Origin of the sequence: Streptomyces sp. WAC07094, assembly GCF_036320405.1 — a bacterium.
In the GTDB taxonomy this organism is placed as follows: domain Bacteria; phylum Actinomycetota; class Actinomycetes; order Streptomycetales; family Streptomycetaceae; genus Streptomyces; species Streptomyces lannensis.
In genome coordinates this window covers 5,899,238-6,013,455 of record NZ_JAVMJZ010000001.1, presented here as the reverse complement: position 1 = coordinate 6,013,455, position 114,218 = coordinate 5,899,238, and the positions used below count along the sequence as shown (strand labels likewise).

Genomic DNA, 114,218 nt, shown 5'->3' with positions numbered 1-114,218 from the left:
CCTCTGAAGCCGTACACCCGGCCTCCGGCCAGCGCGCACGACGTACGTCCCCGACGACCCCCGGCCACACCCGCGGTCGTCGGCCTCTCCCGACGAACTTCTCGCGCGAAAGAGCTGACCTCTCATGGCGACCACTCGTCCTCGCTCGACCGCCGCCCTCGACACCCCCGCCGCCTCCGCGGACGGCTCCGCACGCCATCGGCTGCGAGCCGTCGACCGCGACGAGGTCGTCGACATGGCGGACTTCCTGCCGCCCGGCGCCACCTGGCTGCCGGCACCCCAGCACTCCCTGCCCGGTCTGCCGGGCAGGCCCCCGATGATCGGTTACCTGGTGCTCGTCCCGGCCGACCGGCAACCGCCGGTGCTGCCGGTCGCGGTGCCCGGCGAGCAGGACCCCGCCCCGGCCGTCGACGGCGCGGGTCTCCTCGGCGTCGACACCGCTCGGCGTACCGCCACGGTGGCCGGACGGCCCCTGGACCTCACCTATCTGGAGTTCGAGCTGCTCGCGCACCTGGTCGCGCACCCCCACCGGGTGCACACCAGGGACCAGCTGGTGACCACGGTGTGGGGATACGACCATGTGGGCGACGGACGCACCGTCGACGTCCACATCGCCCGGCTGCGGCGCAAGCTGGGCACCGAGCACCGCGGGGCGATCCAGACGGTGCGACGCGTGGGCTACAAGTACGTGCCGCGGGGCGGTCGCTGACGCCTGCGGCGAATCTCCTGTCAGCAGATCGGGGTTCCGCCCCGCGGGCCCGCCCGGCACAGTCGTCGGCATGAGACTTCTGGTGCTGGGTGGAACGGAGTTCGTGGGGCGGGCCGTCGTGGACGCCGCCCTCGATCGAGACTGGGACGTCACCGTCCTCAACCGGGGGCGGCACCGGCCCGCGCCCGGGGTACGCGCGCTGCGGGGCGACCGCACCGAGACCGGCGGACTCGCGGCGCTGGCCGACGGCGAGTGGGACGCCGTCGTCGACACCTGGTCGGGGGCGCCCCGCGCGGTGCACGAGACCGCGGGGCTGCTCGCCGGACGCGCCGGCCGGTATGTGTATGTGTCCAGCTGCTCGGTGTACGCCTGGGCGCCCGACCCCGGGTACGACGAGAGCGCTCCCCTGGTCGAGGGGGCCGCGGCGGACGCGGAGCGCACCGAGTACGCGCAGGACAAGGTGGGCGGGGAACTCGCCGCGACCGGGGCCTTCGGCGCGAACGCGTCGGTGCTCGTGCGGGCCGGGCTGATCCTGGGTCCGCACGAGAACGTCGGCCGGCTGCCCTGGTGGCTCGGCCGGATGGCCCGCGGTGGTCCGGTGCTCGCGCCCGGTCCGCGCGACCTGCCGTTGCAGTACATCGACGCCCGCGACCTCGCCGGGTGGATCCTCGGTGCGGTGGAGCAGGGGCTCAGCGGGCCGTACAACCTCATGAGCCCGCAGGGCCACGCGACCATGGGCGCACTGCTGGACGCCTGCGCACAGGTGACCGGGGGCGCCGCGCAACTGCGCTGGACGGCGCCCGAGGCGATCCTGGCCGCCGGGATCGAACCGTGGACCCAGCTGCCCGTGTGGGTGCCGCCGGACACCGACTACCACGCCGCCCTGCACGCCGCGGACGTCTCACGGGCGGTGCGCGACGGGCTGCGGTGCCGGACGGTAGAGGAGACGGTACGGGACACCTGGGAGTGGTTGCGCGGCCTCGACGGGGAAGCACCGCGGCGGGCGGGCCTGCCGCCGGTGGGACTCGACCCCGCGGTGGAGGCGAAGGTGCTCGGGCTCTGATCCGGATCCGGTGCCGTCCGATTCGTCGTACCGGAACGGGCGATCGCGAAACATATCTCCCACATTTTCGCCAAACCGGGTCATGGCGTTTTCCCACGACGACAATGGCCGGTTCACGGCCGCAGTCGCCCATATGGATCGCGACCGGAAAGGACGGCACCGGACTCAAAACTGAATGTAATTCAAAGCCGGAGGGCTACCCCGCTCAACTGCCGTTGAAACAGGGGCTTCTGTGCCCCTTGCGCCTGAAATGACCACCCGGGCCGCCAAGTTTTTCTGAGAATTCTGAACGCCCCACGAACCCCCTGCGTATGGGATGGCGCCGCTTCACCCCTGTCGGGCGCCTCCGCCCCGAAAGGAAGTCAGAGGAGTTCCATGGGACGCAACACGAGAAAACGCCGTACGCCGCTGGCCACCAAGGCCATAGCCGCCTCGGCTGCCCTAGCGCTCGGTGGGGGCGGGCTGATCTGGGCGAACTACTACGCCTCGGCACACGAGACGAACGGGCAGAACACCACCAAGGCCGCCACGGCGCAGGTGGCCACCATCACCTGCCCGGACGTGGGCCAGCAACTCACCAATGTGCCGAACCAGGCCCGTACCGAGGTCGACGGCGAACTGGCCAACCTCGACCGCCAGATCACGGACGCCTACCAGCGTCTGGCGACCACGCGCGACGCACAGTCGAGGGACGCGAGCTTCGTCCAGAACTCGATCCTCCAGCCGCTCAAGGAGCGGCGACAGGTGATCATCGACCGCATCCAGCTGGAGATCAACCGGGTCGGCGGCAGCGCGCCCGACAGCCTGGACGGTCTGGCCGGGTGCACCGGAGCCACCGCCAACCAGGCCAACACCAACGCCGGCCAGGACAACACGGGCCAGCAGCAGAACGGTGGTCAGCAGCAGAACACCGGTGGCCAGCAGCAGAACGGCGGCCAGCAGCAGAACGGTGGCCAGCAGCAGAACAACAACGGCGGCCAGCAGCAGGGCAACGGCGGCCAGGCCGGCAACGGTCCCGTCGCGGCCGACTTCGTCGACATCACGAAGGTGGGACGGAACGTCCAGGCGAAGCCGAAGAGGAGCCGCAACGCCTCGACGGGCACGTTCACCACTCGGTGCGGCGTGAACGCCAACAAGAACCACAACACCGACAACGTGATCGTGGCGCCCGGCGTGGCCAACGGCGCGCACCACCTGCACGACTACGTCGGCAACCAGAAGGTCAACGCGTTCGCCAGCAACGACACGTTCCTGCAGGGCGGGACCAGCTGCCAGAACAAGAACGACCTGTCGTCCTACTACTGGCCGGTCGTCCGTGTTCAGGACGGCTCGCAGGACTTCGACCAGGACGCGGACGGCGGCGGCAAGGAAGGCAACGTCGGCCGGATCCTGACGCCGGTGCAGGCGCAGATCAAGTACGTCGGCAGCCCGACCGGCAAGGTCGTCGCGATGCCGCAGTTCCTGCGCATCATCACCGGTGACGCCAAGACCACGACCAACGGGCTGGCGAACGCCAACGCGCACTGGAGCTGCACCGGCTTCGAGAACAAGGTCCAGCTGACGACGCAGTACCCGATCTGCCCGCGGGGCAGCAACGTGGTCCGCACGTTCGCGTTCCAGAGCTGCTGGGACGGCCAGAACATCGACAGCGCCAACCACCGCACGCATGTGGCCTTCGCCGACGCGCGCGGCAACTGCCAGAACGGCTTCAAGGCGATCCCGCAGCTGACGATGCGTCTGGTGTACAAGATCACGCCGCCGACCCTGCAGAACGGCGTGGTGAAGAACGCCTATGCGGTGGACGGCTTCCCCGAGCAGCTCCACAAGCCGGCCACCGATCACGACGACTTCATCAGTGTCACGACCGGCGGCCTGGCGAACAAGATCACCAACTGCGTCAACCGTGGTCAGCAGTGTCAGTGACCCGGTGATCGACTGAAGAAGGCCGGTGGCGGGAGATCCCGCCACCGGCCTTCGGCATGTCCGCCCATGCGCGGCTCAGCCGCTGTGCCCCGCGTGGGCGTGGTGGTCCGTGCCGATCTCCACATCGCCGCCCAGCGTGCCGCGCAACGCCTCGACCACGCCGTCGTCGCCCACCGCGACCCACTTGCGGCCCACCAGATAGAAGCCGCCGTAGTCCTTGGCGTCGTTGATCCAGTCACGCTGCCCCCGGTCGGTGGCGAAGGTGGCGAGCACGAACTTGCCGTCGGAGTTGTTGCAGATGGCCTGCCGGATCTCGTCCGCGTCCGTCTGGATGTTCGGCTTGCACTTCACGTCCGCCGCCAGGTCCTCCAGGCTGCCGGTCGCGGTCGCCGGGATCTTCTCCTGGGCGTCGTCCGACCCTCCCGACCCCGCGCACCCGGTCAGCGTCAGCAGGGCGACGGCCGCACCGGCCGTCAGCATCTCGCGCGTCCATCTCATGTGTTTCCTCCGGTCCTCGGGGCCCATGCCGCCGGGAGCCCCCGCAAGGGCCCTGCCCTTCCCTACGGCTGTGGCGCGCCCCGTGCTCAATGGCACCGGCGGTCCCTTCCGGATCACACACGAACCGGCCGTGCGGGGACGACTCCGGTCCGACGTCCGGACGGAGCCCGGGCCCCGTCCGGAAGATCTCCGAAAAGCAATCCGCCGGCGATGTCGAGAACACGTGACCGGCTCCGTCCCCGCAGTGAACGTGACCACAATGGGTCGCACCAGCACCGAGGAGAATCACGATGGCCAAGTACTTGCTGCTGAAGCACTACCGCGGAGCACCGGCGGCGGTCAACGACGTACCCATGGACCTATGGACGCCGGAGGAGATCTCGGCGCACATCCAGTACATGCAGGACTTCGCGGCCCGGCTGGAGAAGACCGGCGAGTTCGTCGACGGTCAGGCGCTCGCTCCCGAGGGGAAGTGGGTCCGCTACGACGGAGAGGGCCGCCCGCCGGTCACCGACGGCCCGTTCGCCGAGACCAAGGACCTCATCGCCGGCTGGATGGTGATCGACGTCGACAGCTACGAGCGCGCCGTCGACCTGGCCGGGGAGCTGTCGGCCGCCCCCGGGGCGGGCGGGAAGCCGATCCACGAGTGGCTCGAGGTGCGCCCGTTCCTGACCGCCCCGCCCACCATCACGGAGTGACCTCCCCCATGGACGAGGCCCTGCTCCGGAGCCTCACACCGGGCGTGCTCTCCGTCCTCGTCCGCCGCGGAGCCGACTTCGCGGCGGCCGAGGACGCCGTGCAGGACGCACTGGTGGAGGCGGTCCGCGTGTGGCCGGAGCGGCCACCGCGGGACCCGAAGGGCTGGCTGGTGACCGTGGCCTGGCGCCGGTTCCTGGACGCGACCCGGGCTGACGCGGCGCGCCGCCGGCGCGAGGAGGCCGTCGACCAGGAGCCGGCGCCCGGTCCGGCCCCGACGGCGGACGACACGCTACGGCTCTACTTCCTGTGCGCCCACCCGTCGCTCACGCCGTCGTCCGCGGTCGCGCTCACGCTGCGCGCCGTGGGCGGGCTGAGCACCCGCCAGATCGCCGAGGCCTATCTGGTGCCGGAGGCGACCATGGCCCAGCGCATCAGCCGGGCCAAGCGCACCGTCTCCGGCGTGCGGTTCGACCGGCCCGGGGACGTCGCCACCGTGCTGCGCGTCCTCTACCTGGTCTTCAACGAGGGCTACTCCGGCGACGTCGACCTGGCCGCCGAGGCCATCCGGCTCACCCGGCAGCTCGCGGCCGTGATCGACCACCCCGAGGTGGCCGGGCTGCTGGCCCTCATGCTCCTGCACCACGCTCGGCGCGCGGCCCGGACCGCACCCGACGGCAGCCTGGTGCCGCTCGCCGAGCAGGACCGCACCCGGTGGGACACCGAGGCGATCGCCGAGGGTGTCGTGATCCTGCAGGGGGCCCTCGCCCGCGACCGGCTCGGCGAGTTCCAGGCCCAGGCGGCCATTGCCGCACTCCACGCCGACGCGCCCACCGCCGGGGAGACCGACTGGGTGCAGATCGTCGAGTGGTACGACGAGCTCGCGCGGCTGACCGACAGCCCGGTCGTCCGGCTCAACCGCGCGGTGGCCGTGGGCGAGGCCGACGGACCGCGCGCCGGACTCGCGGCGCTCGCCGGGCTGGACGACTCGCTCCCCCGCCACTGCGCGGTGGCGGCGTACCTCCACGAACGCGACGGCGACCTCGGTACGGCGGCGCGTCTGTACGCCGAGGCGGCCCGCAAGGCGGCGAACCTCGCCGAGCGCGACCATCTGACGCGCCAGGCGGCCCGGCTCAACGCTCGGCTCCGTCATTGACGGCCCACCGCCCGGACGGCGACCCGCCCGGCGGCGGTACGGCCGCCCGGAGAGCCGCCGAACCCGGCCCGTTCGTGACGAGCCCGGAATCCGGTGCCCCAACCGGCACAGTTGTGCGAGGGTGGGCGGCCTGAGCACCGGAGCAAGGGGGATCATGAGCACGCAGGACTGGGAGCAGCGCGTGGCCGCCGCCTGGGCGGGCTTCGAGGAGCACACCAGGACGGCACCCGGCGGCGGATCGCCCGAGAGCGCCGAGGACTTCCGCGCCGTGATCGACGCCCTCGTCGCCGAACTGCCCGAGGACAGCCCGCTCGGGTTCTTCGAAAGGGCCTGCGCCTGGGACTCGACGGGTCACTCGGACAAGGCGGTGCCGTTGTACCGGGAGGCGCTGGCCCGCGGCCTCGACGGTTACCGCGGGCGCCGCACGAAGATCCAGTTGGCCAGTTCGCTGCGGAACACCGGACAGGCCGAGGAGGGTGTCACCCTGCTCACCCCCGAACTCGACGCCCCCTCCGACGAACTGGACGACGCCGTGCGCGGCTGCCTGGCCCTGTGCCTGTCCAGCCTGGGCCGCGACCGCGAGGGCCTGTCCCTGGTGCTCGGCGCGCTCGCACCCCATCTGCCGCGCTACCAGCGCTCGATGGCGAACTACGCCCGCATGCTGGTCGAACCGGGGGCCTGAGCGTCCGTCCGGCCCGCTCGGACGGCCCGGTACGGAACGTCCGCTGCGCCCTGTGCCCAGGAGCGCCCGGGAACCGGGCCGGGCCACCGTCCAGGTGACCAACCACCGTCTCGCTCGTTTGCCGGACGTGCAGTCACAGGAAGTCGCCCCGCGCACAACTCCCGGCTCCGGACCGGTCGTCGACGTCGAGCAGGCCGAGGCCGCACTCGTCGAGCACTACCCCCGGCTCGTCCGCCTCGCCTATCTGGTGCTGCCACCCGGTCTCGGCCGTACGCGGCGGGTGCTGACCGCACACGCCCTCGTCCAGCGTGCGCTGCCCCGCAGACGCGCCTCCGCCTCCGTGATCCCGGCCCAGGCCGCGGGAGGGACCGACGGCGGAGGGGAGGACCCCGGCTACTCCTTGCTGCGTCTCCAGGTGCTGCGTACGGCTCTGGAGGCGGGCCGCCCGCCGAAGCGCACGGCCTGGCCCAGGCGCTCGCAACTGCCGCCCCTGTTTCCCCAGGTGTGGGGCCTGAAGCTGTTTCCGCGCTCGGGCGGCGCCGAGGAACTCGCCCTGGACCAGCAGCTGTCCGCCCTGCCCGGGCCGGCCCGCGCCGCCTATGTGCTGCGCGGCCTGGAGCGGCTGCCCGAGGACCACGTGCGCAAGGTGCTGTCAGCCGCCGGTGTCACCCGCCCGACGGCCGCCCTGCGCGAGGCCTCGCGCGTGCCCAGGCAGGACGCGCTGCTGGAGTCCCCCGAGTTCGACCCGTGCTCACTGCAGGCGCGGCCGACCGATCTGATGCGGCGCCGGCAGCACACCAAGGCCGCGCTCGCCGCCGCGGGCGCCGCCGTGGTGTGCGGCGTGCTGCTCGCCCTGCCCAGCGGCGGCTGGGGCCCGGACGGTGCGGCCGCCCCGGGGTATGCACAGAACCCCGCGGCCCGGGCCGCACTGGACCCGGCCAAGGTCACCAAGGTGCCGCCCACCGCCTGGCGGACCTCGGCGCGCACCGACTTCTCCGTGTGGCCGGCGCGCGGTGGCCTCACCGGGGACACCGCGCTGCTCCGGCGCGCACTCGCCGTCTGGTCGCGACCCGGTGGGTCGGTACAGGTCTCCGCCACCCCCGGCACCCCTTCGGGTGCTCCGGCCGGGCCACCGCAACTGCTCTACGCCGGGCGCGTCGACGCCGCACGCGTGGTGATCTTCTACGACGGTCTGCGCATCGCCCGCTATGCCGAGCCGGCCCGCGGCACGGACGGAGCCGCACTCGACTTCGCACGCGTCGACGCGGCCACCGGCGCCGAGGCGGAGGCGGTCGTCCTGGGCCGCGCCGACGGCAACGTCCGCTATCTGACCGCGCCCTGGGTGACCAAGGCCGCTGAGCGGGACCTTCTCGAACCGTCCGCCGAGGCCGTGGACCTGGGCCTCCAGGACGGCGTCACCGCGCCGCTGGCCGGTCCGGCCGAGGCGACCGGCTCGTGCTCGTCGTGGAACGTGCTCCAGCTCACGGAAGGCTCGGGCATCCGGCTGCTGACCGACCTCGGGGAGCTGACCCCGGCGCATCTGACGGTGGGACGGCCCGGCGCACCCGGCGAGGCCTCCGAGCCGGAGGCCCTGCGGACCTGGTCCCCGTTCGCCTGCTCGCTGGCGGCCGTGCGGTCGCAGGGCGTCCGGTCCGTCAACGCCTGGGAGTTCGCGCGGCAGACGCTGCCGGACGGGTCCGGGTCGGCCGCCTGGGTGTGCACACGGGCCGACACCTGGCGGGGGGACGGGCCGCGGGTGCTGGCTCAGTTCCAGACGCCGGGCGGGCGGTACGGGGCGGTCGCGGCCAAGGCCGAGGGCGTCACCGCGTGCGGCACGAAGGATCCCCATGTGCTGGCGGGGGTGTTGTGGAAATCCGCGGAAGGTCGCTGGTACCTCCTCGCCGCGGGGAGCTCGGACACCGGGTCGATCCGGGCGACCGGCGGGGTGACCGGTTCGGCGGACGGAAACCTGCTGGCGGTGCGGGCAGCGCAGGGCGCGCAGGCCGGGTTGAAGGGGACTCTCGAGGACGGCAGGACGATCAGCGGGCTGCGCTGAGCGCGGACTGCCGGCCGCTCGAGGGTGTCTCGGGGTCCGACCGCGGCGCGGCGCGGGCCGTTGACACCCGAATCATGGGCATTCGGTGAGTGAACCGTGCTGAATATGTGAACCTCCATGGTCACCGGGACGCGTTCGGGTCCGAATCCGATCGGTAAGGTGTTCGCATGACAACCGGGGCACGCCGCAGAATGGGAGTCGATGAACGGCGGCAGCAGTTGATCGGCATCGCGCTCGAACTGTTCAGCCGGCGCTCCCCCGACGAGGTCTCGATCGACGAGATAGCGTCGGCCGCAGGCATCTCGAGACCGCTGGTCTATCACTACTTCCCCGGCAAACTGAGCCTCTACGAAGCCGCGTTGACGCGCGCCTCGGAGGATCTGGCGGGCCGCTTCGTGGAGCCGCGGGAGGGGCCGCTGGGCGCCCGGCTGCTGCGCGTGATGCACCGGTTCTTCGACTTCGTCGACGAACACGGCCCCGGTTTCTCGGCGTTGATGCGCGGCGGGCCTGCGGTCGGCTCGTCGCGGACGAACGCGCTCGTCGACTCGGTGCGTCAGGCCGCGTATGTCCAGATCCTCGCGCACCTGGGGATCACGGAGCCGCCGGCGCGCCTGGAGTTGGTGATCCGCTCATGGATCTCGCTCGTCGAGTCGACGGCACTGATCTGGCTGGACGGGCGCCGGATCCCCCGCCGCGAGCTGGAGGTCCAGCTCGTGCACGACTTCGCCGCGCTGTCGGCGGTGAGCGCCGTCCACGACGACGAGATGGCGACGCTGCTGCGGCGGGTGCTGCGGGACGAGCCGGGCGACGGACCCTTCGGTGATCTGGCCGCCCGGCTGATCTCCCTGGCGTCCTGACGGACGCGCCGACGATCCGTCAGCTCTCGGACTTGCGGTACGACGGGTCGAGATCCCGCACCTCGGCGGAGAGGTGCAGGGCGACTCCCTCGGCCGGCTTCACATGCTGCCGCAGCAGCTCCAGTGTCGCCTCGGTGAGCCGCGCCCTGGTGTCGTCGCTGCGTCCGGCCAGCAGCCCCAGGGTGACGTGCACAACCGCGTGGCCCTCGAGGTCGGCGCCGACCGTGGTGTCCTCGGTGCGGCGGAACTGGGTCTTGCACGCCTCGATCCGCGCGGCCGCGATCTCGACCACCTCGGCGTGCAGCGCGGGCGCGAATCCGCGCCGGTCGAAGGAGTCCTCCAGCGATGCGGAGTAGTCGACGGTGATCTGCGGCATGACGCTCCTGTTCTACGGCGGGCACCCTCACCCTAGCTCCGTGCCGCCCAGCCGCAGCGCGAGGAGTGCGATGTCGTCCTCGCGGTCCCGGTGTCCGGCAGGCCCACGTCGACGAGGGCGACGTCGGGCAGGGTGCCCCGGCGCAGCCGTAGATCGAGTTCGGTCAGTGCCTCGCCGCCGCTGGCGACGGGCACCACGCTGTGTCCCGCCCGGCGGAGCACCGCACCCAGCGCGTAGCGGCCGGCGTGCACGTCGTCGACCACCATCACGGTGGACTCGGTCTGTTTGCCGTTGCCGTCCATGTGAGCCGCCCCTCGGCGCACGGAGAAGGGTGGGGCGGACCGGGAGTCCCCGGCCCGCCCCACCACGCTAGTGTCCTAGCGTCCGACCCTGGAGAAGATCCCCACCGTGCGACCCGGAACGGCGAACGTGCCGGAATCCTCCGCGTACGAGGACGTCTTGACGACAGGGTCCGCGCCCGCGGCCTGCACCGGGTGCAGCGCGTAGGCCTTGCCCGCCAGGTCCGCGACCGTCTGCTCCTGCCGCTGCGGCGTCGCGTTGAGGACGACGACCAGATCGCCCAGCTCCATCGTGATCACACCGGGCGTCTCGTCCTTGCCGGAAAGCGGGAAGGACAGCTTCGACTGCACCTCGTCGGCGGTCGCGAGCGAGAAGACGGGCTCGGTCGTACGGATCGTCAGCAGGTCCCGGTACGCGGCGGAGGTGCCGTCGATCTGTGCGCACCCCACCTCGATCGAGGTCAGCAGGGGCCCCGCGTACGGCCACTTGGACCGGTTGTCGGCCGCGGGCGGCAGCCCGCGGCCGAACCCGTTGCCGTCCCGGCAGTTCCAGTGGATGGCGTTGAACCAGTCGCCGCTGTCGAACGAGTTGCGGTCGAGGGACTTGGAGCGCAGCAGGTCCGAGCCCGCCTGGGACAGCGAGGGGCCCTGCGAGAGGGCGGCCGTCGCCATGGCGAGGACCTGCATACGGGCCCGGTCGGACGCGGAGGTGTCCTTGGGCAGCTTGTACGCGAGCGCGTCGAAGAGCGACTCGTTGTCGTGCGCGTCGGCGTAGGCGAGGGCGTCACCCGGTGCGTCCGCGTAGCCGGCCGGTGCACCGTTGTAGTCGACCTCGGCTCCGGTGACCTTCCTGCCGTCCGTGTCGGTGAAGCGGTAGCCGGCGAGGTCGCCGCTCAGACCGACCTTGATGAGGTCCTGGTAGTGCAGCAGGCGGGCCTTCTGCTCGGCGGACGTCCCGTTGCCCGTCGAGGAGTTGGGGTCGGTGTACAGACCGGAGGCGAAGCCCTGGACGCCGGGATCCTCGTCGAAGGGGCCGCCGCCGCGCACCGCGTCACGCGCCCGGTCGGAGAAGGTGGCGATGCCGGTGCCGGCCATGTTCGCCTGCGTGGCCTGGACGAAGCGGGCGTCGTTCGCGACCTCGCCGAAGTTCCAGCCCTCTCCGTACAGGATGATCTTCTTGCCGTCGACACCGTCCTTCTCGACGGTCAGCGCGTCGAGGGCCCGCCGCACGGCGAGGATGTTGGCCTTCGGGTGGTGGCCCATGAGGTCGAACCGGAACCCGTCGACCTTGTACTCCTTGGCCCAGGTGACGAGGGAGTCCACGACGAGCTTGCCCATCATGGCGTTCTCGGTCGCGGTGTTGGCGCAGCAGGTGCTGTTCGCCACCGAGCCGTCGGCGAGGAGCCGCTGGTAGTAGCCCGGCACGATCCGGTCCAGGACGCTGGTCTCCGCCTGACCGCTCGCCGACGTGTGGTTGTAGACGACGTCCATGACGACCCTGAGGCCGTCCTGGTTCAGCGACTTGACCATCTCGCGGAACTGGAGCGTACGGGCGGTGCCGTCCGGGTCGGTGGCGTAGGAGCCCTCGGGGACCGTGTAGTGGTACGGGTCGTAACCCCAGTTGTAGGCGTCCTTGGCGGCGGGCTTCGTGACGCACTCCTGCTGCTTGTCCGAGTCGGGTGCGTAGGAGGTGAGGTCGCAGTCGGGGCTCGTCCGGTCGGCCTGCCTCTCGGGGACGGTGGCGAAGTCGAAGGCGGGCAGCAGATGGACGTACGACGTCCCGGCCTCGGCCAGCGCGCGCAGGTGCGCGGAACCGTCGCTGTCCTTGTCGGCGAAGGCGAGATAGGTGCCCCGGTCCTTCGCCGGGACCGTGCCGTCGGCGGCCGAGAAGTCCCGGATGTGCAGCTCCTGGATCTCGGCGTCCCTGAGCGGCACGGCCTTCGGTTTCGCGAGCGTCGACCAGCCGCGCGGGGCGAGGGATCTGTCGTTCAGGTCGACGACCAGGCTGCGCTCCGAGTTCGCGGTCAGGGCGACCGAGTAGGGATCGGTGACCTCGTTGGTGACGACCTTGCGGACGCTGGGCGCCCAGACCTTCACGACGTACCGGTAGGGCCTGTTCTTCCAGGACGCCGGGCCGCCGACGGACCAGACGCCGGTGGCGGCGTCACGGCGCATCGGGACGGCGGTGCCGTCGAGGTCGAGGTGCACGCTCTGGGCCGTCGGCGCCCACACGGACAGGGTCGGCCGGCCGTCGTGGAAGACCGGGCCGAGGGCGGCCTTGGTCGCACCCGGGTACAGATCGTCCAGGACACCGGCGATCTGCACTCCCGTCGCGGCCGTCACGGCGCCGTTCACCGCGCGCTGGGAGGCCACGAGCTGACCGCTCAGCGCCTCGCGCACCCGGTCCCGGTCGCGCGGGTCGACGGACCAGGCCGTGTAGTCCTTCAGCTGCGGGAACTTCGCCTTCTGCGCGTCGGTGAGCGTGGTCCTCGTCAGCCGCAGCCAGCGCTCGTCGTCGCCGGTGAGTGTGCCGTCCTCGACGGCGATCGAACCGTCGTGGGAGTAGAGCAACTGGGTCGAGGCGGCGTTGTCGGCACCGTTCCAGGCCAGGGTGTCGCGGTCGATCCAGACGGCTTTGGACGTGGTCGTGTCGAGGGCGGCCGCGCTGCCCTCGGGCTGGGGCAGCAGGTACTTCTCCTGGCCGTTCAGCAGCCACACCTCGTGGCCGTTCGCCGTGAGGTCCAGCGACTGGTCGGAGGGCAGGTCCTTCTCGTCGCCCTTGTGGACGATGTAGGCGAGGCCGGTGGCGCCCTCGGTGAGCGGCACCTCGAAGACCGCGCCGTACGCGTCGGTGCGCACCGGCTTCAGCGGGTCGGACCAGTCGGTGGGGTTCGCCGCGCCCGTCCAGATGTGCAGCCCCCAGCCGTCGTAGTCACCGTCCGCGCGGTGGTAGTGGAGGATCGCCTTCGTCCTGTCCTGGGCGGGGTAGTCGGCCGCCGGTTTCTCGGTGAGGACGGTCTCCTTGCCCTGCTCGATCCAGACCTCGCCGGTCCTGGTGACGTCGATGGCACGGTCGGCGGACACGTCCTTGGTGCCGTTCCTGTCGACGACCAGGAAGCCCACGTTCGAGGCGCCCGGCTTGAGCTTGACCCAGGCGAAGGCGCCGTAGGCGTCGCGCCCGGAGAAGGGGTGGCCGGCCGGCCACTCGGTCGCCTCGCCGTCGGCGAGGTCGCCCCAGGCGTACAGGTTCCAGTTCGCGTAGTCGCCGTCGGCTCGCTTGTAGTGGACGACGGCATAGTCGCGGGAGGAGGCCGTGGGGACCTCGGGCGTGGGCGGCGTGCCGGTGGTGCTCGTGGCTGTGGCGCTCGCGGTGCGGCCTGCCGTGTCGACCACGACCGCCTTGTAGCGCAGGACGGTGCCGGGGGCCGCTTCCTTGTCGATGGTCTGGGTGACCCGGTACGGGGCGTGGTCGGCCGAACCGAGTACATGCCAGGGCCCGTTGCCGGTCTGGGCGGCGAACACGACCCGGTCGAGCAGACCGCCGTCGACGTCGGCCGTGAGGTCGACGGTGCCGGTGGCGCCGGCGTCCGGGGCCTTCAGGACGAGGGTCGGCTTTGCGGCGGGGGTGCCGAGACGGGCGGCGGCCTTGAGGACGACGGCGGACCCGGCCGGGACGGTGACGGTGACCTTCTTGTCCGCGCCACTCCTGACCTGCGTGTCGGTCCCGTATATGCCGCGGAACGCCATCGCCGCCGACCCCGTCGCGAACGTGGCCGTCTTCTGTTCGCCGGCGTTGTTGAAGGCGACGACGTACTCGGTCCCGTCGCTCCCCGTGCGGGAGAAGGCGTAGATGCCGGGGCCGTCGGCCGCGTACCGCTCGGTCTGGACGCCGTCGGCGAGCGCGGGGTTGTCCCTGCGCAGCGCGGAGAGCGTGCTGATCTGCCGGTAGAGCGGCGCACTCGTGTCGTAGGCATCGCTCGCGTGCGTGCGGTCGGTGCCGATCTCGTCGTCGTCCAGGTAGTCCCCGACCTCGGACGCGAACATCGTCTGGCGGGCGTCCTTGTCGCCGCCGGAGCCGGTGAAGCCCTGCTCGTCGCCGTAGTAGACGACCGGATTGCCGCGGCTGAGGAACATCAGCTCATTGGCGAGGCGGTCCTTGCCGAGCAGTTCCGCGTCCGACGCCTCGGGGTTGTCCTGCTCCAGGAAGGAGCCGATCCGCCCCATGTCGTGGTTGCCGAGGAAGGTGACCTGCTCGTAGGCGTTGGCCTTGTCGGTCGTGTAGCGGTAGTCGTTCGCGAAGACGCCCGCGAGCTTCTGCGCGCTGCCGCCCTGGGAGGCGTACTGGCGGGCCGCCTCCTGGAAGGGGAAGTCGAGGGTGGCGTCGAGGCGCCCCTGGGTGACGTACGGGGCCGTGACCGACGGGTCGGAGGAATAGACCTCGCCGAACATGAAGAAGTTCTTGCGTCCGTGCGCGGCGGCATACCGGTCGAGTGCCGTCGCCCACTGCGTCCAGAACTCCATGTTCACGTGCTTCACGGTGTCGATGCGGAAGCCGTCGACACCGAAGTCCCGCACCCACCGCTCGTAGATCTTCTCCATGCCCTCGACCACCTCGGGACGCTCGGTCCACAGGTCGTCGAGCCCGGAGAAGTCGCCGTATGTCGTGGACTCGCCGGCGTACGTGGAGTCACCGCGGTTGTGGTACATCGTCGGGTCGTTGAGCCAGGAGGGGACCTTGACGTCCTTCTTCGCGGCGGGGACCACCGGGGTGCGCGGGAAGGAGTCGGCGTCCGTGGCCGGGAAGCCGTTCGTGCCGTCGGCGTGGCCGGCGTCGTCGAAGGGACGCCCGCCCTTGGTCAGATAGGGGAACGCCCCCTTGGAGAGGTAGCCGTAGGACTTCTCCTTGTAGTCGACGACATCGGCGGTGTGGTTGGTGATGACGTCGAAGTAGACCTTCATGCCCTTGGCGTGCGCCTTGGAGATGAGGATCCGCAGGTCGTCGTTGCTGCCGAAGTGCGGGTCGACGCGGGTGAAGTCGGTGATCCAGTAACCGTGGTAGCCGGCCGAGGCGTCGGAACCGGTGCCCTGCACCGGCTGGTTCTTGAAGATCGGCGCCATCCAGATGGCGGTGGTGCCGAGGCCCTTGATGTAGTCGAGCCTCTTGGTCAGGCCCTTGAGGTCACCGCCCTGGTAGAACCCCTTGTCGGTGGGGTCGTACCCGGTGGACAGACGCGAACCGGTCAGCCCTCCGCGGTTGTTGGAGGCGTCGCCGTCGGCGAAGCGGTCCGGCATGACGAAGTAGAACTGCTCCCGGGTCGCGTCGTGCCGTGCGGGCTCGGCCGCGAGCCGCGCGTCGGACGGCGGCGGTGGCACGGTGGCGGCCTGCGCGGCCAGAGGCGGCATGAGTGCCGCGGCGAGTGCGGTGACGGTGAGGGCCGCGACCCTGGTCCGGCTCTGGGCGGGGCGCCTGCGGGGCGCCGGCCATCTCGGTATCACAGGCGTGAACTCCTTGCGATTACGGCTCGATCGGGTCCGACCCCTGCGCCGCGGCACGGCTCCGTCGCCGGGCGCCCGCGCGACCGTACCGTCCATGCAAGCCTTACAGCAAGAGCCTTGAAACCATCGGAAAACAATTGCACCGGCGGACGTACGACGGCCGAGGGCCCGCTGCCCCGGGAAGGGCGGGCAGCGGGCCTCGGCGGGTGTCCGGACTCAGCAGCTCGACTTCCCGGCATAGAGGGCGAGCGCCGTGTTCGGGGCGACCGACGCCTGGAACCAGCCGCTGCCGTCGACCGTCACCGTCCTGTTGCCCTGTACGTCGCAGTAGGTGCCCGCGGGCAGCGACGTCTCGTACCACCGGTCGGCCGCCGTGCTCTCGTGGTTGATCACCACATAGCCCTTGCTGCCGCGGCCGAACGCGATGAGGTTGCCGCCGTTGTCCCACCACTTGGTGACCGCCTGGCCGCGTGTGGCGTTGCGGAAGGCGACCATCGACTTGATCTCCGGCCAGGCGTGCTGGCACTTCCAGCCGTCCTGCCAGCAGGCGTTGACCTGGCCGCCGTTCGGCGGGCCCGCGTCGGCGTCGGACCACTCGTAGCCGGAGTTGACGTCCGGCGCCCCGTAGGGCCAGGCCAGCATGAAGACGTTCGCCAGCGTGTAGTTCGCGCCGCTCTTGTAGTTCAGGGTCGAGCCGTTGCGCTCGGTGTCGTGGTTGTCCACGAAGACTCCGGCGACCGAGCTGTTCAAGTAGCCCCAGCCCTCGCCGTAGTTGCCGAGGTAGGCCAGCTTCTCGCTGGTGAACACCCGCTTGAGGTCGTAGGCGTAGCGGAATTCCTGGACGTCGCCGTTGCCCGTGTACTCGGTGGGCTGCACGGCCTCGCCCGCTCCGTAGATGACCTCCTGCTTCCAGTACGCGGAGGGATTGGTCAGCCGGGACTTGATGTCGGCCAGGTCGGCCGCCGGGATGTGCTTGGCCGCGTCGACACGGAAGCCGTCGACGCCGAGGGTGAGAAGGTCGTTCATATAGCCGGCGATCGTCTTGCGGACGTACTCCTCACCGGTGTCCAGGTCGGCGAGGCCCACCAGTTCGCAGTGCTGCACGTTCCAGCGGTCCTGGTAGTCGGTGACCTGGGCGGTGCAGTCGTCGAAGTCGGCGGACGAGTACAGGCCCGGGTAGTCGTACTTCGTGTACGACGAGCCTCCCGTGCCCGTTCCGCTGCCGGCCGACATGTGGTTGACGACGGTGTCCACGACGACCTTCACGCCTGCCGCGTGGCAGGTGTCGACCATGTTCCGGAAGGCCGTACGGTCGCCGAGGCGCCCCGCGATCCGGTAGCTCACCGGCTGGTAGGACGTCCACCACTGCGAGCCCTGTATGTGCTCGGCGGGCGGGGAGACCTGCACGTAGCCGTAGCCGGCCGGGCCGAGGGTCGTGGTGCACTCCCTGGCGACCGAGGCGAATTTCCACTCGAAGAGGACCGCCGTGACGTCCTTGGTACCGGGCGGGGAGGCCTGGGCGGTCCCGGCGGGGACGGCGAGTGCGACCGACGCGGCCGCCGCGAGGGCGAGGGCGCCGGAGAGCGTTCTGCTGGCCATGTGGGGGTTCCTTCTCCGTTGAAGGATCTGCTGAGGGCGCCTGTCGGGGACCCTGGGACTGGCTGCGGGGAATTGCTGCAAGTTTTCAACCACTTGCAGTGGAGCAGACCGTACGAGCCCCGTCCACGACGGTCAACCCCTCGGGCATGTTCCTGTCATGGCTGCCAACCAGGCCGGGATCACCGGGTGTTGGAGCCGCGGCAGCGGACGAAGAGGCCCGCCGTCCATCCCGGACGACGGGCCCCCGAAACCTTGCGAAGCGTCAGACGGCCGTCCACCAGACGGTCGCGTCGGCCGGCACCTTCACCTCACCGTCCGCCTCGGTCACCTCGTCGCTCGCGAGCAGCACACGGCCATGCGCCGGGACGGCGACCGACTCACCGGTGGTGTTGGCGACACAGACGAAGTCCCCGCGCCGGAAGGCCAGTACACCCTCGGGGGCACGCAGCCACTCCACCGCGTCGCCCGCGCCGAGACCCGGCTGCTCGCGCCGCGCGGCGAGCGCGGAACGGTACAGCTCCAAGGTGGAGCCGGCCACGCCCTGCTGTGCCTCGACGCTCAGGTCGCCCCAGCCCTCCGGCTGCGGCAGCCAGCTGCCGCCGGTGCCGAAGCCGTAGGACGACCCGGTGCGGGTCCACGGGATCGGGACACGACAACCGTCGCGGAAGCCGTCCTGCCCCGCGCCGCGGAAGTACGCCGGGTCCTGGCGCACCTCGTCGGGCAGGTCGACCACGTCGGGCAGACCGAGTTCCTCGCCCTGGTAGATGTACGCCGACCCGGGCAGCGCCAGCATGAGCAGGGTGGCCGCCCTCGCCCGCCGGATCCCCAGCTCGCGGTCGCCTGCCGTGCGGATCTGGGTGCCGAGACCGGGCGGATTGGCGAAGCGGGTGGCGTGACGGGTCACGTCGTGGTTCGAGAGCACCCAGGTCGCGGGGGCGCCGACGGGGCGCATGGCCTCCAGGGTGCGGTCGATGACGACGCGCAGCCCGGCCGCGTCCCAGTCGGCGCTCAGGTACTGGAAGTTGAAGGCCTGGTGCAGTTCGTCGGGGCGGACGTAGTTGGCGGTGCGTTCGACGGTGGGGGTCCAGGCCTCGGCGACGAACACGCGCTCCCCGGCGTACTCGTCCAGAACGGTGCGCCACTGCCGGTAGATGGCGTGGACGCCGTCCTGGTCGAAGAACGGCATGACATCGTTGCCCAGCAGCTTGAGCTGGTCGTGGCTGCCGAGGTCGGGCAGTCCCTCGGCCTTCACCAGGCCGTGGGCGACGTCGATGCGGAACCCGTCGACGCCCATGTCGAGCCAGAAGCGCAGGATGGAGCGGAACTCGTCGCCGACCGCGGGGTGGTCCCAGTCGAAGTCGGGCTGCTCGGGCGCGAAGAGGTGCAGATACCACTCGCCGGGGGTGCCGTCGGGTTCGACGGTACGGGTCCAGGCCGGGCCGCCGAAGATGGACTCCCAGTCGTTGGGCGGCAGTTCGCCGTTCTCCCCCTTGCCCGGGCGGAAGTGGTAGCGCTCGCGCAGCGGCGAGCCGGGGCCTTCGGCGAGCGCCCGCTTGAACCACTCGTGCTGGTCGGAGGAGTGGTTCGGAACCAGGTCGACGATGATGCGCAGCCCCAGACCGTGGGCGTCGCGGATCAGCGCGTCGGCGTCCAGGAGGTTGCCGAACATGGGGTCGACGGCGCGGTAGTCGGCGACGTCGTAGCCGGCGTCGGCCTGCGGCGAGGCGTAGAAGGGACTGAGCCACACGGCGTCCACGCCGAGGTCGCGCAGATACGGGAGTCGGGAACGTACACCCTCCAGGTCTCCCATGCCGTCGCCGTTGCTGTCGGCGAAGCTGCGCGGATAGACCTGGTAGATCACCGCGTCGCGCCACCAGTCGCGGCGGGTGGCGACGGTGGCGAGGGCGGTGTCCGGGGCCGGGTCGGCGGAGTGCTGGCTCATGGCGTCCTTGATGCGATGCGGGTCCCCGCCCGGGCGGGCCGGTTGCGGGGAGGGAGTGGGGGTCGTCGAGGCGGGTCGGGCGGAGGGTGACGAGGCGGCCGCGGTGACCGCGGGGTCGGATGGGGTACCGCGGCCGCCACCCGCGCGGGTCAGGCGCGCGGGAACCCGGTGAGGGCGCTCAGCCCTTGGTGCCGCCCGCGGTGAGGCCGGTCACCAGGTTCTTCTGCACCAGATAGAAGAACGCGGAGACGGGTATCGCCACCAGCACCGCGGTGGCGGCCATCAGGTTCCGCTGTGCGTCGTGCTCGCTGACGAAGCTCTGCAGACCGACGGCGAAGGTGTACTTGGAGTCGTCCAGCATGAACGTCGAGGCGAAGGCCACCTCGCCGAAGGCGGTGATGAAGTTGTAGAACGCGGCGACCGCCAGACCGGGCCTGGCCAGCGGCAGGATCAGCCGTGCGAACGTGCCGAAGGGGCTCAGCCCGTCGACCCGCCCGGCCTCGTCGATCTCGAACGGGATGGTGTCGAAGTAGCCCTTGAGCAGCCAGGCGCTGTAGGGCACCGCGGTCGAGCAGTAGACGAGGATCAGACCGAGGTAGCTGTCGATGAGCCCCAGGTCCGACAGGATCTGGTACATCGGCACGATGAGCACCGCGATCGGGAACATCTGGGTGACCAGGAGCACCCACATCAGCTTGCGGTAGCCGGGGAACCGCATCCGGGACACCGCGTAGCCGGTGGTGGCGGCCACGAGGACGCCGATGACCGTGGTGCCGAGCGAGACGATCAGCGAACTCTTCAGCCAGTCGAAGAAGTTCGTGTGCTGCAGCACGAACGAGTAGTTGTCGAACGTCATCGTGTGCCAGATGCGCCCGGGGTGGAGGTAGTCGTCCTTGTCCGGACCGAGGGAGAGGAAGATCAGCCAGGCGATCGGGAAGAGGGCGACAAGGCTCGCGACGATCAGTACGCCGTGGGAGGCCAGTGACGCGACGGGGCCGTGCTCGCCCCGCCTGCGCACCTTGGACGGGCGGGCCTGAGCGGCGCCGGGCCCGGTCACCTCGGCGGAGGTCTCGACGGTGGTCGTACTCATGGGAACTCCTTCCTCAGATCGCGAGCTGCTGCTCGTTGCGGTTCAGCCAGCGTCGGTAGAACGAGGTGAAGACGATCAGGATGGCCAGCAGCAGGATGCCGTAGGCGGCGGACTGCGCGAAGTCGCGCGGCTGCTGTCCGAAGCCCAGGTAGTACGCCCAGGTGACAAGGATCTGGGCGTCCGGCGCGGTATTGCCGAACAGCAGGAAGATGACGGCGAACTGGTTGAAGGTCCAGATGATGCCGAGGAGGACGACGGTCGAGCTGACGGACCTCAGACCCGGAAGAGTGACGTACCGGAAGCGCTGCCAGGGGCTCGCCCCGTCCATCTCGGCGGCCTCGTACAAGGAGGTGTCGATGGACTGCAGGCCGCCCAGCAGCGAGACCATCATGAACGGCACACCGCACCAGGTGTTCACCATGATCGCGGCGAAGCGCTGCCAGAAGGTGTCCTCCAGCCACGACGGCGCCGGCAGGTGCAGGGCGTGCAGTGCCGAGTTGATGATGCCGCCGTCGGCGAGCATGAAGCGCCAGCCGAACACGGTGACGAAGGTGGGCACGGCCCACGGCAGGATGAGCACGAGTCGGTAGAAGGTCCGTCCCCGGAGCTTCTGGTTGAGCAGCAGTGCCAGGCCCAGCCCGATGGTGTAGTGCAGCGCCACACACAGCGCGGTCCACACGATCGTCCAGATGAAGTGCGACCAGAAACGGTCGTACGCGGTCGGCCCGAACAGGATGTCCTTGTAGTTGTCGAGGCCGATGAACTTGTACGTGGCGTCGATGTGGTTGACGCCGATCGTGCGGGCGGTGTTCAGGCTGTTGGCATCGGTGAGCGTGAGGTACAAGCCGTACACCAGCGGATAGAGCACGAGGACGCCGAGGACGACGGCCACGGGCGCGATCATCGCGTACGCGTACCAGTGCTTCTGGTATCCGCTCCTCAGGCGCCGGCCCAGGCCGGGCCGGGGCGCGCGGTCACCGCGGCGCTTGCCGGTGGCGCGGTCGATGGCGACTGTCATGGTTCGACAACCTTCTCAACGGTCTGCAGATCAAGGGGTGGGCCTGGGCACGGGCCGATGGCCGCCGGATCCTTCCCCCCTTCCCTCAGGAGGATCCGGCGGCCAGGGCCACGCGCTCTTACTTGCTGAAGTCCGGAACCAGCTTGGCGATGGCGAGCTCCGCGTTGCTCAGGCCCTTGTCCAGGGGCTCCTTGCCGCCCGCGATCTTGGGCAGCTCGGTGTCGAGCGGGCCCCACAGCGAGCTGTACTCGGGCAGCGCCGGGCGCGGCTGGGCGGCGGCGAGCACACCCTGGTAGCCGGCGATGCCGGGGTCGGCCTTGACCTGCGTGCTGAAGGCGTCGTCGCGCGTCGGCAGCGTGGAGTTCTTCAGGGCGATGGTCTCCTGCGACTTCGCCGAGGTCATGAAGTTGACGAACTTCAGCGCCGCGTCCTGGTGGGCCTTGTCCGAACCGGCGTAGACGGACAGGTTGTGCCCGCCGGTCGGGGCGCCGGCCTTGCCGGCCGAGCCGGCCGGGACGGTGGCGATGCCGAGGTTGGACTTGTCCGTGAAGGCCGAGCCCTTGTAGAAGTTCGTGATCTCCCAGGGGCCCTGGATGATCGCGGCGACCTTGCCGTTGACGAACGCGTCCTGGATGTGGGCGTAGGCGTCGGCGGTGGTGTCGGCCTTGTGCAGTCCCTTGCCGGAGAACAGGCTCAGCCAGGTGCCGTATGCCTTCTTCGCGGCGTCCGAGGTGATGGTGATCTTCTTGGCGGAGGCGTCGACGGTGTCGGTGCCCTCGCCGTAGAGGAACGTCTGGGCGTAGTAGGCCTGGGTGGAGCCCCAGTAGCCGTCGACGTCGGCCTTGTCCTTGATCTTGGCGGCGTCGGCCTTCAGCTCGTCCCAGGTCTTGGGCGCGTCGGTGATGCCGGCCTTCTCGAAGAGGGCCTTGTTGTAGACCAGCGCCAGCGTGTCGGTGACGATCGGCACACCGTACGTCTTGCCCTCGAACTGGGCCTGCTGGATCAGGCTGGACTGGAACTTGTCCTTGTCGGCGAGGGCCTGGGTGCCGTCCAGCGGCAGGAAGTAGCCCTTCTTCGCGAAGGCGGGGGTCCAGCCGACCTCGGAGCGCAGCACGTCGGGGGCACCCTTGGAGCCGGCCGCCGTGTCGAACTTGTTCTGCGCCTGGTCGAAGGGGACGTTGACGTACTTGACCTTGATCTTCGGGTTGGCCTTCTCGAAGTCCGCGACCAGGGATTTGTACGTCGGCGCCTCATTGGTGGCGTTGGAGGTGTCCCACCAGGTGATGGTGACCGGGCCGTCGGACTTGCCGCTGCCGTCGTCGCTTCCGCCGCAGGCCGTCGCCGCGAGGGCGAGGGACGCCACCAGCGCGGTGGCCGCTATGCCACGCCGCATGAGTTCTCCTTGAGGGTGAAAGCCCGTTGCTACAGGTGGCGGTCCCGTCCGCCGCCCCTGCCGACTGCCGACTGCGCCGTTGCCGCCGCCGGGCGACGTGAACGTAACAGCGATGAAAGCCCGGCGAAAGGTCTTGCAGCAAAAAAATGAAAGACCCGACAATGGTTACCCGGCCGTGACCTCCTCGTGAGGCCCTGACGTCTTGTGTTCACGCCTGATCGGCGGGATCACGGACACTTGTGCAAGACTCTGCAAGCTCTTGCCACACATTGCCGACACGGGGATCATCCCGTTGCGGACCGGACGCCGATCAGAAGATGAGGGAGCGCGATGACGCAGCAACCCGCAGCGGGCCGTTCAACCGCCCGGGCCCGGCGTCCCATTGGTGGGCAAGCGGACATACGGCCGGTACAGTCCCATCCCGTGACCACACGGCTTGCAGACATCGCAGCCCAGGCGGGGGTCAGCGAGGCGACTGTGAGCCGCGTCCTGAACGGGAAGCCGGGCGTCGCGGCGACCACGCGCCAGTCCGTCCTCGCCGCGCTCGACGTGCTCGGCTACGAGCGCCCGGTCCGGCTGCGCCAGCGCAGCGAGGGCCTGGTGGGCCTGATCACCCCGGAGCTGGAGAACCCGATATTCCCGGCCCTGGCCCAGGTCATCGGGCAGGCGCTGACCCGGCAGGGCTACACCCCCGTGCTCGCGACCCAGACACCGGGCGGCTCGACCGAGGACGAGCTGACCGAGATGCTCGTGGACCGCGGGGTCGCCGGCATCATCTACGTCTCGGGGCTGCACGCCGACACCACCGCCGATATGCAGCGCTACGAGCGGCTGCGTGCCCAGGGTGTGCCGTTCGTGCTGGTGGACGGCTTCTCGCCCAAGGTGGAGGCCCCGTTCATCTCCCCCGACGACCGCGCCGCGATGTCCCTGGCGGTCACCCACCTGGTGTCGCTGGGACACACCCGGATCGGTCTGGCCCTCGGGCCCAAACGTTTCGTCCCGGTGCAGCGGAAGATCGAGGGGTTCGTGCGCACGGTGCAGGATCAGCTCGGGCTGTCCGCCGACGAGATCGAGTCGCGGCTGGTCCAGCACTCCCTGTACACGCTGGAAGGCGGCCAGGCCGCGGCGTCCGCGCTGATCGACCGGGAGTGCACCGCGGTGGTGTGCGCGAGCGACATGATGGCGCTCGGGGCGATACGCGCGGCCCGGCAGCACGGACTGGAAGTCCCCACGGACGTCTCGGTGGTGGGCTTCGACGACTCACCGCTCATCGCCTTCACGGACCCGCCGCTGACGACGATCCGCAAGCCGGTCCCGGCGATGGGGCAGGCGGCCGTGCGCACGTTGCTGGAGGAGATCGGCGGGACGCCCGCGCCCCACAGTGAATTCGTGTTCATGCCTGAGCTGGTGGTGCGGGGGTCGACCGCTTCGGCGCCTGGGGACCGGAGTCGTACCTAGGCAGTAGTCGTCCGGCCCCCAGGGGTCCATCGGATGGAGAAATCGGGGCCGGAACCCTTCCAGGGGATGATCGGTGGGCGGCCGCTCTTCTGGCAGACTCTGTGCCTATGGGTGACGAGACCGTGACAGCGGTGGACGGCCGGAGGCAGGCCGCCGACGCCGTCGCGGAGGAGAGCGGGAACCGTGCGGGGCAGGGCCTGCTGCGACGGATCCGCACTCCCCGGCGTCCCCGCTTCTGGTTCGAAATCCTGCTCATCGCGGTGAGTTACTGGACGTACTCGCTGATCCGCAACGCCGTTCCCGAGCAGAAGGCCAAGGCGCTGACCAACGCCGACTGGCTGTGGCGCCTGGAGCAGCATCTGGACATCGCCGTCGAGGACTCGGTCAACCACGCCGTGAACTCGGTGACATGGCTGATCGTGGGGATGAACTACTACTACGCCACACTGCACTTCGTGGTGACGCTGAGTGTCCTCGTGTGGCTGTACCGCAGCCATCCGGGCCGGTACGCGGCGACCCGGCTGGCCCTGTTCGCCACCACGGCGGTGGCGCTGCTCGGCTACTACTTCTTCCCGCTCGCGCCGCCCCGCCTGATGACCGGCGGGGACTTCGTCGACACCGTGGTGGTGCACCAGACCTGGGGCTCGATGGCGTCGGGCGATCTGAAGCACATGTCGAACCAGTACGCGGCGATGCCGTCCATGCACATCGGCTGGTCGCTGTGGTGCGGGCTGACGATCTTCGCGCTGGCGACGGTGCCGTGGGTGCGCGTCCTCGGACTGCTGTATCCCACGACCACCCTGGTGGTGATCGTCTCCACGGCGAACCACTTCTGGCTGGACGCCGTCGGCGGGGCGCTCTGCCTGGCCTTCGGCTTCGCGGTGGCCTCGCTGTGGTACGGCGCCGTGCCGTACACGCTGCCGCGCACCTGGCACCGGAACCTGGCTCCCGTCGGCGTCGGCGGCAGCGCCTACGTTCCGTAGAACAGCTCCTCCATGACGGTCCTGGCCCTGCGGGTCGTGCGCCGGTAGTCGTCCAGCATGTCGCCCACGTGCCCCGGCCCGTAGCCCAGGTATCGACCCACCGCGGCCAGTTCCCGGCTCTCGGAGGGGAAGGTGTCCCCCGCCCGCCCCCGGACCAGCATCACCGCGTTGCGCACGCGCGAGGCGAGCACCCAGGCCTCGTCGAGGATCTCCGCCTCCTCGTCCGGCAGCAGTCCGGCCTCGCGCGCGGCGCAGAGCGCGGCGCGGGTGCGCGTGGTGCGCAGACCCGCTTCGGTACGGCCGTGCCGCATCTGGAGCAGCTGCACCGTCCACTCCACGTCCGACAGACCGCCGCGGCCCAGCTTGGTGTGGAGCGTCTTGTCGGCTCCCCTGGGCAGCCGCTCCGACTCCATACGGGCCTTCAGGCGCCGGATCTCGCGCACCGCCTCGTCGTCGAGCCCGTTGCGCGGATAGCGCAGCGGGTCGATCAGCTCGATGAAGCGCCGGCCCAGGTCCTCGTCACCGGCGACGCGCTCGGCCCGCAGCAGCGCCTGCGACTCCCAGACCAGCGACCAGCGGCGGTAGTACGCCTCGTACGACTTGAGAGTGCGCACCAGCGGTCCCGACTTGCCCTCGGGACGCAGATCGGCGTCGATCAGCAGCGGCGGGTCGCTGCTCGGCAGCTGGAGCAGCCGGCGCATCTCCGCGACCACCCGGTTCGCCGCCTCGCCCGCCTCGCGTTCGTCCACGCCCTCGCGCGGCTCGTGCACGAACAGCACGTCCGCGTCGGAGCCGTAGCCCAGTTCGTGGCCGCCGAAGCGCCCCATGCCGATGACCGCGAACCGGGTGGGCAGGGTGTCTCCCCAGCCGGCGCGCACCACCGCGCGGAGCGTGCCCGCAAGCGTCGCCGCCGTCAGGTCCGAGACCGCCCCGCCGACCATGTCGATCAGAGCGCCCTGATCCGGCCGGGTGGGTGTGTCCTCCCTGCCGTAGGAGCCGACGATGTCAGCGGCGGCCGTACGGAACAGCTCGCGCCGCCGCACCCCGCGCGCCGCCGTGACCCCCTGCTCGGCGTTCTCGGCACGGCCCACCGCGGCGAGGATCTCCTGTTCGAGGTGGGCCCGGGAGCGGGGCTCCAGTCCGCCGCCGTCCCCGTCGCCGAGGAGGGCCACCGCCTCCGGAGCGCGCATCAGCAGGTCGGGGGCGAGCCGGCCCGCGGACAGGACCCGGGCCAGGTTCTCGGCGGCCGCGCCCTCGTCCCGCAGCAGCCGCAGGTACCACGGGGTCTTGCCGAGCGCGTCCGAGACCTTGCGGAAGCCCAGCAGGCCCGCGTCCGGGTCCGCGGAGTCGGCGAACCAGCCGAGCAGCACGGGCAGCAGCGTGCGCTGGATGGCGGCCTTGCGGCTGACGCCGGACGCCAGCGCCTCCAGATGACGCAGCGCGGCGGCGGGGTCGGCGTAGCCGAGCGCGACGAGCCTCTCCCGGGCCGCGTCCGCGCTCAACCGGGCTTCTCCCGGGCCGAGTTGCGCGACGGCGTCCAGCAGCGGCCGATAGAAGAGCTTCTCGTGCAGCCGGCGTACGACACCGGTGTGCCGCTTCCACTCCCGGTTCAGCTCGCGGACGGGGTCCGTGCGCAGGCCGAGGGAGCGACCGAGACGGCGCTGGTCGGCCTCGTCCTCGGGGACGAGGTGGCTGCGGCGCAGCTGGTAGAGCTGGATGCGGTGCTCCATGGAGCGCAGGAAGCGATAGGCGTCGTCGAGCTGCACGGCGTCCACACGGCCGACGTAGCCGCCCGCCGCGAGCGCCTTGAGCGCATCGAGCGTGGTACCGCTGCGCAGCGAGGTGTCGGACCGCCCGTGCACCAACTGCAGCATCTGGACGGCGAATTCGACATCCCTGAGTCCTCCGGGACCGAGCTTGAGTTCACGCTCGACCTCGCCGACCGGGATGTTGGCGACGACCCGCCGGCGCATCTTCTGCACGTCGGCGACGAAGTTCTCGCGCTCGGCGGCCTGCCAGACCAGCGGCGCGATGGTGGCGACGTAGCTCCCGCCCAGCTCCATGTCGCCGGCCACCGGCCGCGCCTTGAGCAGCGCCTGGAACTCCCAGGTCTTCGCCCAGCGCTGGTAGTAGGCGAGATGGCTGCTGAGCGTGCGCACCAGCGGGCCGTTCCTGCCCTCGGGCCGCAGATTGGCGTCGACGGGCCAGATGCTGCCCTCGACGGTGGTCTCGGAGCAGATCCGCATCATGTGCGAGGCGAGCCTGGTCGCGGCCGGCAGCGCCTTGCCCTCGTCGGCGCCGGACGCGGCCTCGCCGACGAAGATGACGTCCACGTCCGAGACGTAGTTCAGCTCGTGGCCGCCGCACTTGCCCATCGCGATCACCGCGAGCCGGCAGCTCCCGGCGTCCTCGGGGGCCGCGGCGCAGGCGATGGCGAGGGCGCCGCGCAGGGTGGCGGTGGCGAGGTCGGCCAGCTCGGCCGCGGTCTGGGCGACGTCGATGGTGCCGCACACATCGCGTGCGGCGATCGACAGCAGACAGCGGCGGTAGGCGACACGCAGGGAGACGGGATCGGTGGCCTCGACGAGATGCCGCTCGAACTCCGCCACACCGGGGTGGAGGTCGTGCGGCTCATAGTTGACGAGGGCCAGCCAGTCACCGGGATGGCGGGCGAGATGGTCGGCGAGCGCGGCGGAGGCGCCGAGGACACCGAGCAGCCGGTCCCGCAGCGGCTTGGCGGCGATCAGCGTGTCGAGCAGTTCGCGACGGGCGGTGGGGGCCGGCTGTGCCTCCAGGAGGCGGACGAGGCCCTGCAGAGCCAGATCGGGGTCGGCGGTCGCGCCCAGCGCCTCCAGCAGGACCGGATCGGACCTTATCGGCTCCAGCTCGGGGCTCTCCAGGAGCCGCTCGGCGGCCGACGGGTCGGTGAAGCCGTGCCGCAGCAGACGCGTGAAGGTACTGCTCCTGCGCCCTTGGGGCACGGTCATCCCTCGGCCTCCCGTTCAACCCGCTCTCGTCCGAGCCACCGGATCAAGGTCGTACGAGCTCGAGCGTAACCCCGGTGGTCGGCACGGGGCCCGGTGCGGGGGGTCACGACTTCCGCCGTCACGCGGGGGGTGGGCCCCCGCGGGCGTCCGGCCGTCCGGGCACGGGCATACCGGGCGGCGGACCGCGAAGACGCCGGGAACCGGTGCCGCGGGGAACGCCGGGCCGTCGTGGCACCACGGGCGGAGGGTCGTGGCCCACGACCGTCGCGTCCCGTCCCGAAGGCCGCCCGACTCCGCCGCCGGGGTCGGCGGGCCTGCCGCCGCAACCCAACGGGCCTTGCTGTGGAAGTAGTTCACCGGCTCTTCATCCGGCGGGCCGGGCGGCGTGAGGCGGTGGAACCTTGGCGTGTGCATGCTCTGTGCGCACCGCCACCCCGTCTCCTCCCCCCGACCGGAGGTTGAAGTGTCCGGCAGTTCCCTGTACCGCCGCACCCGTGCCGTAGTGGCATCAGCGGCGGCCTTTTCCGCCGCGGCGATCGGGCTGTGGACCGGGCTCGGCGGCGAGTCCCCCGCGCACGCGGCGGGCGCCGTCCCGACCCCGGACCACGTCGTCGTCGTGGTCTTCGAGAACCACGCCTACAGCCAGGTGATCGGCTCCTCCAGCGCCCCGTACATCAACTCGCTGAAGTCCGGCGGCGCCAACCTGACCCAGTCCTACGCCGAGACCCACCCCAGCCAGCCCAACTACTTCGCGATGTTCTCGGGTTCCACCCAGGGCATCACGGACGACGGCTGCTACACGCCCGGGTTCTCCTCCGCCCGCAACCTCGCCTCCGAGCTGATCGCGGCCGGCCGCACCTGGGCGAGCTACAACGAGACGCTGCCCAGCCAGGGCTCGACCACGTGCAACAGCGGCAAGTACGCCCGCAAGCACAACCCCTGGTTCGGCTTCAGCAACGTGCCGACGTCGACCGCGAAGACCTTCACCCAGTTCCCGACCGACTACTCCACGCTGCCGCACGTCTCCTTCGTGGTCCCCAACCTGTGCAGCGACATGCACGACTGCTCGGTGTCCTCCGGTGACACCTGGCTGAAGAACAACCTCGGCGCCTACGCCACCTGGGCCAAGACCCACAACAGCCTGCTCGTCGTCACCTTCGACGAGGACAACCGGCTCAGCGGCAACCGCATCGCGACGGTCCTGTACGGGCAGCCGGTGACAGCGGGGGCCAGCAGCGCCACCACGTACAACCACTACGACCTGCTGCGCACCCTGGAGGACTCGCAGGGCCTCTCGACCCACGCGGGCAACGCGGCCTCCGCCAAGGACATCACCGGCATCTGGGCGTCCTGACATGTACGTAGCGGACAGCCGCGCGAGCACGCCGTCCGCGGAAGGCGCCGTCCGGCAGGGTCTCGCCGGGCGGCGCCGCCACGCGGTCGCGCCCACCGTCCTCGCCCTCGGCACGGTCAGCCTGGTCACCGACGTCTCCTCGGAGATGGTCACGGCGGTGCTTCCGCTGTACCTGGTGGCGGGGCTCGGACTGTCGCCGCTGGGCTTCGGACTGCTCGACGGCATCTACAACGGTTTCTCCGCACTCGTCCGGCTCGCCGGGGGGCACCTCGCCGACCGCGGCGGCGGCCGGCACAAATGGGTGGCCGGACTCGGTTACGGCATCTCGGCGCTGTGCAAACCCCTGCTGCTGGTCGCCCACACCCTGACGCCGATCGGCCTGATCCTGGCCGCCGACCGCACCGGCAAGGGGCTGCGCACCGCCCCGCGCGACGCCCTGATCTCGCTCTCCAGCACACCGGAGACCCGTGGCCGGGCCTTCGGCGTACACCGCGCGATGGACACCGCGGGCGCGCTGTTCGGCCCGCTCGTGGCGTTCCTGATCCTGCGGGCCACGGTCGACGGGTACGACGCGGTGTTCACGGTGAGCTTCTGTGTGGCCGTGGCGGGCGTCCTGGTGCTGGTGCTGTTCGTGCCGGGCGGAGCGTCCACCCCGGCGGCCCCCGAGGGCCCCCGGCCGACGCTGCGCGCCGCCCTGGCCCTGCTGCGCCGCCGTGATCTGCGCCGCATCACGATCTGCGCGCTGCTGCTGGGTCTGGCGACGGTCAGCGACTCGTTCGTCTATCTGCTGCTGCAACGGCGCCTCGGGGTCCCCGACCGCTGGTTCGCGCTGCTGCCGCTCGGAACGGCCGCCGCCTTCCTGCTCCTCGCCGTGCCGCTCGGCCGACTGGCCGACCGGGTGGGCCGCTGGCGGATCTTCCTGGCCGGCCACGGCGCCCTGCTCCTGGCGTACGGCCTGCTGCTCACCTCCTGGCACGGCACCGCCCTGCCCTACACGGTCCTCGCCCTGCACGGCACCTTCTACGCGGCCACCGACGGCGTCCTCATGGCGGCGGCCTCCGACGGCGTGCCCGAGGCACTGCGCTCGTCCGGGCTGGCCGTCGTACAGACCGGGCAGGCCCTGGCCCGGTTCGCCTGCTCGCTGCTCTTCGGCGCGGCGTGGACGGTATGGGGCGACCGCACGGCGCTGGCGGCGTCGACCGCGGCGCTCGCGGTCTGCGCGGTCTTCTCCTTCACCCTCCGCCCGACCCGGGAGCACGTCTCATGACCCTGCGGTCCCGCATCCTGGTCCTGGCGTCGGCCGTCGTCGTCCTGACGGCGGTCGCGCTGGGGGCCGTCCTGCACGCGTCGGCGCGGGCCGAGCGCCGCGACCACACCCAGGCGGGGGGTCCCCGGGTCGCAGCGGGCCGGGTCACGCTGACGGATCCGGGCCGGCTGGTGTTCCGTAACATGGCCTGGGGCCCGCACCGCGACGAACTGACCTCGGTCCCGGCGACGGCGCCGGGCGGCCCGCGGACCGCGTCAGGCGTCAAGTGCCTGCGCTTCTACGCCGACTCGGGCACGGGCGTGTGTCTCCAGGCGGTGCACGGCCCGGTGTCGGACACCTACCGCGCGCTGATCCTGGACGCCCGGCTGCACACCACGGCCCACTACGACGTGCCGGGCATCCCCTCCCGCGCCCGGGTCTCCCCCAGCGGCCGCTTCGCCGCCTGGACGGCGTTCGTGGGCGGCGACTCGTACGCGGGCACGAACTTCTCCACGCGCACCGCGATCGTGGACACCGCGACGGGCCGGCTGATCCCGTCGCTGGAGCAGTTCCGCATCATGAAGGACGGCCGTGCCTACCGGTCCCCCGACGTCAACTTCTGGGGCGTGACCTTCTCGGCGGACGACCGCACCTTCTACGCGACCCTGGCCACGAAGGGGAAGACCTATCTGATCCGCGGCGATCTGACGACGAACACGGTGACGACGCTGCACCCGAACGTGGAGTGCCCGTCACTCTCCCCCGACGGCACCCGCATCGCCTACAAGAAGCGTGTGGCGGGCCTGCCCGCGGACGCCCCCTGGCGCCTGTACGTCCTCGATCTGCGCACGATGCGCGAGACCCCGCTCGCGGAGGAGCGGAGCGTCGACGACCAGGCGGTGTGGCGGGACGCGCACACGATCGTGTACGCGCTGCCCGGCGACTACGGGGCCGATCTGTACCGGGTTCCCGCGGACGGCACGGGCGCCCCGCAGCGGATCGGCTCGGCGGCGGTGTCCCCGGCGTACCTCCACTGAACGCCGGGCCACCACCGTAGAAGCACGGCATCGCGTTGGTGTGTGACCGGCCTTGGGCCGGCCGTCGACCCAGTACTGCCCCACCGTGCCCACGATTCCGACCCAGGACAGCCCAGGAGCCTGTCCCGCATCCAGACCGGCTCACTTGGAATCAAGTCAGGTTGATCCTCGGAACCGCGACAGCCCGCACCGGGCCGCGCAGAGGCGCGGCCGGCCCGGACTCCCGCCGATGACCGACGATCGATAAGCGATTACCGGTGACCGGTGTTCAACGGTCGATTACCGATGACTGATCAGGGCGGCTGGTCCTAGGATCTGATCGCGCATCCGATGGGGATGCCGCTCGAGTGGGGGATGGAACCTAGTGCAACTGCGTTTCGCGCGCCGTGCCGTGGCGATGGCCGCGGTGCTGGGCGCATCGGTGGGGCTCACGCTGTCCATGGGGGCGCCTGCCAGGGCCGACGACCCGGTGGTGACGTTGCAGCAGCCGGCTCCGGTGGCCCTCGCCCCGGCCGACATGACGGGGGTGGCGAAGACGGCCCAGCCGTACTTCGACTTCCGCACGACGGGACCGCTGGACAACCAGGCCACGCTGACGATCGACGTGACACAGCTCGCGACGATCGCCCGCGTGACCTTCTCGGACAACTGCACCGTGAAACAGCATGTGGCCACGTGCAATGAATGGCTCTGGGACCCGGACGGGTCGAGCTCCACAGTCGGTGCCTCGACCCAGATGACGATCCGGGCCCTGCCGGGCGCCGTCATCGGGTCGACCGCCGGATACACGGTGAGCGGCACCGCCGACGGTGCGACGATCGTCGGCGGCCGGGGATCGGTGGAGATCGGCGGCCCGGCCTACAACCAGGCTCAGCCGAAGAACCTCACGGGCGTCGCCGTGGGTTCGGCCCTCACCGTTCCGGTGCGCTTCACCAACATCGGTGACCGGCCGGCGGACTCCACACAGGTGTTGCTGATGGCATCGCCGGGGCTGAGCTTCACCAAGCACTATGCGAACTGCATGTACAGCACGGGCTTCAGCACGCGGGAGGCGCAGGCGGCGCTGTGCACCGTCCCCGGCCAGGTGCTGCCCGGGGAAAAGGCCGCAGTGAGCCCGGCACCCAGGGTGCGGGTCGAGTCGAGCGCGTACTACACGTACCTGGACGCGCAGATCGCGCCGACCGGCGACGCCGGTCTCCAGTCACTGGCGGCCGGCCGCCAGTGGACGCAAGGCACCGGCGGACTGCTGACGCTGAAGGTCATCACGCCGGGGATCGCGACGGACGCGCCGTCCGGCACCGTGTCGCTACCCATGACCGGTTCCCGCGGCAACTACCGGGTGACCAGTCTCCGGGCCGACAACACGGCCGACTTCGCTGTCACGGGCGACAGCGCGACGGCAGCGCAGGGCGACACCGTGACGATGAACTTCAGCATGGTGAACAACGGCCCGGCGACGATCTTCTACCGCAGCGGCGACACCATCGGAGCCGAGGTCGACCTGCCGCCCGGCACCCACGTGGTGAGCACGTCCGCCAACTGCCGGCCGATGAGGGACGGCAGGCCGGAGGGTCCGTACGACTGCGAGGGGGCCGACATCGTCACCCCTGCCGGCACGGTCGCGCACTTCTCCATCACCTTGCAGGTGGACGAGGTCATCGCGGGCGCGCAGGGCTCGGTCTCGATGGAGTGGAGCCCCGACGGCAGTTACCGTCCGCCGTTCGACCCGGACGCGGCGGACGACACGGCCGTACTGACCCTCAACTGATCCGTTCCGTATCGCCTCCCCGGCCGGCCTTCGTGTGCGGAGGCCGGCCGGAACCGTTGCGGCCGGGCGGCGGGTCGGCCGGGCGACGGGCGCTGCGGCGAGTTTCAGCCGGGCTTCAGGCCGCGCCGGTGGAGAGAAGTCTCAGGCGCGGGTCCATATGTGCATCACTCCGAAGTCGGAGGTCGCGTACGTGTACCAGGTGCCGTCGGCCAGGGCCTGGGCGGCGCTCGTCACAGGGAGTGGGTACGTGATCTGCTCGGGGGTCTGCTGTCCGGTCGAGAGCAGCCAGTGGCGACCCACGCCCCACTCCTCGTCGCTCTCGACGGTGCCGGCGATCAGGGTCGTCTCGTCCAGGAAGCCGCCGGCCCAGTCCCAGGCGGCCCAGACTTCGTCGTTCTCGGGTTCGGCTTCCGGATGGCGCGGGACATCCGACTCGACGTCCCACTGTGTGAGGACCGACCCGTCGGCGGTGTCGTGCACCGCGAGCGTGCCCTGGTCGTGGGACACGGTCATGAAGCGCTCGCCGGACGGGTTCAGCCCGATCAGCACGAGGTCCTGGCCGTCGAAGTAGTTCACGGCCAGGGTCCGACCGTCCCAGCGCCCCCAGCGCAGGGGCGCCCCGTCCTGGCCCTCCCCGATGCTCAGCCCCATCTGCCCCGGGTCCGGATGGGCCAGGTGCTCGCTTCCTGCCGCCGCGGCGCAGGCGTCCACCCGGGCGAGCACCCGACCGTCGTCAGCCGAGATGATCAGCCACTCGTCAATCACCCCGTCCTCCAGCTCGCCCTCCGGCAGCGGGCCACGCACATGTGCCCACACCAGCCGGCCGTCCGACGAGAACCCGGCCGAACCGCGCTCCGGATACTTGTGATCGGGCCGGTCGGCATACTCCTCGTACGACTCGTGCATCTCCAGGCAGGCGCCGTGCCAACACCCATGCCGGATCTCCCAGCGCACGGTTCCCGACGGCTCCACCGCCCGTACGGCGTGCACGCCCGCGAAGACGGCGAGACTTCCGTCCGGCGCCACGGCCCACGTCCCCCTCCGCTGCGGCCACGGCGCCGGAAACCTGACCGACGCCTCTTCAGATGTACCGAGCGCGTACGAGTCGTCCAGGGGGACCCACAGTGCCTCCCGGTCGCCACGCTGCAACAACGCCGTACGACCGGCCGGCCGTGAAAGCTCCGGTGCCTGCGCCTCGGAGGCGGACAGTGGCGCGGTCAACGTGGCGACCAGACGGGCAGCGACAGGGGACACGGAACTCTCCGGGGCAGGGCGGATGTCTGTATGCGGCGAACAGTACGACACGGCAATGACATCGCCCGAGGCACCGGCGGGGAACGCACACCACGCAGTTGGATACTCGTCCCATCGCTCAGGTGCTGTCGCTCGGCCCGCGGCCTCGGCCTCAACTGGCCCTGACCGGATAATCGAGCTCCTGCCCCGGCAGAACATCGCTCCCGGCCGCGCACCACAGCCGACGCATCAGCTCCCCCCTTCACATTCCGGAACGTTCAACGCATCGTAGGGTCCTCCTACCGGTCCCGAGACGCGCAGCAAGGAAGACCGCGGTGGGACACCGGCATGCTCCGACACATCACTTCGGCGCCGTGTCCTTGCAACTCTCCGAAACCTTCACCACGTCGAAGATGACTCGGAGATTGGTGATCTGCTGGTTCGGGCGCGGCTGGGAGTTGCAGATCTTCCACGCGGCCGGGTCGTCCACCGGACGGCCCTGTCCGCTCGCATCCTTGAAGGTCATGTCGAGTTCGGAACCCATCTGCTCGTACGCGCGCCCGGCGTTGCCGCCGATGACATCGGGCATGATGGCGGCGACAGGCTCGGGTGCTGCCGAACGACGCGTTTCGGCGGACCTCGATCCGGTTGTGGTGCTCGCCGAGTCATCCGGCACGGACGACGCCCCGCAGGCGGTGACCGAGGCCAGGAGCGTGGCGACAAGGGCGGATCTCAGTAGCTTGGTGACGGTCATGTTTCCCCCTGGGCGTGACGGCAGTTCGGAAAATCGTTCACCGTGAGGCACGAGGAAGTACCGCCTCCTAGATCAACTCTAAGCCGCCGTCGCCCGAACCCCGCCACGCTCGCGTTCCTGGCCGCGGTCGTGGCTCGGGGCGTGGTCACCGCCGTCCGCTCGACAGGCGGCAGCGACGGCGAGACCGCCGCGAAGAACATCGCCAAGGCCCGGAGCAACCGCCGCTGACGCCTGCTCCTCGCCCAGCAGTGTCCAGCCCTACTCGGGCAGGGGGAGCAGGCTGCCGCTCCAGCGCTCGTCGTCATCCCCGGCCGTCGTCACGCGCAGCCCGAAGGCGTTCTCCGCCAGGGCCAGCACGCTGTGCAGCGGATCGGACCGGCCGGGGATGAGCCCGAGCGGACGCATGAACGCGTCGAGCCGCTGCGGGTCCAGGCCGGTCGGTTCGATCGGCTGGAGCGTGTGGAAGTCGGCGATGATGTCGCCGTTGACCGCGTACTTGAACCAGTGCATCGGCTTTTCGTTGTGGTGCAGAGCAACGGCCTCGGCCCCCCGCGAGACTTCGGACAGGATCCGCGCGTCCAGCCCGTGGCTGCCGCCCTGCTCCCACGCCCACGTCCACGCACCGTCGGTGCCGGTCGTCGCCACGGGCTCGTCCTCGTCGTACAGGGTGTCGTCGAAGTCGTCGTGCAGATCCATGGGATCGCGCAGCGCCAGCGTGTCCGGATCGACTCCCATACGGGTCAGCAACTCCGTGGGGGACAGGCCCTTGGCGAAGGTCAGCGTGTAGATGGGGATATCGCCGCGAATTGATCCAGACCACGGCCCGTAGCGCTACTCGTCATGCCCGGGATGCTGTCACGCCCCCCTGACACCCCGGCCGAACGCCGGCGGTGGGCTCGGGCAACCGCACTCCTCGGTAGGCGTTCCCATGGGTCGGTAGACGATGGGCGCCCCGTTCACTCAGCGCCCTTTCGGCAAGAGGATGGCACAGAGCGCCCTGAGCAATGTGTCGTTTCGCCATCGCACTAGACTCCCGGCTGCACTAAAGAGGGGAGCCCTTAGATGACGCCATACCAACTAAGCGTAGAAATGGGCCAGTTGGACCTCTACGTCGTTTTGGCGCTCGTAGCCATCTGGCTTGCGACGGGCCGATGGCGGTACCACCCGAGCCCTGAAGGGAGGAGCGCCGAGGAGGTCGAAGCCGAGTCGCGGCGCCGTTCGCGATTGGTCAACCGTTCGATTCTTGCTGCCGCCACGTTGTGGTTCCTGACGGACGTCATCATCACCGTGTGGGCCTCGTGAAAGCCGACCGCTCCGCACCCGTCAGGAAAAGGAACGGCCGAAGTGCGCCGGTGAAACGGTACCTGGTCGCACAACTCTCGCAGTTTCGCTGCCCAGTTCAACTGTGTGCGCCCCTCTCCGAGGAGCATCGATAAGCTCCGTTAACCACCGCGCCGCCGCTCAGATTGCGCGTTTCAGGCCGAAGCTCCGTAGGGGAAAGTCGTGACTCACGTGTTCGACAAAGCGCTGACGCCCTACCTCGGCCACAGCGATCCCGGGTTCACACTCCGGGTCTACACCCACCCATGCCGAGCAGCGACGCGCGGGCGCGGAAGGCCGTGGACTGCCTCTACGAAGGCGCCGATCCGGCGCCGGACGGCCCAGAGACGGCCCAGGGTGCGTGAGACGCACTGGGGCCGACGGTCCAGACCGTCGGCCCCATGCGCCGTCTCCGCGAGGAACCCGCCCTGACCTGCTCCTACAGCACCGGCAGATTCTTCCGCAGCTCGAACGCGGTCACCTCGGACCGGTACTCGTGCCACTCCGCCTGCTTGTTGCGCAGGAAGAAGTCGAAGACGTGCTCTCCCAGCGTCTCGGCGACCAGGTCGCTGCGCTGCATCAGCGTCAGTGCCTCGCCGAGGTTCTGCGGCAGGGGCTCGATGCCCATCGCGCGGCGCTCGGCGTCCGTCAGGGCCCAGACGTCGTCCTCGGCGCCCGGCGGGAGTTCGTAGCCCTCCTCGATGCCCTTCAGGCCGGCGGCCAGCAGGACCGCGTAGGCGAGGTACGGGTTGGCGCCCGCGTCGATCGAGCGGACCTCGACCCGGGCCGAACCGGTCTTGCCCGGCTTGTACATCGGGACCCGGACCAGGGCCGAACGGTTGTTGTGGCCCCAGCAGATGTACGACGGCGCCTCGCCGCCGGCTCCCGCGGTGCGCTCGGAGCCGCCCCAGATGCGCTTGTAGGAGTTGACCCACTGGTTGGTGACCGCCGAGATCTCCGCCGCGTGCCGCAGCAGACCGGCGATGAAGGAGCGGCCGACCTTGGAGAGCTGGTACTCGGCTCCGGACTCGTAGAACGCGTTGCGGTCGCCCTCGAAGAGGGACAGGTGCGTGTGCATGCCGGAGCCCGGGTGCTCGGAGAACGGCTTCGGCATGAACGTCGCCTGCACGCCCTGCTCCAGCGCCACCTGCTTCATGACCAGGCGGAACGTCATGATGTTGTCGGCCGTGGACAGCGCGTCCGCGTACCGCAGGTCGATCTCCTGCTGCCCCGGCGCGCCCTCGTGGTGGGAGAACTCCACGGAGATGCCCATCGACTCCAGCATCGTGATCGCCTGGCGGCGGAAGTCCATGCCGATGTTCTGGGGCGTGTGGTCGAAGTAGCCGGAGTTGTCGGCCGGGGTCGGGCGGCTGCCGTCGAGGGGCCGGTCCTTCAGCAGGAAGAACTCGATCTCCGGGTGGGTGTAGAAGGTGAACCCCAGGTCGGAGGTGCGGGCGAGGGCCCGCTTGAGCACATACCTGGGATCCGCGAAGGACGGCGAGCCGTCCGGCATGAGGATGTCGCAGAACATACGGGCCGTGCCCGGGGCCTCGGCCCGCCACGGCAGGACCTGGAACGTCGACGGGTCCGGCTTGGCGATCATGTCGGATTCGTAGACCCGCGCGAACCCCTCGATGGCCGAGCCGTCGAAGCCGATGCCCTCGTCGAAGGCCTGCTCCAGTTCGGCGGGCGCCACGGCCACGGACTTGAGGAAACCCAGCACGTCCGTGAACCACAGGCGTACGAAACGGATGTCGCGCTCCTCCAACGTACGGAGCACGAACTCCTGCTGCTTGTCCATCTTCCGCTTCCCCATCCTTGCTGGTCAGGCCGCCTGCCGGTAGCACGCGAGAGGCGGTCGGGCACCTGAGCATCACACCACAACACCGTTTCGTCCGCGTTGCGGACCTTGATCGGCCGGCCGACTCCGGACCGAACACCCCGCAACCCGGCGATGTCCTGCTCTGCCGCCCATCTTGCCTGTTCGTCGGCCCATGTGTAATGGCCGACCCCTTCCCACCGCACCCCACCTTTAATTTGCATCTCAGATGCAACTTTTATTACCGTGTCGAGTGGCCGAAGGGCCGAGCCCTCCCTCCACGAAGGAGTCCCGATGCTGTCCGAACAGTCCGCCGCCACCGTGCGCGCCACCCTCCCCGCCGTCGGCGCCTCCCTCGGGGAGATCACCGAGCGCTTCTACGACGGGCTGTTCACCGCCCATCCGGAACTGCTGCGCGACCTCTTCAACCGTGGCAATCAGGCGGCCGGCACCCAGCGCCAGGCACTGGCCGCCTCGATCGCCGCCTTCGCCGCCCACCTGGTGGAGCACCCGGACGAGCGGCCCGACGTGATGCTGAGCCGCATCGCCCACAAGCACGCGTCCCTCGGTGTGGCACCGGATCAGTACGCGATCGTCCACCAGCACCTCTTCGCCGCCGTCGCGGAGGTCCTCGGGGACGCGATCACTCCCGAGGTCGCGGCCGCCTGGGACGAGGTGTACTGGCTGATGGCGAACGCGCTGATCGCGATCGAGAAGCGGCTGTACGGGGCGAGCGGGCAGACCGGCTGGCGGACGTGGCGGGTGGCCGGGCGCGTCGAGGAGACCGAGGACGTCGCCACCTTCCAGCTCCGCCCGGCCGACGGCGACCCCGTCCCGGACTTCCGCCCGGGCCAGTACGTCTCCGTCCGCGTGGAGCTCCCCGACGGCGCCCGGCAGATCCGCCAGTACAGCCTCTCCGCCGCGCCCGGCTCACCGCTGCGGCAGTTCAGCGTCAAGCGTGTCAGCGGTGGCGCGGCCCCGGACGGGGAGGTCTCGGCCCATCTGCACGCGCACGTGCGCGAGGGTGACGCCCTCGAGCTGTCCGCGCCCTACGGCGACCTGGTCCTGGACGCCACCGAGGCCCCCATGCTGCTGGCCTCCGCCGGCATCGGCGTGACACCGATGATCGCCATGCTGGAGGAGCTGGCCCGCACCGGCCACGGCTCACCTGTCACCGTCGTGCACGCGGACCGCTCGCCCGCCGCGCACGCCCTGCGCGCCGACCACGAGGGCTTCGCGGCCAAGCTGCCGGACGCCGACGTGCACTTCTGGTACGAGGAGGGCGCCCACGAATCCGCCCGCACCGGCCGTGTCGACCTCGCCACGGTGCCGGTCGCACCGGGCACGCGCGCCTACCTGTGCGGTCCGCTGCCCTTCATGCGGGCGGTACGCACCCAGCTCATCGACAAGGGTGTGGCGCCCGCGGACATCCACTACGAGGTGTTCGGGCCGGACCTCTGGCTTGCCCAGGGCTGACGAAGCTCCCCGGGCCGGACGCCCGCGGCCGGACCGGCCGCGCGCGGTTCAGGAAGGCCGGGGGGAGAGCCCCAGCAGCAGCGGTCCTGTCGGGGCGGCCACCACGTCCTCGACCGTCAGCGGGTCCAGCGAGGCGAAGAACGCCTCCTGGGCCCGTCGCAGCGCGCCCCGCAACCGGCACCCGGTGTGCAGCGGGCAGGGCGTGGCGCCCTCGCAGTCGACGACGTCCCCGTCGCCCTCGAAGGCGCGGACGACCGCACCCACCGACGCCGTACGCCCGGCGTCGGTCAGCGTGAGCCCGCCGCCACGGCCGCGCCGGGCTTCGAGCAGCCCCATGTGCTGCAGTTCGGCGACGACCTTCGCGGCGTGCGTGTAGGGCACGTCCATGGCCGCCGCGACCTCGCGGGTCGTGGGGTTGGAGCCGCCGGCGACGGCGAGCCTCATCAGGACACGCAGTGCCAGGTCGGTGGAGCGCAACAGCCGCATGCCGCCAGCGTAAATAATGCGCATCCACGCTTCAAATTATCGGCAGAAAAGTCTCTTGTTCGGCCATTCCCGTGCCCGCCGTAGGTGAGGGCTCCCCCGCCCCACTACGATCAGCCGTCCCGAACGTCCCTCCCTCAAAGGACTCCGCATGGGCTCCGCGAACAAGACCGGCTCCTCCGCCGACCGCAGGGCGCGCATAGAGGAGATGCGCCGTGCCGAGCGCGCACGCGAGCGCCGCAACCGGATCGTCACCGTCGCCGCGAGCGTGGTCGTCGTCGCCGGTCTCGCCGTCGGCGGTGTCGTCCTGCTCCAGTCGCAGTCCGGGGACAAGGCCTCCGCGGCGAGCGACGACAAGGGTTCGGGCCGGTTCGTCACCGGCGCGGACGGGGTGAGGACCTGGAAGGGGACGCTGGGCCGCACCCACACCAGCAAGACCGTGTCCTACCCGATGGAGCCCCCGGTCGGCGGCGACCACAATCCGGTCTGGCAGAACTGCAACGGCGACGTCTACACCAAACCCGTCAACAACATGAACGCGGTGCACTCGCTCGAGCACGGGGCGGTCTGGGTGACGTACAACAGCAAGGCGCCCAAGGCCGACGTCGACGCGCTGACGGCCAAGGTCAGGAAGACGCCGTACACGCTGATGAGCCCCGTCGAGGACCAGAAGGACCCGATCATGCTCTCCGCCTGGGCCCACCAGCGCACGGTGAAGAGCGCGAGCGACCCGGCCGTCGACGCGTTCTTCGCCCAGTTCGTCCAGGGCTCCCAGACGCCCGAGCCGGGGGCCGCGTGCACCGGTGGGCTGGGGCAATGAGGCACGTCGGCTGGATCGCCGGGGCAGCCGCGGCGGCGCTCGTCGCGGCCGGGGCGATCACGTACGCGGTCGCCGAGGACGCCGGGCCCACGGCGAAAGCGCCCACCGTCGACTCCGCGGACGCGGGCTTCGCCCGGGACATGGCGGTGCACCACCAGCAGGCCGTCGAGATGTCGTACATCGTGCGCGACCGCACTGAGGACGGCGAAGTGCGCCGACTCGCCTACGACATCGCGCAGACGCAGGCCAACCAGCGGGGCATGCTGCTGGGTTGGCTCGACCTGTGGGGACTGCCGAAGGTGTCCGCCGATCCGCCGATGACCTGGATGGGCATGGGTGACATGCCCCCCGGCGAGGACGGCGCGCTGATGCCCGGCATGGCGACGAACACCGAGATGAAAAAGCTCGGCACACTGCAGGGCAAGCAGGCCGAGGTCCTCTACCTCCAGATGATGACCGACCATCACAGGGGCGGCATCCACATGGCCGAGGGCTGTGTCGCCAAGTGCACGGTGGGCGTGGAAAAGAGGCTCGCGCAGGGCATGGTCGACGCACAGCAGTCGGAGATCGAGCTGATGGCCACGATGCTCAAGGAGCGCGGCGTGAAGCCGCGCGACTAGCGGGGCTCCCCGGACGGGGTCCGAAGCCCCGTTGGACCTCTCCGCACCTCCCGGTGAGAGGGCGCCGGCCCACTCGGGCCGCCTCAACCAGGCCGCAACACGGGGCGGTTCACCGAAACCGCCGCAAACCTCCATGATTCTCTGCCACTTGAGGTCTTCTTGGCCTTTTCATTCCCCTGGCATGAACCGTTCATCGCAAGAGTGGCCTCCATCGTGTGATCCATTCACCGCGCGTTCCACGCGTGGTTCTACGCGGATCGACGACCACTACATGCGAAGAACCGCATCGCAGGGGGTTTTATGAGATCCAACCGCGCCAAGGCGCGCGCCGGCGTGAGCCTGGCAGCGACACTGCCGCTCCTCACAGGCGCACTGGCGCTCGGCATACCCGCGGCCCACGCCGCGGACAACCCCGGCCGTGACGCGCTCGCGGGCACCAGGCCCGTGTGGGCGACGGCCAAGGCGGACAAGGGCGCGACCTCCAACGGCGCCCAGGTCTCCGCCCGCGTGTACCTCGCAGGCCGCGACGCCAAGGGCCTCGCCGCGTACGCGCAGTCCGTGTCGAACCCGGCATCGCCGCTGTACGGCAAGTACCTGAGCGCCAAGCAGACGCAGCAGCGCTTCGGCGCGACCAAGGCCCAGGTGGCCGCGGTGACGTCGTGGCTGAAGTCGGCGGGGCTCCAGGTCACCTCCGTCACTGCGCACTACGTCTCCGTCACCGGCGATGTGGCCGCGGCGGAGAAGGCGTTCGGCACCCAGCTGCACAACTACGCGAAGGGCTCGAAGACCTACCGGGCACCGACGCAGACGGCCTCCGTCCCGGAGAGCCTGAAGGGTGCCGTCCTGACCGTCACCGGTCTGGACAGCGCTCCGCACAAGGCGAGCCACAAGGACGCGCTGCCCCCGCCGGACGCCGTGTTCAAGAACGCCGGGCCGTTCTCCTCGTACTACGGCTCGAACACCGCGAAGACCCTTCCCTCCGCGTACGGCACGAAGATCCCGTACGCCGTCCAGGGCTACACCGGCAAGCAGCTGCGGGCCGCGTACGGCGCCGGGAAGTACACGGGCAAGGGCGTCCGGGTGGCCATCACCGACGCGTACGCCTCGCCGACCATCGCCTTCGACGCGGCCACCTACGCGAAGAAGCACGGTGACGCCGCCTACGGCAGCGGCCGGCTGCACCAGGTGCTGCCGGACACGTACACGAAGACCGAGGAGTGCGGGGCCGCCGGCTGGTACGGCGAGGAGACCCTCGACGTCGAGGCCGTGCACGCGGTCGCGCCCGCCGCCGACATCACGTACGTGGGCGCCGCCTCCTGCTACGACGACGACCTCCTCGACTCGCTCGGCAAGATCGTCGACGGTCACCTGGCCGACATCGTCTCCAACTCCTGGGGCGACATCGAGGCGAACGAGACGCCGGACGTCGCGGCCGCCTACGACCAGGTCTTCCAGTTCGGCGCGGTCGAGGGCATCGGCTTCTACTTCTCCTCCGGCGACAACGGCGACGAGGTCGCCCACACCGGTACGAAGCAGGTCGACACCCCGGCCAACTCCGCCTGGGTGACCGCGGTCGGCGGTACCTCGCTGGCCGTCGGCAAGGGCGACAAGTACCTGTGGGAGACCGGCTGGGGCACGGACAAGGCCAACCTCTCCACCGACGGCAAGAGCTGGGTGGACTTCCCCGGCGCCTACACCTCGGGCGCGGGCGGCGGCACCAGCAAGACCGTGGCGGAGCCCTTCTACCAGAAGGGCGTCGTGCCGGACGCGCTGGCCAAGGCGAACAACGCCACCGGTAACCGCGTCGTCCCGGACATCGCGGCGATCGCCGACCCCAACACCGGCTTCAAGGTCGGCCAGACGCAGACCTTCCCGGACGGGTCGCAGCAGTACAGCGAGTACCGGATCGGCGGCACCTCGCTCGCCGCGCCCGTGATCGCTGCCGTGCAGGCGCTGTCCCAGGAGGCCCGCGGCGGCAAGGCGATCGGCTTCGCCAACCCGGCGATCTACGCCAAGAACGGGTCGAAGGTGTACCACGACGTCACGGACAACCCGACGGGCTCCGGTCTCGCCGTGGCGCGTGTCGACTTCGTCAACGGCTTCGATGCCGCGGACGGCCTCGCCACCTCGGTCCGCAGCCTCGGCAAGGACAGCTCGCTGAGCGCCGTGAAGGGCTACGACGACGTGACCGGTGTGGGCTCGCCCGCTTCCGGCTACGTCAACTCGTGGCGCCGCCGCTGACCGGCGGCCTCACGCGGTCCCGCGTCGCGCCCGTCCTCCGTCACCGGAGGGCGGGCGCGCTGCGTCCGGGCGTTCGTACCGGCGACCGAGGCCGGGAGGTGGCCGGTGCGGCGTAGGCGGCCCGGCGCGACTGCCACGTGGGGCGCCCCACACCCCCATTGTGTCGCTCTGACGATTACTGGAGTCTAGACTGGGCCCGTGCCTCAACTACGCCTCGCCCTGAATCAGATCGACTCGACCGTCGGTGATCTCGCCGCAAACGCCGAGGCGATCCTCCGTTGGACCCGGCACTCCGCCGAACAGGGAGCGCATCTGGTGGCGTTCCCGGAGATGGCGCTGACCGGGTATCCCGTCGAAGACCTCGCCCTGCGGTCCTCCTTCGTCGAGGCCTCCCGCGCCGCCCTGAGGGACCTCGCCGCGCGCCTCGCCGCCGAGGGCTTCGGCGAGCTGCCGGTACTCGTCGGCTACCTCGACCGCTCCGAGACCGCCCAGCCGAAATACGGGCAGCCGGCCGGGTCCCCGCAGAACGCGGCGGCGGTACTGCACCGGGGCGAGGTGGCGCTCACCTTCGCCAAGCACCATCTGCCGAACTACGGCGTCTTCGACGAGTTCCGCTACTTCGTGCCCGGCGACACCATGCCGGTCGTGCGGCTGCACGGTGTCGACATCGCGCTCGCCATCTGCGAGGACCTGTGGCAGGACGGCGGCCGTGTACCGGCCGCGCGGTCCGCGGGGGCGGGCCTGCTGCTGTCGATCAACGCCTCGCCGTACGAGCGCGACAAGGACGACACCCGGCTGGAGCTGGTGCGCAAGCGGGCGCAGGAGGCCGGCTGCACCACCGCCTACCTGGCCATGATCGGCGGTCAGGACGAGCTGGTCTTCGACGGGGACTCGATCGTCGTCGCCCCCGACGGCGAGGTGCTCGCCCGGGCGCCGCAGTTCGCCGAGGGATGCGTGGTCATGGACCTCGACCTGCCGCGGGCGGACCCGGACGCGCCGGCGGGCGTGGTGGACGACGGTCTGCGCATCGACCGGCTGGTGCTGTCCGAGGAGCCGCTGCCGGCGTACGAGCCGGAGCTGACCGGCGGATACGCGGAGCGCCTCGACGACGCGGAGGAGGTCTACTCGGCACTGGTCGTGGGTCTGCGGGCGTACGTGAAGAAGAACGGCTTCCGGTCCGTGCTCATCGGTCTGTCCGGCGGTATCGACTCGGCCCTGGTCGCGGCGATCGCGTGCGACGCGATCGGCGCGGAGAACGTGTACGGCGTGTCGATGCCGTCGAAGTACTCCTCCGAGCACTCGAGGAGCGACGCGGCGGAGCTGGCACGGCGGACGGGCCTGCACTTCCGCACCGTCGCCATCGAGCCGATGTTCGCCGCCTACATGGACGCACTGGGCCTGACCGGGCTGGCGGAGGAGAACCTCCAGTCCCGGCTGCGCGGGACGCTGCTGATGGCGATCTCCAACCAGGAGGGCCACATCGTGCTGGCACCCGGCAACAAGTCGGAGCTGGCGGTGGGCTACTCGACGCTGTACGGCGACTCGGTGGGCGCGTACGGTCCGATCAAGGACGTGTACAAGACGTCGATCTTCCAGCTGGCGCGGTGGCGCAATCGCGCGGCGCAGGAACGGGGGCAGACGCCGCCCGTCCCGGAGAACTCGATCACGAAGCCGCCGAGCGCGGAGCTGCGCCCCGGCCAGGTCGACACCGACTCGCTGCCCGACTACCCGGTGCTGGACGCGATCCTCGACCTGTACGTGGACCGGGACAAGGGCGCGGACGTGATCGTGGCGGCGGGCTTCGAGCGCGAGCTGGTGGTGAAGACCCTGCGTATGGTCGACACCGCGGAGTACAAGCGCCGCCAGTACCCGCCGGGCACGAAGATCTCGGCGAAGGGCTTCGGCAAGGACCGCCGCCTGCCGATCACGAACCGTTGGCGCGAACACGCATGACACCCTCGGGGCCGCCGTCGGTCCGACGGCGGCCCCTGTCGAGCCGGGTTGCCGCGCCGCCCCGGTGAGGACGCCGGGTGGCGCTCCGCCGCCCGCCACGGCGGGAACTCCGGGGGGGGCGGTCGACCCGCCGGCTCCAGGGGGCGGTCGGACCCGACGGCGTCTCCACCCGAGGAGCGAAGCCCCCCGGGTGGAGGGCTTCGGGCGGACCGCCGTGTCAGCCGTGCACGGTCTCCGCGTGCTCCGGGACATGCGTCGCGATCACACGCTCCCGGCCGCTCAGCGGGCCCCGTCGCCGGTCAACCGCGTGGGCGACCCCCGCCACGGCCAGTCCCAGGACCGCCAGGGCCGCGCCGGCGAGGGCCGGGGAGGTGACGCCGAAGCCCGCCGCGAGGGCGAGGCCGCCGATCCAGGCACCCCCCGCGTTCGCCAGGTTGAAGGCCGCCTGGTTCGCCGAGGACGCGAGGGAGGGGCCCGCGGACGCCTTCTCCATCACCATCAGCTGCAGCGGTGAGCCCGTGATGAAGGCCGCCGTGCCGAGCAGCGTCACCGCGAGGGCGGCGCTCCACTGGGCACCCATGAGCAGCGGGAACAGCAACAGGACGACGACCATCGAGGTCAGGCCGCCGAACAGGGTTCCCCGCAGCGAGTGGTCCGAGAGCCGGCCGCCCACCAGATTGCCGATGGTCGCGCCGACGCCGAACAGGGCCAGCAGCAGGGTGACACTGGCGTCGGCGTAGCCCGCGGCGTCCGTGAGCATCGGTGTCACATAGCTGTAGGCCGAGAACAGCGCGCCGAAGCCCGCCACCGTCGTGCCCAGGGCCAGCCAGACCGGCAGGGAGCGCAGGGCCACCAGCTCGCCCCTCAGGCCGCCGGACGGGGCGTGGGTGTGGTCCTTGGGGATCAGCAGGAACAGCGACGCGATCGCCGCCGCGCCGATCACGCTCACCCCCAGGAACGTGGCCCGCCACCCGAGGTCCTGGCCCATCAGGGTGGCCACCGGCACACCCGCGATGTTGGCGACCGTGAGCCCGAGGAACATCAGGGAGACCGAGCGGGCCTTGCGTTGCGGCGCCACCAGGTTCGTGGCGACGACCGCCCCGACGCCGAAGAACGCACCGTGCGGGAGACCGCTCAGGAAGCGTGCGGCCAGCAGCCAGTGGTAGTCGGGGGCGAGCGCGGACAGCGCGTTGCCCAGGACGAACAGCACCATCAGACCGATGAGGACGGTGCGGCGGGACATACGGGCCGTGACCGCGGCGAGCAGCGGCGCGCCGATCACCACGCCCAGCGCGTACGCGGACACCAGGTGCCCGGCGGCGGGGATGGATATGCGCAGGTCGTCCGCGACGTCGGGCAGCAGCCCCATCATCACGAACTCGGTCGTACCGATGCCGAAGGCGCCCACGGCGAGGGCGAGCAGGGCCAGGGGCATGAAGGGCCTTTGCCTTTCAGGAGCAGGGTTCCGTCACCTTATAAGTTCAAGTACGGAACAAAGCATGCCGGGCCCAGTATTCCGCCGGGTTACGGCGTGGTGACCTTCACACGCGCCGCGATGGGCAGATGATCGCTGCTCGTCCGCGGCAGGGTCCACGAGCTCGTCGGTTCCACGCCCCTGACCATGATCTGGTCGATCCGCGCCATCGGGAACGACGCCGGCCAGCTGAAGCCGAACCCGCTGCCCGCCGCACCCTGTGTGGACCGCATCTGGGAGGTCACGGCGTTGAGCGAACGGTCGTTCATGGTGCCGTTGAGGTCGCCCAGCAGGATCACCTTGTCCAGCTTCTCGTCGGAGATGGCCTCACCGAGGGCGTCCGCGCTGGTGTCCCGCTCCCGCGCGGTGAATCCGGCCGCCAGCTTCACCCGCACCGAGGGCATGTGGGCGACATAGACGGCGACCCGGCCCTCCGGCGTGTTCACCGTGGCCCGCATCGCCCGTGTCCAGCCGAGCTTGATGTCCACGGGCGCGATCCCGGTCAGCGGGAACTTGCTCCACAGGCCGACCGTGCCCTGCACCGAGTGGTACTTGTACGTCGCCGCCAGCGCCTGCTCGTACACCGGCACCTCGGACGCCTTCAGCTCCTCCAGGGCCAGCACGTCCGCGCCGGAGGCCGCCACGTCACGCGCCGTGCCGTGCGGATCGGGGTTGTCCGCGTTGACGTTGTGCGTGGCGACGGTCAGATCGCCGCCGGCGCCGGTCTTGTCGCCGAACAGACCACCGAAGAGGTTCAGCCACACGACGACGGGCAGCACCAGGGCGACGAGCGCGGTCGCCGACTTGCGCACCAGCCCGAGAATCAGCAGCAACGGGATGAGGACCACACCGAGCCAGGGCAGGAACGTCTCGGTGAGACTGCCGAGATTTCCTATGGCGTTGGGGATCCGTGCGTGCATCACCATCACGAGCGCGAGGACGATCGCGAGAGCCGCCAGCACGATCCCGCGACGCCAGATGCCGCGGTCGTCGCGCAGGACGCGGTACAGGTGCCGGAGCCGGGACCCTCTGCGGTCCGGCCCCGTGCCGCCGCTGCCCGCCTCCGTCATGTACGCCTGCGCCATACGTCGCCTCACACCTTGCCGTGCACACCGTCGTCCCCGCGGTTATGACCCTAGGGGATGATCGGCCCCGTTCCCTGCCGCACCCGGGCGGCCGTTCGCGGACGAGGACGGCGAAGTCGGCGTGAGAGGTTCCGGATGAGGGCACGAGTAGGGCCTTCTGTGACGAAACCCGGACACTATGACGGGGAACTGACGGGCCGTAGTCCTTCCATGACCGTGTCGACTATCTGCTCGGCGAGGCCCTTCTCCAGCTTGGCGTCCGGGCGCAGCAGGGAGCGCACGAGCATGGGTCCGACGAGGATGTCGTTCATCAGCTCGATGTCGAGGTCGTCACGCAGTTCGCCGTTCGCCTGCCCGCGGCGCAGGACCTCCAGCCCGAGCCGCCGTCTCGGGGCGACGACGGTCGCGTGGTAGGCGGCCCAGATCTTGGGGCTGGTCTTCATCTGCGCGTACACGTTGTGCAGGATCGCCGAGGAGCGACTGGCGAGCCCGCGCTGCCGCAGCGACTCGAGCAGCACCACGAGGTCGTCACGCATCGAGGTGCCGGGCAGCTCGGGGTCCGGGGGCTCGGTGGACCGCATGACGTCGACGAAGAGGTCCTCCTTGTCGCTCCACCGACGGTAGATGGTGGCCTTGCCGACGCCGGCGGTACGGGCGATGCGCTCTATGGAGAGGTCAGCGAGGGGCACACCCTCCTCGATGAGCTTCATCACCCCCTCGACGATGGCCCGTTCGACGGCCTCGCTGCGGGGGCGCCCCCGCACGGGGCAGTCCTGCTGGGTCCGGCTCTCCGCGAGGCTCACATTCGGCTCCGTCCTTGCTGCGCTGGGATGATTCTCCCCGGTGAACGCATGATCGGGCACTCGACTCCCCGAGTGCCCGGTCATGACGTGCCGTCAGTGGTCGGCGGCCACCAACTCAGGCTCCTCCTTGCCGCTCTGCGGCACGGGCGCCCTGCCGGGCAGGAACAGTGCCACGACGATCACGCCGAGCACAGCCACGCCCGCGCCGCACAGCGCCGTCACATGCATCGCGTGCAGGAACGCGTCGTTGGCCGGCGAGACGAGGGCCTTGCCGTTCGGGCCGAGCTTCGCGGCCACACCGAGCGTCGCCTCGATCGACTCGCCCGCGGTGTGCCGGACGCCCGCCGGGACGAGCGCGAGCTTGTCCTGGATCCCGTCGCGGTACGTGGCCGACAGGACCGAGCCGAGGACCGCGATGCCGAGCGCACCGCCGACCTGGCGGAAGGTGTTGCTGAGCGCGGACGCGGAGCCCGCCTTCTCGCGGGGCAGCGCCTGCATGATGACGACGCTGGTCGGCGTCATGATGTGCGCCATGCCGGTGCCCATGAGGAAGAAGATGACCTCGAGGATCCAGATCGGCGTGTCCGCCTGCAGGGTGGCGAACGCGGCCAGCATCGCGGCGATGATCACCATGCCGCCCGTGGTCGTGGCCCTGTTGCCGAACCGGTCGACCAGCAGCCGGGCGCGCGGCGCGAAGATCATCTGTGCGGCGGCCAGCGGCAGCATCAGCAGGCCCGTCTGCAGCGGCGAGTAGCCCCGCACGCTCTGGGTGTAGAAGACGGAGAAGAAGGTCACGCCCATCAGGGCGAAGAAGACCAGTGCGATCGCCGCGATGGCGGCGGAGAAGACCTTGTTCTTGAAGTAGGTGACGTCGATGGACGGGTGGTCGCTGCGCTTCTCGAAGACCACGAAGAGCGCGAGGACGGCGACACCGGCGGCTATGGTCGCGAGCACCGTGGTGTCGGTGAAGTCGGCGAGCTGGCCGCCCTTGATGATGCCGTAGACGAGCAGGACCAGGCCGACGACGGACAGGACGACGCCCACCGGGTCGATGCGGCCCGGGCTGGGGTCGCGGGAGTCGGGGACCAGCCAGATCATCAGGGCCAGGGCGATGACCACGATCGGCACGTTGATGAGGAAGACGGAGCCCCACCAGAAGTGGGCGAGGAGCAGACCGCCGGTGATCGGGCCTATCGCGATGGCGAGGCCGACACCGCCCGCCCAGATGCCGATGGCCTTGGGCTGCTCGTCACGCTCGAACACGTTCATGAGGACGGCGAGCGTGGCGGGCATGACGAAGGCCGCGCCGAGGCCCATGAGCGCACGGAAGACGATGAGCTGAGCGGGCGAACCGGACTCGGCGGCGAGCGCCGACCCCGCACCGAACACGGCCAGACCGGCCAGCAGCATCTTCTTGCGCCCCAGGCGGTCACCCAGCAGACCCGCGGTGAACAGCAGCCCGGCGAAGACCAGGGTGTAGGCGTTGATGGCCCACTCGAGCTCGCTCTGGGTGGCGCCCAGACCGGTCGGCGCCGGAGTGGAGATCGTCTTGATCGCAACGTTCAGGATGGAGTTGTCGAGCACCACGATGAGCAGGCTGAGCATCAGCACGCCGAGAATCGCCCACCGGCGGCGGTGCACCGCCTCGGGCACACGCCGTTCCGCAGGGGCAGCAGGGGTAGTCATGGCAGAGAGCGTAGGGGAATTTCGATACGGAACGGTCTCGTATCTAAAGACTTTACGGAGACCTTAGAAAGAGACCTAGGTCCCGAGTCCGAGAACCGCCTCCCAGGACCCACGCACACCCTGCGTTCCGGGCCCGGAACGGGTCCTCCCGGGACGCGGACGCCGTCGGCCGGCGGGCTCGGCCGACGGCCGTGCGGGGGTGAGCCACCTCGCGCGCCCCGCACTAGCCGGGCGTGGCACGAGGTGCCACCATGGGGGTGGTCCGGGGACGCCGTCAGGGCGCCTCGAGATGACAGAAGGAGCGTTGCGATGACGCAGCTCACGGCTGCCCAGGGGCAGCCCGCTCAGGGTGCGCTCAAGCCCTCCGACAGCAGCAAGGCGCTGTACGGGGGAAAGAGCACCCGCCGCATCACCGTCCGGGACATCTCCGCCGCCAAGGAGCGCGGCGAGAAGTGGCCCATGCTCACCGCCTACGACGCGATGACGGCGTCCGTGTTCGACGAGGCCGGTATCCCCGTGATGCTCGTCGGCGACTCCGCGGGCAACTGCCACCTCGGCTACGAGACCACGGTCCCCGTCACCCTGGACGAGATGACCATGCTGTCGGCCGCGGTGGTACGGGGCACCAAGCGCGCCCTGATCGTCGGCGATCTGCCCTTCGGCTCGTACCAGGAGGGCCCGGTGCAGGCGCTGCGCTCGGCCACCCGCCTGGTGAAGGAGGCCGGCGTCGGCGCGGTGAAGCTGGAGGGCGGCGAGCGCTCGCACGGCCAGATCGAACTGCTCGTGCAGTCCGGCATCCCCGTCATGGCGCACATCGGGCTGACCCCGCAGTCCGTCAACGCGATGGGCTACCGGGTGCAGGGCCGCGGCGAGGAGGCCGCCGCTCAGCTGATGCGGGACGCCAAGGCGGTGCAGGACGCCGGCGCGTTCGCCGTCGTGCTCGAGCTGGTCCCGGCGGAGCTGGCCGCGGAGGTCACCCGCGCGCTGCACATCCCGACGGTCGGCATCGGGGCCGGACCCGACACCGACGCACAGGTCCTGGTGTGGACCGACATGCTGGGACTGACCGGCGGGCGGGTGCCGAAGTTCGTCAAGCAGTACGCGGACCTGCGCCGGGTGATGGGCGACGCGGCGAAGGCGTTCGCGCAGGACGTCATCGGCGGAACGTTCCCGCTCGACGAGCACTCGGTGCACTGAGACACCGCCGGTTGCGGTGATCGACCTGCTGCGGACCGTTTCAGGCCGGTCACGCAGTTCCCGCGCCCCTCACGGGGCGCCCGACAGCCCGCCGATCTTCCCCCGTCGGCGGGCTGTCGGCGTCCTGTGGGCGAAGCGGCGGCGGCTGTCGGCGGCCTGTAGGCGGTTTGTCGGTGCCTGCTGGCACCGTGGTCCGCATGACACGAATCGACAACAAGCCCAGCGACGCCGCACCGGACGCGGCCGTCACCGTACGGGGGCTGGTCAAGCACTACGGCGAGACCAGGGCACTGGACGGTGTCGATCTCGATGTGCGCGAGGGCACCGTCCTCGGCGTGCTCGGTCCGAACGGCGCGGGCAAGACCACCCTGGTCCGCTGCCTGTCCACCCTCATCACCCCCGACTCCGGCCACGCCACGGTCGCCGGCTTCGACGTCGTCCGGCAGCCGCGGCAGACGCGGCGCGTGATCGGCCTCACCGGCCAGTACGCCTCGGTCGACGAGAAGCTCTCCGGGTTCGAGAACCTGTACATGATCGGCCGGCTCCTCGATCTGCCCCGCAAGGAGGCCCGGGCCCGTGCGGACGGTCTCCTGGAGCGGTTCTCCCTCACGGAGGCGGCCAAGCGCCCGGCCTCCACGTACTCCGGCGGTATGCGGCGCCGACTGGACCTCGCCGCCTCGATGATCGGCCACCCGGCCGTCCTCTACCTCGACGAGCCGACCACCGGTCTCGACCCGCGCACCCGCAACGAGGTGTGGACCGAGGTCAAGCGGATGGTCGCCGAGGGCGCCACCGTGCTGCTCACCACCCAGTACATGGAGGAGGCCGAGCAACTGGCCTCCGAGCTGACCGTCATGGACCGCGGCAAGGTCATCGCCGGCGGCCGCATCGACGAGCTGAAGGCCCGGGTCGGCGGCCGTACGCTGCGCATCCGCCCCGCCGACCCCCGCGAACTGCACCCGACCGCCACGGCGCTCGACGAGTTCGGCCTCACCGGTCCCGGCAGCGCGACCGTGGACACCGAGAGCGGCACCGTCCTCGTCCCCGTCCTCAGCGACGAACAGCTGACCGCGGTCGTCGGCGCGGTCACCGCCCGCGGCATCACGCTCGCCGGCATCACCACCGAACTGCCCAGCCTGGACGAGGTGTTCCTGTCGCTCACCGGCCACAAGGCCAGTGCCCCGCAGGACGCGTCCAACGCCCTTGAAGAGGTCGCCGTATGAGCTCCGCCACCCTGCCCGCCCCCGCCGCCCAGGTCTTCGAGGGCCGGATCGGGCTGCGCGCCAACCTCCGCCACATCGGCGCCCTGGTCCGGCGCAATCTGCTGTGGATCCGGCAGGACCCGGAGTCGATGTTCGACGCCGTGCTGATGCCGATCGTCTTCACCCTGCTGTTCGTGTTCGTCTTCGGCGGCGCGATCGCGGGCACCCAGAACCGTGACGCCTACGTCAACTACGTGGTCCCCGGCCTGATGGCGATGATGGGCATGAACATCGCCATGGGGGTCGGGACCGGCTTCAACCAGGACTTCCAGACGGGAGTGATGGACCGCTTCCGGTCCCTGCCGATCGCCCGCTTCTCCGTGCTGATCGCCAAGATCACGGTGGAGATCGGCCGCATGCTGGTCGCCACCGCGGTGCTCCTCACGGTCGGTTTCGTCCTCGGCCTGTCCGTGGCGAACGTGCCGGGGCTGTTCGCCGCCATCGGTCTGTCGATGGTGTTCGGCTTCGGCATCATGTGGATCTTCCTCACCATGGGCGTCGTGATGAAGAACGCCCAGGCCATCCAAGCGATGGGGTTCCTCGTGCTGATGCCTCTGCAGTTCGGATCGTCCATCTTCGCGCCCACGAGCACCATGCCCGGCTGGCTCCAGGCCTTCACCGACTACAACCCGCTGTCCTCGCTGGCGGACGCCGCCCGCGGCCTGATGAACGGTGGACAGCCCATCGGCCACGACGTGATGGTGACGGTGCTCTGGTCGGTCGTCCTGACGGCGGTCATGGCCCCGATCGCCATCCGCAAGTTCACCACCAAGGCCTGACACCACCGGCACGACGGCAGGACCGCGTCACACCAGGGTGACGGCCTCCTCATAGGGGAGGCCGTCACCCTCCGTGTATGCCGCCTCGTACGCCGCGTCGCCCAGCAGCGCCCGCACGCGCGTCTCCGCCTCGGCGCGGATCTCACGCTCCGACGGGGCCCGGAAGTGACCGGGGGGCAGCAGCCGGTCGGCGGCGCCCAGGCACCGGGCCGCGTCCAGGACGCGGGTCCCGCCGTCGACTTCGGCGAGCACGATCGCCGCGATGCACAGATGCACGGACGGCAGATGCGGCGCGACCACCCGGGTCATCCGGTCCGAGGCCCGCTCGAGGGCGGTGCGCACCTTGCCCGCGGCGTCCTCGTACCGCTCCTCGACCGTGTCCAGCCAGGCCTCCAGGCCGAGCACGATGCTGTCGAAGAGCACAAAGGTGACGGCTCCGAAGTCCCGGCGCAGCAGCTCGAGTTGCTCGCGGGCCTCGGTGACCCGCGCGGTGCGGCCGAGCCACATCGTCAGGAAGAGGCGGGCGGCCGGCATGGCGTCGTTGTGCGAGCCGTGGCCGTCCTCGACGACCCGGCGCAGCAGCCGCTCGCCCCGCTCGGTCTCCCCCGCGTCCAGCAGCACGCTGCCCAGACGGGCGTCGAGGACGGCCATCTGGGAGTGGGCGCCGAGCTGTTCGGCGTACGCTCGGGCGGCCTCGAAGTCGGCGGCGGCGAGCAGGAAGTCGCCACGGCGTTCGTGGGCCTCACCGCGGGCGGACAGGGCCTCGGCGGCGCCCCAGGCGTCGTCGATCCGGCGGAAGATCTCCAGTGCCTCGTCGGCGTCCCGGGTCGCGTCCCCCGCCCAGGTACTGCGGTTGGCGAGGACGTTGGCCCGCATCTGGAGGGTCTGGCCCAGCTCCCAGGTGTAGCCGAGCTCGCGGCACGTGCGCACGGACTCGTCGATGACCTCCCGCATACGGTCGAGGTCGGCGGTGAACAGGACGGCGAAGAACCAGAGGAATCCGGGCATTCGGCAGGTCTGCGGCTGGCCCGGCCGGTAGGTCTCGCTGATGACTCTCAGCTTCTCCTTCGCCTGCATCGTCTCCCACGCCCTGTGGTCCATGTCCATGCAGGCGAGGTGCACGAGATGCGCACCGCGCCGGGCCTCCGCCAGGATCTCCGGGCGCATGGGCGGCGGGTTGTCGGTGCACGTCTCGGCGATGTCGGGCACCGGGCGCGCGGGCGGCGTGAAGGGGTCGGGGCCCATGGCGATGACGGCGGTGGACCAGGTGCGGGCCTCGGTGCGCTGATCGTGCATCTGCCAGTACCAGGACAGGGACAGGAGCAGGCAGAGCGCCTCGTGCTCGTCGCGGGTCGCGACGGCGCGGCGCAGGGCGGTGCGCAGGTTCTCGTACTCCAGCTCCAGCCGCTCGATCGCGGCGCGCTGCCCGGACGCACGCAGCAGCGGATCGGTGGTGCGGGCCAGTTCGCGGTAGTACGTGAGATGGGCGCGCTCGGCATCGGCCCGCTCGCCGGACTCGTCGAGCCGCTCGCCCGCGTACTCGGCGACGGTCTCCAGCAGCCGGTACCGCATCTCCCCGCCGCCCGAGGGCGCCGCCACCACCAGGGACTTGTCGACGAGGGAACCGAGCACCTCCAGCGCGGCGGGCCCGCACACGGCCTCGGCCGCGGTGAGGTCGCAGCCGCCGGAGAAGACGGACAGCCGGCGCAGCACCGTGCGCTCGTGCCGGTCGAGGAGATCCCAGGACCAGTCGACGACGGCCCGCAGGGTCTGCTGCCGCGGCAGTACGGTGCGGCTGCCGGAGGTGAGCAGCCGGAAGCGGTCGTCGAGCCGGTCGGCGATCTGTCGCGGCGACAGCATCCGCAGCCGGGCCGCCGCCAGTTCGATGGCGAGCGGCAGGCCGTCCAGGCGCCGGCAGATCTCGGCCGTGGCCTCGGGGTCGTCCTCGATCCGGAAGTCCGGCCGGGCGGCGGCGCCCCGGTCGGCGAGCAGTTCCAGCGCGTAGGGCTGAGGCAGCGGTTCGACCGGCCGCAGGGACTCCCCCGGTACGCCCAGGGGTTCCCGGCTGGTGGCGAGCACCGTCAGCCCCGGGCAGTGCTGGAGGAGGTGCTCGACGAGCCGGGCGGCGGCGTCCACGACGTGCTCGCAGTTGTCGAGGATGAGCAGCATGCGCCGCCGCGCGCAGTGCTCGGCGAGCCGGACGAGGGGGTCGTCGTGGCGTTCGGCGACAGCACGCATCTCCTCGGCGCCGGCGCCGCGCAGCACGGTCTCGCGCGCCCCGACCGCGGTGAGCACGGCCTCGGGCACGGCCTGGGGGTCGTCCACCGGCGCGAGCTCCGCCAGCCACACCCCGTCCGGTGCCAGATGCGTCACCGCCTCGGCCGCCTCCTGCGACAGGCGGGTCTTCCCGGCTCCGCCGGGCCCCAGCAGCGTGACGAGCCGGGCGGCGGCGAGATCCGCCCGCAGGGTGGTGATGTCCGTGTCCCGCCCGACGAAGGAGGTGAGGCGGGCACGGAGGTTGCCGGGGGGCGCGGGTGCCGCAAGGGCGCCTTCGGGTGCGGGCGCGCGGGGGTGCGGCGGGGCGTGGGACGGCACCGCGTCCGGGGTCCGCAGCAAGTCACCGTGCAGCGACCGCAGTTCCGGCCCGGGGTCGGAACCCAGCCGGTCCGCGAGCAGCTGCCGTACCTCCTCGTAGGCGGCCAGGGCCTCGGCCGGACGGCCCGCGTCGCGCAGGGCGCGCAGACGCAGCGCCTGGAGCGGCTCGTCCAGGGGATGGAGGTCGCACAGAGCGGTCAGCTCGGGCAGGTACTGCTCACCGTGACCGAGGGCGAGGGCGGCGGTCAGACGGGCGCGGCGCACATCGAGGCGGCGGGCATCCCAGCGGGCCGCCTCGGCCGTGCGGTCCGGGAGGTCGGCGAGGGCGGGCCCGTGCCACAGGGCGAGGGCGTCGTCGAGGACGGCCGCCGCCTTCGCGGGGTCGCCGTCGGCCAGGGCGGCCGTGCCCTCCGCGGCGAGCCGCTCGAAGCGGTGCAGGTCGACGTCGTCCGGAGCGGCGGCCAGCCGGTAGCCGCCGTCCACCGACTCCACCGTGTCCGCCCCGAGCGTCCGCCGCAGCCGCCCCACCAGCGCCTGCAGGGCGCCGCCGGCATCGGCGGGCGGATCGTCGTCCCACACCTCGTCGACGAGGAGGGCGGCGGGTGCGGCCCGGCCGGGTCGCAGGGCGAGAACGGTCAGCAGTGCACGCAGCCGTGCCCCGCCGACCGGGACGGGGCTGCCGTCGGCGCGGAGTGCCTGGGTGGTGCCGAGAATGCGATAGCGCACGGGGTCCATTGTCTCCGGAGCCGACGGTGGGCCGCCTCCGGGTTTCGGACTCGCGTGGAACAGGGTGCGGCAAAGGACGGGTGGGCTCCTTGCGGGCCGGGAACGCGCGCACCGATGGGCACGTCCGCGGCGCCGTGCGCGGAGTCGCCCCGGCCGGCGCTCGTCGTGCCCGCCGGCTCGGCGACAGCCCGTCCTCGGGCCGGAACCCGGAGCAGGCCACGAGACGTTTCTCCCTCGTCACCGGTACGGTCGACCCGCCAGCGCTGTCACTGACGCACCCAGGAGTCCCATGACCACCGCCGCAACCCGCCACAGCGACCGAAGGGTCAGCCCCGTCTTCGTCGGGATCCTGGCCGTGACGGCGGTCACCGGATGGGCCACCTGGAGCGGCTTCGCCGAGCAGCCCGGTGTGGCCGTCTTCCTGTTCGTGACGGCCGCCTGGATCGTGTCGCTGTGCCTGCACGAGTACGCGCACGCCCGCACCGCCCTGCACAGCGGCGACATCTCGGTCGGCGCGAAGGGCTATCTCACGCTCAATCCGCTGAAGTACACACACGCCCTGCTGAGCATCGTGCTGCCGGTGATCTTCGTGATCATGGGCGGGATCGGCCTGCCGGGCGGTGCGGTGTTCATCGAGCGCGGCCGTATCCGGGGGCGCTGGCGGCACAGCCTGATCTCCGCGGCCGGCCCTCTGACGAACGTGCTGTTCGCCCTCGTGTGCACAGCCCCGTTCTGGCTGCACGCCCTGGACGGTGTGCCGCAGGACTTCCGGTTCGCCCTGGCCTTCCTCGCGCTGCTCCAGGTGACGGCCGCGATCCTGAACTTCCTGCCGGTGCCTGGCCTGGACGGCTACGGGGTAATCGAGCCCTGGCTGTCGTACAACGTCAAGCGGCAGGTGGAACCCTTCGCCCCGTTCGGCCTGTTGTTCGTGTTCGCGCTGCTGTGGGTCCCGTCGGTCAACAACGTCTTCTTCGACGCGATCGACTCGATCCTGAACGGCATGGGCATCGACGACTTCGACCGCTACTGCGGCCAGGAGCTCTACCGCTTCTGGCAGGGCACCAACGATTTCTGCCAGGTCACTCGCTGACCGAGCGGCTCCGGGCCCCCTTGCCGCGCCGCAGGTAGTACCAGGCCATGTTGGACGACAGCCCCGCGAGCAGCACCCAGACGATCCCGAGCCAGCTGCCCTTGGCGAAGGCGACGACGGCCGCGGCGATCGACAGGACGCACACGGCGATGGTGTAGAGGGCGAGGCGGGGCATGGGGGTCGGCTCCTGACGGACGGCGGTCGTACGGTGTCCAGTGTCCCCCATGCCCCTGCGCCGGCTACACGTCGGTCACCCTCAGGCCCGCGTGCGCCTTGTACCGCCGGTTGACGGAGATCAGGTTCGCCACGAGGGCCTCGACCTGGTGGGCGTTGCGCAGCCGGCCCGCGAAGATCCCACGCATGCCGGGGATGCGTCCGGCGAGGGCCTGGACGATCTCCACATCGGCGCGCTCCTCGCCGAGGACCATGACGTCGGTGTCGATCTGCCCGACCTCGGGGTCCTCCAGGAGCACGGCGGACAGATGGTGGAAGGCGGCGGTGACCCGCGAGTCCGGCAGCAGCGCGGCGGCCTGCTCGGCGGCGCTGCCCTCCTCCGGCTTGAGCGCGTACGCGCCCTTCTTGTCGAAGCCGAGCGGGTTCACGCAGTCGACGACGAGCTTGCCCGCCAGCACCTCGCGCAGGGACTCGAGCGTCTTGCCGTGGCCCTCCCAGGGCACGGCGACGATCACGATGTCGCTGCGCCGGGAGGCCTCGGCGTTGTCGGCACCCTCGACGCCGTGGCCGATCTCCTCGGCGGCGGCCTGCGCGCGCTCCTCGGCACGCGAGCCGATGATCACCTGCTGGCCGGCCCTGGCGAGCCGGTAGGCGAGGCCCTTGCCCTGCGGCCCGGTCCCGCCGAGCACGCCGACGACGAGCCCGGAGACGTCGGGAAGGTCCCAGGGGTCCTTGGCGGGGGCCTTGGCTGCACTGTCGGTAGAGGTCATGGGCCGACTCTACGTGCGCCGCCGCCCCACCCGCCGCTCAGGCGAGAGCGGCCACCGGGACACGGCGGAAGGCGATCGTCTCGTACGCGCCGAAGTCGCCCGTCTCGTAGAGCAGGCCGACGGTGTCGGCGTCGGCGCGGACGAGGTCGCAGTAGCCGGCCGGCAGCCCGTCGACGGTGTACGCGGGCCGCCAGGTGACGCCGGCGTCGATGGAGACGCGCACGGTCATCAGGGCCCGGGCGGCGGGGTCCGCGGGGCCGGAGAAGAGCAGCAGGTCGGGGTCGCGGAGCTGGAGGACGCTGCCCTGGCAGACGGGGGCGACGAGCCCGGCCTGCGGGCGGAAGGGCCTGACCAGGGTCCGGCCGCCGTCCTCCGAGTGGGCGTCGGCGCGGTGGCCGGGCGACCGGGAGTCGGTGCGGGTGTTGAAGTAGACGCGTCCGTCGGGGAGTTCGGCGGCGGACGTCTCGTTGACGTTGATGTAGCCGTCCGTGTTCTCGTCGACGTAGCCGAGGTACCAGTTCTCGCCGCGGTCGTCGCTGAGCAGGCAGTGGCCCGTGTAGTACTTCGACTCGGTACCGGTGTCGGTGCCCGAGGGCGGGAGGCTGTGGTTGCCGGGGACGACGATCCGGCCGGTGCCCAGCTGGAGGCCGTGGCCGGGGGTGGTGGCGTACCACCGCCAGTCCTCCCTCTTCACCTGCGCGGTGATCTCGCGCGGCGCGGACCAGCCGAGCCCGTCGTCGTCGCTGTGCTGCACCCAGACGCGGCGCCCGTCCTCGGGGCCCACCTGTCCGCGCATGACGGCGTCCTCGGTCGCCGTGCCGGCCGCGCGGACGTGGACGAGCAGGACGCGACCGGTGTCCAGGACGACCGGGGCGGGGTTGCCCGCGAGGCCGGAGCCGTTGCGGGCGACGGTGAGCAGCGGGCCCCAGGTGCGACCGCCGTCCGTGGACCGCCGCAGCACGATGTCGATGTGCCCGTGGTCCGCGGCGGAGTCCACCCGTCCCTCGCAGAACGCGAGAAGGGTGCCGGTCCCCGTGGCGACTACGGCGGGGATCCGGTAACTGGCGTAGCCCTCGAGGCCGGCGTGGAAGGGAACGGAGGCTTCGGTCATGGAGGCTCCTCGGCCGGTTTGTCGCGGTTCGTCCGTCGGGCTCTGTGCCCGACGGCTGGGCTCCCTGCCCGGGTCGGGCGAATTCGGAGTGAACTCCGGGTCACGAGTCGCCGGTTGCGGCAGGATGCTTCCGTATGGACGCCGTACGGGTCGCGTTGCTGCGGGAAGTGCTCGCCGGGACCGAGTGGCCGGAGGCCACGCGGCAGTTCGCGGGGGCCCTGCGCGGATCCGTGGTGTCGTACGGGGGCGGGCTGCTGCTCGTGGGCACCGAGGAGTACGAGCCCTGGCATCTGGCGGCCCATCTGGTCGACGAGGCGGCCTGGTCGGGCACACCGGAGCTGTCCCCGACACTGGTACGGCACTCCGCGCGGGCCACGGATCCGGCGCATCTGGCCGTCGGCCCCGGACGGCTGTCGGCGGCACGTCGCGGGGAGACGCTGCTGGTGGTGTCGCCCGCCGCCGCGGGAGCCGGGCTTCTGGAGCGGGTCCACGACGCACGGCGGGCCGGGGCGACGGTCCTTGCGCTGGACACCGGGGACCGCGACCTCGCGGCCATGGCGCACGAGTCGCTGACGGTGCCGCAGGACACGGACCTCGACCTGGACACGGTGCAGCACCTGGTGAGCGCCGCGGCCGGGGAGAACTCGCTGCCGGCCCCCCGCGGCCGCCGGCGTCTGCGCGACCGCCTGTCCCGCCTGGCCGATCAGCTGACGTCTCCCCCGCCACCGCGATGGTGATCGCCGGGAAAACCGGTTGCCCCGGGCGCCGGGTCCGCTGAGCATGACCCGTCGTGACCGACGACACCCAGGCTCCCCCCGCACCACCCACGGCGCCCGAGGACGCGACCGCCGGCCTCTCGGCCCGCCGCTCCCCGAAGTCCCGCTCCCTGCTCCCCGATCTCGCGCCGTGGCACGCGTCGGCGGACTTCCGCAGGCTGTGGCTGTCCGGTCTGATCAGCAACTTCGGCACCTTCCTCACCTTCGTCGCGGTGCCGGTGCAGGTGAAGGCTCTCACCGGCTCCGCGGCGGCCGTGGGCGCGATCGGCGCCGTGGAGCTCGTGCCGCTGATCGTCTTCGGTCTGTACGGCGGCGCGCTCGCGGACGCCCACGACAAACGGAAGCTGATCCTGTCCACCGAGGCGGGGCAGGGGCTGCTGTCCGCGGTGCTGCTGGTGAACGCGCTGCTGCCGCGGCCCGCCGTCTGGCCGCTGTACCTCGTCGCGGCCCTCGCCTCCGCCCTCGGCGCCCTCCAGCGGCCGGCACTGGACTCGCTCATCCCGCGGATCGTGGCGCACGAGCACCTCCCGGCCGCCGCCTCGCTCAATTCGCTGCGCTGGACGGTCGGCGGGGTCGCGGGCCCGGCGCTGGCGGGTGTGGTGGTCGCCTTCGCCGGACTCGGTGCGGCGTACGGGGCCGACGTCCTGACCTTCGTGGTCTCCGTCGTCCTGTGTCTGCGGCTGGCCGCGTCACCCGCCGCCCACGAGGCGGCGAAACCCTCGCTGCGGTCGATCGCGCAGGGCGCGCGCTATGCGTGGAACCGCAAGGAACTGCTCGGGACGTACGTCATCGACCTCGCCGCGATGTTCTTCGCGATGCCGCTGGCGGTGCTGCCGTTCCTCGCGGACGAACTGCGGGCCGAGTGGTCGCTCGGGCTGATGTACGCCGCCGTGCCGGCCGGATCGCTGCTGGTGTCGCTGACCGGCGGCTGGACGTCGCGGATCCACCGGCACGGCCGGATGGTGGTCCTCGCGGCCGCCGGCTGGGGGCTCGCGATCGCGGCGGCGGGCCTCATGCGGAACGTCTGGCTGGTGCTGCTCTTCCTGGCGCTCGCGGGCGGTTTCGACATGGTCAGCGGGATCTTCCGGGGAGCGATGTGGAACCAGACGATCCCCGACGGGCTGCGCGGCCGCCTGGCCGGCATCGAACTGCTGTCGTACTCGGTGGGCCCGCAGCTGGGCCAGGTCCGCGCCGGTGGCATGGCCGCCTGGCGAGGTGTGCGCATGTCGGTCTGGTCGGGCGGCCTGCTGTGCACGGGCGCGGTGGCCCTGCTGGCTCTGTGCCTTCCCGGCCTGATGCGCTACGACGTCCGTACGAACGAGCACGCGCTGCGGCTGAGGGCCGAGCGGACGGGGACGGCGGGCTGAGAGCCCCGTCCCCGTCCGCCCCGACCGCTCGGTCGTCTCAGTCTTCCTCCCGCTCCGCCGCGGGTGTGTCGTGCCAGCGGGGATCCGTCTCCCACTCCTCGTTCCGCTCGCGCGCGATCTCCATCGCGTGCTCCGCCTCCTCACGGGACGTGTACGGCCCGAAGCGGTCCTTCGCGGGGCACTCGGGTCCCTCCTCGACCTTGTGGTGGGCCAGGCAGTAGTACCACTCGCCCGGCTTCCCGGCCGTCCGCTTCTTGAACAGCGCCATCGCAGGAGCTCCTTTCACCAGGGCCATGTTCCCGCACAGCCGCTGGTTAGACTCGCTGGCATGTCTGGCCAGTCGCTGCTCGTACCAGGAGAGCTGTCTCCCACCCGTTCCGTCCCCGGAAACATCCGCCGCCCGGAGTACGTCGGCAAACCCTCGCCGACCCCGTACAACGGTCCCGAGGTGCAGACGCCCGAGACCATCGAGGCGATGCGCGTCGCCGGCCGGATCGCGGCGCGGGCGATGGCCGAGGCCGCGAAGATCATCGCCCCGGGAGTCACCACGGACGAGCTGGACCGGGTCGCGCACGCATACATGTGCGACCACGGCGCCTATCCGTCGACGCTGGGCTACCGCGGCTTCCCCAAGTCGCTGTGCACCTCGCTCAACGAGGTCATCTGCCACGGCATCCCGGACTCCACCGTCCTGCGCGACGGCGACATCATCAATCTCGACGTGACGGCGTACATCGGCGGTGTGCACGGCGACAACAACGCCACCTACCTCGTCGGTGACGTGGACGACGAGTCCCGGCTGCTGGTCGAGCGGACCCGCGAGTCCCTCGACCGCGCGATCAAGGCCGTCAGGCCCGGCCGCCAGATCAACGTCATCGGGCGGGTCATCGAGTCGTACGCCAAGCGGTTCGGATACGGCGTGGTGCGGGACTTCACCGGGCACGGCATCAACTCGTCGTTCCATTCCGGGCTGATCATCCCGCACTACGACAGCCCGCACGCCACCACCGTGATGCAGCCCGGGATGACCTTCACCATCGAGCCCATGCTCACGCTCGGCACGCACGAGTACGACATGTGGGACGACGGCTGGACCGTGGTGACGAAGGACCGCAGGCGCACCGCCCAGTTCGAGCACACCCTGGTCGTCACGGACACCGGGGCGGAGATCCTGACCCTGCCCTGAGACACACCGCGCGTACCCGAAAGAGCCCGCTCCGCCCCACGGAGCGGGCTCTTTCATGTGGCTGCGTCCGTATCAGTGGGTAGGGTTTTCCCGACAAGGTGTCGGCAAGATGCTGGAGGCCCCATGACCCCGCCGGACGCGTCCCCCACGGCGTTCTCCTCGCTCCTGCGCAGCGCCTCGCTCGAGCAGCACCACGAGGCGAACACCTCGGCGTTCATCACCGACCTGCTCGGCGGCAGGCTCGGGGTCGAGGCGTACACGCGGTACACCGAGCAGCTGTGGTTCGTGTACGGGGCCCTGGAGGCAGGGGCCGAACGGCTTGCCGGCGACCCGGTGGCGGGCCCCTTCGTACGGCCGGAGCTGTTCCGGCGGACCGCACTGGAACGGGACCTCGCCCATCTGCGCGGGCCCGGCTGGCGGGCGGGCCTCACCGCGCTGCCGGAGACCCGGACGTACGCGGCGCGCGTGCGGGAGTGCGCCGGGGGATGGCCCGGCGGCTACGTCGCCCACCACTACACCCGCTATCTGGGCGACCTCGCGGGCGGCCAGATCATCCGCGACACGGCGGAGAAGACATGGGGTTTCACTCGAAAGGGTGATGGGGTCCGGTTCTATGTCTTCGAGGGGATCCCCAATCCGGCGGCGTTCAGGAAGGGGTACCGCACGCTCCTGGACGAGGTCCCGGCGGACGAACTGGAGAAGCAGCGGATCGTCGCCGAGTGCAAGCGGGCGTACACCCTCAACACCGCCGTCTTCCGGGCTCTGGGCGAGGAGTTCCCGCTGAGCGCTTAGGCCGTGCCGGGGTGGCCGACGATCGGGGGTGACCGGGGTCGGCGGAGCGACTGCGTACCGATGACGGACAGCAGCCGCAGCTTGTCGTGGCTCTCGGTGCCCGGGGCGGCGGTGGAGACGAGCAGGTTCCCCCGACGCCCGGCGCGGCGCGTTCCACATGCCCGGCGGGCTCTGGCACATGGGCGGCCCTCCCGGCGAGCAGAAGCTGTACAGCCGGTTGCGCAGCACCGATGGCGCCCGGCGCACCCGGGAGATCCCCGAGGAACTCGTGCACCGTCCCGGCCCGGGCGCAGCGCCGTGGCCCGCCCTCCGGTCCGGCGGTTCACGACGGGGGCTCGCTCAGTGGCGGCGGGCTCCGTGCGGTTCCGGTGCGGGATTCGGCGGCGTCGCGTCGGCCGTCAGATGCACGAGGAGAGCGAGGGAGCGGGCGGACTCGGTGCCGGGGTCCGCGTGGAACAGGACGAGCACCTGGCCCTCGGTGCCGGTGACGGCCAGCTTCTCGTAGCTCAGCTCCATCGGGCCGACCTGTGGGTGGTGGAGGACGGAGGAGCCGCTCGCCCGCGGGGCGACGTCGTGCCGGGCCCACAGGCGCCGGAACTCCTCGCTGCGCACCGACAACTCCCCCACCAGCTGCGCGAGATGTGCGTCACGGCTCTCGGGTCCTGCGAGCGCCCGGACCGAGGCGACGGTTCCGGCGGCGATCCTCGCCCAGTCGTCGCCGTAAAGGGCCCGGACCTCGGGGTCGAGGAACGCCGAGCGCAGTGCGTTCTCGCCCGGCCGATGGGCGGAGGACAGCGCGGTGGCCAGGTCGTTGGCCAGCAGGACGTCCTGGTAGCGGCCGAGGACGAGGGCCGGGACACCGGTCAGCGACAGCACGAGCCGGCGGGTCCCCGCCGGTACCCGCTCCGGGCGGCGGCGCCCCGGGCGTCCGCGGGGCACGGGGGTGGCGAGCTGATGCAGATACGCGGTCGCCTCCGCACCGAGGCCGAGCGCACGGGCGAGGGCGTCCAGGACCTGGGCGGAGGGGTGGTGGTCCCGGCCCTGCTCCAGCCGGAGGTAGTACTCGGCCGAGATGCCCGCCAGCTGGGCGACCTCCTCACGGCGCAGCCCGGGCACCCGGCGCCGGCTTCTGTCGGCCGGACCGAAGTCCTCGGGACGCAGGAGGTCACGGCGGGCGCGGAGATAGGCGCCCAGCTCGTTGGACGGACTCATGTCCTCCACGGTAATCGGGCCGTCGACCCCGAGCCTGGCCCCCGTGGCACCCCTGTCGGCAGGGCCCTGGCCGGCGCCCCCGAGGCGGTCGACGGTGGTGACGAGGCCGCCGCGCCCGGCGCGCCCACCGACGACTCACGCAGAACGGCACCCTCATGACCTACGACCACCCCCGCTGGACCACCCCCTTCACCCGTGACACCACGGCCGACGAGGTCCTCGCCGGCGTCGATCTGAGCGGACGGCGCGCGGTCGTCACCGGCGGCGCCTCCGGCATCGGCATCGAGACCGCCCGCTCGCTGGCCCGGGCGGGCGCCGAGGTGACCCTCGCCGTACGGGACACCTCCGCCGGGCGGAAGGTCGCCGACGAGATCGCGGCGGACGGCGGCGGAGCCCGGGTGGACGTCGCCCCGCTGGAGCTGACGGACCGCGCCTCCGTCGCCGCCTTCGCCCGTGCCTGGACCGGTCCGCTGCACATCCTCGTCAACAACGCCGGTGTGATGGCGGTACCCGAGCTGCGCCGCACCCGTGAGGGCTGGGAGCTGCAGTTCGCCACCAACCACCTCGGCCACTTCGAACTGGCCCGGTCCCTGCACCCCGCGCTGGCCGCGCAGGGAGCGCGGATCGTCTCGGTCAGTTCGAACGCCCACCACCGCTCGCCCGTCGTCTTCGACGACATCCACTTCGAGCACCGCGCCTACGACCCCTGGCTGGCCTACGGGCAGTCCAAGACCGCCGGCGTCCTGTTCGCCGTGGAGGCGGGCCGACGCTGGGCGGACGACGGGATCACGGCGAACGCGCTGATGCCGGGCGGCATCCGCACCGCGCTCCAGCGCCACCAGGAGGGCGCCGCGATGTCCCCGGAGGTCAGGGAGATCTTCGACTCCTACCCGTGGCGCACCGCCCGGCAGGGCGCGGCCACCTCCGTCCTGCTCGCGGCGTCTCCCCTGGTCGAGGGGGTCACCGGGCGCTACTTCGAGAACTGCAACGAGGCACTCCCCCTCGACCCGGCGCTCGCCGGCCGCTCCGGCGAGCCCTCGGGGGTGGCGCCGCACGCCCTGGACCCGGACGCCGCGGCGCGTCTGTGGGAGGTCTCCGCACGGACACTCGGCGACTGATCCGCGCGCACCGCGGGCACGGGGGCACCGCCGCCCGTGGGCCCGCGGGGTCGCCCCCGCGGGCCCGGCGGCTTGGGCGGTCGGCACCGTCCGCGGCCGGGACGGTCAGCGCTCCAGGAACACCCGGCCGCCGACCTCCACCCATCCTTCGGGCTGCGGTGCCGTCAGGATCTGGGAGCCCGTTCCCTGACGGATGTTGAGCGCTCGACCGAGACGGTCGGTGAGCAGCAGCGCCGCCGCGCCGGTCGCCTCGTCCTCGTCGATGCCGTCGTCCCGGCCGGGGAAGGCCCGGGCGCGTACTCGGCCCGCGGCCTCGTCCTCCCACGCCCAGGCGTAGATCCACTCCCCCGGCGGCGGCACCGCGAGCGCGTCCACCTCGCTCGCGGTCGCGTGCCGGCGCAGCGTACGCGGCGGCGCCCACTCCGGGCGGGCCTCGATCCAGCTGAACTCGCCGTCCGCGCGGGCGCCCACGACCCCCGCCGGTGTGACGAGTTCGGGCACGTCGAGCAGCCATGCCGTGCCGACGCAGGGGTGCCCGGCGAACGGCAGCCGCAGCGTGGGCGTGTAGATGTCGATGGCACCGCGCTCGGGGTCGTCGACGAACACGGTCTCGCTGAAGCCGATCTTGGCGGCGAGCGCCTGGCGGTCACCCCGGTCGGGAACCGTCGAACCGTCGCGGACGACGGCGAGTTCGTTGCCGTGGCCGCCGTCCGGCCCGCAGAAGACGCGCAGCACGTCGTAGTCAGTCACGCGGGCATTCAAACATCGCGCGGCGGGCGAACGCGTCCCAGGCGGCGGTCCCTCCGGCCAGGGGCCAGGAGCGGGTGCGTCCGCGCCGCGAAAACTGTTTGCCCCGGCCCCGGGCCACCCCCCGTTGGGCCCCTCTTGACCGGTCCTTGGGGTTCGTTTTGAGTCGGCGTAATCAAGCCGTTTCTGTGATCTTTTCGTGAGCGTCGAATTGCCACCCGGGTGGGTGCAGGTGAGGTAAGGCTCAGGTAACTTAGGTCAGCCTCACCACACCGTTTCCGCTTGGAGCCTGTATGCGAGCCGTCCGACTCACCGTCACCGCCGCCGCCACGGTGGCCGCTCTGACCGCCATCACGGCCTGCACGGCGAAAAGCGACGCCAAGGACGGTGACGCGATCCAGGTGACCGCCGCCGACTCCAAGTGCGACACCTCCGCCAAGTCGACTCCGGCGGGCCAGGTCACCCTGCAGATCGAGAACAAGGGCTCCAGGGCCACCGAGGTCGAGATCCTCTTCCCGGACGACCGGATCGTCTCGGAGAAGGAGAACATCGGACCGGGCACCAAGTACACGCTGACGGCCGAGGTCAAGGCCGGCTCGTACGAGATCGCCTGCCGCCCGGGCATGAAGGGTCACGGCGTACGCCAGAAGCTCACGGTCACGGGCGGCTCGGCCGCCGAGCGGAACCCGAAGCTGGACAAGGCCGTCGCCGACTACCGCCAGTACGCCCAGGACCAGGCCGACGAGACGCTGCCGCGTGTCGAGACCTTCGCCAAGGCCGTCAAGGACGGCGACCTCGAGGCCGCCAAGAAGGCCTATGCGACCTCCCGCATCGGATGGGAGCGCACCGAGCCGGTCGCCGAGTCCTTCGGTGACATCGACCCGAAGGTCGACACCCGCGCCGACGGCCTGGAGCAGGGGCAGAAGTGGACCGGCTGGCACCGCCTGGAGAAGGCCCTCTGGGAGGACAAGAAGATCGGCGACGAGGAGAAGACGCTCGCCGACCAGCTGGTCACCGATCTCAAGGACTGGCAGCAGCGGGTGGGCAAGGCCGAGATCACGCCGACCTCCATGGCCAACGGCGCCAAGGAGCTGCTCGACGAGGTCGCCACCGGCAAGGTCACGGGCGAGGAGGACCGCTACTCGCACACCGACCTCGTCGACTTCAAGGCCAACGTCGAGGGCGCGCAGAAGGCCTACGAGCTGCTGAAGCCGGTCGCCTCGACGAACGACGCCGCGCTGACCACCGAGCTCGACAAGCAGTTCGCCGCACTGGACACGCTGCTCGACAAGTACCGCACGGACCCGGCGCAGTACGACTTCGTCTCGTATGACAAGGTCACCAAGGACCAGCGCAAGGAGCTGTCGGACAACGTGAACGCGCTCGCAGAGCCGCTGTCCAAGCTCGCCGCCGCCGTTGTGAAGTAGGGACGACCATGACCGAGACCCAAGGCACCGCGAGTCCCTCGCGCCGTGCGCTGATCGGCTGGGGCGGCGCCGGCCTCGCGCTCGGCGCCGCCGCGGCCGGCGGCGCGGTGGCGATGACCCGTACGGGCAACGACGTGGACCCGGCCGGGTCCGCGACGGGCGTCGCGGTCGACTTCCACGGCGCGCACCAGGCGGGCATCGCGACGCCGGTGCAGGACCGGCTGCACTTCGCCGCGTTCGACGTGAAGACCGACGACCGCGCCGAGTTCGTCCAGATGCTCAAGGACTGGACCGCGGCCGCCCGGCGTATGACCGCCGGCCGGGCGGTCGGCGACGGCGCGTTCGGAGGGCTCGCCGAGGCGCCGCCGGACGACACCGGCGAGGCCGTGGGCCTCAAGCCGTCGAGGCTGACCCTGACGATCGGGTTCGGGCCGTCGTTCTTCGAGAAGTTCGGGCTGGCCGGCAGGCGGCCGGAGGCACTGGTCGACCTGCCCCGGTTCCCCGGCGAGAACATGGACACCTCCCGCACCGGCGGCGACCTGTGCATCCAGGCCTGCTCGGACGACCCCCAGGTGGCCGTGCACGCGATCCGCAACCTGGCCCGCATAGGCTTCGGCAAGGTCGCCGTCCGCTGGTCCCAACTCGGCTTCGGCAAGACCTCCTCGACCACCCCGGACGCCCAGACCCCCCGCAATCTCATGGGGTTCAAGGACGGTACCCGCAACATCGCGGGCACCGAGACCGACCGCCTGAAGAAGTTCGTGTGGGTCGGCGAGGGCGACGGCACCGACTGGATGACCGGCGGCTCCTACCTCGTCGCACGGCGTATCCGGATGAACATCGAGACCTGGGACCGTACCTCCCTGCAGGAGCAGGAGGACGTCTTCGGCCGCGACAAGGGCGAGGGCGCTCCCGTCGGCAAGGCGAAGGAGCACGACGAGCCGTTCCTGAAGGCGATGAAACCCGACGCCCACGTACGGCTCGCGCACCCCGACTCCAACGGCGGGATCACGATCCTGCGCCGGGGCTACTCCTTCACGGACGGCACGGACGGACTCGGCCGGCTGGACGCGGGTCTGTTCTTCCTCGCCTACCAGCGCGACGTGCGCAAGGGCTTCATCCCGCTCCAGCGCAAGCTGTCGGCGTCCGACGCGCTCAACGAGTACATCCAGCACGTGGGTTCGGCGGTCTTCGCGATCCCGCCCGGCGTCCGGGACAAGGACGACTGGTGGGGCCGGACGCTGCTCACCGAGGAGGCGTAGCCAGTGTTCTCCAACTACCTGATCGGCCTGCGCGAGGGGCTTGAGGCCAGCCTCGTCGTCTGCATTCTGATCGCCTATCTGGTCAAGACGGGCCGCAGGGACGCCCTGAGGCCGATCTGGATCGGCATCGCCGTCGCGATCGCCCTCGCCATGGGCTTCGGCTGCGCGCTCGAATTCGGCTCCCAGGAACTGACGTTCCAGGCGCAGGAGGCGCTCGGCGGCTCCCTGTCGATCGTCGCGGTCGGCCTCGTGACCTGGATGGTCTTCTGGATGCGTCGCACCGCCCGGCATCTGAAGGCCGAGCTGCACGGCAGGCTGGACGCGGCCCTGGCACTGGGCACGGGCGCACTGGTCGCCACCGCGTTCCTGGCCGTGGGCCGCGAAGGTCTGGAGACCGCGCTGTTCGTGTGGGCCTCGGTGCACGCGGCGAGCGACGGCACCCCGCGCCCGCTGATCGGCGTGGCGCTGGGCCTGGCCACCGCGGTGCTCCTCGGCTGGCTGTTCTACCGCGGCGCCCTGAAGATCAACCTCGCCAGGTTCTTCACATGGACGGGCGGCATGCTGGTCGTCGTCGCGGCGGGCGTACTCGCCTACGGCTTCCACGACCTGCAGGAGGCCGACTGGATCCCGGGCCTGACGAACCTGGCCTTCGACATCAGCGGCACCATCCCGCCGGACAGCTGGTACGGCACCCTGCTCAAGGGCGTGTTCAACTTCCAGCCCGACCCGACGGTCCTCCAGATCACGGTGTGGGCTCTGTATCTGGTCCCCACCCTCGCCATCTTCCTCGTCCCGGTAGGGTTCGCCTCCGGGAAGGGGAAGGTGAAGGCCACTGATGACCAGGGATCGCGGGGATCACAGCCCTCGAACGCTTCGTAGTCTCAACCGGTTCGCCCTGGCAACCGCGACGGCCGCCACCGTCGCCGTGGCCGCGAGCGGCTGCGTCGTGGTCCACGGCGAGCGGGAGGTCGTTCCGACGGCGACCCGCGCCGAAGCGGCCCGCGCGCTCGCGGACTTCATGACCGCGTACAACAAGGCGGACAAGGCGTACAACCGTTCCCTGGACGCGGACCGGGTCACCGGCCCGCTCGCCGCCATCGACGGCGGCAAGCTGGACGCAGGCCACAAGAACCACCCCGCCGGCAATCCGGCCCATGTCCCGCTGAAGCTGACCGACGCGAAGTTCACCATTCCCGAGAAGGCGGGCTGGCCGCGCTGGTTCGTCGTCGACACCCGGTCCAACAAGGGCAACACCGACGCCCATTGGCTGCTCGTCTTCACCCGCTCCGACGCGAGCAAGGTGTGGGCGGTGTCGTATCTGACGATCCTCGCGGCCGGTGACGTACCGGCGTTCAAGAAGGACGAGGACGGCTGGGCCCAGCCCGTCACCGCCGGCGACGCGGCGCTCGCGGTACGGCCCCGTGAGCTCGGCTCGGCCTACACGGCGTATCTGAAGTCCGGCGGGGACACGTTCGCGCCCGGCGCGCACACCTCCCGGTGGCGCGCCACGCGGCTGAAGAACGCCACCAAGCCGGGGCTCGCCCGTCAATACCTCGACGAACCGCTGACCAACGGCGACTACGCGCCGGTGGGACTGCGTACCACGGACGGCGGCGCACTCGTCTTCTTCGCCACCCGCCACTTCGAGAAGCAGACGGCCGCACCGGGCGTGAACATCACCGTGGCGGACCCGAGCATCAAGGCACTGCTGACGGGTGAGGTCAAGCAGTCGCTGACGCTGGAGTTCGTCTCCAACCAGGCGGTACTGGACCCCACGCAGGGCAAGGTGACGTTCCTGAGCAGGGTGGAGGGGCTGACGGGGGCGAAGGGCGAATAGGGCGCGGCGCCGGGGCTCAGCCCCGGTGCGGCCAGCCGGCGAGCTCGGTCTCGTCCCGGGCGTGCCGTGCGCACGCGTCGGTCAGCACCTCGAGCAGGCTCAGCGGATCCGGCAGCGGGTGCTCCGGGCCCTGTACCCACTCCACCGACTTCTCACCCGGCAGCCGCGCGGGCGGCAGCAGCACGTACGAACCACGGCAGTGCCAGCGAAGGCCCGGGTGCTCGTCCATCGTCTCGGGGTGGCAGTCCAGTTCACACGGCCACCACTCGTCCTCGTCCTCGGGTGTACCGCGCGTCAGCGTGAAGAACAGCATGCGCCCGTCACCGGTCACGGCGACCGGACCCACCTCGACGCCGGCCTCGAGCAGTCGCCCCAGGGCCTCCTCCCCGGCCCCGCGCGGGACGTCCAGCACATCGTGGACCATCCCGGTGGCGGTGATGAAGTTCGCCTGCGGCTGGTGCCGGACCCAGCGCTCGACCTGCGCACGGTCGGTGGTGGACTGCGTCTGCCAGGCGAAGGAGACCGGGTGCCGGGCGGGCGTGGGACAGCCGACGCGGTCGCAGGAGCAGCGGTAGCCGAGGGGATGCGCGGCGGGCGCCATCGGCAGCCCTGCGGCGGCGGCAGCCAGCAGCATCGCCTCACGGCCGCCGTCCCCGGCGTCCTCCTCGAGACGGGCGGGACGTCGTCCGCGCAGCCACTGGGAGATCCTGCCCTGCGCGCCCCTGCGGCGGCCGAACTCTGCGCTCATCTATCCCCTCGCTCGCTGCTGTGGTGCGGACAGCACGCCTTATCGTCCCACCATCCTGCGCCTCGGGTGACCGGAGTCCACATCCGGGGTGGTCGGGGCGATGCCAAACCGCAGCCCTTCATCTGCGACGATGTCGGCATTTCCCCGGACATATCCGAACGAAAAATCGGCCGGTGGAGGCCGGGGCCCACCCGGAGGCGGTGTCAGTGGTCCTCGGGCGGCCAGGCGTCTCCCCAGTCCGTGTCGCGAGCCGCCCGGTACAGCGGACCGTGCCGCTTGGTCACCGTCTCACGGTGCAGGGACTCGTCCGGGCCGCACAGCTCGAGCAGCACCTGCCCCTTGCGGATCTGCGGGCGGCGGACGACCCGGGACGCGGCCGGCGCCACCGGGAAGCGGGCCGCGGCGACATAGCTGAACTTCTCGTCCTCGTAAGCCAGTGAGCCGCCCTTGACCTGCCGGTGCAGCGAGGATCGGCTGACCCGGGCGGAGAAGTGGCACCAGTCCTGGCCGGGGACGATGGGGCAGGCCACACTGTGCGGGCAGGGCGCCGCGACCTGGAGACCGGCGTCGATCAGGCGGTCGCGGGCCTCGATGACGCGGGCGTAGCCGTCCGGGGTGCCGGGCTCCACGATCACGACGGCCTGGGCGGCCGCGGCCGCCGCGTCGACGACATGGGCGCGGTCGGCCGCGGTCAGCTCACCGAGGACGTAGGAGACCGTGACGAGATCGGTGCTCTCGATGGCGAGCGCCGCTCCGATACGGGTGCGGTGCCATGCGGCGGACTTCAGCGCCGGGTTCGCCCCGGCGATCTCGCGGCCCAGCTCGAGTGCCGGCTCGGCCCAGTCGAGCACGGTGACCGGCCGTTCGCCGTCCCAGGTCGCGCTCACGGCCCAGGTCGCCGCGCCGGTCCCGCCGCCGACGTCGACATGGCCCGAGGGCACCCAGCCCGGCGTGGCGTCCGCGAACGCCTCCAACGCCGCGCACACCGCCTCGAACGTCGCGGGCATCCGGTACGCGGCGTACGCGACCACATCCGCACGGTCCCGCAGCACCGGTGCGTCGGTCGGGGTCCGTCCCCGGTAGTTGGCGATCAGCCGGTCCACGGCCTGTGCGGCCTGCCGGGGCGGCAGCCCGTCCAGCAGCGCGGCGAGGGCGGCGCGGAGCGTGTCGGCTGAGGAGACGGGGGCGTTCACCCGCAGATTCTCTCAGGTGCCGCGGACCGCCCGTGCCAGTCGATCCGCCGCCGCGACCCGCACCCGGTTGTCGGGGTTCCGGCGGAGCGGGTGGACCGCGTTCGCCAGGAGGACGAGGAACGTGTCCGTCGAGGGGTCGAGCACCAGGGACGTGCCCGTGAAACCGGTGTGGCCCGCCGCACCCCCGCCGGCCAGCTCCCCCATGAACCAGGGCCGGTCGACCGCGAACCCCAGCCCGGGCGGGGCCAGCATCAGATCGACGAGGTCGGGACCCAGGATGCGCGCCGGGCCGTACGAACCGCCCGCGAGCAGGGTGCGGCAGAAGACGGCCAGGTCGCGCCCCGTGGAGAACAGGCCCGCATGGCCCGCCACCCCGCCGAGCGCCCAGGCGTTCTCGTCGTGGACCACACCGCGCAGCATCCCGCGGTCCACCTTGGCCCAGGGCCGCCGCTGGTCCTCGGTCGCCGCCGCGTCCCGGCTGGGTCCGAACCCGGTCGCCGTCATCCCGAGCGGCCGGGTGATGCGGTCCTCGACGAGCTCGTCGAGCGGGCGCCCGGTGACACGCTCCAGCACGAACTGCAGGAGCAGCATGTTCAGGTCCGAGTAGCAGTGGGTGCCGGGCGCGGTGACCGGTGCCTCCGCCCGCAGCAGCGCGATCCGCGCCGCGTAGGAGGGGTGGTCGTACAGCGGGAGTTCCGGCCGCAGCCCGGAGGTGTGCGTCAGCAGCCGGCGCACGGTGATGCCCCGCGCCGCCACACCGCGGAAGTCCGGCAGATACGCCTCGACCGGAGTGTCGATGTCGACCGTGCCGCGCTCCAGCTGCTGGACCACGGCGACCGTGGTGAACAGCTTGGTGAGCGAGGCCAGGTCGAAGCGTGTGTCCGTGGTCATGGGCACCCGCGCTTCCGGCGGCAGCTCCACCCCCCGGTCCGTCTCCGCGTCGTGGGAGGAGTACCGGACGGCCCAGCCCATCGCCTCCTCGACGGCGATCACCGGGCCGCGCCCGGCGACCACCACGGCGCCGGCCGCCCAGGGGCGCTCCCCCTCGACGGCGTCGCGGACACCGCGCACCATGAGGCGCAGTTCCTCCCTGTCGAGCCCGGCCTTCTCCGGTGTGTCGATGCGCAGTCGCTGCGCGCTCAGCCGTCCCCTCCCGGGCTCTCTGCCGCCCGCCCGCCGTGCACGACCGCTCCCTGGTTCCACGGACGGCACAGTGCCACGAAGCAGACGACGGCCACCAGTGCCGCCGCCAGTTGGACGACGGCCATCGGGACGGCGGTGTGCTCGCCGGCGATCCCGACGAGCGGTGAGGCCACGGCACCGATGAGGAAGGAGGACGCGCCGAGGAGCGCGGACGCCGAACCGGCGTGCTGCCTGGTGCGCATCAGGGCCAGCGCCTGGGTGTTGGGCATCGCGAGGCCCATCGCCGACATCAGGACGAAGAGTGCCGCGGCGACGGGGAGGAGGCCCACCTCGCCGAGGGCACCCGTCGACATCAGCAGCAGCGCGGCCGCGGCGAGCGTGATCACGGCGAGGCCGACCGCCAGCACCTTGTCCAGCCCGACCCGTCCGACCAGGAGTTTTCCGTTGATCTGGCCGACGGCCACCAGGCCCACCGAGTTCAGGCCGAACAGCAGGCCGAAGGTCTGCGGGGAGGCGCCGTAGATCTCCTGGATCACGAACGGGGACGCCGAGATGTATGCGAACAGCGCCGCGAAGGCGAAGCCGCCCGCGACGGTGTACCCGGTGAAGGCGCGGTCGGCGAGCAGCAGCCGCATGGAGCGCAGGGCCGTGCCGACTCCCCCGTCGTGCCGATGGGCGGGAGCCAGCGTCTCCGGCAGTTTCGCCCACACGAGCCCGGTGAGCGCGATCCCGACGACGGTGAGGACGACGAAGACCCCCCGCCAGTCCGTCACCCGCAGGATCTGGCCGCCGATGAGCGGCGCGACGACGGGCGCGACCCCGGAGATCAGCATCAGGGTGGAGAAGAACCGGGCCATGGCGACACCGTCGTACAGGTCGCGAACGACGGCGCGTGCGATCACTATCCCGGCCGCACCCGCCAGCCCCTGCACCAGCCGGAACACCACGAGCGACTCCACCGAGGGCGCGAGCGCGCACAGCGCGGTGGCGACCACGTAGACGACGAGGCCCACGAGCAGCGGGCGGCGGCGTCCCCATCGGTCGCTCATCGGGCCGACCAGCAGCTGGCCGAGCGCCATGCCCGCGAGGCAGCCGGTGAGGGTCAGCTGCACGGTGGCGGCGGGCGCGTGCAGCGACCGGGTGACCTCCGGCAGGGACGGGAGGTACATGTCCATGGCCAGCGGGGGCGTGGCGGTGAGTCCGCCGAGGACGAGGGTGACGAGGAGGCCGGTACGGCGGAGGGCGCCCCCCGGTGCGGGGGCCGCCTCGGTCGCCGATACGGCGTCCTCGGTCACGGGTACGGCGTCCTCGGTCACGGGTGCCGTCGCCACCACCCCGGTCGTGCGGCCCTCCGGCTCCTTGCGGTCGCGCCTGGTGCGCCCACGCTCGGGCATGTGCCCCTCCCCCCTCGTTCGGTCCGCCACATATGCTCTCAGCTCGTACGGGCCGGCCGGCGCGGTGAACCGAGGGGCGGACATGGTGGGGACGGCGGACGGACGGGTGCGGTGGGGGATCCTGGCGACCGGGGGCATCGCCGCGGCGTTCGCGGCCGATCTGGTCGACCTGCCGGACGCGGAGATCGTGGCGGTCGCCTCGCGGACCGAGGAGACGGCCGGGGCGTTCGCGGAGCGGTTCGGGATACCCCGGGCCTACGGGCGATGGGACGCTCTCGCCGAGGACGCGGACGTCGACGTGGTGTACGTCGCCACCCCGCACTCGGCGCACCGGGTGGCGGCCGGGATGTGCCTGGAGGCCGGGCGCAACGTGCTGTGCGAGAAGGCGTTCACGCTCAACACGCGGGAGGCCGAAGAGCTGGTCTCGCTGGCACAGGAGCGCGGCGCCTTCCTGATGGAAGCCATGTGGATGTACTGCAATCCGCTGGTGAGGCGACTGAAGGCGCTCGTCGACGACGGGGCGATCGGTGAGGTGCGCAGCATCCAGGCGGACTTCGGGCTCGCCGGTCCCTTTCCTCCCTCGCACCGGCTGCGGGACCCTGCGCTCGGTGGTGGGGCGCTGCTCGACCTGGGCGTGTACCCGGTGTCGTTCGCGCACCTGCTGCTCGGGGAGCCCTCGGACATCGCCGCACGGGCGGTGCTCTCCGAGGAGGGCGTCGATCTGCAGACCGGGGCGCTGCTCTCGTGGGAGAGCGGTGCCCTCGCCTCGGTGCACTGCTCCCTCCACGGCGGCACCCCCGTCACCGCGGCGGTCACCGGCTCCCTGGGGCGTATCGAGGTTCCCCAGGGCTTCTTCTACCCGGACCGCTTTGTGCTCCATCGCGACGGACAGGACCCCGAGGAGTTCCGCGCCGATCCGGCCGACGGGCCGCGCAACAGCCTCAAGCACGAGGCGGCCGAGGTCATGCGGGCGCTGCGGGCCGGCGAGACCGAGTCCCCGCTGGTGCCGCTGGAGGGAAGCCTCGCCGTGATGCGCACACTCGACGCCATACGGGAGCGGATCGGCGTCCGCTACCCCGGCGAGGACGCGGCACCCCGGCTCGCCTCGGTGTGAGTCACCGTCCGCGGTCTCCGGGCACGCGGACGGTCACACGGACGACAACCGTATGGCGGATGACGGATTCCGTATGGCGGATTCTCCTCGTACGCTGCAACCCCATGGATGCCATGGAATCCGCCCGGCGGGCGAGGATCGCGGTGGTGACCGGGGCCGGCTCGGGGATCGGGCGTGCGGTCGCGGTGGAGTTGGTGCGCGCGGGATGGTCGGTGGTGCTCGCCGGACGGCGCACCGGGACCCTGGAGGAGACCGCCGCGCTCGTGCCCGAAGGGCGCTGCCTCGCCGTCCGCACCGACGTCCGCGAACCCGGTGATGTGGAGGCCCTGTTCACGGCCGTGCGCGACCGGTTCGGGCGGCTCGACCTGCTCTTCAACAACGCGGGCACGTTCGGGCCGGGCGGGGTGCCGGTGGAGGAGCTGCCGTACGAGGCGTGGCGGCATGTGGTGGACACCAACCTCAACGGCGCCTTCCTGTGCGCGCAGGCGGCCTACCGGCAGATGAAGGAGCAGGACCCGCAGGGCGGGCGGATCATCAACAACGGCTCGATCTCGGCGCATACGCCCCGGCCGCGCTCGGTGGCGTACACGGCCACCAAGCATGCGCTGACCGGCCTGACCAAGTCGCTGTCCCTGGACGGGCGTCCGTACCGCATCGCGGTCGGCCAGATCGACATCGGCAACGCGGCGACCGACATGACCGCGGGCATGCGGAACGGGGTGCCCCAGGCGAACGGGGAGCTCGCGGTCGAGCCCGTGATGGACGTGTCCGATGTGGCGCGTACCGTGCGGCACATGGCCGACCTGCCGCTGGAGGCGAACGTGCAGTTCGCGACGGTGCTGGCGACGACCATGCCGTACGTGGGCCGCGGCTGACACGAACCGGTGTGGTCACCCGCTCAACCTGCACAAACGGAATGTGAACCTCAGTGCCGTTTCGCACGTGGGGAGCTTATGCTCATGGTCCCTCCATCAGAGCTTCACACTTGGAGCACTGAGGCTCCGCAGGCCACACCAAGGGGGAGGCGGCAGCCGTTCCGTGGTTCGGCAGGGGGTGGACCTCGCGTGGGACCGCGAGGTACGCGCCGGATCACGGAGCGGCTGCCCACAGATCAACCGCGGTGCCGGCCCTGGTCGTTCGTCGCCCGCCGCCTGCGCAGCGTGTACGCCCCACCGGCCAGCAGCGCCATCGCTCCCCCGGCCCCGCTGACCAGCCCCCACGACGAGCCGCCCCCCGCACCGGCCGCCTTCGCGGGGGACACCGCCGCGGTGGCCGTCGGCGAGGGCGACGCCTTCGCCCCGCCGGCGCTGAGCGGGGTGACCAGCGCGCCCACCGACCCGGCGGCACCGGCGTGCGCGAAGCCCCAGTCGAGCAGGGCGGCGGTCTCCTCGTAGACGCCGTTGCCGCCGGGCTCCGGGTGCATCACGGTCGCGAGGAGCGTGCGGCCGCCGCGGGTGGCGGCGCCGGTGAAGGTGTTGCCCGCGTTGCTGGTGTAGCCGTTCTTCACCCCGATGATGCCCTTGTAGGTGCCGAGTCCCCATGCCCCGGTCAGCAGCCGGTCGGTGTTCTGGATCTGGAAGGTCTTCCTGCCGCCCGCGGGGAAGTCTGCGGTCCTCGTCGCGCAGTAGCCGCGGAACGCGGCGTTCTGCAGACCGTGGTGGGCGAACAGCGTGAGGTCGTAGGCGGAGGAGAGCTGCCCCTTGTGGTCGAACCCGTCGGGGCTGACCACATGGGTGTCCAGGGCCTGGAGATCCTCGGCCCTCGCCTGCATCTCCGCCACGGTCTTCGCGATCCCGCCGTTCATGTGGCTGAGCACGTGGACCGCGTCGTTGCCCGAGCGGAGGAAGACACCGAGCCACAACTGCTCGACGGTGTACGTGATCCCCGGCTTGACGCCGACCAGGCTGGAGCCCGCCGGAACGTCCGCGACATCGGCGTCCGTCACCTTGTACCGCCGCGTCGGCTCGAACTTCGTCAGCACGGTGTCCGCGAAGAGCATCTTCAGCGTGGAGGCGGGCGCGAGCCGGCGGTGCGCGTTGTACGCGGCGAGCACCTCACCGGTGCGGTGGTCGGCGACGATCCAGGAGCGTGCGGTGAGTTTCTTCGGCAGGCCGGCGGGCTGCCGGACCTGGACGCCCGAACGGCCGAGCCGCTCACCGCCGACGGTGGTGAGCGCGGACGCGGGCGCCGCCAGGGCCAACGGCGCGGCGGCGGTCAGCCCGAGAACGGCGCGACGGGACATCCGGGCGGCACGCGGCGAAGGCGGAGAGAAATCACGCATTCGGGGACCGTACAAAGGCATCCCCCGGCAACGGGCGGCGGGGTCACAAAAGCGCGGCAAAGGCCCGGTCATGGCCTGGTCACCGCCGTGGTGAAAGGGGGGCGAAGGGGGCGCTCGCGAGCGGGCTGCTCCAGCCGGCAGCCCACTCAGCAGGGGGTTTCCCTGCACGTGGTACTGCCGGCCCGGACCGCTCCGCCGCACGCAGACGCGCCCCGGACGCAGTCTCCCGGTCCGCGCTTTCCTCTCGCCGGTCCGGTCCGTCCGGTCCGAGCTCGCCGAGCAGGGCGGGGCGCCCCCCGTCCCGCAGCGGGGCGCCCCGCGGTAGGGACCACAGGACCCGGTGCCGTACGGCGGCCGCTTTCCGCGTGTGCCGTACGGCCGGCGGTACCGCGGTCAGGGACGCGGCCTGCGGTCCTGACCCGCGCCCGCGGCGTCCGGGGTGCCGCTCACCGCCCGAGAATCCGGTCGACCTCGGCCAGTTGCCGGGAGGTGAGCGGCCCCTTCGCGATCGCGCCGGCGTTCTCCTCCGCCTGGGCGACCGAGCGGAAGCCCGGGATCGGCACGGTGCGCGGACTGCGGGCCCAGATCCAGGCGAGGGCCCCCTGGGCAGGCGTACGGCCGTCGCTGGTGAGGACGTCCCTGAGCGCCTCCACCTGGCGCAGCCAGTCGGTGTCGGCGCCTCCGCCCCGGGAGAAGCCGGACAGCCACGCGGGCGGGGAGGTGCGGATGTCACCGGACGCGAGCGACTGGCCGCCGGTGTGCCGGCCCGTCAGCAGGCCCATGGCGAGAGGGCTCCGGTTGATGCTCGCGAGGTTCGACTCCTCGCACAGCGCCAGGAGTTCGGGGGCGTCCTGAACGACGTTGAGCCGGTGCTGTACGGCCGCGCAGTGCCGACCCTCGGCGAACACGGCGGCCCGCGCGGGGTCGTCGGTGCTCCAGGCGTAGGCACGAATGAGCCCCTCGCGCACGAACTCCTCGCAGATCTCGCGGAGTTCGGCGGCACGCTCGGGCTCGGCGTCGGACAGGTGCAGTTGGTAGAGGTCGATGTGGTCGGTGTCGAGGCGGCGCAGTGAGGCAGTCAGCGCACGCCGGGCATACGCCGGGGAGTCGTCGCTGCCGAGGAGCAGCCTGCGTTCCTCGTCGATGACGTTGCCCCACTTGGTGGCGAGCACGACGTCCGCCCGCCGCTTGCCCAGGGCGCGCGCCAGCACGCGCTCGCTGTGCCCGGTCCCGTAGGCGTCGGCCGTGTCGAAGAAGGTGACGCCGAGGTCGAGGGCCCGGCGGACGGCCCGTACGGACTCCTCGTCGTCGACCTTGCCCCAGCCGAGCGGCTGTCCGTCCGTGGTGCTCCACTCACCGCCGATGGCCCAGCAGCCGAAGCCGAGGGCACTGACCTCGATCGCGCTGCGTCCCAACGTCCTGGTGTGCTCGATGGTCTCCATGGGCCAAGACGCTAGGAGTTGGAGCGCGCTCCAAGGCAAGAGCCCTGCCGGTGCTCAGGCCTGCCCGGTCTCGAAACGGGAGATCCTGCCGTCGCCGTCCACGGTGAAGCTCCACCGGGTGCGCATCTCGCCCCAGGTGTCGTTGCTGTAGCGGGCGAGGAGCGAGCGCCCGCCGTTGGACTCGTTGTCGACGTCCATGTGCCCGTGGGTAAAGAAGATCTCCTGGTCGATCCAGTCGGCGAGGTCCCGGTCGGAGCCGTCGTCGGACATGGTGGCGTCCGGCGCGAGGAGAGACATGAAGGCCTCGCGGTCATGGGAGTTGAGGGCCGCCACGAAGGCCCGGACCGCGGGGTCGCTGAGTTTGGCTGTCTGAATCGTCATGGCTGCCAGGGTCACATCGGTACCGGGCGCCCGCCACCCGAGTTCCGGACCCCGCCTTCCGTGCCCGGTGCGCGCCACCCGAACGGCTCCGTGGACAGGCCGGTCGCGCGGGACGGATGGGACGGTTGAGGGGCGGAGGGGACCCGTTCCTGCCGACTGCCCGGAGAGTGATCGTGACCTGTATCGACCGACGTGACGTGGGACTGCTGTTGCTCCGGCTGGGGACCGGCGGGGTACTGGCGGCGCACGGGACCCAGAAGCTGTTCGGGTGGTTCGGCGGACCCGGACTGGACGGGGCCGCGCAGTTCATGGACTCCCTGGACTACCGCCCGGGCAAGGCGAGCGCGCTGGCCTCCGGGTTGGCGGAGGCGGGCGGCGGCACACTGCTGGCGCTCGGCCTCGCGACTCCGGCGGCGGGCGCCGCGGTGGCCGCCGGCATGGCCGGGGCGGTGGCCGTCCACGTCCCGAACGGGTTCTTCAGCCAGAACGGGGGCTACGAACACCCGCTGTCCCTCGGCCTCGCGGCGACGGGCCTGTCGGTCGCGGGCCCAGGCCGGCTCTCCCTGGACGCGCTGTGCGGCAACGCCGTGAACCGCGACTGGATGGTCCCGGCGGCGTTCGCGGTGGCGGGAGCCGCCGCGGCGGTGGTGATCGGGGCACGGCAACGGCGACTGCGGCGGAGGTCGGACGGCGACGGCGAGCAGGAGGCGTTGTTCGAGGAGTAGCCGCCGCATGGCAGTCTGCGGGCATGAGTGAACGCGACACCCCGGCGGACCTCTGGGAGCCGGTCGACCGGCTGTACGCATGGCTGGAGGCGAACCGGACGCACGACGGTGCCGACGGTCTGCTGCTGCGCGTGCTGAAACTGTCGGAGGAGGTCGGCGAGGTCGCCCAGGCGGTGATCGGCGCGACCGGCCAGAACCCCCGCAAGGGCACGACGCACAGCTGGGACGACGTCCAGGCCGAGCTGTGCGATGTGGTGATCACGGCTCTGGTGGCCCTGCGCACCCTGACCCCGGACGCGCGCGAGGTGTTCACGGCCCATCTGGAGCGGGTCGCCCGACGCTCGCTCGGCTCCGGCACCTCGTGAGCCGGGCACGGCGCCGCGTACCCGAACTCCCGCGCCGCGGGCGGTGGGGCGGCATGATCTACGGGGGACGGTGGATCCCGGGCCACGGTCCGGACAGGGGGAGGGCATGGCCGACAGCGCGTTCTGGATCGCCTCGCTGACCGCGGGTACGGCCGTGCTGGCGAGCTGGGTGACCAGCCGCGGGACGGCGCGGGCGGCACGCATCCAGGCGGACACGACGACACGGGCGCAACGGGCGGAGCGACTGCGCGACTCCCGCCGCACCGCCTACGCGGACCTCATGGAGCGGGCGCAGCGGATGGGCGACCTGTACTGGAAGGTGTCCGACCTGTGCGCGGACGACGTCATCCGACGCCTCCCGGAACTCGACCGGTTGAGGGACCGCCTGCGGGACGAGTACAGCGGGCTGCGCCACTGCACCTGGATCGTGTCGCTGGAGGGCCCGCCCGAGGTCGCCGAAGCGGCCGACGCACTGCGCCGCACCACCACCCCCGCCTATCGTGCCGTCGAGGCGATACTCGACGGCGACCCCACGGCCCCGGACCGCTTCGACTCGGCCTACGCACCGTTCTGGCAGGCACTGCGGAACTTCGTCGAGCGGGGGCGGCGGGCGCTGGAGGTGATGTGAGGGGGCGGTGCGGGCCGTCGGCGGTGCGGCCGGGACGGGGCCCTCGGGTAATTCTTCCTCCGATTCTTCCTGGACTGCCCGGCGCGGGAGCGGTCTCATGGGTTGTGGCCGGCACGTAGCCCCTCGGCCGGTCGACCACGCTGTTCCTGAAGGACGTCTGTTGCCCATTGCTCTGTCCACCGCTCCGCTGTCCGCTTCCGATCGGTCGGAGCGATGGCATGAAGTGGTGTCGCGTACCTTCGTACCTCTCGATGTCCGGCTCCTCGAGACGGAACCGTCGCCCGGAGTGATTTCCAGCGAACAGCTCGGTCTTGTCCAGGTCTCCCTTGTCCGTGCCGGACCGCAGACAGTGACGCGCAGCAGGCGTTTGATCGCCCGTGATGACCAGGAATTCCTCATCCTCTCGCTTCAGCACAGCGGCACTGCGATAAAAGAGCAAGACGGCCGGGAATCCGTCATCAATCCCGGCGAGTTCTCCATTTCCGATTCCTCTCGTCCGTTCCGGAAGAAGCTCGGGGGAGAATTCAGTTTCACCTCCTTCCACTTCCCTCGTGAAGAGCTCCAGGTGCGGGAGGAGGACCTGCGGGCACTGACCGCGACGACCTTCACCGGCCGGACCGGCAGCGCTGCCGTGGTGGCGGCGTACTTCGCGCGCATGGCGCAGGAGGCCAGGGGCTTCGGCGACGCCGTGGGCCGGCAGTTCGCCACGACCGGTCTTGATCTGCTGGCCCTGCTGATCGACGAGCGGCGCGGCCGCTTCACACCGCAGGCCGCCGAAACGGCTGCGGCAGCCGCGGTGCGAGTGAAGGACCACATCATCCGGAACCTGCCGGACCCGGGTCTGTCACCGGCCACGATCGCCGCGGCGAATTTCATGTCGGTCCGTTACGTGCACAAGCTCTTCCAGCTCGAGGGCGAAACGGTGGGCAGGTGGATCCAGGCACGACGCCTGGAGCGGTGCCGGCGGGATCTTCTGCGGTCGAAAGGCAGGGATCTCGGGGTTGCGGCCGTGGCGCGGCGATGGGGTTTTGTCAGTCCCAGCCATTTCGGCCGGGTCTTCCGGGCGGCATACGGCATGACGCCCCGCGAATGGCAGGCTCATGGTCTGGGCACCGAAGGGGCCACCGGGACGAAGGGTTGAAAGGAAGGGCAGTGGCGCTTCATTCCCCGTCGGCCGGTGAAGTGCGGGACACCCTTCAGCCGAACCGGGTCGGGGGATTCGGCCGCCCTGCGACAACGCCGGTGAGACTCGTGCGGGCCTCCTCCAGGACGGCCGCAGGGATGCGGTCCTGGAGGGCCAGCACCGCTCGGTACTCGGCAGCCGCCTCGGAGTCCTTGCCGAGGTGGGCGAGCGCATGCGCCAGCATCAGGTGGACCCTGCCGGCCTGCTCGTACAGACCTCGGGCCTCGAACTGCCCGCGGATGGAACGCAGAGCCTCCACCGCCGCATCCCAGCGTCCCCGGTTGAAATGGATGAATGCCACGCTGTGGGTGGCGACCAGCGTGGTCACGTCCCGCACGCTCGGCGAGATCCGGTCGCGGTTGCCGGGGGAGGCGAGAGCGTCCATGACCTCCTGGTAGGTCTTCAGGGCTTCCCTCGTCCGGCCCGCCTTCTCCAGCACTCTGATGGTCACGTTGGCCGCGGTGAGGTATCCGTTGATGTCATCGGCCCGGTCGAACAGTTCCATGGCCAGGGACACATGGTCGGCGGCGGACGCGAGATCGTCGACGGCGCTCCGCAGCCAGCTGAGATAGACATGGGCCCATGCCTCCTGGACCACATCCGCAGCGGCCGTGGCCAGGCCGAGCGCGCGGGTGGCCGCGTCGACGGCCGCGGCGTGGTTGTGGTCGCACGCCCAGTGGGCCCATGCCAGGTAGTTGCGGTGGGTCGCTTCGAGCGCGAGGTCGGCCAGGGCCGCCGCGGCCTCGGCGGAACGCCGGTAGATCTCCGTCCAGTTGCCCCAGGACACCCAGTTGTCGGAGAACCAGTGCATCGCTTCCGCGACCTCGGTGACCCTGGCGTGCTCGCCGTTCTCGGCGGCTTCCCGGAAGGCGGACAGCCAGTTGTCCTTCTCCGCCTTGATCCACCGCAGCGCCTGATCACGGTCGTCCAGGGCGACCAGTCGGCCGGGGTCCGGGGGAGGTGTGCCGAAGCCCGGCTCGTACCAGCGTCCCGCGACGACGGCGGTGTCCAGCAGCCACGAGCGCAGGCGGGATTGGGTAGCCGCCGATGTCGTGCCGTCCTCGGCCCGGTGCCGGGCCGCGGCATACAGGCGCAGCAGGTCGTGGAAGCGGTAGCGGTCACCGGGGGAGGTCATGAGAAGACCTGCCTCCAGCAACTCCTCCAGCTGGTCTTCGGCGTCGGGCAGGGGCACGCCCGCGACAACGGCCGCCAGCGGCACACCGAAATCCCGGCCCGGTACCAGGGACAGCAGCCGGAACATCCGGGCGGCGAGAGGATCGAGTCGCGAATAGGACAGCGAGAAGGCGGCATTGACACGCAGGTCGCCCGCGCTGAGCGCATCCAGCCTGCGGTCCTCGTCGGCCAGCCGGTCGGCCAGACGCTGCAGGCTCCAGTTGGTGCGGGTCGCGACCCAGTTGGCGGCCACCCGGAGGGCCAGGGGAAGATGCCCGCACAGCTCGGTCACCGAGCGTGCCGCTTCCGGTTCCGCGTCCACGCGGGCGGCGCCCACCACGGCGCGAAGCAGCGAGACGGACTCCTTGTCGTCCAGTGCCCCGAGCTCCGCGCGCTGCACTCCCTCCAAGCCGGCGAGAGTGCGGCGGCTGGTCACCACGACGAGGAGACGTCCCTCGCGGGGCAGAAGGGGTCGGATCTGCGCCTCGCTGCCGGCATTGTCCAGGACCAGGACCGCGCGCAGCCGGGATGTGATCGTCTGGTAGCGCGCGAGGCACTCCTCGGCGCTGTGGGGCGCCAGGTCGGCGTCGTCGACCCCCCAGGCGTCCAGCAGCCGCACCACGGCCTGTTCGGCGGACAGCGGCTGGTCGTCCAGCCCCTGCATGTCCAGCAGGAACGCGCCGTCGGGGAACACGCTCGCGGACTCCTCGGCCAGCCGGATCGCCAGGGTGGTCTTGCCGCTGCCGGGCGCACCGCAGACCACCACCACCGGCGGTGCGAGGGGATGCGTCGCCCGCTCCGCCGCTCCCCCGTTCGCGGCGGCCAGCGCCACCACGGTACGCAGATGTGCCAGTTCCCGATGTCGGCCGACGAAGTCCCGGGCCCCTCGCGGCAGCGCGTAGGGCGACACGGCGGCCGGGACGGCGGGACTCGGACCCGGGCGGGCGGCGCGGGCAGCCGCCAGCAGTTCGGCATGACCGGCGTCGTCCAATTGCAGCCCCTGGCCGAGAGCGGTGACCGTGCCGCGATGTGGACGAAGGCTCCGCCCGCGCTCCATGTCGCCGATGGCTCGGCCGGAGATGCCGGACGATTCCGCGAGTTCCTCGATCGTCAGGCGTCTGCTGTGCCGTAGCTCCCGCAGCAGGCGCCCGAACTGCGTTCCGCCTCCATCAGTGCCACCGCCCGTCGTACTCACGCCACCAAGGTACTGCCGTCCAGCAGCGCTCCTGCCTGCTGAGACGTGTGCCACACGCTGCCGGCCCACGCCGCCGCCCGGCCGGGCGGCGGCGTGGGCCGTGCCCGCCGGATCAGCTTCGGACAGCCTGGACGGCCTCGCGGATCAGGTCCGCGACCCGCTCGGGGTGGGCGAGCATGACCAGATGGGAGGAGTCCACCTCGACGGTGGTCATCCCGGCGCGCCGGTAGCCGAAGCGCTCGACGTCGGGGTTGATGGTGCGGTCGGAGGAGGACACCAGGCCCCAGGACGGCTTGGTCTTCCAGGCCGCCGCGGGAGCCGCCTCGGCGAAAGCCTGCGCGGCCAGTGGACGCTGGGACACCGCCAGGACCGCGGCGACGTCCTTGTCGACATCGGCGGCGAAGATCGCGGGAAACTTCTCGACGTCGACCGACACGTCCGTGCCGGGTTCGGCGGCGCCCTCGATCGGGAAAGGTGTGTAGACCAGCGCGGCAGCAAGGTCGGAGTCGGGGAAGCCACCCTGCAGCTCGCCCAGGCTCTCGCCCTCCTCCAGTGCGTAGCCGGCCAGGTACACCAGGGCCGCTACGTTCTCCTCGGCACCGGCGACCGTGATGACGGCCCCGCCGTAGGAGTGGCCGACCAGTACGACCGGGCCCGGGATCTGCCGGACCACGGAAGCGACATAAGCGGCGTCACCGATCAGGCTGCGGTTGGGAACCGCCGGGGCCACCACCTTCAGGCCGTCGGCGAGGAGTTCGGGGATCACGCGCGAAAAGCTGGAAGCATCGGCGAAGGCGCCATGGACGAGGACCACGGTCGGAGACGTGGATGCGGTCATCAGGGATCATCCTTGCTTGATATACGGAGAGTTTCAGGGGCTGCACCGCGGCCGCCGCGCGTCAGGAGACGCGGGCAGGGCGGGCGAGCGTCCGGCGTTCTGGGCCCCCAGTGCCGCTGCACCGCGACACGGGGCCGGCCGCGGAGACGAGGACGGGGCGCGGACCTGCCGGCGACAGGTCCGCGCCCCGAAGAGGATCAGGCGGGGTGGAGGGCGGTCCGCAAAGTGTCGATGGCCAGGGTGATGGCCGCCTGGGCGGCGTAGGTCTCGCGCAGAGCGTTCAGCATGACGAAGTCGTGGATGATGCCCTGGTAGCGCACCGCGGTCACCGGAACACCGGCGGCGCGCAGCTTGTTGGCATAGGCCTCCCCCTCGTCACGCAGCACGTCGGCCTCACCGGTGATGACCAGGGCGGCCGGAAGACCACTCAACTGCTCGATGGTGGCGCGCAGCGGGGACGCGGTGATCTCGGCGCGCCGGCCCTCGTCGGTGGTGTACTGGTCCCAGAACCACTGCATGCCGTCACGGCGCAGGAAGTAGCCCTCCGCGAACTGGTGGTAGGAGCCCGTGTCGAAGCTCGCGTCGGTGACCGGGTAGAACAGCACCTGCTGCACGAGCCGGACATCACCCCGCTCCTTGGCCATCAGCGTCAGCACCGCAGCCATGTTGCCGCCGACCGAGTCACCGGCCACCGCGATCCGGGCAGTGTCCAGGCCCTTGCTCGCGCCATCGGCGACGACCCAGCGGGCGACCGTGTAGTTCTGCTCGATCGCGACCGGGTAGCGGGCCTCGGGCGACAGGTCGTACTCGGGGAAGACCACCGCGGCGTTCGCCCCCACGGCCAGTTCGCGCACCAGGCGGTCGTGCGTGTGCGCGTTGCCGAACACCCACCCCGCGCCATGTATGTAGATGATCACCGGCAAGGTACCGGTGGCCCCGGCCGGCCTGACGATCCGCGCCCGGACGCTACCGGTCGGGCCGCCGCTGACGGTGACCCACTCCTCGTCGATCTCCGGCTTGGCGATCTCACCGGACTGCACCTCGTCGACAGCCTTGCGGCCCTCGGCGGGACTCAGGTCGAACAAGAACGGGGGCTTCGCCGTCGCCTGCGCGAACGCGGCTGCGGCAGGCTCCAGGACGGGCTCGACGGGGGCAATCGACTCCTGCATCTTCTTCTCCTCGTACGGGATGCGTTTGCGACCACGCTAAGCACCGGGCAACCCCCTCTCGCGTCTGAGAGTGCACCCTTTCTGCCCCCACAGTGCACTGCCGATGAACCCGGACAAACCTCGAAAACCGGCTCGAGGACGGTGTGCTTTCCCGCTGCTGATCAAACATCCGCCGCCGCTCCGGAAGGTCGCCCGAGCAACCTCCGGAGAAGTGACGGCCCTTCACAAGGGCACGTTCGGGTGGGGCCGGCGGCGGTACGGGGAGGAACGGTTCCTGCCGCCATCGTGTTCGTGGCGACGTCCGGACGCATATGAGGCGGCTGCCCCGGTCGGGATGCGTACAGCGATCCCGCAGCTCAGGAAGCGGCAGACGAGTCGGGCTGTACGCCGGGTTCTGTTCCCCGGGGTCCTCGCGGGCCCCGGGGCGACGGCCATCCATCTAGGGCCGGCGTTGCCGCCGGCCTCGTGCGGTCCACCCGCGGACTCGGGCGGGCAGCCCTCGAACGTCCGCGCAGGGCGCGCCTTTCACAGCGGCCCCTTTTGACCTTGCTCCGGGTGGGGTTTACCGAGCTGCCCAGGTCACCCTGGGCACTGGTGGTCTCTTACACCACCGTTTCACCCTTACCGGGGGCCGTACGCATACGGTCCCCGGCGGTCTGCTTTCTGTGGCACTGTCCCGCGGGTCACCCCGGGTGGCCGTTAGCCACCACCCTGCCCTGTGGAGCCCGGACGTTCCTCGGGGAGATCCACCAGGACCTCCACGCGGCCGCCCGCCCGGCTCGTCTGCCGTAGGGACCATGGTACCGGGCGTCCGCCGCGCCTCCGCCCGCCGACCGGGGACGCCGTCGCAAGCACCGAGCCGGCCAGGATCAGGGTGAAGGCCGCCAGGGTCCCGGCCGTGAGGCGCTCGTCCAGGAAGAGCGCGCCCGCCGCCACCGCGATCGCCGGGTTCACATAGGTGATGACCGTCGCCCGGGTCGGGCCCGCCTCCTTGATCAGCTCGAGGAACGCCACGAAGGCCACGGCCGTGCAGATCACACCGAGACCGGCCAGGGCGGCGAGGACCTGCCCGGACGGTACGGCGGTGGGCCACGTCGCGGCGGCCGCCGGGGCGTAGACCAGTGCCGACAGGGCCAGGCAGGGCGCGGTGAGCTGGAGCGAGGGGACATCCCTGAGATGACGGGCGGCGATCAGCGGCGCGGTCGCATAGCCGAGGACGGTCAGCAGCACCTCACCGAGCGACCGTGCGTCGCCGCCGGTCAGGTGCGGGACGGTGAGGACCGCGACACCGCCCAGTCCGAGGGCCAGCCCGGCCACCCGTCGCGCGCCCAGGTGCTCGGCGCCGCCGAAGAAGCGGGCCAGCACCACTCCGGCGATCGGCACGCCCGCTATCAGCAGACCCGCCGTGGAGCTGGACAGATGACGCTCGGCGTCGGTGAGCGTGAACCAGGGGCCCATGATCTCGATGCACGCGAAGGCCAGCATGGGGCGCCAGTGCGTCCGGACGGTCCGGGTCAGGCCGCCCTGGCGCAGGGCGAAGGGGAGCAGAAGCGCGGCGCCCAGCGCACAGCGCGTGAACACCACCATGGACGGGGACACGGCGTCCACCGCCACCTTGATCATCAGATAGGGGATGCCCCAGATCACTCCCATGAGGGAGAACAGGAACCAGCCGCGTGCAGTCATACGGCGAGTGTCGGCCGGGTCAGCGGCCGCCGTCTTGAACGCTGTTGCGGTGCGCGCTCGCGGCCACGCCCGCACGGTACGCAGCCGGGGTCACCCCCAGCACTCGACGGAACCAGCGGGTCAGATGCGCCTGGTCGGCGAAGCCCACGAGCGGGGCGACCTCGGCGGGGCGCAGTCCTGCCTCCAGCAGTCCGCGGGCCCGCGTCACCCGGTACTGGGCGAGCCAGGCGTAGGGCGGTATCCCCATCGCCGTACGGAAGGCACGCAGCAACTGGTAGCGCGACAGGCCTAGTTCGGTGGCGAGGTCGGCGAGGGAGGGCGGGGCGAGCAGTTCGTCGGCGAGGCGGTCGCGTACGGCGCGGGCGAGGTCCGCGGCGCCGGGGATCGAGTCGGGGACGGGGCGGGCCGTGGAGTGGCGCCGGGCGAGCGCGGTGAGCAGCCACGGGAGCCGGGACTCGGCCTCCAACGGGTCCGGGCAGGCGCTCAGTTCGGTGTGCGCGACGCGTACGGCGGCCACCAGTTCGGGGTCGTCGATGAGTGGTTCGCGAAAGTGCGGGAGACCGCCCAGGATGCCGTCGGAGAGCAGCGAGGGCTCCGCGTACAGGGCGCGGTAGGCGTAGCCGTCGGTGGCGGTGGCGGGTGCGCCGGTGTGCATCTCGCCGGGGTCGAGGACGACGATGGTGCCCGGCCCGGTCCGTATGTGGCCGCCGCGGTAGTCGATGACCTCGAACCCGCCGACGCAGACGCCGATGGTGAACTCGTCGTGCGCGTGCGGGGCGTAGCGGTGCTGGTCGAAGCGGGCGGTGAGCAGGTCGAGCGGAGGCCCGCCCCGGCCGAGGCGCGCCCGGGTCCACAGCGCCTGTTCACGTCCGCTCACCTTGCACCCCCTTTGCGGGGTGCAACGCGTCCGGACCCCGTTTTCATACCGCCGGGGAACTCAGAGGAAGTCGGTCGTGTCCAGTTCGAAGCCGAACGGCTCGGGGAGGGCGAGCGGCTTGCCGAAGGGGAACGTGCAGTGCTGGCGGTAGTCGTCCTTCTCGGGGTCGCTGAACAGCGTGATCGAGGAGGCTTCGCGGTCCAGCAGCAGGTAGAGGGGGATGCCGCCGCGGGCGTAGCAGCGGCGCTTGGTCTCGCGGTCCGCCTTCGGCCTGGTGGACGTCACCTCCAGCACCATGGCGACCCCCTCGCAGGGCATCCAGGGTTCGGCGCCTCGGTAGAGCCGCCGTTCTGTCGGGGCGAACGTGCCGTCGGGGATGACGTGGTTCTTGGGGCAGCCGCCTGCGCTCTGCAACGTCAGGCCCTTGTTCCCGGAGAACTGCATGTCGGTCCGGGACCGCCTGATGACCTGACTCACGATCAGGCCGATGCAGTCCTCGTGATCCCCGTCCGGCGGCGGTGTCACAACGATCTCCCCCTCGATCAGCTCGGCCCTGAAACCCTCCGGGGTGTCGAGGGCGAGAAAGCCCTCCAGCAGGACCTCTGACTCGGTGAGCGGCTCATGGGCCATGGCAGTCATGTCACGCCCCTCCTTCGGTCGCTCGCCAGACTGGGGCATCGGAAGATCACCTGTCCGTGGGATCGGAAACCGTTCCCTCGATCGTGGCACACCGTCGCGGCCGTCGTCAGGGATGTGCGGACGTGGCGATCCGCTCGCTTGACCTTGCCGCAACGTCAGCGTTTGTACTGGTCGTATCCGCATCGGAGAACTCGCCGGGGCCGTGGGCGTCACCACGCGGACCGTGCGGCACTATCACCACCTCGGGCTGCTGCCTGAGCCCGAGCGGCTGCCCAACGGGTACCGCGACTACGGCCTGCGGCACGCCGTCGTGCTGGCCCGGATCCGCCGGCTGACCGAGCTGGGGCTCGGTCTCTCGGAGGTACGGGACGTGCTCGCGGACGACGAGGGCCGCGACCTCGCCGAGGTCCTCGCGGAGCTGGACGAGGATCTGGCCCGGCAGGAGGCGGCGATCCGTGAGCGCCGGGGCAGGCTGAGCGCGCTGCTCGAGCAGGGCCGTCCCGCCGAGGGCCCCGTCTCCCCCGAGCTCGCCCGGCTGTTCGCCGGTATGGAGGCCTTCCTCGAGTCCCCGATGGCCACCAAGGACCGCGAGGTACTGGCGCTGATCGAGACCGCGGCCGCGCCGGAGGAACGGGAACGGCTGGCGGCCGTGCTGGCAGGCGCGTTCGGGGAACCGGGTGCCGTGGAGCGGGCGCGGGAGGTGTACGCGCTGCTCGACGCGCTCGTCGACGCGGACCGGGACGATCCGCGGGTCGACGACGCCGCCCGGGCGCTCGTCGCCTGCCTGCCGGACGGCCTCGTACCCGACGAAGGTGTCGACGAGGGCCAGGGCTTCATCAGGGCGCTCTACGCTGACCTCGCACCGGCCCAGGCGGAGGCGGTCCGCCGCGCCCTGCGGACACACGCGCGGGGACGGCGATGAGAACGGCGTACGTCCTGGTGCGGCACGAGCTGCGGCTCCTTGCGAGCCTCGCGCTCTGGGCCGCGCGCCGCACCCACGGGACGCGCGGCGGCCGGGCCTTCGGGTACGCGCGGGGACAGGGGCCGGTCATGGCCGGGTTCGCGTTCGTGTGCGTGGTGGAGACGTTCACCATGTCCGTGCTGCTGCGCGACTGGCCGTTGGTGCACCGGGTGGTGCCGCTGCTGGACGTCTACACCGTGGTGCTCGTCGTCGGCCTGTACGCGGCCTACGTGGTCCGTCCGCACGTCCTTGACCCCGGCGGGCTTCGTATCCGCCACGCCGCCCACGTCGATCTGCGCATACCGCTGGACCGGATCGCGTCCGTGCGCCGCGAGCTGCGTACCGTGCACGAGCGAGCCGACGGGGAGCTGAACCTCCCGGTGGGCTCGCAGACCACCGTCACACTGGAACTCGCCGAGCCCGTCGCCCACGTCACCTTCTTCGGCCGTCGGCGGGCGGTCCGCGTCGTCCGCTTCCACGCCGACGACGCCGGCCGTGTCGTCCAGGCGCTCGCACGGGCGCGGTAGGCCCCGGGGGGTGGGGGCCGTCCGTGGACACGCCCACGCCGTACGCTGTCGCGGAGCGCTACAGAAGGAGTATGTGTGCTGGTGCTGCTGCCGCCCTCGGAAGGCAAGGCGTCCTCCGGTCGCGGTGCCCCGCTGAACCTCGAGTCGCTGTCGCTGCCCGGTCTGACGGCCGCGCGGGAGGCCGTCCTCGGTGAGCTCGTGGAGCTGTGCGCGGGCGATGAGGAGAAGGCGCGCGAGGTACTGGGGCTGAGCGAGGGCCTGCGCGGCGAGGCGGCCAAGAACGCCGGGCTGCGGTCCGCCGGGGCGCGGCCCGCCGGGGAGATCTACACCGGTGTCCTGTACGACGCCCTGGATCTCGCCTCGCTGGACCCGGCCGCCAAGCGGCGCGCGGCCCGGTCCCTGCTCGTCTTCTCCGGGCTCTGGGGCGCGGTCCGGGTGACCGACCGCATCCCTTCCTACCGCTGCTCGATGGGCGTGAGACTGCCCGGGCTCGGAGCGCTCGGAGCGCACTGGCGCGCACCCCTTGCCTCGGTGCTGCCCGAGGCGGCCGGCGGTGGACTGGTGCTGGACCTGCGGTCCTCCGCCTACGCCGCGGCGTGGAAGCCGAAGGACGAGGTGGCCGGGCGGACGGCGACCGTCAGGGTGCTGCACTCCCGGATCGTGGACGGGGTGGAGAAGCGCTCGGTCGTCAGCCACTTCAACAAGGCGACGAAGGGGCGCATCGTCCGGGCTCTGCTCACGGCCGGGGCCGCTCCCAGGAACCCCGCGCAGCTGGTGGAGGCGCTGCGGGACCTGGGCCATGTGGTGGAGGCCGAGGCCCCCGCCTCCGGCAGGCCGTGGTCGCTGGACGTGGTGGTGACGGAGATCCACTGATCTGGGCACCCCAGCATTGCAGCATGCGCAACGACCTTTGCGCAGAGTGCTTTCCCTGGGCAGGATGAGCCCATGACCTCACCGCTGCCGCCGTCGCCGTCCGCCGTCCCGGTCCTGGACCTCGCGCCCGTCGTCCCCGTGGTCGTCGTCGCGGACGCCGCCGACGCCGTGCCCCTGGCACGGGCGCTGGTGGCCGGCGGGCTGCCCGCGATCGAGGTGACGCTGCGCACCCCGGCCGGACTCGACGCGATCCGGGCGATCGCCGCCGAGGTCGCGGACGCGGTGGTCGGGGCGGGCACGGTCATCACACCGGCGCAGGTGTCGGACTCGGTGGCGGCGGGGGCCCGTTTCCTGGTCAGTCCCGGGTGGACGGACTCGCTGCTGGCGGCGATGCAGGCGTCCGGGGTGCCGTTCCTGCCCGGGGTGTCGACGACGTCGGAGGTCGTGGCGCTCCTCGAACGGGGCGTGCGGGAGATGAAGTTCTTCCCGGCGCAGGCGGCCGGCGGCACGGCCTACCTCAAGTCGCTGGCCGGACCGCTCCCGCAGGCACGCTTCTGCCCGACCGGCGGTATCGGCCCGGCGAACGCCCCGGAGTACCTGGCGCTGCCCAACGTCGGCTGCGTGGGAGGGACCTGGATGCTGCCCCAGGACGCGATCGAGGCGAAGGACTGGGCCCGGGTCGAGCGGCTGGCACGCGAGGCGGCGGGCCTGCGCCGCCCGTTCAGCGCAGGTGGGACGTCTCGTTGAGGAGGCGGAGGCTCGCGTTGCCGTCCGCGAAGTAGGCCACCGCGGACAGCGACGCCGCGGAAAGCTCCATCCGGAACAGCGCCTCGGGGGGCGCCCCGAGCGCGAGCCGGACGAGGGTCTTGACCGGCGTGACGTGCGAGACCAGCAGGACCGTACGGCCCGGGTGGGCGGCCAGCAACGCGTCCCGGGTGGCGGCGACCCGCCGGGCGACTGCCGCGAAGCTCTCGCCACCGCCACTGGGTGCGGCCTCCGGGTCGGTGAGCCAGGCGTTCATGTCGTCGGGGTACTTCTCGCGCACTTCGCCGAACGTCAGTCCCTCCCAGGCACCGAAGTCGGTCTCGCGCAGCCCTTCGTCCACGCTCACCTCGAGGCCGAGGCGGGCGGCGACGGTCCCGGCGGTCTCGCGGCAGCGCGCGAGGGGCGAGGAGACCACGGCCTGGACGGTCCCCCGCGCGGCGAGCGCGGCGGCGACGAGCTCGGCCTGGCGCCGGCCGACGTCGGACAGGGCCGGGTCGTCGCCGCCGCTGCCGGAGAACCGCTTGAGCGGGGTGAGCGGGGTCTCGCCGTGGCGCAGCAGCACGAAGGTGGTGGGGGCACCCAGGTCGGGCGGGGCGGCGGCGACATTGCGGGCGGCGCGCGCATCGGCGCCCGCACGCGCCGCCGAGCCCGGCCGCGCGCCGTCGGACGGCGAGGCGACCGCGACCGCCGGCTCGTCGCCCGCGGGGCCGGGCGGTTCGTGCAGCGTCGCACCACGGGCGTCCGGCTCGGCGGCGGACCGGGACGCGTCCCATCGCTCGCCCCGGCTCCCCGCGTCCATCGCCTCGTTGGCGAGCCGGTCCGCGTGCTTGTTCCGCTCGCGCGGGATCCACTCGTACGTGACCTGCCCGGCCGGGAGGACGGCGGCGGCCCGCATCGCCAGTGGCCGCATGTCCGGGTGCCGGATCTTCCACCGGCCGGACATCTGCTCCACGACCAGCTTGGAGTCCATCCGGACGTGCACCCTCGCCGCCGGGTCGAGCTCGCGGGCCGCGCTCAGCCCGGCGAGCAGTCCACGGTACTCGGCGACGTTGTTGGTGGCGGTCCCGATGAACTCGGCCCGCTCCACCAGCGTCTCGCCCGTCGCCGCGTCACGCACGACGCTGCCGTAGCCGGCGGGCCCCGGGTTGCCCCGCGACCCGCCGTCGGCCTCGACGATGAACTCCCGCACTCCGTACGCCTTTTACAGGCCGGACTCGGAGGTGCGCACCAGGATGCGGCGGCAGTTCTCGCAGCGCACGACCGTGTCGGGCGCCGCCGCACGGATCTCGCTCAGCTCGGTGATCGCCAGTTCCTGGCGGCAGCCCTGGCAGGTGCGCTGGTACAGCTTGGCCGCACCGATGCCGCCCTGCTGCTCGCGCAGCTTGTTGTACAGCTTCAGCAGGTCCGCGGGCACCGAGCCCGCGACGACCTCGCGCTCCTTGGTCACCGACGCGGACTCGCCGTCGATCTCCTCGTACGCCGCGTCCCGGCGCGCCGAGGCGTCGTCGATCTTCGACTGCACCGATCCGACCCGCTCGGTCAGCTCGGCGACCCGCTCCTGCGCGGACTCGCGGCGCTCCATCACCTCCAGCACGACGTCCTCCAGGTCGCCCTGGCGCTTGGCGAGCGAGGCGATCTCGTGCTGGAGGTTCTCCAGGTCCTTCGGGGAGGTGACCGCACCGGAGTCGAGGCGCTGCTGGTCGCGGACGGCGCGCTGCCGCACCTGGTCCACGTCCTGCTCGGCCTTGGTCTGCTCGCGGGCGCAGTCGCTCTCCTCGGTCTGCGCCGCCACCAGCAGGTCGCGCAGCTGGGTGAGGTCCTTGGTCAGGGACTCGATCTCGGCGTGCTCGGGCAGCGACCTGCGCTTGTGCCCGAGCTGCTGCAGTCGTACGTCCAGAGCCTGGACGTCGAGGAGTCGGATCTGGTCGGCGGGCGCGGCGTTCAGTTGGGGGCTCCAGGGGTGTGCGAGTCGGAGGGGGCGCGCGAGGCGCTCTCTGGCTGGACGGTGGCGGACGCCGCGTGGGCGGTCCAGGGGTCGGTGACCGTCGGCGAGACGTGGACGCGCAGGCCCCACCCGTGCCGGTCGGAGATCTCGTCGAGCTGGGTGGCGGCCAGCTGGCACCAGGGCCACTCCGTGGCCCAGTGCGCCGCGTCGAGTAGCGCGAGGGGACTGCGGGTGCTGGCCGCCGCGAACTCGGACGCCGGGTGGTGACGCAGGTCCGCGGTGAGGAAGGCGTCCACCCCGGCCGCGCGTACCTCGTCGAAGAGGCTGTCGCCGGAGCCGCCGCTGACGGCGATCGTGCGGACCGGCGCCTCGGGGTCGCCGGCGACGCGGATGCCCTGCACGGTGGCGGGCAGCCGCTCGGCGGCCCGGGCGGCCAGCGCGCGGACGGTCATCGGGTGGTCCAGCTCGCAGACGCGGCCGAGACCCCGGCGGCCCTTCGGGTCGGTCGTGTCCGGTACCAGGGGGCGCACGACCCGAAGGTCGAGCGCGCCGGCGAGGGCGTCGCTGACGCCGGGGTCGGCGCGGTCGGCGTTGGTGTGGGCGACATGCAGCGCGATGTCGTTCTTGATGAGGGTGTGCACGACGCGGCCCTTGAAGGTGGAGGCCGCCACCGTCGTCGTCCCCCGCAGATAGAGCGGGTGGTGGGTGACCAGCAGGTCGGCGCCGAGCTTCACCGCCTCGTCGACGATCTCCTGGACGGGATCGACGGCGAAGAGGACCCGGGTGACCTCCTGGTCGGGGTCGCCGACGACCGTGCCGACCGCGTCCCAGGACTCGGCCCGCTCGGCGGGCCACAGGGTCTCCAGGGCGGCGATGACTTCAGACAGACGGGGCACGGGGAAAGGCTACCTGCCCCGGCTCCTTCCCCGACCGGTCGTGGGTCGTTCGGGCCGACGGGCTCGGCGCGGGCGCCGCGCGGACCACCCCCGAGGGTGCGGAGGTCGCGTGCGGAGGGGCCGTGCGCCCCCTCGTGCAGCACACCCGCCCCCGTTTCCTCAGGAGAACGGCGCGACGAACACCCTTATGTGTGAAGCAGCCGTCCCACGAAGTCACGCCCGTGCGTACGAAAACTAGCTTCGTCGCCGGAGGTGACCGAACCATGACGGACCGTGCCTTCACGACCGCCGCGGCGGAGGGGAACGAGTGGGCGCCCCGGCCCGGATGTGTGACGACCGCAGACGGGTCCTACGCGGCGCGTCTGGCCCTGGACGACGGGTCCTTGTACCCGGAACGCTGGACCCTGGACGGCCCCGAACCGTACGCCGTACCACTGCCCGGCAACCAGCCGGAGGAGCCCGGCACCGAAGTGCAGCCCCTGACCGACGGCCGGGTGCTGATCCACCGCGTCGCGGCGGGGCGGCACACGTTCTCGCTGCTCTATCCGACCGGGCCGGGGACCGGGGAGTTGCCGCTGGGCTCGGTGGAATGCCCCGCGGAGGACGCCCGGCTGCGGCTGCTGCCCCCCGCGCCGACGGGGGACCGCGCGTTCGCGCTGGCCGTGGACGGGGGATCCACGGCGGTGTGGCAGGTGGCGGGGGGACCGGGTGTGCCCGAGCGGCTGGCTCAGCTGCCGGGCCGCTGCTCGGGCGGGGTGTGGCTGGACCGTGCGGGGCGGATGCTGGCCCTGGACCGGACGCCGCCCGACGGGGGGCCCACCAAGACGGTGGTGGTGGATCTGGCACGGGGCGGGGAGGTCTCGCCGCTGCTGCAGATCGCGGACGCAAGCCATGACCGGCTGCTGCTCGCGGATCCGGACAGCGGACTGCTGCTGATCCGCTCCGACGCCCCGTCGCCGGGTCAGGACCGGCTCGGCTGGGGGGTGTTGGGGAGCACACTGCCGGTGCGTTTCCCCGAGTGTCTGCGGCTGGACGGCCCGGCGGCCCCGTTCGCCATCCAGCCGGGACAGGCGTTGATGCCGGAGAGCTGTGCGGTGGCGCTCAGGATCGACGGGGCGGCGGGCAGCTGGATCGGGGTGTGGCGCCCGGCGGACCGCCGTGTCCACCATCTCGCGGCCCCCGAGGGCTGGTTGAAGGGCACGGGCCTGTGGACCCGGGACGGGGTGCTGCGGCTGCCGTATGCGACCCGGACGGTGCGCTGTGCGGTGGCCCGGGTCGTACCCCCCGCCGCGGCACCCGCGCCGCAGCCCGAGCACCCGGGCCGATGGCCGGTGCCGAAACCCGCGGTGGGACGCACGTCGCGACCGGTGCCCTTGCAGCAGGCGCTCGCGCCACGCGGCGGCCGGACCGAGCGGACGCCCCTCGTATGGGTCCGCAAGAAGCAGACGCCGGTGGGGAGTGGAAACGGAGCGGCGGGGAACGCGGAGGGCCGCGGTGCCACGCCACCGGTCCCCGGTACGGCCGTCGTCGCCGCCCGTTAAACTCGCCCGGCTGTACGAAAGACATATTGACGGGGTGAAGAGTTCAGATGAGCGACACCAGCAGCAGCACGCCCATGTCTGACGCGGCCCAGGAGATCCCGGGGCACGGTCGGCACCGCGGACCGGTCTCCGCCGAGGACACCGACGCGAACCCCAGCGGGCGTCACCGTGCCTCGGACCGCGGCATGACGGCCGATCAGGGGTCGGCCTCCCGCTGAGGGCGCATCGATTCCGCTGAGGCCCCCGTCCGGTCCGTCCTGGGCGGGGGTCTCGCCATGACGTCGGCGCCCGACCCGCGCCGCTCCCCGTACCGGTCGTCCCGCGACCCGTCACTCCTTGGGCGCGGGACTGCGCACGAGCAGCACCATGGCCGCCCCGATCGCCATCGCCGCCGCCGGCCACAGCAGGGCGTTGGCCATGACGGCCGAGACGACGGTGCGGACGGAGTCCTGCACACCGCGGCCGGATTCCAGCCGCTGGAAGTCGATGCTCTCGACGGCCTTTCTCCGGCTCGCGCCGAGACCCGCCGCGTGCGCCGCGATCTGGGTCTTGAACTGGGCGGTCATGACGGTCGCGATGACCGCGGCGCCGAGTGTGGCCCCGATCTGCCGCGAGGCGTTGAACACACCCGAACCGGCGCCGATGTAGGTGGGCGGCAGCCCCTGCATCGCGGCGACGGCCAGCGGGCTCATCATCAGCGAGCTCGACGCGCCCATCCAGGCGGCGTGCACGAGCAGCACGGCCAGGGACATGTCCGGTGTCATCAGGAAGTGCCGGACGAAGAGCGCGGAGCTGAACAGGGCGAGCCCGGTGAACGCCGGCCACTTGGGCCCGACCTTGTCGACGAGCCTGCCGATCCAGGGCGCGAGCGGCACCGAGACCAGCGCCGACGGCAGCATCATCAGCGCCGCCTCGGCCGGCGTCATGCCCCGGCCCGCCTGGAAGTAGAGGGTCCCGGGGAAACTCGCGGGGACCGTGGCGAAGCCCGCGGCCACGATCGCCAGATTGGCGGCCGCGAACGTCCTGACCCGGAAGATGCCCATCGGCACCAGCGGCTCGCTCTTGTTCACGCGTTCCCACGCGACGAAGCCGGCCCCGAACACGACTCCGAGGAGGAGGATCTCGGGGACGCCGACGGAGATCCCGGTGTGGTGGCCGAGGACGACGAGGTCGTCGGTGATCTCCGACCAGTCGTAACCGCTGCCGTTCTCCAGGCCGTAGACGAGACAGAACAGGGACAGGCCGCTGATCAGCACACCGACGATGTCGAAGCGGTGCGGATCGCCGGACAGGGCGGGCACGAAGCGCCGCGCCACCAGGAGTCCGACGATCCCGATCGGCACATTGATCAGGAAGATCGACCGCCAGCCCAGCGAGTCGACGAGCAGACCGCCGCAGACCGGTCCGACCAGAACGGCACCGCCGGAGACCAGACCCCAGTACGACATGGCGCGCCCGCGGACCTCCTTGGGGAAGGTCTTGCTGATGATCGCCATGGACTGGGGGGACATGCCCGCGGCGCCCAGGCCCTGCAGGGCCCGGAAGGCGATCAGCTGACCGATGCCGGTCGCGAGCCCGCACAGCAGCGAGGCGGCGGTGAACACCGCCATCCCGATCAGGTAGATCCGCTTGGCGCCGAACCGGTCCCCGAGGCGGCCGGCGAGCAGCAGCGGCACCGAGTACGCCAGCAGATAGGAACTGGTCACCCAGACCGTCGTGCTGATGTCCGTATGGAGATCGGCGGAGAGCTTAGGCATCGCCACGACCACGACGGTGGTGTCGAGCATGAGCAGGAAGAAGCCGACCATGAGGGCGGCGAGCGCACTCCACGGTGCCCGGACTCGGGGAGCGGCTCTCTGCGTCTGCGACGTGGTCATGGTCCGAAGGTGCCATGGAGTGGTGCCCCGGTATCGGTGGCACGCGGCGGGCTACGGCCGGTTGGGGGGCGCCGGGCCCGCGATGGCGCCGGACGCGACCGCGGGCCGGTCCCCGCTCACGCGTGCCTCAGCCCGAGCACCTCCACCGCCGCGAACGTCTCGCCCCGTGGGCGCTGCGCGAAGTGCGGGGTGAGCACGGCGTCGAGTTCCTCGTAGGTGAACGCGTCCTGCTTCGTGTCGAACCGGGCATGCACCCGGGGCCGCTCGACGATCGCGACCAGGCCGCCGTGCACCACCAGTAGCTGCCCGTTGACCGGTGCGGCGGCGGGCGAGACCAGATAACCCACGAGCGGGGCCACATGCTCGGGGGCGAGTGGGTCGAGACCCTGCTCCGGACGTTCGAGCCCGGCGAACACGTCCTCGGTCATCCGGGTGCGGGCACGCGGGCAGATGGCGTTCGCCGTGACCCCGTACTTCGCCAGGGCGAGGGCGGTTGAGGTGGTGAGGCCCACGATGCCGCCCTTCGCCGCCGCGTAGTTGGGCTGCCCGGCCGAGCCCGCCACGAACGCCTCCGACGACGTGTTCACGATCCGCCCGTACACCGGGCCGTCCGCCGCCTTGGAACGCGCCCGCCAGTGCGCGGCGGCGAAGCGGGTCGTGTTGAAGTGGCCCTTGAGGTGGACCCGGATCACCGCGTCCCATTCGTTCTCGGACATCGAGAACACCATGCGGTCGCGCAGGATGCCCGCGTTGTTGACCAGTACGTCGAGCCTCCCGAACTCGGCGACCGCCAGCTCGATCAGACCGTGGGCCTGTGCGAAGTCGGCGACGTCCCCGGTGTGGGCGACGGCCCGGCCGCCCGCCGCGCGGATCTCGGCGGCGACCTCCTCCGCCGGACCCTCGCACGCCTCCCCCGAACCGTCCCGGCCCGGCTGCCCGTAGTCGTTGACGACGACGGCCGCACCGAGCCGGGCGAGCTCCAGCGCCTCGGCCCGGCCCAGCCCCCGGCCCGCCCCGGTCACGACGGCGGACAGCCCTTCAAGTGGCAGCGACATCACGGTCCCTTTCGACAGGCGTACGGGGGCAGCGGGCTCAGATCTCGATGCACGTGCGCAGTGCCGTGCCCGTCCTCATCCCGTCCAGCGCCTCGTTGATCTCGGCGAGGGGCACCCGCTGCGTGATCAGGCCCGCCAGGTCGACACGCCCGGCGCGCCACAGCGCGATGGTCCGTTCGTACGAACGCAGGACGTCCCCTCCGCCGTACATGGACGGCAGGATGCGCTTCTCGTCGAAGAACAGCTCGAACATGCTGAGCTGGAGGAAGTCGTCCATGGCGCCGGCGCCGACCACGACCAGGGTGCCGCCGCGCCGGGTGAGCTCGTAGGCCGTGCGGGCGGTGGCCGACTTCCCGACGACCTCGAAGACGTAGTCGAAGCCCTCCCCCGCGGTGACCTGCTGCTTGGCGTCCGGCAGTTCCCCGGGCGACACGGCCCTCGTGGCTCCGAACTTCAGCGCGGACTCCCGGCGGGAGGCGACCGGATCGACGGCGACGATCTCGGCGGCGCCCCGCAGCCGGGCCCCCTGGATCGCGGAGATCCCGACGCCCCCGCAGCCGATGACGGCGACGGACGAGCCCGCCTCCACGTCCGCGGTGTTGAGGACCGCGCCCAGGCCGGTGGTCACCCCGCAGCCGATGAGCGCGGCGATGTCGAACGGCACGTCGTCCGGGACGGGCACCGCGCAACCGGCGTCCACGACGACCTCTTCGGCGAAGGTGCCGGTGCCCGCGAAGCCGAAGACGTCGCCGCCGGGGCGTTTGAAGTTGGGGGTGCCCGCGTTCATGAACCCGGACAGACACAGTTCGGTCTGCCCGCGTCCGCAGGCGGGACAGGCGCCGCAGGCGGGCAGCCAGCACACGACCACCCGGTCGCCGGGCCGCAGGGTGCGGACGCCCTCGCCCACTTCGAGGATCTCGCCCGCGCCCTCGTGGCCGGGCACGAACGGGGCGGGCTGCGGCAGCACCCCGTTCATCGCGGACAGGTCCGAGTGGCACAGCCCGGTGGCGCGCACCCGGATCCTGACCTTGCCGGGGCCGAAGCCCGTCGCCTCGACGTCGTCGAGGACCTCCAGCTTGTCCTGGCCGATCTCGTGCAGTACGGCTGCGCGCATGGTGCGGCTCCCCTCGAGGGCTGGGCGGCTCAGGAGTGTTCGACGATGGTGTCGGTGAGGACCGGAGCGTCGTCCCGCTCGACCGCGCCGACCGTCACCCGCAGGGAGCCCTCCCGCCGCCACACGCGGATGCGCAGGGTCTCCCCGGGGAACACGACTCCGGCGAAGCGCGTGGAGCAGGCGCGCACCCGGGCCACGTCCCCGTCGAGCAGCGTGTCGACGACCGCCTTCAGGGTGACCCCGTAGGTGCACAGCCCGTGCAGGATGGGCCGCTCGAAGCCGGCGAGCTTGGCGAACTCGGGATCGGCGTGCAGCGGGTTCCAGTCGCCGGAGAGGCGGTACAGCAGCGCCTGGTCCTCGCGGGTGGGCCGCTCGATCACCCTGTCGGGTTCGCCGGTCGGCCGGTCGGTGGGGGCGGCGGGGCCGCGGTCGCCGCCGAAGCCGCCTTCCCCGCGCACGAAGATCTGTGCGTCGTTGGTCCACAGCGGGCCGTGGTCGTCGGTGGCCTCGGTGCGCAGCACGAGGACGGCGGCCTTCCCCTTGTCGTACACGGCGGCGATGCGGGAGGTGGCGGTCGCCCTGCCCTCCACCGGGATCGGACGGTGGACCGTCAGCGTCTGGCCGCCGTGCAGGACCCGGGCGAGATCGACCTCGATGCCGGGCATGGACAGGCCGCTGATCACGCCGGGGGCCCCGGCGCCCGCGACGGTGGCGAAGCTCGGCAGGACGTACAGCCGGGACTCAAGGGTGTAGCGCAGCTCGTCGGCGTCGGTCGCCGGGCTGTGCTTGTCGGGGTTCGCGCCCGCGCCGATGCCGAGGTGATAGAGCTGGACGTCCTTGCTGTTCCAGGTGATCTCGCGGGACCGGGGTTCGGCCGCGAGGGCCTTGGCTGCGTCGATGGGCATGGGGCTCCTGACACTGGCGGGAAGGACCCCGGTGCGGCCGTCCGCACCGTCGGCCGCACCGGGGTCGTCACGGGGCCGCGGAACCCGCCCGTTCTAGAACGCGTTCCAGTATGGCGACCCCCTGTATAACCCAGCTCGCAGAAGTTGTGAAGACCGCTGACGGCTTGTCAGATCCGCTGCCCCGCCTCCGGACCCATGACATTTGTCCTGCCGGAGTCCGTACAACCGCCTCTGCTGCGGGCCGCCCCGGCTCCGTAACGTCGTGGTCATGACGAAAACGACCGGGACACCGCCTGCCGTGTCCTTCACGGGGGCGGTCAAGACCTACGGCGCCGTGCGCGCCGTCGACGGTGTGGACATGCGGATCGCGCAGGGCGAGACGGTGGCACTGCTCGGCCGCAACGGCGCCGGCAAGTCCACCACGATCTCCCTGCTGCTCGGCCTCGTCCAAGCCGACGAGGGCACGGTGGAGCTCTTCGGCGCGGCGCCCGAGCGCTCCGTGCTGGCCGGACGCGTGGGCGCCATGCTGCAGGATTCGCGGGCGGTCCCCCGGGTGACCGTCCGCGAGCTGGTGTCCTTCGTGGCCGGCCGCTATCCGGCCCCGATGCCCGTGGCACATGCCCTGGAGCTGGCCGGGATCACCGACCTGGCCGGGCGGCGGGTTGACCGGCTCTCCGGCGGTCAGACCCAGCGCGTGCGCTACGCGGTGGCGCTCGCCGGAAATCCGTCGCTGCTCGTGCTCGACGAGCCGACCGCGGCCCTGGACGTGGAGGCGCGGCACGCCTTCTGGCGGTCGATGCGGGAGTACGCCGGACTCGGTCGCACCGTCCTGTTCTCGACCCACTATCTGGAGGAGGCGGACGCGCACGCCGACCGGATCATCGTCATCGACCGCGGCCGTGTGGTGGCCGACGGCACGGGCGAACAGCTGAGGCGGGCGGCCGGCGGCAACCTCGTCTCGATCGACCTGGACGGGCGCGGCACCGAGGGGCTCACCCTGCTGCCCGGCGTGCGGTCGATGGAGGTGCGCGGGGACCGGGCGCTGCTGCGCACGGACGACTCCGACGCGACGGTGATCGCCCTGGCGGAGCTCGGTGCGATACGCGGCCTGGAGGTCGCCCCGGCGTCGCTCGACGACGCGTTCCTTGCCCTGACCGCACCCGAGATGGAGATCGTGTGATGCTGGACTACCTGCGGCTCGAAGTGCGCCGGACGCTGCGCGACGTGGGCTTCGTGATCGGTGGGGTCGCGATGCCGGTGATGATGTACCTGCTGTTCACCAACCTCGGTGAGAACGACGGTGCCTGGAAGACCGCCTCCATGGTCGGCATGGCCGCGTACGGCGCCGTCGGCTCGGCCCTGAACACCGGGGGCGGGGTCGCCGAGGACCGGGCGATCGGCTGGCTGCGGCAGCTCAGGGTGACCCCGATGACTCCGCGCCAGGTCGTCGCCGGGCGGGCGCTGACCGGTTCCGTGACGGTGCTGCCCGCGATCGTCGTGGTGCTCGCCGCGGGCGGGCTGCTCAACGGCGTCCGGCTGGCGGCGTGGCAGTGGGTCTCGATCGCGCTCCTGCTGTGGCTCGGCTCGATCCCCTTCACCCTGCTCGGCCTCGGCAACGGCTACCGGCTGACCGCGCAGACCACGGGTGTGACGAACATGGTGTGCAATCTGGGCCTCGCGGTGCTCGGCGGCCTGTGGTTCCCGGTCACCCTGTTCCCCGGCTGGCTGCGCACGGTCTCCGGGTACACCCCGACCCACCGCTTCGCCCAGCTCGGCACGTCGATCGCCGACGGCCACGCCCCCGCACTCGGTGCGGTCGTGGTCCTGACGGCCTGGGCGCTGGCGTTCGGTTCGTACGCTGTCTTGTCGTACCGCCGCAGTGCCGGGAACGTGTGAACGGGGTGACGGACATGCACTGGTTGCGCAAGGCCGGCTGCCACATGGACACGTGGCAGCTCGCACGACAGACGTGGAAGGAGGACATGGAGCGCTTCAAGACCGAGCAGAAGGCCGCCCGTAGGACCGGCAAGGCGGCGGAGAGCCCGGGTCCGCCGCCCACCGGCTTCACCCTGCTGCCGTGGCTGCTGCTGGGGATGGGGGCCTTCTCCAACCTCTTCCAGGGCAAGGCCTCGAACGCCTGGATAGGCAGCTTCGGCCTGCTCGCCTTCAACTCCCTCTACATCTACGTCGTCTTCCGGGCCTTCGACAGGGAGCGGCGCGAGGCGCCTTCCACGCGTGTGGCGCTGCTTCTGATGGGGGCGGTGACCTGCGGTCTTGCCATCGGCTACGGCGGGAACTGGCTGCTGTTCTTCCCTCTGCTCGGTCTGGCGACGGGCGCCATCGTCCGTGGTCCCTGGCTGGGGAAGACCGGTCTGGGGCTCACCGCGCTGGCGGGCACCGTGGCGTGCCTGCGCGACGGCTGGAACGGGATCAACATCGCCTACGGCACCTTCCTGTCGACGATGGTGACCGCCGCCATCCTGTCCCTGTCCGAGGCCGTCCGCGAACTGCGTGCCGCCCGTGAGGAACTGGCCCGCCGAGCGGTGGAGAAGGAGCGACTGCGCTTCTCCCGCGACCTGCACGACCTGCTCGGGCACACCCTGTCGGTGATCGTCGTGAAGTCCGAGGCGGCCCGCCGCCTGGCCCACCGCGACCTGGACGCGGCGCTGACACAGGTCACCGACATCGAGTCCGTCGGCCGCCAGGCGCTCACCGAGATCCGCGAGGCGGTGACGGGCTACCGGGAGGGCAGTCTGGCGACGGAACTGGACCGCGCCCGGTCGGCCCTGACCGCCGCGGGCATCGAGCCGGTGGTGCGCAGGTCGGGCGCTCCCCTGGTACCGCAGACCGAGGTCCTGCTCGGCTGGGTGGTCCGCGAGGCGGTCACCAATGCCGTACGGCACAGCGGCGCGGACCGCTGCGAGCTCACCGTCGACGGCACGTCCGGCCGGGTCCGGCTGACGATCGCCGACAACGGGAACGGCGCGGCCGCCGCCCCGCCCCCGGCGGGCGTGGGCGGGACCGGTCTGAAGGGGCTGACGGAGCGGCTCGCCGCGGCGGGCGGCTCACTGCACGCCGGCCCGTCACCGCGCGGCGGATTCACGGTCACGGCGGAACTGCCCGTGGACTCGGAACTCCCGTTGGCCGCCGGGCTCCCGCCCGCCGCCCCGCTCTCACCGGCGGCCACGGCCCCGGGGACCGACTGACGACCCGGCCCCGATCCGACGATACGGAGTCCGGTCCCGGCGATCGCTCGACCGCCGAACCACCGACGCGGGCCGGCTCACCCCGTGCTCGCCGAAGGCGAGGGCTCGCGGGACCGGCTGACGACCCGGCACGGCGTCACACCGTCGGCACGGCACACGCTCCCGGCCGTCGGTGAACCCGCGGAACGCCTGGCCGGGCCGCCTCGGTCCGCTCTCGTCGAGGCGCGAACCGCGGACGTGCCCGCACCGTACGCTTGGCCCGTGGACGAGATGCCCCGAAGTCACAGGCCGGCGAAATGCATCAGGGTCCTGCTCGCCGAGGACCAGGGCATGATGCGCGGCGCCCTCGCCCTGCTGCTCGGCATGGAGGAGGACATCGAGGTCGTCGCACAGGTCTCCGCGGGCGACGCGATCGTCGACACGGCTCTGACCCACCGCCCGGACGTCGCCCTGCTGGACATCGAGCTTCCCGGTATGAGCGGTCTGGACGCGGCCGCCGAACTGCGCGTGCAGGCACCGGACTGCCGGGTGCTCATCCTGACCACCTTCGGCCGGCCCGGTTATCTGCGCCGCGCCATGGAGGCGGGCGCCGCCGGCTTCCTCGTCAAGGACGGCCCGGTGGAGGACCTGGCCACGGCGATCCGGCGGGTGCTCACCGGCGAGACGGTGGTGGATCCGGCGCTGGCCGCGGCGGCCCTCAGCGCCGGGCCCAACCCGCTGACCGCGCGCGAGTGCGAGGTCCTGAAGGCGTCCGTGGACGGGGCGACGGTCTCCGACATCGCCGCGAAGCTCCATCTGTCCGAGTCCACGGTACGCAACTACCTCTCGTCGGCCATCGGCAAGACCGGCACCCGCAACCGCATGGAGGCGATGCGCGAGGCCCGGCAGCAGGGATGGCTGTAGGGTCTGTCGTTCGGATCAGGTCGACTGCGTGCGACCGCGCCTTAACACCAGCATGATGCGAACGACAGGCCCCGACGTGCCGTCTCCGCGGGAACCGCGTTCGGCCGCGGCCCGTGCGCACGCTCAGCGCGCGGCGGCCCTGCGCGGCAGCCACGCCAGCATCAGCACGGCGCCCGCCAGCAGCAGGCATCCGCTCAACCGGAACGCCTGCGCATAGCCCTCCGTCAGGGCCTGCGCCGACGTGCTTGCGCCCGTGCGCGTCGCCGCGACCGTCGACATGACCGCGAGGCCGAGCGAACCACCCATCGTGCGGGAGGTGTTGATCAGCCCGGACGCGAGCCCGGCGTCCGCCGGTGCCGCTTCCGAGGTGGCGAACGCCGCCAGCGGGGTGGCCGCCAGTCCCGCGCCCAGCATCATCAGGATCCCCGGGATCATGATCGTCGTGAGGTAGGCCCCGTGCGCGGCCATCGTCGACTGCCAGCCGAAACCGGCCGCCGCGACCAGCGTCCCGAGCACCGCCGTGTTCCGCGCCCCGGCGGCCCTCATGGCCGACGGCGCGAGCTTGGATCCGAACACCACGGCGAGTGAACTGGGTACCAGCGCGAGCCCGGCGTCCAGGGGCGAGTAGCCGAGGACGTTCTGCGCGTACAGCGTCATGAAGAACCACATGCAGAACATCGCGGAACCGGCGACGAACATGGCCGCGTTCGCCGAGGACACCGACCGCAGCCGCAGCAGACCCAGTGGCATCAGGGGCGCCTTCGTCCGTGCCTCGACGGCCAGGAACAGCCCGATCAGGGCGAGCCCCGCGCACAGCGGCACCAGCGTCGCGGCGGCCGTCCAGCCCTCCGCCTCCGTCTGCCCGATCCCGTACGCGAGCGCGGCGAGCCCGGAGGTCACCAGCACCGCTCCCGGCAGGTCCAGGCGACGCCCGGCTGCGGCACGGCTCTCGAGGATCGCTCCCCCGGCCGCCTGCCGCGTCCGGGCGGAGGGGATCCCCAGCATGGATCCGACGAGGACGAGCACGCCCACCGGCACGTTGATCAGCAGCACCCAGCGCCACGACAGGCCGTCCACGAGCAGTCCGCCGACGAGCCCGCCCGCCGCGCCGCCGCCGGCGCCCACCGCGGTCCAGGTCGCGATCGCCCGCGCCCGTGCCGTCCCCTCCGGTACGGCAGCGGTGAGCAGGGTCAGTGTCGAGGGCGCGAGCACGGCGGCCCCCAGTCCCTGCACGGCTCGTGCAACCAGCAGTTCCCAGCCCTCCCGGGCGAGTCCGCCACCGAGGGAGGCGACGGTGAACAGGGCGAGCCCGAGAAGGAACATCCGCCTGCGCCCGTACAGGTCCCCGGCCCGCCCGCCGAGCAGCATGAACCCGGCGAAGGCGATCGCGTAGGCGTTCACCACCCACTGCAGCCCCGGGGCGGTCAGTCCGAGGTCGGCGCGCATCGAGGGCAGCGCCACATTGACCACGGACACGTCCAGTACGACAAGGAACTGTCCGGCGCACGCCAGCGTGATCACCACCCAGGCGGGCGGCAGGGAGCGACGGGTAACGGGCGGGTCTTCGACGGTCGGCAGCATGGGCGCCATACTGCCGAGCCCGCGGGCGCGGGGCATCGGGATTTCGTCCCGTCTCCGGCTCGGTCCTGCGACCTGGTACCTGCCGCGCCACGACCGCAACCGATCTGACGGAATATCAGACCTTCATGGGATGGTCAAGGATTCGTTAGTATGCCAAAGCATCGGAATAGTTGCCCGTGCATACGAGGTTTACCCAGCACTTATCGGCGCGGACCCGACCAACGGCTCCTTCCGCGCCTCTTTCACTTTCGGCCTGGAGGCCTCACGCAATGACGCACACGACGACCGACCAGCCTGCTCGGAGGCCGTCCGGCGCAATCGTGCCGGTACTCGCCTTCGCGGGAATCGTTGTCGCGGTGATGCAGACCCTGCTCGTCCCTGTCATCAAGGATCTGCCGCAGTTGCTGAGCACCTCGCCCAGCAACGCCACCTGGGTCCTGACCTCCACCCTGCTCTCGGGTGCCGTGGCCACCCCGATCATGGGCCGGCTCGGCGACCTGTACGGCAAGCGGCGGATGCTCCTCGCAAGCCTGGGCGTGATGGTGGTCGGCGCGCTGATCAGCGGCTTCACCAGCGCCGTACTGCCGATGATCGTCGGACGCACGCTCCAGGGCTTCGCGATGGGTGCGATCCCGCTCGGCATCGGGCTGATGCGCGACATGCTGCCCCGTGAGCGGCTCGGCTCCGCGATGGCCCTGATGAGCTCCTCGATCGGCGTCGGCGGCGGACTCGCGCTGCCCGCCGCCGCCCTGGTGGCCCAGAACGCCGACTGGCACGCCCTCTTCTTCGGCGCCGCCGGACTCGGTGTCCTGTCGATCGTCCTCACCCTCCTCGTGGTGCCCGAGTCCGAGGCCCGCGCGAAGGGCTCCTTCGATGTGCTCGGCGCGCTCGGCCTGTCCGCGGGCCTGGTCCTGCTGCTGCTCCCGATCACCAAGGGCAGCGACTGGGGTTGGGCGTCCGGCACCACGCTCGCCCTGTTCGCGGCCGCGGTCGTGGTCCTGCTCCTGTGGGGTCTGCTGGAGCTGCGGCTGAGCGCCCCGCTGGTCGACCTGCGCACCACGGCCCGACGCGAGGTGCTGCTCACCAACCTCGCCTCGATCATGGTCGGCGTCTCGTTCTACGTCGTCTCGCTCGTCCTGCCGCAGCTGCTCCAGCTGCCCGCCGCCACGGGTTACGGCCTCGGCCAGTCGATGGTGGTCGCGGGCCTGTGCGTGGCACCGCTCGGCCTGACCATGATGTTCACCGCACCGGTCTACGCCCGGCTGTCCGCGAAGTACGGCCCCAAGGTCACCCTCATCATGGGCCTGCTGATCATCGGCATCGGCTACGGCGGCGGGCTCGGCCTGATGGACGCCGCCTGGCAGACCGTGATCACCTCGGTGGTCCTGGGCGCGGGCATCGGTCTCGCCTACTCCTCGCTGCCCGCCCTGATCGTCGGTGCGGTCCCGGCCTCGGAGACGGGCGCCGCCAACGGCCTCAACACCCTGATGCGCTCGATCGGTACGTCGGTCTCCAGCGCCGTCATCGGCATGGTGCTCGCCAACACCGCGAACCACGTCGGCGGTCTCGCGATCCCCACGCTGCACGGTTTCCATGTGTCGTTCCTGATCGCGACGGGCGCGGTCGCGATAGGCCTGGTCCTGGCCCTCTTCCTGCCCAAGCCCGACCGCGCCCCGCAGCTGCGCGCGAGCAGCCAGGAGGACGCCGGCCTGGAGCGCGCCGAAGAGGTTCTGCGCGTCTTCCGCGGCCGCGTCCTGGACGCGGGCGGCACCCCGGTCGCCCGTGCCAAGGTGACGCTGATCGACCGCCGCGGTCGCCAGGCCGGCGCCACGCTCTCCGCGGACGACGGCAGCTACGCCCTGGCCGTACCGGCCGAGGGCCCGTACGTCCTCGCCGCCAGGGCCGCGGGGCACGGCCCGCTCGCCTCCTCGGCGACCCACCACGGCGACCACCGCCCGATCGATCTGGACCTCTCCCTCCCGGGCGAGACGGTCTCCGCCTGACCCGTACCGGACACCCGCACCCCCCGTCGCCCGCGCGACGGGGGGTGCGGCAGCATGGGCGCCTACAGGCCTGTGCCGACGCCCGACCCGTCCGTACGGCGCCTGCCCGCACGTACGACCGAAAGGACCCCCATGTCGGCGGCACCCCCCATCGAGCTCCCGGCGCCTCCCCCGTCCGGGATCCTGGCCGCGTTCGAGGCCGCCAAGGGGTTCATGCCGCTCCACGAGGGACTCGCGCTGTACGAGGCCGCCGTGACGGCCGGCCGGCTCGGGCTGCCGCTGCTGGAGGTCGGCACCTACTGCGGGCGCTCCACGATCCTGCTCGCCGCCGCGGCCCGCGCGGCGGGCGTCACCGCGCTCACCGTCGACCACCACCGCGGCAGCGAGGAGCAGCAGCCGGGCTGGGAGTACCACGACCCGGAGACCGTGGACCCCGAGGTCGGCCTGATGGACACGCTGCCCACGTTCCGCAGGACCCTGCACCGGGCGGGCCTGGAGGAGCACGTCGTGGCCCTCGTCGGCCGCTCCCCGCAGATCGCCGCCTTCTGGAACTCCCCCCTCGGCCTGGTCTTCGTCGACGGCGGCCACACCGACGAGCACGCGAACGCCGACTACGACGGCTGGGCCCCGCATGTGGCGCAGGGCGGACTGCTGGTCATCCATGACGTCTTCCCTGAACCGGAGGACGAGTTCACCGGCCAGGCGCCCTACCGGGTCTACCTCAGGGCACTGGAGTCCGGCGGCTTCACGGAGGTCTCGGTCACCGGCTCGCTGCGTGTCCTGAAACGGACGGGGCAGCAGGCGAATCGCGGCGTTGGAGCGGCGGGCACGGCCTAGCCGTTAGGGTCGCAGGCATGTCGTACGTGGGTCCCGACTTCGATCCTCCCCGGCCGCGCCGCTTCCGGCGCGGCCGGCTGACGGTGGCGGTCGCCGCCCTGGTGCCGACCGCGCTCGTGGGCTGGCTGGTCTACGAGGCGGTCGCCGACACAGGCGGCGGCCGGTCCGGTGCGG

General features: G+C 71.4%; 97 protein-coding genes, 1 other RNA gene and 2 pseudogenes (1 of these 100 cut by a window edge). 53 read left to right on the top strand and 47 right to left on the bottom strand.

All coding sequences use genetic code 11. From position 1 onward, the window contains the following. Positions 1–124: 124 nt before the first annotated feature. From RCR19_RS26570 to RCR19_RS26560, 3 genes are all read left to right on the top strand, one after another. A complete protein-coding gene (locus RCR19_RS26570) occupies positions 125–709 on the top strand; it encodes a winged helix-turn-helix domain-containing protein (RefSeq protein ID WP_331267411.1) in 585 nt (194 codons plus the stop codon). 70 nt (positions 710–779) lie between these two features. After that, on the top strand, positions 780–1,772 hold the full coding sequence (locus tag RCR19_RS26565) for an NAD-dependent epimerase/dehydratase family protein (RefSeq protein ID WP_331267410.1): 993 nt from the start codon (positions 780–782) through the stop codon (positions 1,770–1,772). 375 nt (positions 1,773–2,147) lie between these two features. After that, positions 2,148–3,695, top strand: a complete 1,548-nt coding sequence (locus RCR19_RS26560) for a DUF1996 domain-containing protein (RefSeq protein WP_331267409.1) — start codon at positions 2,148–2,150, stop codon at positions 3,693–3,695. 75 nt (positions 3,696–3,770) lie between these two features. On the opposite strand, the gene RCR19_RS26555 is transcribed toward RCR19_RS26560, so the two are convergent. Beyond that, positions 3,771–4,193: a hypothetical protein gene (locus tag RCR19_RS26555; protein WP_331267408.1), complete on the bottom strand. Its 423-nt coding sequence runs from the start codon at positions 4,191–4,193 to the stop codon at positions 3,771–3,773. A gap of 290 nt (positions 4,194–4,483) precedes the next feature. Between RCR19_RS26555 and RCR19_RS26550 the strand changes: the two genes are divergently transcribed. From RCR19_RS26550 to RCR19_RS26530, 5 genes are all read left to right on the top strand, one after another. After that, positions 4,484–4,891 carry a YciI family protein gene (locus RCR19_RS26550; RefSeq protein WP_331267407.1) on the top strand — a complete coding sequence of 136 codons (408 nt, stop codon included), beginning with the start codon at positions 4,484–4,486 and terminating at the stop codon, positions 4,889–4,891. A gap of 8 nt (positions 4,892–4,899) precedes the next feature. Further along, complete coding sequence (locus tag RCR19_RS26545; RefSeq protein WP_331269564.1) at positions 4,900–6,045, top strand: DUF6596 domain-containing protein; 1,146 nt, start codon at positions 4,900–4,902, stop codon at positions 6,043–6,045. Positions 6,046–6,199: 154 nt separating this feature from the next. Continuing rightward, entirely contained in the window at positions 6,200–6,727 is a 528-nt protein-coding gene (locus RCR19_RS26540; RefSeq protein WP_331267406.1) for a tetratricopeptide repeat protein, read from the top strand. Between the two features lie 127 nt (positions 6,728–6,854). Beyond that, positions 6,855–8,783: a hypothetical protein gene (locus tag RCR19_RS26535; protein WP_331267405.1), complete on the top strand. Its 1,929-nt coding sequence runs from the start codon at positions 6,855–6,857 to the stop codon at positions 8,781–8,783. 167 nt (positions 8,784–8,950) lie between these two features. After that, a complete protein-coding gene (locus RCR19_RS26530; protein WP_331267404.1) occupies positions 8,951–9,640 on the top strand; it encodes a TetR/AcrR family transcriptional regulator in 690 nt (229 codons plus the stop codon). 19 nt (positions 9,641–9,659) lie between these two features. On the opposite strand, the gene RCR19_RS26525 is transcribed toward RCR19_RS26530, so the two are convergent. The 8 genes and pseudogenes from RCR19_RS26525 to RCR19_RS26490 form a co-directional block, all read right to left on the bottom strand. Next, positions 9,660–10,016 carry a 5-carboxymethyl-2-hydroxymuconate Delta-isomerase gene (locus tag RCR19_RS26525; protein WP_331267403.1) on the bottom strand — a complete coding sequence of 119 codons (357 nt, stop codon included), beginning with the start codon at positions 10,014–10,016 and terminating at the stop codon, positions 9,660–9,662. A 92-nt stretch (positions 10,017–10,108) separates the two neighbouring features. Beyond that, positions 10,109–10,318: pseudogene (locus RCR19_RS26520) on the bottom strand (protein phosphatase); the annotation flags it as partial. A 75-nt stretch (positions 10,319–10,393) separates the two neighbouring features. Continuing rightward, positions 10,394–15,811, bottom strand: coding sequence for a pullulanase-type alpha-1,6-glucosidase (gene pulA, locus RCR19_RS26515; RefSeq protein WP_331267402.1), 5,418 nt, complete (start codon positions 15,809–15,811; stop codon positions 10,394–10,396). 216 nt (positions 15,812–16,027) lie between these two features. After that, the gene (locus RCR19_RS26510; protein WP_331267401.1) at positions 16,028–17,410 is read right to left on the bottom strand and encodes an alpha-amylase family protein; all 1,383 of its coding nucleotides are present in this window, start codon (positions 17,408–17,410) and stop codon (positions 16,028–16,030) included. 262 nt (positions 17,411–17,672) lie between these two features. Continuing rightward, positions 17,673–19,352 (bottom strand): glycoside hydrolase family 13 protein, encoded by a 1,680-nt coding sequence (locus RCR19_RS26505; protein WP_331267400.1) that lies wholly within the window; start codon positions 19,350–19,352, stop codon positions 17,673–17,675. A 178-nt stretch (positions 19,353–19,530) separates the two neighbouring features. Then, positions 19,531–20,442, bottom strand: a complete 912-nt coding sequence (locus RCR19_RS26500) for a sugar ABC transporter permease (protein ID WP_331267399.1) — start codon at positions 20,440–20,442, stop codon at positions 19,531–19,533. 13 nt (positions 20,443–20,455) lie between these two features. Next, positions 20,456–21,460: a sugar ABC transporter permease gene (locus RCR19_RS26495; protein ID WP_059126002.1), complete on the bottom strand. Its 1,005-nt coding sequence runs from the start codon at positions 21,458–21,460 to the stop codon at positions 20,456–20,458. A gap of 118 nt (positions 21,461–21,578) precedes the next feature. Then, on the bottom strand, positions 21,579–22,853 hold the full coding sequence (locus tag RCR19_RS26490) for an extracellular solute-binding protein (protein ID WP_331267398.1): 1,275 nt from the start codon (positions 22,851–22,853) through the stop codon (positions 21,579–21,581). Positions 22,854–23,276: 423 nt separating this feature from the next. On the opposite strand from RCR19_RS26490, the gene RCR19_RS26485 reads away from it, so the two are divergent. Further along, positions 23,277–24,311: a LacI family DNA-binding transcriptional regulator gene (locus RCR19_RS26485; RefSeq protein ID WP_331267397.1), complete on the top strand. Its 1,035-nt coding sequence runs from the start codon at positions 23,277–23,279 to the stop codon at positions 24,309–24,311. Between the two features lie 107 nt (positions 24,312–24,418). Continuing rightward, entirely contained in the window at positions 24,419–25,294 is an 876-nt protein-coding gene (locus RCR19_RS26480; RefSeq protein WP_331267396.1) for a phosphatase PAP2 family protein, read from the top strand. On the opposite strand, the gene RCR19_RS26475 is transcribed toward RCR19_RS26480, so the two are convergent. Continuing rightward, a complete protein-coding gene (locus RCR19_RS26475; RefSeq protein ID WP_331267395.1) occupies positions 25,282–28,281 on the bottom strand; it encodes a bifunctional [glutamine synthetase] adenylyltransferase/[glutamine synthetase]-adenylyl-L-tyrosine phosphorylase in 3,000 nt (999 codons plus the stop codon). The two genes, RCR19_RS26480 and RCR19_RS26475, sit on opposite strands and share 13 nt — an antisense overlap. A 463-nt stretch (positions 28,282–28,744) precedes the next feature. On the opposite strand from RCR19_RS26475, the gene RCR19_RS26470 reads away from it, so the two are divergent. The 4 genes from RCR19_RS26470 (at position 28,745) to RCR19_RS26455 (ending at position 33,686) form a co-directional block, all read left to right on the top strand. Further along, positions 28,745–29,635 carry an alkaline phosphatase family protein gene (locus tag RCR19_RS26470; RefSeq protein WP_331267394.1) on the top strand — a complete coding sequence of 297 codons (891 nt, stop codon included), beginning with the start codon at positions 28,745–28,747 and terminating at the stop codon, positions 29,633–29,635. Between the two features lies 1 nt (position 29,636). Further along, positions 29,637–30,902, top strand: coding sequence for an MFS transporter (locus RCR19_RS26465; RefSeq protein WP_331267393.1), 1,266 nt, complete (start codon positions 29,637–29,639; stop codon positions 30,900–30,902). Next, the gene (locus RCR19_RS26460) at positions 30,899–31,918 is read left to right on the top strand and encodes a TolB-like translocation protein (protein WP_331267392.1); all 1,020 of its coding nucleotides are present in this window, start codon (positions 30,899–30,901) and stop codon (positions 31,916–31,918) included. Before RCR19_RS26465 ends, RCR19_RS26460 begins: the two co-directional genes overlap by 4 nt. A 364-nt stretch (positions 31,919–32,282) precedes the next feature. After that, positions 32,283–33,686, top strand: coding sequence for a hypothetical protein (locus tag RCR19_RS26455; RefSeq protein ID WP_331267391.1), 1,404 nt, complete (start codon positions 32,283–32,285; stop codon positions 33,684–33,686). A gap of 141 nt (positions 33,687–33,827) precedes the next feature. Here the strand turns inward: RCR19_RS26455 and RCR19_RS26450 are convergent, their stop codons facing one another. Continuing rightward, positions 33,828–34,940 (bottom strand): hypothetical protein, encoded by a 1,113-nt coding sequence (locus RCR19_RS26450; protein ID WP_331267390.1) that lies wholly within the window; start codon positions 34,938–34,940, stop codon positions 33,828–33,830. A 340-nt stretch (positions 34,941–35,280) separates the two neighbouring features. After that, complete coding sequence (locus RCR19_RS26445) at positions 35,281–35,673, bottom strand: hypothetical protein (RefSeq protein ID WP_331267389.1); 393 nt, start codon at positions 35,671–35,673, stop codon at positions 35,281–35,283. 42 nt (positions 35,674–35,715) lie between these two features. On the opposite strand from RCR19_RS26445, the gene RCR19_RS26440 reads away from it, so the two are divergent. Further along, complete coding sequence (locus RCR19_RS26440; protein WP_331267388.1) at positions 35,716–35,901, top strand: DUF6251 family protein; 186 nt, start codon at positions 35,716–35,718, stop codon at positions 35,899–35,901. 30 nt (positions 35,902–35,931) lie between these two features. Here the strand turns inward: RCR19_RS26440 and RCR19_RS26435 are convergent, their stop codons facing one another. Beyond that, on the bottom strand, positions 35,932–36,408 hold the full coding sequence (locus RCR19_RS26435) for a DUF6461 domain-containing protein (protein WP_331267387.1): 477 nt from the start codon (positions 36,406–36,408) through the stop codon (positions 35,932–35,934). A 786-nt stretch (positions 36,409–37,194) separates the two neighbouring features. On the opposite strand from RCR19_RS26435, the pseudogene RCR19_RS26430 reads away from it, so the two are divergent. Next, a pseudogene (locus RCR19_RS26430) lies at positions 37,195–37,358 on the top strand (integrase); the annotation flags it as partial. Between the two features lie 74 nt (positions 37,359–37,432). On the opposite strand, the gene glnA reads toward RCR19_RS26430, so the two are convergent. Beyond that, entirely contained in the window at positions 37,433–38,794 is a 1,362-nt protein-coding gene (glnA, locus tag RCR19_RS26425; protein ID WP_331267386.1) for a type I glutamate--ammonia ligase, read from the bottom strand. A 312-nt stretch (positions 38,795–39,106) separates the two neighbouring features. Here glnA and RCR19_RS26420 point away from each other — a divergent pair, with 312 nt between their 5' ends. Then, complete coding sequence (locus tag RCR19_RS26420) at positions 39,107–40,288, top strand: globin domain-containing protein (protein WP_331267385.1); 1,182 nt, start codon at positions 39,107–39,109, stop codon at positions 40,286–40,288. A gap of 48 nt (positions 40,289–40,336) precedes the next feature. Here RCR19_RS26420 and RCR19_RS26415 read toward each other — a convergent pair whose 3' ends face one another. Then, positions 40,337–40,774: an Rrf2 family transcriptional regulator gene (locus RCR19_RS26415; protein WP_331267384.1), complete on the bottom strand. Its 438-nt coding sequence runs from the start codon at positions 40,772–40,774 to the stop codon at positions 40,337–40,339. 148 nt (positions 40,775–40,922) lie between these two features. On the opposite strand from RCR19_RS26415, the gene RCR19_RS26410 reads away from it, so the two are divergent. The 4 genes from RCR19_RS26410 to RCR19_RS26395 all read left to right on the top strand — a co-directional run bounded on the left by RCR19_RS26410 (position 40,923) and on the right by RCR19_RS26395 (position 46,405). Beyond that, positions 40,923–41,591: a DUF3105 domain-containing protein gene (locus tag RCR19_RS26410; protein ID WP_331267383.1), complete on the top strand. Its 669-nt coding sequence runs from the start codon at positions 40,923–40,925 to the stop codon at positions 41,589–41,591. Further along, positions 41,588–42,211, top strand: a complete 624-nt coding sequence (locus RCR19_RS26405) for a DUF305 domain-containing protein (protein ID WP_331267382.1) — start codon at positions 41,588–41,590, stop codon at positions 42,209–42,211. Before RCR19_RS26410 ends, RCR19_RS26405 begins: the two co-directional genes overlap by 4 nt. A gap of 300 nt (positions 42,212–42,511) precedes the next feature. Continuing rightward, positions 42,512–44,452, top strand: a complete 1,941-nt coding sequence (locus tag RCR19_RS26400; protein WP_331267381.1) for a S53 family peptidase — start codon at positions 42,512–42,514, stop codon at positions 44,450–44,452. 198 nt (positions 44,453–44,650) lie between these two features. After that, positions 44,651–46,405 (top strand): NAD+ synthase, encoded by a 1,755-nt coding sequence (locus RCR19_RS26395; RefSeq protein ID WP_331267380.1) that lies wholly within the window; start codon positions 44,651–44,653, stop codon positions 46,403–46,405. A gap of 217 nt (positions 46,406–46,622) precedes the next feature. On the opposite strand, the gene RCR19_RS26390 is transcribed toward RCR19_RS26395, so the two are convergent. The 4 genes from RCR19_RS26390 to RCR19_RS26375 form a co-directional block, all read right to left on the bottom strand. Then, positions 46,623–47,840: an MFS transporter gene (locus RCR19_RS26390; protein WP_331267379.1), complete on the bottom strand. Its 1,218-nt coding sequence runs from the start codon at positions 47,838–47,840 to the stop codon at positions 46,623–46,625. Positions 47,841–47,929: 89 nt separating this feature from the next. Next, positions 47,930–48,964 (bottom strand): endonuclease/exonuclease/phosphatase family protein, encoded by a 1,035-nt coding sequence (locus RCR19_RS26385; protein ID WP_331267378.1) that lies wholly within the window; start codon positions 48,962–48,964, stop codon positions 47,930–47,932. A 176-nt stretch (positions 48,965–49,140) separates the two neighbouring features. Then, positions 49,141–49,767, bottom strand: coding sequence for a TetR/AcrR family transcriptional regulator (locus tag RCR19_RS26380; RefSeq protein ID WP_331267377.1), 627 nt, complete (start codon positions 49,765–49,767; stop codon positions 49,141–49,143). A gap of 93 nt (positions 49,768–49,860) precedes the next feature. Next, a complete protein-coding gene (locus RCR19_RS26375) occupies positions 49,861–51,453 on the bottom strand; it encodes an MFS transporter (protein ID WP_331267376.1) in 1,593 nt (530 codons plus the stop codon). Positions 51,454–51,762: 309 nt separating this feature from the next. Between RCR19_RS26375 and panB the strand changes: the two genes are divergently transcribed. The 3 genes from panB to RCR19_RS26360 all read left to right on the top strand — a co-directional run bounded on the left by panB (position 51,763) and on the right by RCR19_RS26360 (position 54,691). Further along, entirely contained in the window at positions 51,763–52,650 is an 888-nt protein-coding gene (panB, locus tag RCR19_RS26370) for a 3-methyl-2-oxobutanoate hydroxymethyltransferase (RefSeq protein ID WP_331267375.1), read from the top strand. Positions 52,651–52,847: 197 nt separating this feature from the next. Continuing rightward, positions 52,848–53,873, top strand: a complete 1,026-nt coding sequence (locus RCR19_RS26365) for an ATP-binding cassette domain-containing protein (RefSeq protein WP_252124911.1) — start codon at positions 52,848–52,850, stop codon at positions 53,871–53,873. Next, positions 53,870–54,691, top strand: a complete 822-nt coding sequence (locus RCR19_RS26360; protein WP_331267374.1) for an ABC transporter permease — start codon at positions 53,870–53,872, stop codon at positions 54,689–54,691. The genes RCR19_RS26365 and RCR19_RS26360 overlap by 4 nt, the downstream gene beginning before the upstream one ends. Positions 54,692–54,718: 27 nt before the next feature. Here RCR19_RS26360 and RCR19_RS26355 read toward each other — a convergent pair whose 3' ends face one another. Continuing rightward, positions 54,719–58,021: a BTAD domain-containing putative transcriptional regulator gene (locus RCR19_RS26355; RefSeq protein ID WP_331267373.1), complete on the bottom strand. Its 3,303-nt coding sequence runs from the start codon at positions 58,019–58,021 to the stop codon at positions 54,719–54,721. Between the two features lie 280 nt (positions 58,022–58,301). Between RCR19_RS26355 and RCR19_RS26350 the strand changes: the two genes are divergently transcribed. Next, positions 58,302–59,102 carry a site-2 protease family protein gene (locus RCR19_RS26350; protein ID WP_059125974.1) on the top strand — a complete coding sequence of 267 codons (801 nt, stop codon included), beginning with the start codon at positions 58,302–58,304 and terminating at the stop codon, positions 59,100–59,102. On the opposite strand, the gene RCR19_RS26345 is transcribed toward RCR19_RS26350, so the two are convergent. The 3 genes from RCR19_RS26345 to RCR19_RS26335 are packed head-to-tail and all read right to left on the bottom strand — an operon-like array spanning position 59,092 to position 61,157. Beyond that, the gene (locus RCR19_RS26345; RefSeq protein ID WP_331267372.1) at positions 59,092–59,328 is read right to left on the bottom strand and encodes a hypothetical protein; all 237 of its coding nucleotides are present in this window, start codon (positions 59,326–59,328) and stop codon (positions 59,092–59,094) included. The genes RCR19_RS26350 and RCR19_RS26345 overlap by 11 nt on opposite strands. Positions 59,329–59,341: 13 nt before the next feature. Then, entirely contained in the window at positions 59,342–60,046 is a 705-nt protein-coding gene (npdG, locus tag RCR19_RS26340; protein WP_331267371.1) for an NADPH-dependent F420 reductase, read from the bottom strand. A 37-nt stretch (positions 60,047–60,083) separates the two neighbouring features. After that, positions 60,084–61,157 carry a sialidase family protein gene (locus tag RCR19_RS26335; protein ID WP_331267370.1) on the bottom strand — a complete coding sequence of 358 codons (1,074 nt, stop codon included), beginning with the start codon at positions 61,155–61,157 and terminating at the stop codon, positions 60,084–60,086. Between the two features lie 134 nt (positions 61,158–61,291). On the opposite strand from RCR19_RS26335, the gene RCR19_RS26330 reads away from it, so the two are divergent. Both RCR19_RS26330 and RCR19_RS26325 read left to right on the top strand, forming a co-directional pair. Then, complete coding sequence (locus RCR19_RS26330; protein ID WP_331267369.1) at positions 61,292–61,894, top strand: hypothetical protein; 603 nt, start codon at positions 61,292–61,294, stop codon at positions 61,892–61,894. Between the two features lie 149 nt (positions 61,895–62,043). Continuing rightward, positions 62,044–63,300, top strand: a complete 1,257-nt coding sequence (locus RCR19_RS26325; protein ID WP_331269563.1) for an MFS transporter — start codon at positions 62,044–62,046, stop codon at positions 63,298–63,300. A 37-nt stretch (positions 63,301–63,337) separates the two neighbouring features. Here RCR19_RS26325 and RCR19_RS26320 read toward each other — a convergent pair whose 3' ends face one another. Further along, on the bottom strand, positions 63,338–63,568 hold the full coding sequence (locus tag RCR19_RS26320) for a hypothetical protein (protein WP_059125969.1): 231 nt from the start codon (positions 63,566–63,568) through the stop codon (positions 63,338–63,340). Between the two features lie 60 nt (positions 63,569–63,628). On the opposite strand from RCR19_RS26320, the gene map reads away from it, so the two are divergent. Together map and RCR19_RS26310 are read left to right on the top strand one after the other, a co-directional pair. After that, a complete protein-coding gene (gene map / locus RCR19_RS26315) occupies positions 63,629–64,486 on the top strand; it encodes a type I methionyl aminopeptidase (RefSeq protein ID WP_331267368.1) in 858 nt (285 codons plus the stop codon). Between the two features lie 123 nt (positions 64,487–64,609). Next, entirely contained in the window at positions 64,610–65,278 is a 669-nt protein-coding gene (locus RCR19_RS26310) for a biliverdin-producing heme oxygenase (protein ID WP_331267367.1), read from the top strand. 339 nt (positions 65,279–65,617) lie between these two features. Here RCR19_RS26310 and RCR19_RS26305 read toward each other — a convergent pair whose 3' ends face one another. Next, positions 65,618–66,490 (bottom strand): helix-turn-helix transcriptional regulator, encoded by an 873-nt coding sequence (locus RCR19_RS26305; RefSeq protein ID WP_331267366.1) that lies wholly within the window; start codon positions 66,488–66,490, stop codon positions 65,618–65,620. A 155-nt stretch (positions 66,491–66,645) separates the two neighbouring features. On the opposite strand from RCR19_RS26305, the gene RCR19_RS26300 reads away from it, so the two are divergent. Then, entirely contained in the window at positions 66,646–67,608 is a 963-nt protein-coding gene (locus tag RCR19_RS26300; RefSeq protein ID WP_331267365.1) for an SDR family NAD(P)-dependent oxidoreductase, read from the top strand. A gap of 105 nt (positions 67,609–67,713) precedes the next feature. Here the strand turns inward: RCR19_RS26300 and RCR19_RS26295 are convergent, their stop codons facing one another. Beyond that, the gene (locus RCR19_RS26295) at positions 67,714–68,358 is read right to left on the bottom strand and encodes a PhzF family phenazine biosynthesis protein (protein WP_059125964.1); all 645 of its coding nucleotides are present in this window, start codon (positions 68,356–68,358) and stop codon (positions 67,714–67,716) included. A gap of 290 nt (positions 68,359–68,648) precedes the next feature. Between RCR19_RS26295 and efeO the strand changes: the two genes are divergently transcribed. The 4 genes from efeO to RCR19_RS26275 are packed head-to-tail and all read left to right on the top strand — an operon-like array spanning position 68,649 to position 72,881. Beyond that, positions 68,649–69,782: an iron uptake system protein EfeO gene (gene efeO, locus RCR19_RS26290; RefSeq protein WP_331267364.1), complete on the top strand. Its 1,134-nt coding sequence runs from the start codon at positions 68,649–68,651 to the stop codon at positions 69,780–69,782. A gap of 8 nt (positions 69,783–69,790) precedes the next feature. After that, complete coding sequence (gene efeB / locus RCR19_RS26285; RefSeq protein WP_331267363.1) at positions 69,791–71,044, top strand: iron uptake transporter deferrochelatase/peroxidase subunit; 1,254 nt, start codon at positions 69,791–69,793, stop codon at positions 71,042–71,044. Positions 71,045–71,047: 3 nt separating this feature from the next. Further along, positions 71,048–71,923: an iron uptake transporter permease EfeU gene (efeU, locus tag RCR19_RS26280; protein ID WP_331267362.1), complete on the top strand. Its 876-nt coding sequence runs from the start codon at positions 71,048–71,050 to the stop codon at positions 71,921–71,923. After that, positions 71,880–72,881, top strand: a complete 1,002-nt coding sequence (locus RCR19_RS26275; RefSeq protein ID WP_331267361.1) for a hypothetical protein — start codon at positions 71,880–71,882, stop codon at positions 72,879–72,881. The genes efeU and RCR19_RS26275 overlap by 44 nt, the downstream gene beginning before the upstream one ends. Before the next feature lie 16 nt (positions 72,882–72,897). Here the strand turns inward: RCR19_RS26275 and RCR19_RS26270 are convergent, their stop codons facing one another. The 4 genes from RCR19_RS26270 to RCR19_RS26255 all read right to left on the bottom strand — a co-directional run bounded on the left by RCR19_RS26270 (position 72,898) and on the right by RCR19_RS26255 (position 77,359). Continuing rightward, positions 72,898–73,629 (bottom strand): bifunctional DNA primase/polymerase, encoded by a 732-nt coding sequence (locus RCR19_RS26270; protein WP_331267360.1) that lies wholly within the window; start codon positions 73,627–73,629, stop codon positions 72,898–72,900. Between the two features lie 203 nt (positions 73,630–73,832). Next, complete coding sequence (locus tag RCR19_RS26265) at positions 73,833–74,822, bottom strand: small ribosomal subunit Rsm22 family protein (protein ID WP_331267359.1); 990 nt, start codon at positions 74,820–74,822, stop codon at positions 73,833–73,835. A gap of 12 nt (positions 74,823–74,834) precedes the next feature. After that, entirely contained in the window at positions 74,835–76,025 is a 1,191-nt protein-coding gene (locus RCR19_RS26260) for a serine hydrolase domain-containing protein (RefSeq protein WP_331267358.1), read from the bottom strand. Further along, positions 75,962–77,359, bottom strand: a complete 1,398-nt coding sequence (locus tag RCR19_RS26255) for a multidrug effflux MFS transporter (protein ID WP_331267357.1) — start codon at positions 77,357–77,359, stop codon at positions 75,962–75,964. The genes RCR19_RS26260 and RCR19_RS26255 overlap by 64 nt, the downstream gene beginning before the upstream one ends. Before the next feature lie 82 nt (positions 77,360–77,441). Between RCR19_RS26255 and RCR19_RS26250 the strand changes: the two genes are divergently transcribed. Both RCR19_RS26250 and RCR19_RS26245 read left to right on the top strand, forming a co-directional pair. Further along, entirely contained in the window at positions 77,442–78,473 is a 1,032-nt protein-coding gene (locus RCR19_RS26250; RefSeq protein WP_331267356.1) for a Gfo/Idh/MocA family oxidoreductase, read from the top strand. Positions 78,474–78,577: 104 nt separating this feature from the next. Further along, positions 78,578–79,348 carry an SDR family oxidoreductase gene (locus RCR19_RS26245; protein WP_331269562.1) on the top strand — a complete coding sequence of 257 codons (771 nt, stop codon included), beginning with the start codon at positions 78,578–78,580 and terminating at the stop codon, positions 79,346–79,348. Positions 79,349–79,584: 236 nt separating this feature from the next. On the opposite strand, the gene RCR19_RS26240 is transcribed toward RCR19_RS26245, so the two are convergent. The 3 genes from RCR19_RS26240 to RCR19_RS26230 form a co-directional block, all read right to left on the bottom strand. Continuing rightward, the gene (locus tag RCR19_RS26240) at positions 79,585–80,754 is read right to left on the bottom strand and encodes a D-alanyl-D-alanine carboxypeptidase (RefSeq protein ID WP_331267355.1); all 1,170 of its coding nucleotides are present in this window, start codon (positions 80,752–80,754) and stop codon (positions 79,585–79,587) included. 446 nt (positions 80,755–81,200) lie between these two features. Further along, positions 81,201–82,196: an aldo/keto reductase gene (locus RCR19_RS26235; RefSeq protein ID WP_331267354.1), complete on the bottom strand. Its 996-nt coding sequence runs from the start codon at positions 82,194–82,196 to the stop codon at positions 81,201–81,203. Between the two features lie 54 nt (positions 82,197–82,250). Continuing rightward, positions 82,251–82,577, bottom strand: coding sequence for a nuclear transport factor 2 family protein (locus RCR19_RS26230; protein ID WP_331267353.1), 327 nt, complete (start codon positions 82,575–82,577; stop codon positions 82,251–82,253). A gap of 173 nt (positions 82,578–82,750) precedes the next feature. Between RCR19_RS26230 and RCR19_RS26225 the strand changes: the two genes are divergently transcribed. From RCR19_RS26225 to RCR19_RS26210, 4 genes are all read left to right on the top strand, one after another. Beyond that, complete coding sequence (locus RCR19_RS26225; RefSeq protein WP_331267352.1) at positions 82,751–83,302, top strand: DoxX family membrane protein; 552 nt, start codon at positions 82,751–82,753, stop codon at positions 83,300–83,302. A gap of 23 nt (positions 83,303–83,325) precedes the next feature. Beyond that, positions 83,326–83,667, top strand: coding sequence for a MazG-like family protein (locus RCR19_RS26220; protein ID WP_331267351.1), 342 nt, complete (start codon positions 83,326–83,328; stop codon positions 83,665–83,667). 106 nt (positions 83,668–83,773) lie between these two features. Beyond that, the gene (locus tag RCR19_RS26215) at positions 83,774–84,295 is read left to right on the top strand and encodes a hypothetical protein (RefSeq protein ID WP_331267350.1); all 522 of its coding nucleotides are present in this window, start codon (positions 83,774–83,776) and stop codon (positions 84,293–84,295) included. Positions 84,296–84,455: 160 nt separating this feature from the next. Beyond that, entirely contained in the window at positions 84,456–85,436 is a 981-nt protein-coding gene (locus tag RCR19_RS26210; RefSeq protein WP_331267349.1) for a helix-turn-helix domain-containing protein, read from the top strand. A 55-nt stretch (positions 85,437–85,491) separates the two neighbouring features. Here the strand turns inward: RCR19_RS26210 and RCR19_RS26205 are convergent, their stop codons facing one another. The 6 genes from RCR19_RS26205 to RCR19_RS26180 form a co-directional block, all read right to left on the bottom strand. Continuing rightward, entirely contained in the window at positions 85,492–87,846 is a 2,355-nt protein-coding gene (locus RCR19_RS26205) for a helix-turn-helix domain-containing protein (RefSeq protein ID WP_331267348.1), read from the bottom strand. Between the two features lie 112 nt (positions 87,847–87,958). After that, complete coding sequence (locus RCR19_RS26200) at positions 87,959–88,684, bottom strand: alpha/beta hydrolase (RefSeq protein ID WP_331267347.1); 726 nt, start codon at positions 88,682–88,684, stop codon at positions 87,959–87,961. 197 nt (positions 88,685–88,881) lie between these two features. Beyond that, the gene (locus tag RCR19_RS26195) at positions 88,882–89,853 is read right to left on the bottom strand and encodes an alpha/beta hydrolase (RefSeq protein ID WP_331267346.1); all 972 of its coding nucleotides are present in this window, start codon (positions 89,851–89,853) and stop codon (positions 88,882–88,884) included. A 367-nt stretch (positions 89,854–90,220) separates the two neighbouring features. Continuing rightward, an RNA gene (gene rnpB / locus RCR19_RS26190) (RNase P RNA component class A) lies at positions 90,221–90,635 on the bottom strand. Positions 90,636–91,558: 923 nt separating this feature from the next. Further along, complete coding sequence (locus RCR19_RS26185; RefSeq protein WP_331267345.1) at positions 91,559–92,416, bottom strand: AraC family transcriptional regulator; 858 nt, start codon at positions 92,414–92,416, stop codon at positions 91,559–91,561. 60 nt (positions 92,417–92,476) lie between these two features. Further along, a complete protein-coding gene (locus RCR19_RS26180) occupies positions 92,477–93,055 on the bottom strand; it encodes a Uma2 family endonuclease (protein WP_331267344.1) in 579 nt (192 codons plus the stop codon). Positions 93,056–93,230: 175 nt separating this feature from the next. Here RCR19_RS26180 and RCR19_RS26175 point away from each other — a divergent pair, with 175 nt between their 5' ends. The 4 genes from RCR19_RS26175 (at position 93,231) to eda (ending at position 96,163) form a co-directional block, all read left to right on the top strand. Further along, the gene (locus RCR19_RS26175) at positions 93,231–93,977 is read left to right on the top strand and encodes a MerR family transcriptional regulator (RefSeq protein WP_331269561.1); all 747 of its coding nucleotides are present in this window, start codon (positions 93,231–93,233) and stop codon (positions 93,975–93,977) included. Continuing rightward, entirely contained in the window at positions 93,974–94,543 is a 570-nt protein-coding gene (locus tag RCR19_RS26170; RefSeq protein WP_331267343.1) for a hypothetical protein, read from the top strand. The genes RCR19_RS26175 and RCR19_RS26170 overlap by 4 nt, the downstream gene beginning before the upstream one ends. A 75-nt stretch (positions 94,544–94,618) precedes the next feature. Then, positions 94,619–95,416 carry a peroxide stress protein YaaA gene (gene yaaA, locus RCR19_RS26165; RefSeq protein ID WP_331267342.1) on the top strand — a complete coding sequence of 266 codons (798 nt, stop codon included), beginning with the start codon at positions 94,619–94,621 and terminating at the stop codon, positions 95,414–95,416. A 72-nt stretch (positions 95,417–95,488) separates the two neighbouring features. Beyond that, positions 95,489–96,163, top strand: coding sequence for a bifunctional 4-hydroxy-2-oxoglutarate aldolase/2-dehydro-3-deoxy-phosphogluconate aldolase (gene eda, locus RCR19_RS26160; RefSeq protein WP_331267341.1), 675 nt, complete (start codon positions 95,489–95,491; stop codon positions 96,161–96,163). Here eda and RCR19_RS26155 read toward each other — a convergent pair. The 3 genes from RCR19_RS26155 to RCR19_RS26145 are packed head-to-tail and all read right to left on the bottom strand — an operon-like array spanning position 96,138 to position 99,022. Then, positions 96,138–97,370 carry a bifunctional RNase H/acid phosphatase gene (locus RCR19_RS26155; protein WP_331267340.1) on the bottom strand — a complete coding sequence of 411 codons (1,233 nt, stop codon included), beginning with the start codon at positions 97,368–97,370 and terminating at the stop codon, positions 96,138–96,140. The genes eda and RCR19_RS26155 overlap by 26 nt on opposite strands. A 12-nt stretch (positions 97,371–97,382) precedes the next feature. Next, positions 97,383–98,126 (bottom strand): C4-type zinc ribbon domain-containing protein, encoded by a 744-nt coding sequence (locus tag RCR19_RS26150; RefSeq protein ID WP_220296577.1) that lies wholly within the window; start codon positions 98,124–98,126, stop codon positions 97,383–97,385. Then, positions 98,123–99,022, bottom strand: coding sequence for a Nif3-like dinuclear metal center hexameric protein (locus RCR19_RS26145; protein WP_331267339.1), 900 nt, complete (start codon positions 99,020–99,022; stop codon positions 98,123–98,125). The genes RCR19_RS26150 and RCR19_RS26145 overlap by 4 nt, the downstream gene beginning before the upstream one ends. A 263-nt stretch (positions 99,023–99,285) precedes the next feature. On the opposite strand from RCR19_RS26145, the gene RCR19_RS26140 reads away from it, so the two are divergent. Both RCR19_RS26140 and RCR19_RS26135 read left to right on the top strand, forming a co-directional pair. After that, positions 99,286–100,563 (top strand): hypothetical protein, encoded by a 1,278-nt coding sequence (locus tag RCR19_RS26140; RefSeq protein WP_331267338.1) that lies wholly within the window; start codon positions 99,286–99,288, stop codon positions 100,561–100,563. A gap of 47 nt (positions 100,564–100,610) precedes the next feature. After that, complete coding sequence (locus RCR19_RS26135; protein ID WP_331267337.1) at positions 100,611–100,781, top strand: hypothetical protein; 171 nt, start codon at positions 100,611–100,613, stop codon at positions 100,779–100,781. A 111-nt stretch (positions 100,782–100,892) separates the two neighbouring features. On the opposite strand, the gene RCR19_RS26130 is transcribed toward RCR19_RS26135, so the two are convergent. The 4 genes from RCR19_RS26130 to RCR19_RS26115 form a co-directional block, all read right to left on the bottom strand. Beyond that, positions 100,893–102,440, bottom strand: a complete 1,548-nt coding sequence (locus RCR19_RS26130; protein ID WP_331267336.1) for a DHA2 family efflux MFS transporter permease subunit — start codon at positions 102,438–102,440, stop codon at positions 100,893–100,895. A gap of 116 nt (positions 102,441–102,556) precedes the next feature. Next, positions 102,557–103,495, bottom strand: a complete 939-nt coding sequence (locus RCR19_RS26125) for a 3-oxoacyl-ACP reductase (protein WP_331267335.1) — start codon at positions 103,493–103,495, stop codon at positions 102,557–102,559. A 37-nt stretch (positions 103,496–103,532) separates the two neighbouring features. Next, entirely contained in the window at positions 103,533–104,609 is a 1,077-nt protein-coding gene (locus RCR19_RS26120; RefSeq protein WP_331267334.1) for a Zn-dependent alcohol dehydrogenase, read from the bottom strand. A gap of 29 nt (positions 104,610–104,638) precedes the next feature. Continuing rightward, positions 104,639–105,514 (bottom strand): MaoC/PaaZ C-terminal domain-containing protein, encoded by an 876-nt coding sequence (locus RCR19_RS26115; RefSeq protein WP_331267333.1) that lies wholly within the window; start codon positions 105,512–105,514, stop codon positions 104,639–104,641. Between the two features lie 268 nt (positions 105,515–105,782). Here RCR19_RS26115 and RCR19_RS26110 point away from each other — a divergent pair, with 268 nt between their 5' ends. The 4 genes from RCR19_RS26110 (at position 105,783) to RCR19_RS26095 (ending at position 109,623) form a co-directional block, all read left to right on the top strand. After that, positions 105,783–106,694: an ABC transporter ATP-binding protein gene (locus RCR19_RS26110; protein WP_331267332.1), complete on the top strand. Its 912-nt coding sequence runs from the start codon at positions 105,783–105,785 to the stop codon at positions 106,692–106,694. Next, on the top strand, positions 106,694–107,410 hold the full coding sequence (locus RCR19_RS26105; RefSeq protein WP_331267331.1) for an ABC transporter permease: 717 nt from the start codon (positions 106,694–106,696) through the stop codon (positions 107,408–107,410). Before RCR19_RS26110 ends, RCR19_RS26105 begins: the two co-directional genes overlap by 1 nt. Positions 107,411–107,424: 14 nt before the next feature. After that, entirely contained in the window at positions 107,425–108,720 is a 1,296-nt protein-coding gene (locus RCR19_RS26100; RefSeq protein WP_331267330.1) for a sensor histidine kinase, read from the top strand. 270 nt (positions 108,721–108,990) lie between these two features. Then, complete coding sequence (locus RCR19_RS26095) at positions 108,991–109,623, top strand: response regulator transcription factor (protein WP_331269560.1); 633 nt, start codon at positions 108,991–108,993, stop codon at positions 109,621–109,623. 123 nt (positions 109,624–109,746) lie between these two features. Here RCR19_RS26095 and RCR19_RS26090 read toward each other — a convergent pair whose 3' ends face one another. Beyond that, positions 109,747–111,204: an MFS transporter gene (locus tag RCR19_RS26090; protein WP_331267329.1), complete on the bottom strand. Its 1,458-nt coding sequence runs from the start codon at positions 111,202–111,204 to the stop codon at positions 109,747–109,749. Between the two features lie 269 nt (positions 111,205–111,473). Between RCR19_RS26090 and RCR19_RS26085 the strand changes: the two genes are divergently transcribed. From RCR19_RS26085 to RCR19_RS26075, 3 genes are all read left to right on the top strand, one after another. Next, a complete protein-coding gene (locus RCR19_RS26085; RefSeq protein ID WP_331267328.1) occupies positions 111,474–113,207 on the top strand; it encodes an MFS transporter in 1,734 nt (577 codons plus the stop codon). A 132-nt stretch (positions 113,208–113,339) separates the two neighbouring features. Then, on the top strand, positions 113,340–114,044 hold the full coding sequence (locus RCR19_RS26080) for a class I SAM-dependent methyltransferase (protein ID WP_331267327.1): 705 nt from the start codon (positions 113,340–113,342) through the stop codon (positions 114,042–114,044). Positions 114,045–114,061: 17 nt separating this feature from the next. Next, positions 114,062–114,218, top strand: the 5' portion of a protein-coding gene (locus RCR19_RS26075) for an N-acetylmuramoyl-L-alanine amidase (RefSeq protein ID WP_331267326.1). 788 nt of this gene lie beyond the right edge of the window; 157 of the gene's 945 nt are visible here — the first part of the coding sequence; it begins with the start codon at positions 114,062–114,064; the stop codon falls past the right edge of the window.

Coding starts and splice junctions, on each gene's coding strand:
- eda (WP_331267341.1), top strand. CDS start 95,489: ATGACCTCACCGCTGCCGCCGTCGCCGTCCGCCGTCCCGGTCCTGGAC.
- RCR19_RS26525 (WP_331267403.1), bottom strand. CDS start 10,016: ATGCCGCAGATCACCGTCGACTACTCCGCATCGCTGGAGGACTCCTTC.
- npdG (WP_331267371.1), bottom strand. CDS start 60,046: ATGACCTCTACCGACAGTGCAGCCAAGGCCCCCGCCAAGGACCCCTGG.
- RCR19_RS26330 (WP_331267369.1), top strand. CDS start 61,292: ATGGACGCCGTACGGGTCGCGTTGCTGCGGGAAGTGCTCGCCGGGACC.
- RCR19_RS26275 (WP_331267361.1), top strand. CDS start 71,880: ATGACCAGGGATCGCGGGGATCACAGCCCTCGAACGCTTCGTAGTCTC.
- RCR19_RS26415 (WP_331267384.1), bottom strand. CDS start 40,774: ATGCGGCTGTTGCGCTCCACCGACCTGGCACTGCGTGTCCTGATGAGG.
- RCR19_RS26345 (WP_331267372.1), bottom strand. CDS start 59,328: ATGGGGGACACTGGACACCGTACGACCGCCGTCCGTCAGGAGCCGACC.
- RCR19_RS26505 (WP_331267400.1), bottom strand. CDS start 19,352: ATGAGCCAGCACTCCGCCGACCCGGCCCCGGACACCGCCCTCGCCACC.
- panB (WP_331267375.1), top strand. CDS start 51,763: ATGACGCAGCTCACGGCTGCCCAGGGGCAGCCCGCTCAGGGTGCGCTC.
- RCR19_RS26120 (WP_331267334.1), bottom strand. CDS start 104,609: ATGCGCGCAGCCGTACTGCACGAGATCGGCCAGGACAAGCTGGAGGTC.
- efeB (WP_331267363.1), top strand. CDS start 69,791: ATGACCGAGACCCAAGGCACCGCGAGTCCCTCGCGCCGTGCGCTGATC.
- RCR19_RS26110 (WP_331267332.1), top strand. CDS start 105,783: ATGACGAAAACGACCGGGACACCGCCTGCCGTGTCCTTCACGGGGGCG.
- RCR19_RS26220 (WP_331267351.1), top strand. CDS start 83,326: ATGAGTGAACGCGACACCCCGGCGGACCTCTGGGAGCCGGTCGACCGG.
- RCR19_RS26565 (WP_331267410.1), top strand. CDS start 780: ATGAGACTTCTGGTGCTGGGTGGAACGGAGTTCGTGGGGCGGGCCGTC.
- RCR19_RS26090 (WP_331267329.1), bottom strand. CDS start 111,204: ATGCTGCCGACCGTCGAAGACCCGCCCGTTACCCGTCGCTCCCTGCCG.
- efeO (WP_331267364.1), top strand. CDS start 68,649: ATGCGAGCCGTCCGACTCACCGTCACCGCCGCCGCCACGGTGGCCGCT.
- RCR19_RS26255 (WP_331267357.1), bottom strand. CDS start 77,359: ATGCCCGAGCGTGGGCGCACCAGGCGCGACCGCAAGGAGCCGGAGGGC.
- RCR19_RS26365 (WP_252124911.1), top strand. CDS start 52,848: ATGACACGAATCGACAACAAGCCCAGCGACGCCGCACCGGACGCGGCC.
- RCR19_RS26555 (WP_331267408.1), bottom strand. CDS start 4,193: ATGAGATGGACGCGCGAGATGCTGACGGCCGGTGCGGCCGTCGCCCTG.
- RCR19_RS26335 (WP_331267370.1), bottom strand. CDS start 61,157: ATGACCGAAGCCTCCGTTCCCTTCCACGCCGGCCTCGAGGGCTACGCC.
- RCR19_RS26540 (WP_331267406.1), top strand. CDS start 6,200: ATGAGCACGCAGGACTGGGAGCAGCGCGTGGCCGCCGCCTGGGCGGGC.
- RCR19_RS26550 (WP_331267407.1), top strand. CDS start 4,484: ATGGCCAAGTACTTGCTGCTGAAGCACTACCGCGGAGCACCGGCGGCG.
- RCR19_RS26130 (WP_331267336.1), bottom strand. CDS start 102,440: ATGACCACGTCGCAGACGCAGAGAGCCGCTCCCCGAGTCCGGGCACCG.
- RCR19_RS26435 (WP_331267387.1), bottom strand. CDS start 36,408: ATGGGAGTCGATCCGGACACGCTGGCGCTGCGCGATCCCATGGATCTG.
- RCR19_RS26270 (WP_331267360.1), bottom strand. CDS start 73,629: ATGAGCGCAGAGTTCGGCCGCCGCAGGGGCGCGCAGGGCAGGATCTCC.
- map (WP_331267368.1), top strand. CDS start 63,629: ATGTCTGGCCAGTCGCTGCTCGTACCAGGAGAGCTGTCTCCCACCCGT.
- RCR19_RS26310 (WP_331267367.1), top strand. CDS start 64,610: ATGACCCCGCCGGACGCGTCCCCCACGGCGTTCTCCTCGCTCCTGCGC.
- RCR19_RS26235 (WP_331267354.1), bottom strand. CDS start 82,196: ATGGAGACCATCGAGCACACCAGGACGTTGGGACGCAGCGCGATCGAG.
- RCR19_RS26420 (WP_331267385.1), top strand. CDS start 39,107: ATGCTGTCCGAACAGTCCGCCGCCACCGTGCGCGCCACCCTCCCCGCC.
- RCR19_RS26230 (WP_331267353.1), bottom strand. CDS start 82,577: ATGACGATTCAGACAGCCAAACTCAGCGACCCCGCGGTCCGGGCCTTC.
- RCR19_RS26125 (WP_331267335.1), bottom strand. CDS start 103,495: ATGTCGCTGCCACTTGAAGGGCTGTCCGCCGTCGTGACCGGGGCGGGC.
- RCR19_RS26410 (WP_331267383.1), top strand. CDS start 40,923: ATGGGCTCCGCGAACAAGACCGGCTCCTCCGCCGACCGCAGGGCGCGC.
- RCR19_RS26560 (WP_331267409.1), top strand. CDS start 2,148: ATGGGACGCAACACGAGAAAACGCCGTACGCCGCTGGCCACCAAGGCC.
- RCR19_RS26510 (WP_331267401.1), bottom strand. CDS start 17,410: ATGGCCAGCAGAACGCTCTCCGGCGCCCTCGCCCTCGCGGCGGCCGCG.
- RCR19_RS26475 (WP_331267395.1), bottom strand. CDS start 28,281: ATGACCGTGCCCCAAGGGCGCAGGAGCAGTACCTTCACGCGTCTGCTG.
- RCR19_RS26400 (WP_331267381.1), top strand. CDS start 42,512: ATGAGATCCAACCGCGCCAAGGCGCGCGCCGGCGTGAGCCTGGCAGCG.
- RCR19_RS26115 (WP_331267333.1), bottom strand. CDS start 105,514: ATGCCCATCGACGCAGCCAAGGCCCTCGCGGCCGAACCCCGGTCCCGC.
- RCR19_RS26465 (WP_331267393.1), top strand. CDS start 29,637: ATGTACGTAGCGGACAGCCGCGCGAGCACGCCGTCCGCGGAAGGCGCC.
- RCR19_RS26195 (WP_331267346.1), bottom strand. CDS start 89,853: ATGCAGGAGTCGATTGCCCCCGTCGAGCCCGTCCTGGAGCCTGCCGCA.
- RCR19_RS26140 (WP_331267338.1), top strand. CDS start 99,286: ATGACGGACCGTGCCTTCACGACCGCCGCGGCGGAGGGGAACGAGTGG.
- RCR19_RS26245 (WP_331269562.1), top strand. CDS start 78,578: ATGGATGCCATGGAATCCGCCCGGCGGGCGAGGATCGCGGTGGTGACC.
- RCR19_RS26240 (WP_331267355.1), bottom strand. CDS start 80,754: ATGCGTGATTTCTCTCCGCCTTCGCCGCGTGCCGCCCGGATGTCCCGT.
- RCR19_RS26305 (WP_331267366.1), bottom strand. CDS start 66,490: ATGAGTCCGTCCAACGAGCTGGGCGCCTATCTCCGCGCCCGCCGTGAC.
- RCR19_RS26500 (WP_331267399.1), bottom strand. CDS start 20,442: ATGAGTACGACCACCGTCGAGACCTCCGCCGAGGTGACCGGGCCCGGC.
- RCR19_RS26460 (WP_331267392.1), top strand. CDS start 30,899: ATGACCCTGCGGTCCCGCATCCTGGTCCTGGCGTCGGCCGTCGTCGTC.
- RCR19_RS26490 (WP_331267398.1), bottom strand. CDS start 22,853: ATGCGGCGTGGCATAGCGGCCACCGCGCTGGTGGCGTCCCTCGCCCTC.
- RCR19_RS26105 (WP_331267331.1), top strand. CDS start 106,694: ATGCTGGACTACCTGCGGCTCGAAGTGCGCCGGACGCTGCGCGACGTG.
- RCR19_RS26350 (WP_059125974.1), top strand. CDS start 58,302: ATGACCACCGCCGCAACCCGCCACAGCGACCGAAGGGTCAGCCCCGTC.
- RCR19_RS26215 (WP_331267350.1), top strand. CDS start 83,774: ATGGCCGACAGCGCGTTCTGGATCGCCTCGCTGACCGCGGGTACGGCC.
- RCR19_RS26545 (WP_331269564.1), top strand. CDS start 4,900: ATGGACGAGGCCCTGCTCCGGAGCCTCACACCGGGCGTGCTCTCCGTC.
- RCR19_RS26495 (WP_059126002.1), bottom strand. CDS start 21,460: ATGACAGTCGCCATCGACCGCGCCACCGGCAAGCGCCGCGGTGACCGC.
- RCR19_RS26480 (WP_331267396.1), top strand. CDS start 24,419: ATGGGTGACGAGACCGTGACAGCGGTGGACGGCCGGAGGCAGGCCGCC.
- RCR19_RS26250 (WP_331267356.1), top strand. CDS start 77,442: ATGGTGGGGACGGCGGACGGACGGGTGCGGTGGGGGATCCTGGCGACC.
- RCR19_RS26300 (WP_331267365.1), top strand. CDS start 66,646: ATGACCTACGACCACCCCCGCTGGACCACCCCCTTCACCCGTGACACC.
- RCR19_RS26085 (WP_331267328.1), top strand. CDS start 111,474: ATGACGCACACGACGACCGACCAGCCTGCTCGGAGGCCGTCCGGCGCA.
- RCR19_RS26080 (WP_331267327.1), top strand. CDS start 113,340: ATGTCGGCGGCACCCCCCATCGAGCTCCCGGCGCCTCCCCCGTCCGGG.
- RCR19_RS26320 (WP_059125969.1), bottom strand. CDS start 63,568: ATGGCGCTGTTCAAGAAGCGGACGGCCGGGAAGCCGGGCGAGTGGTAC.
- RCR19_RS26385 (WP_331267378.1), bottom strand. CDS start 48,964: ATGGCGCAGGCGTACATGACGGAGGCGGGCAGCGGCGGCACGGGGCCG.
- RCR19_RS26180 (WP_331267344.1), bottom strand. CDS start 93,055: ATGACTGCCATGGCCCATGAGCCGCTCACCGAGTCAGAGGTCCTGCTG.
- RCR19_RS26390 (WP_331267379.1), bottom strand. CDS start 47,840: ATGCCCCTGGCCCTGCTCGCCCTCGCCGTGGGCGCCTTCGGCATCGGT.
- RCR19_RS26095 (WP_331269560.1), top strand. CDS start 108,991: ATGCCCCGAAGTCACAGGCCGGCGAAATGCATCAGGGTCCTGCTCGCC.
- glnA (WP_331267386.1), bottom strand. CDS start 38,794: ATGGACAAGCAGCAGGAGTTCGTGCTCCGTACGTTGGAGGAGCGCGAC.
- RCR19_RS26445 (WP_331267389.1), bottom strand. CDS start 35,673: ATGACCGTCACCAAGCTACTGAGATCCGCCCTTGTCGCCACGCTCCTG.
- RCR19_RS26405 (WP_331267382.1), top strand. CDS start 41,588: ATGAGGCACGTCGGCTGGATCGCCGGGGCAGCCGCGGCGGCGCTCGTC.
- RCR19_RS26375 (WP_331267376.1), bottom strand. CDS start 51,453: ATGACTACCCCTGCTGCCCCTGCGGAACGGCGTGTGCCCGAGGCGGTG.
- RCR19_RS26570 (WP_331267411.1), top strand. CDS start 125: ATGGCGACCACTCGTCCTCGCTCGACCGCCGCCCTCGACACCCCCGCC.
- RCR19_RS26200 (WP_331267347.1), bottom strand. CDS start 88,684: ATGACCGCATCCACGTCTCCGACCGTGGTCCTCGTCCATGGCGCCTTC.
- RCR19_RS26530 (WP_331267404.1), top strand. CDS start 8,951: ATGACAACCGGGGCACGCCGCAGAATGGGAGTCGATGAACGGCGGCAG.
- RCR19_RS26360 (WP_331267374.1), top strand. CDS start 53,870: ATGAGCTCCGCCACCCTGCCCGCCCCCGCCGCCCAGGTCTTCGAGGGC.
- RCR19_RS26100 (WP_331267330.1), top strand. CDS start 107,425: ATGCACTGGTTGCGCAAGGCCGGCTGCCACATGGACACGTGGCAGCTC.
- RCR19_RS26170 (WP_331267343.1), top strand. CDS start 93,974: ATGAGAACGGCGTACGTCCTGGTGCGGCACGAGCTGCGGCTCCTTGCG.
- RCR19_RS26355 (WP_331267373.1), bottom strand. CDS start 58,021: ATGGACCCCGTGCGCTATCGCATTCTCGGCACCACCCAGGCACTCCGC.
- RCR19_RS26135 (WP_331267337.1), top strand. CDS start 100,611: ATGAGCGACACCAGCAGCAGCACGCCCATGTCTGACGCGGCCCAGGAG.